Origin of the sequence: Amycolatopsis sp. lyj-108 (genome assembly GCF_046549005.1) — a bacterium.
Classification (GTDB): Bacteria; Actinomycetota; Actinomycetes; order Mycobacteriales; family Pseudonocardiaceae; genus Amycolatopsis.
The window spans coordinates 228,404-341,443 of sequence record NZ_JAJPWQ010000012.1; the positions used below are offsets into that span (position 1 = coordinate 228,404).

106 protein-coding genes, 3 tRNA genes and 2 pseudogenes (2 of these 111 only partly in view) are annotated in these 113,040 nt (G+C 68.8%); 45 read left to right on the plus strand and 66 right to left on the minus strand.

Features of this window, described 5'->3' with window-relative positions; genetic code table 11:
• Positions 1-3,625: the 3' portion of a HAMP domain-containing protein gene (locus tag ACLJO0_RS35105; RefSeq protein WP_410583382.1), read on the plus strand. 1,076 nt of this gene lie to the left of the window's left edge; the window shows 3,625 of its 4,701 coding nt (coding positions 1,077-4,701); the start codon falls outside the window, past its left edge; it ends in the stop codon at positions 3,623-3,625.
• A gap of 243 nt (positions 3,626-3,868) precedes the next feature.
• On the opposite strand, the gene ACLJO0_RS35110 is transcribed toward ACLJO0_RS35105, so the two are convergent.
• Positions 3,869-3,942: transfer RNA gene (locus tag ACLJO0_RS35110), tRNA-Gly, on the minus strand.
• A gap of 84 nt (positions 3,943-4,026) precedes the next feature.
• On the opposite strand from ACLJO0_RS35110, the gene ACLJO0_RS35115 reads away from it, so the two are divergent.
• Positions 4,027-4,103: transfer RNA gene (locus ACLJO0_RS35115), tRNA-Pro, on the plus strand.
• Positions 4,104-4,165: 62 nt separating this feature from the next.
• Here ACLJO0_RS35115 and ACLJO0_RS35120 read toward each other — a convergent pair.
• The gene (locus tag ACLJO0_RS35120; protein ID WP_410583384.1) at positions 4,166-4,681 is read right to left on the minus strand and encodes a hypothetical protein; all 516 of its coding nucleotides are present in this window, start codon (positions 4,679-4,681) and stop codon (positions 4,166-4,168) included.
• A 33-nt stretch (positions 4,682-4,714) separates the two neighbouring features.
• On the minus strand, positions 4,715-5,110 hold the full coding sequence (locus ACLJO0_RS35125) for a hypothetical protein (protein ID WP_410583385.1): 396 nt from the start codon (positions 5,108-5,110) through the stop codon (positions 4,715-4,717).
• A 64-nt stretch (positions 5,111-5,174) separates the two neighbouring features.
• On the opposite strand from ACLJO0_RS35125, the gene ACLJO0_RS35130 reads away from it, so the two are divergent.
• The 8 genes from ACLJO0_RS35130 (at position 5,175) to ACLJO0_RS35165 (ending at position 13,003) form a co-directional block, all read left to right on the plus strand.
• Positions 5,175-5,621 (plus strand): GNAT family N-acetyltransferase, encoded by a 447-nt coding sequence (locus tag ACLJO0_RS35130; RefSeq protein WP_410583386.1) that lies wholly within the window; start codon positions 5,175-5,177, stop codon positions 5,619-5,621.
• 42 nt (positions 5,622-5,663) lie between these two features.
• Positions 5,664-6,830: an ROK family protein gene (locus ACLJO0_RS35135; RefSeq protein WP_410583387.1), complete on the plus strand. Its 1,167-nt coding sequence runs from the start codon at positions 5,664-5,666 to the stop codon at positions 6,828-6,830.
• 90 nt (positions 6,831-6,920) lie between these two features.
• Positions 6,921-7,940, plus strand: coding sequence for an ABC transporter substrate-binding protein (locus ACLJO0_RS35140; protein WP_410583388.1), 1,020 nt, complete (start codon positions 6,921-6,923; stop codon positions 7,938-7,940).
• On the plus strand, positions 7,937-8,698 hold the full coding sequence (locus tag ACLJO0_RS35145; protein ID WP_125793059.1) for an ABC transporter ATP-binding protein: 762 nt from the start codon (positions 7,937-7,939) through the stop codon (positions 8,696-8,698). Before ACLJO0_RS35140 ends, ACLJO0_RS35145 begins: the two co-directional genes overlap by 4 nt.
• Positions 8,698-9,537 (plus strand): ABC transporter permease, encoded by an 840-nt coding sequence (locus tag ACLJO0_RS35150; RefSeq protein ID WP_410583390.1) that lies wholly within the window; start codon positions 8,698-8,700, stop codon positions 9,535-9,537. The genes ACLJO0_RS35145 and ACLJO0_RS35150 overlap by 1 nt, the downstream gene beginning before the upstream one ends.
• Complete coding sequence (locus tag ACLJO0_RS35155; protein WP_410583392.1) at positions 9,534-10,856, plus strand: LLM class flavin-dependent oxidoreductase; 1,323 nt, start codon at positions 9,534-9,536, stop codon at positions 10,854-10,856. Before ACLJO0_RS35150 ends, ACLJO0_RS35155 begins: the two co-directional genes overlap by 4 nt.
• The gene (locus tag ACLJO0_RS35160; RefSeq protein WP_410583393.1) at positions 10,853-11,755 is read left to right on the plus strand and encodes a TauD/TfdA dioxygenase family protein; all 903 of its coding nucleotides are present in this window, start codon (positions 10,853-10,855) and stop codon (positions 11,753-11,755) included. Before ACLJO0_RS35155 ends, ACLJO0_RS35160 begins: the two co-directional genes overlap by 4 nt.
• A 27-nt stretch (positions 11,756-11,782) precedes the next feature.
• Positions 11,783-13,003: an RNA polymerase sigma factor gene (locus tag ACLJO0_RS35165; RefSeq protein ID WP_410583395.1), complete on the plus strand. Its 1,221-nt coding sequence runs from the start codon at positions 11,783-11,785 to the stop codon at positions 13,001-13,003.
• Here the strand turns inward: ACLJO0_RS35165 and ACLJO0_RS35170 are convergent.
• Genes ACLJO0_RS35170 through ACLJO0_RS35180 form a run of 3 tightly spaced genes read right to left on the minus strand, consistent with a single transcriptional unit; the run spans position 12,996 to position 16,127 of the window.
• A complete protein-coding gene (locus ACLJO0_RS35170) occupies positions 12,996-14,762 on the minus strand; it encodes a M48 family metalloprotease (protein WP_410583396.1) in 1,767 nt (588 codons plus the stop codon). The genes ACLJO0_RS35165 and ACLJO0_RS35170 overlap by 8 nt on opposite strands.
• 39 nt (positions 14,763-14,801) lie before the next feature.
• Positions 14,802-15,248: a nuclear transport factor 2 family protein gene (locus ACLJO0_RS35175; RefSeq protein WP_410583398.1), complete on the minus strand. Its 447-nt coding sequence runs from the start codon at positions 15,246-15,248 to the stop codon at positions 14,802-14,804.
• Between the two features lie 3 nt (positions 15,249-15,251).
• Positions 15,252-16,127, minus strand: coding sequence for an LLM class F420-dependent oxidoreductase (locus ACLJO0_RS35180; protein WP_410583400.1), 876 nt, complete (start codon positions 16,125-16,127; stop codon positions 15,252-15,254).
• Positions 16,128-16,237: 110 nt separating this feature from the next.
• Between ACLJO0_RS35180 and ACLJO0_RS35185 the strand changes: the two genes are divergently transcribed.
• On the plus strand, positions 16,238-17,011 hold the full coding sequence (locus ACLJO0_RS35185; protein WP_410583402.1) for a hypothetical protein: 774 nt from the start codon (positions 16,238-16,240) through the stop codon (positions 17,009-17,011).
• A 301-nt stretch (positions 17,012-17,312) separates the two neighbouring features.
• Here the strand turns inward: ACLJO0_RS35185 and ACLJO0_RS35190 are convergent, their stop codons facing one another.
• Positions 17,313-18,122, minus strand: coding sequence for an Fpg/Nei family DNA glycosylase (locus ACLJO0_RS35190; protein ID WP_410583404.1), 810 nt, complete (start codon positions 18,120-18,122; stop codon positions 17,313-17,315).
• Position 18,123: 1 nt separating this feature from the next.
• Complete coding sequence (locus ACLJO0_RS35195; RefSeq protein WP_007034718.1) at positions 18,124-18,597, minus strand: ribose-5-phosphate isomerase; 474 nt, start codon at positions 18,595-18,597, stop codon at positions 18,124-18,126.
• Between ACLJO0_RS35195 and ACLJO0_RS35200 the strand changes: the two are divergent.
• Both ACLJO0_RS35200 and ACLJO0_RS35205 read left to right on the plus strand, forming a co-directional pair.
• Positions 18,517-19,213: pseudogene (locus ACLJO0_RS35200) on the plus strand (2-phosphosulfolactate phosphatase). The gene ACLJO0_RS35195 and the pseudogene ACLJO0_RS35200 sit on opposite strands and share 81 nt — an antisense overlap.
• Positions 19,210-20,013 (plus strand): MBL fold metallo-hydrolase, encoded by an 804-nt coding sequence (locus tag ACLJO0_RS35205; RefSeq protein WP_410583406.1) that lies wholly within the window; start codon positions 19,210-19,212, stop codon positions 20,011-20,013. The pseudogene ACLJO0_RS35200 and the gene ACLJO0_RS35205 overlap by 4 nt, the downstream one beginning before the upstream one ends.
• Here ACLJO0_RS35205 and ACLJO0_RS35210 read toward each other — a convergent pair.
• A complete protein-coding gene (locus ACLJO0_RS35210; protein ID WP_125793047.1) occupies positions 20,010-20,630 on the minus strand; it encodes a disulfide bond formation protein DsbA in 621 nt (206 codons plus the stop codon). The genes ACLJO0_RS35205 and ACLJO0_RS35210 overlap by 4 nt on opposite strands.
• 168 nt (positions 20,631-20,798) lie before the next feature.
• Here ACLJO0_RS35210 and pepN point away from each other — a divergent pair, with 168 nt between their 5' ends.
• Positions 20,799-23,372 carry an aminopeptidase N gene (gene pepN / locus ACLJO0_RS35215; RefSeq protein WP_410583408.1) on the plus strand — a complete coding sequence of 858 codons (2,574 nt, stop codon included), beginning with the start codon at positions 20,799-20,801 and terminating at the stop codon, positions 23,370-23,372.
• An 84-nt stretch (positions 23,373-23,456) separates the two neighbouring features.
• On the opposite strand, the gene ACLJO0_RS35220 is transcribed toward pepN, so the two are convergent.
• From ACLJO0_RS35220 to ACLJO0_RS35230, 3 genes are all read right to left on the minus strand, one after another.
• A complete protein-coding gene (locus tag ACLJO0_RS35220) occupies positions 23,457-23,939 on the minus strand; it encodes a DUF5130 family protein (RefSeq protein ID WP_125793045.1) in 483 nt (160 codons plus the stop codon).
• Positions 23,926-24,183, minus strand: a complete 258-nt coding sequence (locus tag ACLJO0_RS35225) for a hypothetical protein (protein ID WP_410583411.1) — start codon at positions 24,181-24,183, stop codon at positions 23,926-23,928. The genes ACLJO0_RS35220 and ACLJO0_RS35225 overlap by 14 nt, the downstream gene beginning before the upstream one ends.
• A gap of 745 nt (positions 24,184-24,928) precedes the next feature.
• The gene (locus ACLJO0_RS35230; protein WP_125793044.1) at positions 24,929-25,423 is read right to left on the minus strand and encodes an HNH endonuclease; all 495 of its coding nucleotides are present in this window, start codon (positions 25,421-25,423) and stop codon (positions 24,929-24,931) included.
• A gap of 410 nt (positions 25,424-25,833) precedes the next feature.
• Here ACLJO0_RS35230 and ACLJO0_RS35235 point away from each other — a divergent pair, with 410 nt between their 5' ends.
• From ACLJO0_RS35235 to ACLJO0_RS35245, 3 genes are read left to right on the plus strand one after another with little or no spacing between them, the layout of a single operon-like run.
• Positions 25,834-26,811, plus strand: a complete 978-nt coding sequence (locus ACLJO0_RS35235) for a mechanosensitive ion channel family protein (RefSeq protein ID WP_410583413.1) — start codon at positions 25,834-25,836, stop codon at positions 26,809-26,811.
• A gap of 20 nt (positions 26,812-26,831) precedes the next feature.
• A complete protein-coding gene (locus ACLJO0_RS35240) occupies positions 26,832-27,227 on the plus strand; it encodes a globin (RefSeq protein WP_410583415.1) in 396 nt (131 codons plus the stop codon).
• Complete coding sequence (locus ACLJO0_RS35245; protein ID WP_410583416.1) at positions 27,227-28,780, plus strand: glycoside hydrolase family 13 protein; 1,554 nt, start codon at positions 27,227-27,229, stop codon at positions 28,778-28,780. The genes ACLJO0_RS35240 and ACLJO0_RS35245 overlap by 1 nt, the downstream gene beginning before the upstream one ends.
• 77 nt (positions 28,781-28,857) lie before the next feature.
• Here the strand turns inward: ACLJO0_RS35245 and ACLJO0_RS35250 are convergent, their stop codons facing one another.
• Entirely contained in the window at positions 28,858-30,318 is a 1,461-nt protein-coding gene (locus ACLJO0_RS35250) for an LVIVD repeat-containing protein (RefSeq protein ID WP_125793040.1), read from the minus strand.
• A gap of 87 nt (positions 30,319-30,405) precedes the next feature.
• On the opposite strand from ACLJO0_RS35250, the gene ACLJO0_RS35255 reads away from it, so the two are divergent.
• Complete coding sequence (locus ACLJO0_RS35255; protein ID WP_410583418.1) at positions 30,406-31,047, plus strand: DUF305 domain-containing protein; 642 nt, start codon at positions 30,406-30,408, stop codon at positions 31,045-31,047.
• 80 nt (positions 31,048-31,127) lie between these two features.
• Here ACLJO0_RS35255 and ACLJO0_RS35260 read toward each other — a convergent pair whose 3' ends face one another.
• The 8 genes from ACLJO0_RS35260 to ACLJO0_RS35295 form a co-directional block, all read right to left on the minus strand.
• Positions 31,128-31,418 carry a hypothetical protein gene (locus tag ACLJO0_RS35260; protein WP_410583420.1) on the minus strand — a complete coding sequence of 97 codons (291 nt, stop codon included), beginning with the start codon at positions 31,416-31,418 and terminating at the stop codon, positions 31,128-31,130.
• Positions 31,419-31,481: 63 nt separating this feature from the next.
• The gene (locus ACLJO0_RS35265) at positions 31,482-32,117 is read right to left on the minus strand and encodes a hypothetical protein (RefSeq protein WP_410583422.1); all 636 of its coding nucleotides are present in this window, start codon (positions 32,115-32,117) and stop codon (positions 31,482-31,484) included.
• Positions 32,110-32,529 (minus strand): acyl-CoA thioesterase, encoded by a 420-nt coding sequence (locus ACLJO0_RS35270; RefSeq protein WP_125793036.1) that lies wholly within the window; start codon positions 32,527-32,529, stop codon positions 32,110-32,112. Before ACLJO0_RS35270 ends, ACLJO0_RS35265 begins: the two co-directional genes overlap by 8 nt.
• Positions 32,529-37,502, minus strand: coding sequence for an NAD-glutamate dehydrogenase (locus tag ACLJO0_RS35275; protein ID WP_410583424.1), 4,974 nt, complete (start codon positions 37,500-37,502; stop codon positions 32,529-32,531). The genes ACLJO0_RS35270 and ACLJO0_RS35275 overlap by 1 nt, the downstream gene beginning before the upstream one ends.
• Before the next feature lie 343 nt (positions 37,503-37,845).
• The gene (locus tag ACLJO0_RS35280) at positions 37,846-40,476 is read right to left on the minus strand and encodes a hypothetical protein (RefSeq protein WP_410583425.1); all 2,631 of its coding nucleotides are present in this window, start codon (positions 40,474-40,476) and stop codon (positions 37,846-37,848) included.
• Between the two features lie 16 nt (positions 40,477-40,492).
• Positions 40,493-42,169, minus strand: a complete 1,677-nt coding sequence (gene ettA / locus ACLJO0_RS35285) for an energy-dependent translational throttle protein EttA (protein ID WP_125793032.1) — start codon at positions 42,167-42,169, stop codon at positions 40,493-40,495.
• A 63-nt stretch (positions 42,170-42,232) separates the two neighbouring features.
• On the minus strand, positions 42,233-42,721 hold the full coding sequence (locus ACLJO0_RS35290) for a single-stranded DNA-binding protein (RefSeq protein ID WP_125786004.1): 489 nt from the start codon (positions 42,719-42,721) through the stop codon (positions 42,233-42,235).
• 277 nt (positions 42,722-42,998) lie between these two features.
• Positions 42,999-45,026: a cytochrome c oxidase assembly protein gene (locus ACLJO0_RS35295; protein ID WP_410583428.1), complete on the minus strand. Its 2,028-nt coding sequence runs from the start codon at positions 45,024-45,026 to the stop codon at positions 42,999-43,001.
• A 42-nt stretch (positions 45,027-45,068) separates the two neighbouring features.
• Between ACLJO0_RS35295 and ACLJO0_RS35300 the strand changes: the two genes are divergently transcribed.
• Positions 45,069-45,707 (plus strand): histidine phosphatase family protein, encoded by a 639-nt coding sequence (locus ACLJO0_RS35300; protein WP_410583430.1) that lies wholly within the window; start codon positions 45,069-45,071, stop codon positions 45,705-45,707.
• Here ACLJO0_RS35300 and ACLJO0_RS35305 read toward each other — a convergent pair.
• Together ACLJO0_RS35305 and ACLJO0_RS35310 are read right to left on the minus strand one after the other, a co-directional pair.
• Positions 45,681-46,847: a sensor histidine kinase gene (locus ACLJO0_RS35305; RefSeq protein WP_410583528.1), complete on the minus strand. Its 1,167-nt coding sequence runs from the start codon at positions 46,845-46,847 to the stop codon at positions 45,681-45,683. The two genes, ACLJO0_RS35300 and ACLJO0_RS35305, sit on opposite strands and share 27 nt — an antisense overlap.
• A gap of 102 nt (positions 46,848-46,949) precedes the next feature.
• Positions 46,950-48,128, minus strand: coding sequence for an MFS transporter (locus ACLJO0_RS35310; protein WP_410583432.1), 1,179 nt, complete (start codon positions 48,126-48,128; stop codon positions 46,950-46,952).
• A gap of 121 nt (positions 48,129-48,249) precedes the next feature.
• On the opposite strand from ACLJO0_RS35310, the gene ACLJO0_RS35315 reads away from it, so the two are divergent.
• The 3 genes from ACLJO0_RS35315 (at position 48,250) to ACLJO0_RS35325 (ending at position 50,193) form a co-directional block, all read left to right on the plus strand.
• Positions 48,250-49,299, plus strand: a complete 1,050-nt coding sequence (locus tag ACLJO0_RS35315) for a LacI family DNA-binding transcriptional regulator (protein ID WP_410583529.1) — start codon at positions 48,250-48,252, stop codon at positions 49,297-49,299.
• A gap of 188 nt (positions 49,300-49,487) precedes the next feature.
• Entirely contained in the window at positions 49,488-49,877 is a 390-nt protein-coding gene (locus ACLJO0_RS35320) for a peptidase inhibitor family I36 protein (protein WP_410583434.1), read from the plus strand.
• Positions 49,878-50,119: 242 nt separating this feature from the next.
• Positions 50,120-50,193: transfer RNA gene (locus ACLJO0_RS35325), tRNA-Arg, on the plus strand.
• 67 nt (positions 50,194-50,260) lie between these two features.
• On the opposite strand, the gene ACLJO0_RS35330 is transcribed toward ACLJO0_RS35325, so the two are convergent.
• Complete coding sequence (locus ACLJO0_RS35330; RefSeq protein ID WP_410583436.1) at positions 50,261-51,031, minus strand: site-specific integrase; 771 nt, start codon at positions 51,029-51,031, stop codon at positions 50,261-50,263.
• A pseudogene (locus ACLJO0_RS35335) lies at positions 51,028-51,591 on the minus strand (replication initiator); the annotation flags it as partial. The gene ACLJO0_RS35330 and the pseudogene ACLJO0_RS35335, both read right to left, overlap by 4 nt.
• Positions 51,592-51,641: 50 nt before the next feature.
• Here ACLJO0_RS35335 and ACLJO0_RS35340 point away from each other — a divergent pair.
• Positions 51,642-52,520, plus strand: coding sequence for an oxidoreductase (locus tag ACLJO0_RS35340; protein WP_410583438.1), 879 nt, complete (start codon positions 51,642-51,644; stop codon positions 52,518-52,520).
• A 13-nt stretch (positions 52,521-52,533) separates the two neighbouring features.
• On the opposite strand, the gene ACLJO0_RS35345 is transcribed toward ACLJO0_RS35340, so the two are convergent.
• The gene (locus ACLJO0_RS35345; RefSeq protein ID WP_410583440.1) at positions 52,534-53,400 is read right to left on the minus strand and encodes a LysR family transcriptional regulator; all 867 of its coding nucleotides are present in this window, start codon (positions 53,398-53,400) and stop codon (positions 52,534-52,536) included.
• Between the two features lie 132 nt (positions 53,401-53,532).
• On the opposite strand from ACLJO0_RS35345, the gene ACLJO0_RS35350 reads away from it, so the two are divergent.
• Positions 53,533-54,120 (plus strand): dihydrofolate reductase family protein, encoded by a 588-nt coding sequence (locus ACLJO0_RS35350; protein WP_410583441.1) that lies wholly within the window; start codon positions 53,533-53,535, stop codon positions 54,118-54,120.
• On the opposite strand, the gene ACLJO0_RS35355 is transcribed toward ACLJO0_RS35350, so the two are convergent.
• Complete coding sequence (locus ACLJO0_RS35355; RefSeq protein ID WP_410583443.1) at positions 54,108-54,341, minus strand: helix-turn-helix domain-containing protein; 234 nt, start codon at positions 54,339-54,341, stop codon at positions 54,108-54,110. The genes ACLJO0_RS35350 and ACLJO0_RS35355 overlap by 13 nt on opposite strands.
• A 178-nt stretch (positions 54,342-54,519) precedes the next feature.
• Between ACLJO0_RS35355 and ACLJO0_RS35360 the strand changes: the two genes are divergently transcribed.
• From ACLJO0_RS35360 to ACLJO0_RS35375, 4 genes are read left to right on the plus strand one after another with little or no spacing between them, the layout of a single operon-like run.
• A complete protein-coding gene (locus ACLJO0_RS35360; protein WP_410583444.1) occupies positions 54,520-55,122 on the plus strand; it encodes a hypothetical protein in 603 nt (200 codons plus the stop codon).
• The gene (locus tag ACLJO0_RS35365) at positions 55,119-56,174 is read left to right on the plus strand and encodes a peptidoglycan-binding protein (RefSeq protein ID WP_410583446.1); all 1,056 of its coding nucleotides are present in this window, start codon (positions 55,119-55,121) and stop codon (positions 56,172-56,174) included. Before ACLJO0_RS35360 ends, ACLJO0_RS35365 begins: the two co-directional genes overlap by 4 nt.
• On the plus strand, positions 56,171-56,860 hold the full coding sequence (locus tag ACLJO0_RS35370; RefSeq protein ID WP_410583447.1) for an ABC transporter ATP-binding protein: 690 nt from the start codon (positions 56,171-56,173) through the stop codon (positions 56,858-56,860). Before ACLJO0_RS35365 ends, ACLJO0_RS35370 begins: the two co-directional genes overlap by 4 nt.
• On the plus strand, positions 56,857-58,050 hold the full coding sequence (locus ACLJO0_RS35375) for an ABC transporter permease (RefSeq protein WP_410583448.1): 1,194 nt from the start codon (positions 56,857-56,859) through the stop codon (positions 58,048-58,050). The genes ACLJO0_RS35370 and ACLJO0_RS35375 overlap by 4 nt, the downstream gene beginning before the upstream one ends.
• Here the strand turns inward: ACLJO0_RS35375 and ACLJO0_RS35380 are convergent.
• Genes ACLJO0_RS35380 through ACLJO0_RS35390 form a run of 3 tightly spaced genes read right to left on the minus strand, consistent with a single transcriptional unit; the run spans position 58,047 to position 60,612 of the window.
• Entirely contained in the window at positions 58,047-58,532 is a 486-nt protein-coding gene (locus tag ACLJO0_RS35380; protein WP_410583450.1) for a hypothetical protein, read from the minus strand. The genes ACLJO0_RS35375 and ACLJO0_RS35380 overlap by 4 nt on opposite strands.
• On the minus strand, positions 58,529-59,932 hold the full coding sequence (locus ACLJO0_RS35385; protein ID WP_410583452.1) for an ATP-binding protein: 1,404 nt from the start codon (positions 59,930-59,932) through the stop codon (positions 58,529-58,531). Before ACLJO0_RS35385 ends, ACLJO0_RS35380 begins: the two co-directional genes overlap by 4 nt.
• The gene (locus tag ACLJO0_RS35390; protein ID WP_410583454.1) at positions 59,929-60,612 is read right to left on the minus strand and encodes a response regulator; all 684 of its coding nucleotides are present in this window, start codon (positions 60,610-60,612) and stop codon (positions 59,929-59,931) included. The genes ACLJO0_RS35385 and ACLJO0_RS35390 overlap by 4 nt, the downstream gene beginning before the upstream one ends.
• 74 nt (positions 60,613-60,686) lie before the next feature.
• Here ACLJO0_RS35390 and ACLJO0_RS35395 point away from each other — a divergent pair, with 74 nt between their 5' ends.
• Positions 60,687-61,334, plus strand: coding sequence for an MFS transporter (locus tag ACLJO0_RS35395; protein ID WP_410583456.1), 648 nt, complete (start codon positions 60,687-60,689; stop codon positions 61,332-61,334).
• A gap of 3 nt (positions 61,335-61,337) precedes the next feature.
• Here ACLJO0_RS35395 and ACLJO0_RS35400 read toward each other — a convergent pair whose 3' ends face one another.
• On the minus strand, positions 61,338-61,748 hold the full coding sequence (locus ACLJO0_RS35400) for a MarR family winged helix-turn-helix transcriptional regulator (RefSeq protein WP_125793022.1): 411 nt from the start codon (positions 61,746-61,748) through the stop codon (positions 61,338-61,340).
• An 87-nt stretch (positions 61,749-61,835) separates the two neighbouring features.
• On the opposite strand from ACLJO0_RS35400, the gene ACLJO0_RS35405 reads away from it, so the two are divergent.
• The 3 genes from ACLJO0_RS35405 (at position 61,836) to ACLJO0_RS35415 (ending at position 64,597) form a co-directional block, all read left to right on the plus strand.
• Positions 61,836-62,912 carry a substrate-binding domain-containing protein gene (locus ACLJO0_RS35405; protein WP_410583458.1) on the plus strand — a complete coding sequence of 359 codons (1,077 nt, stop codon included), beginning with the start codon at positions 61,836-61,838 and terminating at the stop codon, positions 62,910-62,912.
• 82 nt (positions 62,913-62,994) lie between these two features.
• On the plus strand, positions 62,995-63,612 hold the full coding sequence (locus ACLJO0_RS35410) for an AmiS/UreI family transporter (protein WP_410583460.1): 618 nt from the start codon (positions 62,995-62,997) through the stop codon (positions 63,610-63,612).
• Positions 63,599-64,597 carry an aliphatic amidase gene (locus ACLJO0_RS35415; RefSeq protein WP_125793020.1) on the plus strand — a complete coding sequence of 333 codons (999 nt, stop codon included), beginning with the start codon at positions 63,599-63,601 and terminating at the stop codon, positions 64,595-64,597. Before ACLJO0_RS35410 ends, ACLJO0_RS35415 begins: the two co-directional genes overlap by 14 nt.
• Here ACLJO0_RS35415 and ACLJO0_RS35420 read toward each other — a convergent pair.
• Entirely contained in the window at positions 64,578-65,069 is a 492-nt protein-coding gene (locus ACLJO0_RS35420) for a hypothetical protein (RefSeq protein WP_125793019.1), read from the minus strand. The genes ACLJO0_RS35415 and ACLJO0_RS35420 overlap by 20 nt on opposite strands.
• A 64-nt stretch (positions 65,070-65,133) precedes the next feature.
• On the opposite strand from ACLJO0_RS35420, the gene ACLJO0_RS35425 reads away from it, so the two are divergent.
• Entirely contained in the window at positions 65,134-65,598 is a 465-nt protein-coding gene (locus ACLJO0_RS35425) for an SRPBCC family protein (protein ID WP_410583462.1), read from the plus strand.
• On the opposite strand, the gene ACLJO0_RS35430 is transcribed toward ACLJO0_RS35425, so the two are convergent.
• Complete coding sequence (locus tag ACLJO0_RS35430; protein ID WP_410583531.1) at positions 65,538-66,950, minus strand: MFS transporter; 1,413 nt, start codon at positions 66,948-66,950, stop codon at positions 65,538-65,540. The genes ACLJO0_RS35425 and ACLJO0_RS35430 overlap by 61 nt on opposite strands.
• A 128-nt stretch (positions 66,951-67,078) precedes the next feature.
• Between ACLJO0_RS35430 and ACLJO0_RS35435 the strand changes: the two genes are divergently transcribed.
• Together ACLJO0_RS35435 and ACLJO0_RS35440 are read left to right on the plus strand one after the other, a co-directional pair.
• Complete coding sequence (locus ACLJO0_RS35435) at positions 67,079-67,507, plus strand: winged helix-turn-helix transcriptional regulator (protein WP_125786015.1); 429 nt, start codon at positions 67,079-67,081, stop codon at positions 67,505-67,507.
• An 8-nt stretch (positions 67,508-67,515) separates the two neighbouring features.
• Positions 67,516-68,490 carry an ROK family protein gene (locus ACLJO0_RS35440; RefSeq protein WP_410583464.1) on the plus strand — a complete coding sequence of 325 codons (975 nt, stop codon included), beginning with the start codon at positions 67,516-67,518 and terminating at the stop codon, positions 68,488-68,490.
• Here the strand turns inward: ACLJO0_RS35440 and ACLJO0_RS35445 are convergent.
• The 5 genes from ACLJO0_RS35445 to ligD (ACLJO0_RS35465) form a co-directional block, all read right to left on the minus strand.
• On the minus strand, positions 68,468-69,856 hold the full coding sequence (locus tag ACLJO0_RS35445) for an amino acid permease (protein WP_410583466.1): 1,389 nt from the start codon (positions 69,854-69,856) through the stop codon (positions 68,468-68,470). The two genes, ACLJO0_RS35440 and ACLJO0_RS35445, sit on opposite strands and share 23 nt — an antisense overlap.
• Before the next feature lie 34 nt (positions 69,857-69,890).
• Complete coding sequence (locus tag ACLJO0_RS35450) at positions 69,891-71,255, minus strand: pyridoxal phosphate-dependent decarboxylase family protein (protein WP_410583468.1); 1,365 nt, start codon at positions 71,253-71,255, stop codon at positions 69,891-69,893.
• Positions 71,256-71,334: 79 nt separating this feature from the next.
• Complete coding sequence (locus ACLJO0_RS35455; protein WP_125793948.1) at positions 71,335-71,877, minus strand: MarR family winged helix-turn-helix transcriptional regulator; 543 nt, start codon at positions 71,875-71,877, stop codon at positions 71,335-71,337.
• A gap of 114 nt (positions 71,878-71,991) precedes the next feature.
• A complete protein-coding gene (locus ACLJO0_RS35460; RefSeq protein ID WP_410583469.1) occupies positions 71,992-72,264 on the minus strand; it encodes a hypothetical protein in 273 nt (90 codons plus the stop codon).
• A gap of 60 nt (positions 72,265-72,324) precedes the next feature.
• Positions 72,325-73,242: a non-homologous end-joining DNA ligase gene (gene ligD / locus ACLJO0_RS35465; RefSeq protein WP_125793013.1), complete on the minus strand. Its 918-nt coding sequence runs from the start codon at positions 73,240-73,242 to the stop codon at positions 72,325-72,327.
• A gap of 21 nt (positions 73,243-73,263) precedes the next feature.
• Here ligD (ACLJO0_RS35465) and ligD (ACLJO0_RS35470) point away from each other — a divergent pair, with 21 nt between their 5' ends.
• From ligD (ACLJO0_RS35470) to ACLJO0_RS35480, 3 genes are all read left to right on the plus strand, one after another.
• Positions 73,264-74,223, plus strand: a complete 960-nt coding sequence (gene ligD, locus ACLJO0_RS35470) for a non-homologous end-joining DNA ligase (protein ID WP_410583472.1) — start codon at positions 73,264-73,266, stop codon at positions 74,221-74,223.
• Between the two features lie 225 nt (positions 74,224-74,448).
• The gene (locus ACLJO0_RS35475; protein WP_410583473.1) at positions 74,449-75,267 is read left to right on the plus strand and encodes a DUF4097 family beta strand repeat-containing protein; all 819 of its coding nucleotides are present in this window, start codon (positions 74,449-74,451) and stop codon (positions 75,265-75,267) included.
• A 218-nt stretch (positions 75,268-75,485) separates the two neighbouring features.
• A complete protein-coding gene (locus ACLJO0_RS35480) occupies positions 75,486-75,773 on the plus strand; it encodes a tyrosine-protein phosphatase (RefSeq protein WP_410583532.1) in 288 nt (95 codons plus the stop codon).
• Here ACLJO0_RS35480 and pip read toward each other — a convergent pair.
• Complete coding sequence (pip, locus tag ACLJO0_RS35485) at positions 75,747-76,703, minus strand: prolyl aminopeptidase (RefSeq protein ID WP_410583474.1); 957 nt, start codon at positions 76,701-76,703, stop codon at positions 75,747-75,749. The genes ACLJO0_RS35480 and pip overlap by 27 nt on opposite strands.
• A 134-nt stretch (positions 76,704-76,837) precedes the next feature.
• Here pip and ACLJO0_RS35490 point away from each other — a divergent pair, with 134 nt between their 5' ends.
• Complete coding sequence (locus ACLJO0_RS35490) at positions 76,838-77,935, plus strand: glutamate--cysteine ligase (RefSeq protein ID WP_410583476.1); 1,098 nt, start codon at positions 76,838-76,840, stop codon at positions 77,933-77,935.
• A gap of 12 nt (positions 77,936-77,947) precedes the next feature.
• Here the strand turns inward: ACLJO0_RS35490 and ACLJO0_RS35495 are convergent, their stop codons facing one another.
• Entirely contained in the window at positions 77,948-78,553 is a 606-nt protein-coding gene (locus tag ACLJO0_RS35495) for a DNA-binding response regulator (protein ID WP_125786025.1), read from the minus strand.
• A gap of 454 nt (positions 78,554-79,007) precedes the next feature.
• Here ACLJO0_RS35495 and ACLJO0_RS35500 point away from each other — a divergent pair, with 454 nt between their 5' ends.
• Positions 79,008-79,706 carry an AraC family transcriptional regulator gene (locus ACLJO0_RS35500; protein WP_125786026.1) on the plus strand — a complete coding sequence of 233 codons (699 nt, stop codon included), beginning with the start codon at positions 79,008-79,010 and terminating at the stop codon, positions 79,704-79,706.
• A gap of 79 nt (positions 79,707-79,785) precedes the next feature.
• On the opposite strand, the gene ACLJO0_RS35505 is transcribed toward ACLJO0_RS35500, so the two are convergent.
• A complete protein-coding gene (locus ACLJO0_RS35505) occupies positions 79,786-80,781 on the minus strand; it encodes a DUF1702 family protein (RefSeq protein WP_410583478.1) in 996 nt (331 codons plus the stop codon).
• A 428-nt stretch (positions 80,782-81,209) separates the two neighbouring features.
• On the opposite strand from ACLJO0_RS35505, the gene ACLJO0_RS35510 reads away from it, so the two are divergent.
• From ACLJO0_RS35510 to ACLJO0_RS35520, 3 genes are all read left to right on the plus strand, one after another.
• Entirely contained in the window at positions 81,210-81,815 is a 606-nt protein-coding gene (locus ACLJO0_RS35510; RefSeq protein WP_125786028.1) for a DNA-binding response regulator, read from the plus strand.
• Between the two features lie 166 nt (positions 81,816-81,981).
• A complete protein-coding gene (locus ACLJO0_RS35515; RefSeq protein WP_410583480.1) occupies positions 81,982-82,761 on the plus strand; it encodes an AfsR/SARP family transcriptional regulator in 780 nt (259 codons plus the stop codon).
• A 46-nt stretch (positions 82,762-82,807) separates the two neighbouring features.
• Entirely contained in the window at positions 82,808-83,494 is a 687-nt protein-coding gene (locus ACLJO0_RS35520; RefSeq protein WP_410583482.1) for a winged helix-turn-helix transcriptional regulator, read from the plus strand.
• 74 nt (positions 83,495-83,568) lie between these two features.
• Here the strand turns inward: ACLJO0_RS35520 and ACLJO0_RS35525 are convergent, their stop codons facing one another.
• Positions 83,569-84,189 carry an L-threonylcarbamoyladenylate synthase gene (locus tag ACLJO0_RS35525; RefSeq protein ID WP_125793003.1) on the minus strand — a complete coding sequence of 207 codons (621 nt, stop codon included), beginning with the start codon at positions 84,187-84,189 and terminating at the stop codon, positions 83,569-83,571.
• Between the two features lie 364 nt (positions 84,190-84,553).
• On the opposite strand from ACLJO0_RS35525, the gene ACLJO0_RS35530 reads away from it, so the two are divergent.
• The gene (locus ACLJO0_RS35530) at positions 84,554-86,884 is read left to right on the plus strand and encodes a sensor histidine kinase (protein ID WP_410583484.1); all 2,331 of its coding nucleotides are present in this window, start codon (positions 84,554-84,556) and stop codon (positions 86,882-86,884) included.
• Here the strand turns inward: ACLJO0_RS35530 and ACLJO0_RS35535 are convergent.
• The 8 genes from ACLJO0_RS35535 to ACLJO0_RS35570 all read right to left on the minus strand — a co-directional run bounded on the left by ACLJO0_RS35535 (position 86,881) and on the right by ACLJO0_RS35570 (position 91,758).
• Entirely contained in the window at positions 86,881-87,489 is a 609-nt protein-coding gene (locus ACLJO0_RS35535) for a DNA-binding response regulator (protein ID WP_199748907.1), read from the minus strand. The two genes, ACLJO0_RS35530 and ACLJO0_RS35535, sit on opposite strands and share 4 nt — an antisense overlap.
• Before the next feature lie 221 nt (positions 87,490-87,710).
• Positions 87,711-87,902, minus strand: coding sequence for a hypothetical protein (locus tag ACLJO0_RS35540; protein ID WP_125793002.1), 192 nt, complete (start codon positions 87,900-87,902; stop codon positions 87,711-87,713).
• Between the two features lie 245 nt (positions 87,903-88,147).
• Complete coding sequence (locus ACLJO0_RS35545; protein ID WP_410583485.1) at positions 88,148-88,693, minus strand: carboxymuconolactone decarboxylase family protein; 546 nt, start codon at positions 88,691-88,693, stop codon at positions 88,148-88,150.
• On the minus strand, positions 88,665-89,141 hold the full coding sequence (locus ACLJO0_RS35550) for a DUF6187 family protein (protein WP_410583487.1): 477 nt from the start codon (positions 89,139-89,141) through the stop codon (positions 88,665-88,667). Before ACLJO0_RS35550 ends, ACLJO0_RS35545 begins: the two co-directional genes overlap by 29 nt.
• The gene (locus tag ACLJO0_RS35555) at positions 89,134-90,453 is read right to left on the minus strand and encodes an FAD-dependent oxidoreductase (RefSeq protein ID WP_410583489.1); all 1,320 of its coding nucleotides are present in this window, start codon (positions 90,451-90,453) and stop codon (positions 89,134-89,136) included. The genes ACLJO0_RS35550 and ACLJO0_RS35555 overlap by 8 nt, the downstream gene beginning before the upstream one ends.
• A gap of 8 nt (positions 90,454-90,461) precedes the next feature.
• On the minus strand, positions 90,462-90,947 hold the full coding sequence (locus ACLJO0_RS35560; protein ID WP_410583533.1) for a DUF6423 family protein: 486 nt from the start codon (positions 90,945-90,947) through the stop codon (positions 90,462-90,464).
• Positions 90,948-91,197: 250 nt separating this feature from the next.
• A complete protein-coding gene (locus ACLJO0_RS35565; RefSeq protein ID WP_125786038.1) occupies positions 91,198-91,506 on the minus strand; it encodes a DUF6235 family protein in 309 nt (102 codons plus the stop codon).
• A gap of 102 nt (positions 91,507-91,608) precedes the next feature.
• Positions 91,609-91,758: a hypothetical protein gene (locus tag ACLJO0_RS35570; protein ID WP_410583491.1), complete on the minus strand. Its 150-nt coding sequence runs from the start codon at positions 91,756-91,758 to the stop codon at positions 91,609-91,611.
• 290 nt (positions 91,759-92,048) lie between these two features.
• On the opposite strand from ACLJO0_RS35570, the gene ACLJO0_RS35575 reads away from it, so the two are divergent.
• Complete coding sequence (locus ACLJO0_RS35575; protein WP_410583492.1) at positions 92,049-92,228, plus strand: hypothetical protein; 180 nt, start codon at positions 92,049-92,051, stop codon at positions 92,226-92,228.
• 109 nt (positions 92,229-92,337) lie between these two features.
• Here the strand turns inward: ACLJO0_RS35575 and ACLJO0_RS35580 are convergent, their stop codons facing one another.
• From ACLJO0_RS35580 to ACLJO0_RS35655, 16 genes are all read right to left on the minus strand, one after another.
• Positions 92,338-92,529 carry an acyl-CoA carboxylase subunit epsilon gene (locus tag ACLJO0_RS35580; protein ID WP_410583493.1) on the minus strand — a complete coding sequence of 64 codons (192 nt, stop codon included), beginning with the start codon at positions 92,527-92,529 and terminating at the stop codon, positions 92,338-92,340.
• A gap of 11 nt (positions 92,530-92,540) precedes the next feature.
• The gene (locus ACLJO0_RS35585; RefSeq protein WP_410583534.1) at positions 92,541-94,082 is read right to left on the minus strand and encodes an acyl-CoA carboxylase subunit beta; all 1,542 of its coding nucleotides are present in this window, start codon (positions 94,080-94,082) and stop codon (positions 92,541-92,543) included.
• Between the two features lie 158 nt (positions 94,083-94,240).
• A complete protein-coding gene (locus tag ACLJO0_RS35590) occupies positions 94,241-94,408 on the minus strand; it encodes a hypothetical protein (RefSeq protein ID WP_410583494.1) in 168 nt (55 codons plus the stop codon).
• An 18-nt stretch (positions 94,409-94,426) separates the two neighbouring features.
• Positions 94,427-94,999: a flavin reductase family protein gene (locus ACLJO0_RS35595; RefSeq protein ID WP_125792993.1), complete on the minus strand. Its 573-nt coding sequence runs from the start codon at positions 94,997-94,999 to the stop codon at positions 94,427-94,429.
• A gap of 1 nt (position 95,000) precedes the next feature.
• On the minus strand, positions 95,001-95,441 hold the full coding sequence (locus tag ACLJO0_RS35600) for an acyl-CoA thioesterase (protein WP_410583496.1): 441 nt from the start codon (positions 95,439-95,441) through the stop codon (positions 95,001-95,003).
• A 1-nt stretch (position 95,442) separates the two neighbouring features.
• Positions 95,443-101,277, minus strand: coding sequence for an SDR family NAD(P)-dependent oxidoreductase (locus tag ACLJO0_RS35605; RefSeq protein ID WP_410583497.1), 5,835 nt, complete (start codon positions 101,275-101,277; stop codon positions 95,443-95,445).
• A gap of 142 nt (positions 101,278-101,419) precedes the next feature.
• Positions 101,420-102,376, minus strand: a complete 957-nt coding sequence (locus ACLJO0_RS35610; protein WP_410583499.1) for a carboxymuconolactone decarboxylase family protein — start codon at positions 102,374-102,376, stop codon at positions 101,420-101,422.
• Positions 102,377-102,378: 2 nt separating this feature from the next.
• Positions 102,379-104,031, minus strand: a complete 1,653-nt coding sequence (locus ACLJO0_RS35615; RefSeq protein WP_410583500.1) for a GMC family oxidoreductase N-terminal domain-containing protein — start codon at positions 104,029-104,031, stop codon at positions 102,379-102,381.
• Complete coding sequence (locus ACLJO0_RS35620) at positions 104,028-104,585, minus strand: DUF5987 family protein (RefSeq protein ID WP_410583502.1); 558 nt, start codon at positions 104,583-104,585, stop codon at positions 104,028-104,030. The genes ACLJO0_RS35615 and ACLJO0_RS35620 overlap by 4 nt, the downstream gene beginning before the upstream one ends.
• Positions 104,586-104,590: 5 nt before the next feature.
• A complete protein-coding gene (locus ACLJO0_RS35625) occupies positions 104,591-105,943 on the minus strand; it encodes a cytochrome P450 (protein ID WP_410583503.1) in 1,353 nt (450 codons plus the stop codon).
• The gene (locus ACLJO0_RS35630) at positions 105,940-106,920 is read right to left on the minus strand and encodes an enediyne biosynthesis protein (protein WP_410583505.1); all 981 of its coding nucleotides are present in this window, start codon (positions 106,918-106,920) and stop codon (positions 105,940-105,942) included. Before ACLJO0_RS35630 ends, ACLJO0_RS35625 begins: the two co-directional genes overlap by 4 nt.
• A gap of 5 nt (positions 106,921-106,925) precedes the next feature.
• A complete protein-coding gene (locus ACLJO0_RS35635) occupies positions 106,926-108,890 on the minus strand; it encodes a CRTAC1 family protein (protein WP_410583507.1) in 1,965 nt (654 codons plus the stop codon).
• Positions 108,887-109,843: a DUF1702 family protein gene (locus ACLJO0_RS35640; protein WP_255431428.1), complete on the minus strand. Its 957-nt coding sequence runs from the start codon at positions 109,841-109,843 to the stop codon at positions 108,887-108,889. Before ACLJO0_RS35640 ends, ACLJO0_RS35635 begins: the two co-directional genes overlap by 4 nt.
• Positions 109,844-110,002: 159 nt before the next feature.
• Positions 110,003-110,905 (minus strand): helix-turn-helix transcriptional regulator, encoded by a 903-nt coding sequence (locus ACLJO0_RS35645; protein ID WP_410583509.1) that lies wholly within the window; start codon positions 110,903-110,905, stop codon positions 110,003-110,005.
• A 244-nt stretch (positions 110,906-111,149) separates the two neighbouring features.
• Positions 111,150-112,595 carry a SagB family peptide dehydrogenase gene (locus ACLJO0_RS35650; RefSeq protein WP_410583535.1) on the minus strand — a complete coding sequence of 482 codons (1,446 nt, stop codon included), beginning with the start codon at positions 112,593-112,595 and terminating at the stop codon, positions 111,150-111,152.
• 42 nt (positions 112,596-112,637) lie between these two features.
• Positions 112,638-113,040 carry the end of a TOMM precursor leader peptide-binding protein gene (locus ACLJO0_RS35655; protein ID WP_410583510.1) on the minus strand. Its footprint extends 1,871 nt past the window's final position, so the window shows 403 of its 2,274 coding nt (coding positions 1,872-2,274); its start codon lies off the right edge, out of view; the stop codon is at positions 112,638-112,640.

Consider the following 113,040-nt stretch of genomic DNA (forward strand, 5'->3'; position numbering starts at 1 on the left):
GGTCGGCAGCGAAGGCCGTCTCGGCGGTCAGGCGACCGTGCCGGGCGTGGCGGGCACGTGGCGCGGGCTCACCGACTCGGTCAACCAGATGGCGGACAACCTGACCGACCAGGTCCGCAACATCGCCCAGGTCACCACGGCGGTGGCGAAGGGCGACCTGACGCAGAAGATCACCGTCGACGCGCGTGGCGAGATCCTCGAACTGAAGACGACCGTCAACACGATGGTCGACCAGCTCTCGTCGTTCGCCGACGAGGTCACCCGGGTGGCGCGCGAGGTCGGCACGGAAGGTCAGCTCGGCGGGCAGGCGCAGGTGCCCGGGGTCGCCGGGACCTGGCGCGACCTCACCGGGTCGGTCAACTTCATGGCGAACAACCTCACCGCGCAGGTCCGGAACATCGCCCAGGTGGCGACGGCGGTGGCGAAGGGCGACCTGTCGCAGAAGATCGCCGTCGACGCCAAGGGCGAGATCCTCGAACTCAAGAACACGCTGAACACCATGGTGGATCAGCTGTCCGCGTTCGCGGACGAGGTCACCCGCGTCGCCCGCGAGGTCGGCAGCGACGGGCGGCTCGGCGGCCAGGCGCAGGTGCCCGGCGTGGCCGGGACGTGGAAGGACCTCACCGACAACGTCAACTTCATGGCGAAGAACCTGACCGACCAGGTCCGCAACATCGCCCAGGTCACCACCGCCGTCGCGAAGGGCGACCTGACGCAGAAGATCATCGTCGACGCGCGCGGCGAGATCCTGGAGCTCAAGAACACCGTCAACATCATGGTCGACCAGCTCTCGGCCTTCGCCGACGAAGTCACGCGGGTGTCCCGCGAGGTCGGCACCGAAGGCAAGCTCGGCGGGCAGGCGCAGGTGCGCGGCGTCGCCGGGACCTGGAAGGACCTCACCGACAACGTCAACGTCATGGCCACCAACCTCACCGACCAGGTGCGGAGCATCGCGACGGTGACGACGGCGGTGGCGAACGGCGACCTGTCGAAGAAGATCTCGATCGACGCGCAGGGCGAAGTCGCGGTCCTCGCCGAAACGATCAACAGCATGGTCGAGACGCTGCGCGCGTTCGCCGACGAGGTCACCCGGGTCGCCCGCGAGGTGGGTACCGAGGGCATCCTCGGCGGCCAGGCCCGCGTGCCGAACGTGGCGGGCACGTGGAAGGCGTTGACGGACAACGTGAACGTCATGGCCGACAACCTGACCGGCCAGGTCCGCAGCATCGCGACGGTGACCACCGCGGTGGCGCAGGGCGATCTGTCGAAGAAGATCGACATCGACGCGCGCGGCGAAATCCTCGAACTCAAGACCACCATCAACACGATGGTCGACCAGCTGTCGGCCTTCGCCTCCGAAGTCACCCGCGTCGCCCGCGAAGTCGGCACGGACGGCACGCTCGGCGGCCAGGCGGAGGTGCCCGGGGTCGCGGGCACGTGGTCGCGGCTGACCGAAAGCGTGAACCAGCTGGCCGGGAACCTGACCACCCAGGTGCGGGCGATCGCGCAGGTGGCCACCGCGGTGACCGCCGGCGACCTGACCCGGCACATCACCGTCGACGCGTCCGGGGAGGTGGCCGAACTCAAGGACAACATCAACCAGATGATCGCGAACCTGAAGGAGACCACCCGGGCGAACCGCGAACAGGACTGGCTCAAGACCAACCTGGCCAGGCTGTCCGCGCTCATGCAGGGACACCGCGATCTCGCATCGGTGGCGTCGCTGATCCTGTCCGAGCTGACCCCGCTGGTGTCCGCGCAGCAGGGCGCGTTCTTCCTCGCCCGCGAAGACGAGCAGGAAGAGGTGGTCCTGGAGAGCATCGCCACCTACGGGCTGGCGAAATCCCAGACGGGCCTGCGGTTCTCCCCCGGCGAGTCGCTCATCGGACAGGCCGCCGTCGACCGCCGCACGATACTGGTCCACGAGGCCCCACCGGAGTACGCGCTCATCTCGTCGGGGCTGGGTTCGGCCGCGCCGGTCAACGTGATCGTGCTGCCGGTGCTGTTCCAGGGCGAGGTACTGGGCGTGCTGGAACTGGCGACGATCAACGCGTTCAGCACCGTCCACATCGACCTGCTGGAGCAGCTGAAGGAGACCATCGCGGTCAACGTCAGCACCATCCAGTCGAACTCGCGCACCGAGGCGCTGCTGACCGAATCCCAGCGCCTGGCACAGGAACTGCGCGCCCGGTCGGAGCAGTTGCAGGCACAGCAACGGGAACTGCGCCGGTCCAACACGGATCTCGCGGAGAAGGCGGCACTGCTGGCTCAGCAGAACCGCGATATCGAGGTCAAGAACAGCGAGATCGAGCAGGCACGGCAGGAACTCGAAGAGCGTGCCGGGCAGCTGACCATGGCGTCGCAGTACAAGTCCGAGTTCATGGCGAACATGTCGCACGAACTGCGGACCCCGCTCAACAGCGCGCTGATCCTCGCGAAACTGCTTTCGGAGAACCCGGACGGGAACCTGTCGGAGAAACAGATCCAGTTCGCGCGGACGATCTACTCGGCGGGCAGCGACCTGCAGCAGTTGATCAACGACATCCTCGACATGGCCAAGGTCGAGGCCGGACATCTCGATCTGCAGATGTCCGACGTCACGCTGCCCGAACTGGTCGAGTACGTCGAATCGATCTGCCGTCCGCTCACTTCGGACAAGGGCCTGGAGTTCGCCGTCCTGATCGACCCGCCGGTGCCGTCGTCGATCCACACCGACGAACACCGGTTGCAGCAGGTGCTGCGGAACCTGCTGTCCAACGCGGCGAAGTTCACCGACGAGGGCGGCGTGCGCCTGCACATCCGGATGGCCGACCCGGGCGAGGTCGAAGCCGACTCGCTCCGCCAGGCCCCCGGCGTCCTCGCGTTCGCCGTCGAAGACACCGGGATCGGCATCGCCCCGGACAAACTCGCGATCATCTTCGACGCGTTCCGCCAGGCCGACGGCACCACCAGCCGTAAATACGGCGGCACCGGGCTGGGCCTGTCGATCAGCCAGCAGCTGACGGAACTGCTCGGCGGCGAACTGCGCGTCCGCAGCGAGCCCGGCAAGGGCAGCACGTTCACCCTGTACCTGCCGGTGAGCGCCTCGAACCTGGTCGTCCCGACCACGCAGGCGAGTGGTGTCCCGCTGATCATGGCGGTGCCGCAGGTGATCCCCGTGAGCCCGTCGCTGCGGTTCCACGGCGAGAAGATCCTGATCGTCGACGACGACCTCCGGAACGTCTTCGCGCTGGCCGCCGTGCTGGAACGCAACGGCCTGGAGGTCATCTACGCCGAGACCGGCGTCGCCGGCATCCGGGCCCTGGAACGGCACGAGGACACCGCGCTCGTCCTGATGGACGTGATGATGCCCGAACTGGACGGCAACGCCACCATCACCGCCATCCGCGCCGAGGCCGCGCACGAAGACCTGCCCGTGATCGCCGTCACGGCGAAGGCGACCGCGGAGGACAAGGCGCGGACGCTCGCTTCGGGTGCGGACGACTACGTGACCAAACCCGTCGACACCGACAAGCTGCTGGACCTGATCGCCGCCCACCTCGAAGCAGACGCCGCGTCCAGTGGCCTCTCGCAGGCCGTGGCGGGCGCGTCGGACTCGGACGCTTCGGAGCCCGGCACGGACTGAGCCTTCGGTCCGGACCGGCCGGGCCGCCGCGTGTCGTCCGTCTGATCACCCGAGATCGCCAGACTGCAGGGACCTGCGACACGGGTGGCCCGACCCGAGTCACTTACGCGGGCTGCGCAGGCTGTCCTGAAGGGCACCTTTGAGACCTTAGAGGTCTCAAAGGTGCCCTTCAGGACGTCCGGACTTGGCCAGAACGCGAAAGAACCCGCAGGCCAGGCGCCTGCGGGTTCGGATGCGGAGCTGTGGAGCGGGTGACGGGAATCGAACCCGCGTAGCTAGTTTGGAAGACTAGGGCTCTACCATTGAGCTACACCCGCGTGCCCCCGGAGTACCGGGTGCGAAAGCAGCTTAGCGTGACCCGCTAGGCTGTGCGCACACCCCCCGGGAGATCGGGGAAGTCACGGGATGTGGCGCAGCTTGGTAGCGCATCCGCTTTGGGAGCGGAGGGTCGCAGGTTCAAATCCTGTCATCCCGACCAGATGGGGCCGGACCTGCGGGTTCGGCCCTTTTGGCTACCGCCGCTCGGCGACGTCGGAACGCTCAGTCCCACCACCGCACGATGGCCAGCCGACGGCCAGCGGCTTCTTCGTAGAAGTCGCGCAGGACGGTGTGTTCCCGAGTCAGTCGTCCGGCCAGATCACCGCCCAAAGCCAGCGCGCTCTTGCCCAACTCGGCCTCGATCCGATCGGGGTCCGACGGCACGACGGCACGGACCGCACCGGGTGTCACGGCATGCAACGCTTCGGCGACCTCGCCGACCTGCGGTGGCTCCAACGCGGTCACCGGGTGTTCCCAGATCGTGTCGGGATGATCCCGGTAGGCCGGGTTGACTTCTTCCTCACCGTTGAAACAACGCCGTAGCCGCGCCAAGGTCCGGCCATCGGCCTTGGTCAGCGCCCAAGCCCGTTTCAGGGTGGCAGGCCACCAATCCATGTCGAGGTAGTCCTCGGCTGGAGTCGACGAGAAGGAGCAGAGCTCGTGCAGCGCGTCGACCGACCGGCGACATTCGGCGAGCCGCGTGGCCGAGATCCGAGCGAGCTGCTGGGTCACTGCCATATGGCTCAGTGTGCCAAGGTCGCCGGCGTCGGCTCAGCCCTGGGAGGGCCACAAACGCAGGAAGTCCCGGACGTCGTCGAAACCGTCCATCGCCCGCCCGTCCACGTCGGCCGGGTCCGCTTCCGCTCGGGCGGCCAGGGATTCGGCTAGTTTCACCGCCTCGGTGCCGAGCCGCCCGAAGCGGCGAGCGGTATGCCCCAAGCACAATCCGGCGAGCCCGAGCAAAGAGCTGCCCGGCTCGGCCCGTGTCCCCACCTCGACACACCAATGCTCGGCGAACGCGTGGTCGTCGTCATTCAACGCGGTTCCGACCAGGGTCTCCGCCGCCTCGCCTTCGAACGATCTGTCCCGCAGGGCACGCTCCAGCGTCTCGACGACCGTGGCGTGGGGCAACGCGGGCGGGTTCTCGAAGCTCCGATGTGTGTGCACAGCGCGAGACTAGCCAGACTCGCGGTACTCGTCGGCCGTCGCACGTCCAGGCAGGATGGCGATCATGGAGATCCGCCACGCCCGCATCACCGACGCCCCCGCCGTGACAGCGCTCCTCGCCCAGCTGGGTTACCCGGACAACGACGAGACCGACGTGCGCGGACGGCTCGAACGCTGGGCCCGCCATCCCGAAGGTGCCACGTTCGTCGCCGAGGCGGACGGCACGGTGGTCGGTGTCATCGCGGTGGTCGCGATTCCGCTCCTGGAGCGGCCGGGTTCCGGCGGGCGGATCGTCGCCTTGGTGGTGGACGAGACCCGGCGAGGCTCGGGCATCGGACGCGAGCTGGTCGCCGCGGCCGAAGCGGAGGCGCTGCGTTTGGGCTGCGACACCATGGAGGTCACCAGTTCCCGCCACCGGACCGCCGCGCACGCCTTTTACCGCGCGCGGGGATACGAGGACCGCTGCGAACACAGCGCCAGGTTCATCCGACGGCTTGCTCCCGGATACTGAGAGCCCTAGGCCCACCGGCACCCGCTTGCGAACATCGGCACCGTGACCGGCAGGCGGAGCGCCAGTGCCAGCGCGGTGCTCCGCGCGGTGCTGGACGAAGGGGCGATCGCGCGCAGCACCATCGCGCGCCGCACCGGGCTGAGCGCCGCGGCCGTCACGGGGCATGTGGCGGAGCTGATGCGCCGCGGGTTCCTCACCGAGTTGCCCGAGGTCGCCGGCGCGGTCGGCAGGCCGTTCGTGCCGGTGGACCTCGACACGGGGCGGTTCGTGGTGTGCGGGGCGCATGTCGCGGTCGACCATCTCACCGTCGGGCTGCTGGATCTGCGCGGGAAGGTGCTGGCACAGCACGAAACCCCACATCATGGCGCCGAGCCCGCCGTGCAGGCCGCGCAGATCGCGGAGCTGCTCGACGACCTCCTCGTCGGGCACGCGCCGGAGCGGACGCCGCTCGGGTTGGGGGTGGCGACCGGCGGCTGGGTCGACGAGTCGTCGGGAACCGTGGTGGAGCACGGCCTGCTCGGCTGGCAAGGAGTCCCTTTGCGCGATCTGCTCACCGAGGTGACCGGTCTCGACGTCCGCGTCGACGGGCATTCGCGGGCGCTCATCCACGCCGAACGCCTGCTGGGGCAACGGAGAGCGCGCCGCAGTGTGGTGCAGTTGTTCACCGGCAACGTGGTCGACGCCGCTTTCGCCACCGGTGACACCGTCCATCATGGACCGCGGTCGGCGGCGGGCGCGGTCGCGCATCTGCGGGTCGACGACAGCGAGGAACCGTGCCGCTGCGGGCGATCCGGTTGTCTCGAAGCCACCGTTTCGGAGCGCACGATCGCCCGCAAGGCCGTCGAAGCACAAATCGTCGAAAAACCGATCTTCGCCGACGTGCTCCATTTGGCGGCGTCGGGAAACAAGAGCGCCATCGCCCTTTTCCATGAGCGCGCGCGAATTATCGGACAGGCCGCCGCATTGCTCTTCGATGTCCTCAATCCGGAAATCCTCATCGTACTCGACCAGAGTGTACGCGACGTCGAAGGCTGCCTTTCCACGATCCGGGACGAAGTCGCCCAACGCTCCTGGATCTGTCAGAACGCCGTGGAAAACGTTGTGGCGTCGAGCTTTCCGGGAACCGAACTGGCGACCGCCGGCGGCGCGGTCATACTGAACGCCCTCTACGAGGACCCGCTTTTCGCCGATCTCGCCAACGCCTCCTGAGTTACTTCACTAAATCGCAAAATTGACGCTGTCGGCCGGGCCTGCGAAGAATCTTCTCCATCGACGCATACCCGAACGAAAGAGCCCACCGTGAAGAAACCAGTGCCCTTGATCGCCGCGCTCATCGCCGGATTGGCGCTGTCGGGCTGCGGCGCCTCCGCGACTCCGGCGGGCGTCGCCGGCCAGCCCGAGAAACTCGAACTCCGCTACCAGGGGTCGGCGAACAACGTCACCTTCCCCGAACTCGCCGAGGACCTCGGGTACTTCGGCCCGGTCAAGCTCAAGTGGGTCGGCAACACGATCAGCGGGCCGCAGGACATCCAGTCCGCCGCGACCGACCAGACCGATTTCGGTGGAGCCTTCACCGGCGCGGTCGCGAAACTCGTCGACGCCGGCGCCCCGATCAAGGCGGTCGTCAACTACTACGGCTCCGACGAGAAGACCTTCTTGGGCTTCTATGTCAAGGAAGACAGCCCGATCCGCACCCCGCGCGACCTCATCGGCAAGAAGGTCGGCGTGAACACCGTCGGCGCGAACCTGGAGGCCGCCCTCGACACCTGGCTCAAGCGCAGCGGCCTCTCCGACGCCGAGATCGACCAGGTGCAACTGGTCGTCCTGCCGCCGATCAACACCGAACAGGCCCTGCGCAACGACCAGATCGACGTCGCCGCGCTCAACGGCGTGCTCCAGGACCGCGCCCTCGCGGGAGGCGGCGTGCGCCCCATCGTGAAGGACGTCGAGGCGTTCGGTCCCTACAACGGCGGGCCGTACGTGCTGCGGACCGACTTCATCAAGAGGTACCCGGAGACCACGAAAACCTTCGTCACCGGCGTGGCCAAGGCGATCGAATGGGCCCGCACCACGCCACGCGACGAGGTGATCGCCCGGTTCACCAAGATCATCCAGAACCGCGGCCGCAACGAGAACACCGACACGCTCAAGTACTGGAAGAGCACCGGCGTCACCAAGGGCGGGCTGATCTCCGACCACGACTACACGCTCTGGACGGATTGGCTCAAGCAGTCCGGGTTCATCAAGAACGAACAGGTCGACCTCAAGAAGATCTACACCAACGAATTCAACCCGTACCGCGAAGGCGGTGGCGCATGACCGCCAAGATCAGCCTCCGCTCGGTCACCAAGACCTTCGACACGCTGACCGCGCTGGACGACGTCTCCCTCGACATCGAGGACGGCACGTTCCTCTCACTCGTCGGACCGAGTGGCTCCGGGAAGTCCACGCTGCTCGACCTGCTCGGCGGGCTCGCGAAACCCACCTCCGGCGAGGTCCTGATCGACGGGAAACCCGTCACCGGCCCGGGTTTGGATCGCGGTGTCGTGTTCCAGCAGTACGCGCTGTTCCCTTGGCGCACCGCGCGCGCCAACGTCGAGTTCGGCCTTGAGGGCGGCACGCTGAACAAACGGCAACGCGCCGAAAGGGCCAGGGAATTCCTCGACCTGGTCGGACTTTCCGGGTTCGAGGAGCATCTCCCCCACCAGCTTTCCGGTGGTATGAAGCAACGCGTCGCGATCGCGAGAAGCCTCGCCTACGACCCGGACGTACTGCTGATGGACGAGCCGTACGCCGCGCTGGACTCCCAGACCCGTGAACTGTTGCAGGAGGAACTGCGGCGGATCTGGCAGCGCACCGGCAAGACCATCGTCTTCATCACCCACAGCATCGAAGAGGCCGTCTACCTGGGACAGAAGGTCGCGGTGCTCACGTCGCGGCCGGGCAGGCTCAAGGACGTCGTCGACATCGACCTCGGCGACCGTTCGAACGACGACCTGCGCTCGGCGCCCGCGTTCGTGGCGCACCGCCACCGTCTGTGGGAACTCCTGCACGACGAGATCCGGAGGGCCGCTTGATGACCGCCACCCTCGAAGCGTCGACAGTCCACACGGGACCCGAAGCCGCCGCGAAACCTCGCAAGAAAAAGAACCGGCTCAGTAAGGCTTTCCGCAGTTCCGCGGCAATCCTGCTCTTCCTCGCTGTCTGGGAGTTCGCTCCTCAGTACGTTCTCGACGAGGGCACGAGGACCTTCCTTCCGCCGCTGTCGGAAGACCTCGTCGCCCTCTGGGAACTCATCCTCAACGGTCAGCTGGCCGATCATCTGCTGGCGAGCCTCGGCCGGTCCGCCGCCGGTTTCGTGCTCGCGGTAGCGGTCGCTGTACCGCTGGGGCTGCTGATCGCCTGGTACCGCCCGCTCGCCGAATTCCTGAACCCGTTGCTGGAACTCGCCCGCAACACCGCCGCGCTGGCCTTGCTGCCGGTGTTCACGCTCCTGCTCGGCATCGGCGAGGTGTCCAAGATCGCGCTGATCGTCTACGCCTGCGTCTGGCCGGTGCTGCTCAACACGATCGCCGGGGTGAACACCGTGGATCCCTTGCTGGTCAAGGCCGCGCGTTCGCTCGGACTGTCGAGCCCGAACCTGTTCCGCAAGGTGATCCTGCCGTCGGCGGTGCCGACCATCTTCACCGGCATCCGGATGGCGGCGGCGTACTCGATCCTCATCCTGATCGCCGCCGAAATGGTCGGCGCCAAGGCGGGCCTCGGCTATCTGATCAACAACTCGCAGGTCAACTTCCAGATCCAGCAGATGTACGCCGCGATCATCACGGTTTCAGTGCTCGGGCTGGCCATCAACGCGGGCTTCGTCGCGCTGGAGCGGCGGTTCTCCACCTGGCGTGTCAAGGAGAAGGCGTGAAACACTTACACCTCAACGCGTTCGTGATGCCGAACGGGCATCACGAGGCGGCCTGGCGGCATCCGAGCACGGACCCGCACAGGGCCGCGACACTGAGGCACTATGTCGACATCGCCCGCACGGCGGAACGCGGCAAGCTGGATTCGCTGTTCCTCGCCGACGGCGTCGCGTTGTGGGGCAACGTCCGCTACAACTCGCACACCCTGTTCGAGCCGCTGACGCTGCTTTCGGCGCTGGCCGGGGCGACGGAGCACATCGGGTTGATCGCCACCGCGTCGACGACCTACAACGAGCCGTACCACCTGGCGCGGAAGTTCGCGTCGCTCGATCATCTCAGCGGCGGACGCGCGGGCTGGAACATCGTGACGTCGGCGGGTGAGGACGAGGCCCGCAACTTCAACCGCGACGCCCGGCCGTCGCACGCGCTGCGGTACGAACGCGCCACCGAATTCGTCGAGGTCACCAAGAAACTCTGGGACAGCTGGGACGACGACGCGGCGGTGATCGACAAGTCGAGCGGGGTCTACGCCGACACCGACCGTATCCACCCGATCGACCACGACGGCCCGCATTTCCAGGTGCGCGGACCGCTGAACATCCCGCGTCCCGTGCAGGGGCATCCGTTGCTCGTCCAGGCCGGTTCCTCGGAGACGGGCAAGGAGTACGCGGCCCGGTTCGCCGAGGCGGTGTTCACCGCGCAGCAGACTTTCGCCGAGGGCAAGGCTTTCTACGACGACGTCAAGGGCAGGCTCGCGAAGTACGGCCGCTCGCCCGAGGAGATCAAGATCCTGCCCGGGATCAGCCCGATCCTGGGCCGCACCGAGGCCGAGGCGAAGGAACGCGAGGCCGAACTCAACGCCCTCATCACGCCCGCGTACGGCGTGCGGCAGCTGTCGACCATGCTCGACCACGATCTGACGCCGTACCCGCTCGACGGCCCGCTGCCCGACGTCGGCACGTTCACCGAAGGCGCGCAAAGCCGGTTCGAGCTGGTCACCGGCCTGGCGAGGCGCGAGAACCTGACCATCCGCCAGCTCATCGAGCGGTTGGCCGGCGGGCGAGGTCACCGTGTCTTCGCCGGCACCGCCACGCAAGTAGCCGACCAGTTGGAGCACTGGTTCATCGAAGGCGCCGCGGACGGCTTCAACGTCATGCCGCCCACGCTGCCCGGCGGTCTCGAGGACTTCGTCGACCTCGTGGTCCCGGAACTCCAGCGGCGCGGGTTGTTCCGCACCGAGTACACCGCCACGACCTTGCGCGGCCACTACGGCCTCGCCCGCCCCGTCACCCGCACCCGAGTAAAGGAGCACGCCGCATGACCGCCATCGACACCCAGGTCGAGGTCCGCAAGATCACCGGCAGGATCGGCGCGCAGATCGTCGGCGTCGATCCCGCCAAAGATCTCGACGCCGCGACCGTCGCGTTCGTCACCGAGGCCCTGCACGAGCACAAGGCGCTCGTCTTCTCGGGCGTCGACCTCGACGACGCGGGCCAGCAGCGGTTCGCCGAGCATTTCGGCGAGCTGACGAAGGCGCATCCGACCGTCCCGTCGGTGGACGGCGAGCCCGCGATCCTGCCGGTCGACAGCGAGCAGGGCCGCGCGAACCAGTGGCACACCGACGTCACCTTCGTGCTCAACCCGCCGAAGGCCAGCACGCTGCGCAGCCTGGTCGTCCCGCCATACGGAGGCGAGACGCTGATCGCCGACTCGGCCGCCGCCTACCGTGATCTGCCGGAGCCGCTGCGGGCCTTCGCGGACACGCTGCGCGCCGAGCACACCAACGACTACGACTACGCGAAGGCGCCGGAGACCCTCGACGATGCGGAGCAGGAACGCCGGAAGGTGTTCGTGTCGCAGAAGTTCCGCACGGTCCACCCGGTGGTGCGGGTGCATCCGGTGACCGGGGAGCGCGGGCTGTACATCGGCGGGTTCGCGCAGCGGATCATCGGGCTGTCCAAGGGCGAGTCGCGAGACATCCTGCGGCTGCTGCAGTCCTACGTGACGCGGCCGGAGAACGTCGTACGGGTGAGCTGGGAGCCGAACCAGCTGGTGCTGTTCGACAACCGCATCACCCAGCACTACGCCGTCGACAACTACGACGACCTGCCGCGCCGCCTGAACCGGGTGACCGTGGCGGGTGATGTCCCGGTGGGCATCGACGGGGTGCCGAGCGAATCCCTCGAAGGCGACGCTTCGCACTACTCCCCCGTCGCCTGACGGCTCGCATGGGGTAAGACTGGCGTCGTGAAGGACGATCGTCAGGTGGAAGCGCTCCTGCGGGAGCTGGCCCCGCAGGTCATCGGGTTGCTGGTGCGCAAGCACGGGCAGTTCGACGCCTGTGAGGACGCCGTCCAGGAAGCCCTGCTCTCGGCCGCGCAGCAGTGGCCGGAGCAGGGCATCCCGGACAGTCCGAAGTCGTGGCTCGCGACGGTCGCGACCCGGCGGCTGGTGGACGAGTGGCGCAGCGAGAGCGCGCGACGCCGTCGCGAGGAGAACTCCGCGCTGATGGAGCCGGCCGGCGAACCGTCCACTGTGTCCGAATCGGACGACACGCTCACCGTCCTTTTCCTGTGCTGCCATCCTTCCTTGTCCGCGCCGTCGCAGCTCGCGCTCACCTTGCGCGCCGTCGGCGGCCTGACCACGGGCGAGATCGCGAACGCCTTCCTGGTGCCGGAATCGACGCTGGCCCAGAGGATCAGCCGGGCGAAACAGACCATCAAGAAGGCGGGCGCCGAATTCGTCCTGCCGCCGGCAGCGGAGCTCGCCGAGCGGGTCCGCGTCGTCCTCCAGGTGTTGTACCTGATCTTCAACGAGGGTTACACGACCAGCGGCGGCCCCGACCTGCACCGCGCCGACCTGACCGCCGAGGCGATCCGGCTGACCCGGCTGCTGCGGCGGCTCATGCCGGAGGAGGACGAGGTCACCGGCCTGCTCGCGCTCATGCTGCTGACCGACGCCCGCCGCGCCGCCCGCGCCGGCGAAGACGGCTCGCTCGTCCCGCTCGCCGAGCAGGACCGGTCGCGCTGGAACGCGGAACTGATCGCCGAAGGCGTTTCGCTGGTGAGCGCGGCACTGGAAGCGGGCCCGGTCGGGCCGTACCAGGTGCAGGCCGCGATCGCCGCCGTCCACAGTGAGGCGGCCACCGCGGCCGACACGGACTGGTCCCAGATCCTCGCGCTCTACGACGTCCTCGAGAAGGTTTCGCCCGGCCCTGTGGTCACGCTGAACCGCGCCGTCGCGGTCGCGGAGGTCAACGGGCCGGAAGCGGGTCTCGAACTGCTCGCCACCCTCGACGACGACAGCCGGATGAGCCAGACCCACCGCCTCGTTTCCGTGCGGGGGCATCTGCTGGAACTGGCAGGCGACACCGCCGCCGCGCGCGAGGCCTACCTCCGTGCCGCCGCCAAGACCGCGAGCGAACCCGAGAAGCAGTACCTGACCCGGCGCGCGGAGCGGCTCACCTGAGCACCTGGAGGATCGTCTCGTGCGACTTCTCGTGGACGTAGCCGGTGTAGACGGCGTGGATCCGGTGCTCGGTGCCGTTGTAGAGGGTCACGGTCGCCTTGAGCGGGATGTCACGCCGCTTCTCCACGCGTGAGATCTCCTCGTACGGCAGCCATACCGCGCCCGCACGGGCGGCGACAGCGAACGGGGCCTGTGCCATCAGCGCGAGCAGTGCTTCTTTCCCGGAGTCGGACTCGGTCCCCGGAGCGGGCGAGAAGATCAGGCCGCGTTCGGTGATGACCAGATGGCCGAGCGAATCGTCGAATTTCACGTTCGCCAGCCCGCCGAGCACCGGCGCCTCCCCCGGCGAGAGCCGCTCCGTCCCACCGTTCGCGGCCGCCGGGTCGATGCCCAGCCCCGCCAGTGCCGCGCGGGCACGCGCGACATGCTCCGGTTCGCCGATCAGCAGATCCTCGACGAGGTCGAAGTCCAGGAAAGACCCGTCGGCGAGGACGAAATCCGGTTCGTCGTCCCACCGGTGCGCGAAGCGCATCGTGCCCGCGTCCAGGGCGGCCAGGACGACGGCGGCCGTGACCCCGTCTTCCGGGACATCCGCTCCCGACAACGTGAGAAGCGTTTCGAGGCTGCCGCCTGGCTGCCCCGACGCCCGGGCGATGGCCCGGTACGCGGCCTCGGCTTCGACCTTCAGCCGCGCCAATGCCGCCTCGCGCGGGTAGGTGTCCCAGGGGAGACGACGGCGCTCACCGAAGTCGAACGACGCCTCTTCGAGCCGGGCGGCGGACCGGACGGGGTCGGCGAGCAGGCCCAGCGCCGGACGTTCGTCCACATCGGACTTGTCGGGCGCGGCTTCCAAGGCCCACAGCCGTTCCGACGTCGGCGGGTGCGTATCCCAGCGCGAGGGGAGCCGGAGGGGCTCGTCGACGGTGGCCAGCCATTCGCGCCGTGCTTCGAGCATCCTTGCGAAACCGCCGTAGACGGTGTCGGGGGCCATCTCGACCTCCGCCCCGGGTTCGACGTGGACGCCGAGATACCGCGTCCATTCCCCGTCGAGCCGCGCGTGCAGCCGCAACGCCGAGTGCGCGGTGGCCCGCCCGGCGAGCCGGGCCATGACCTGATCGGCCCCGTATTCACGACGGCGGCTCGCCACCCGCTGGGTGAGGACGAACAGGCGCGCGTAGCCGCGGAACAGCCACGCCAGCGGGTTGATCGTGCTTCGGGGAAAGCGGTCGAGCATCCGCGCGACCGCGACGTGGGAGCGGTAACCGGTCACGCTGGTCCGGCCGTCGAGCTGCCCGTAGTGGGCGAACTCGTGCGCCAGCACGGCGCGAGCCTGGGCACGGGTGAACGCTTGGAGCGTCGGCAGGCCGATCGACAGGAACCGGCGACCGGGTTTCAGCCCGAACAGCCGCGCCTCCTCGACGACCGACGCCCCCGGCCCGGCGGTGAGCCACACCTGGTCCGGCAGCCGGGTGCCGATCGCCTCCGCCAGTTCGGTGAGGGTCGACCACAGCTCAGGGGCGTCGTCGCGGTAGAGCGGAACCCCTTTCGGCACGAAGGGCGCCGGGCGCAACGGAAGGAGCGCCGCGACCCCGGTGCCGAACAGCAAGCCGAGGCCGAGCCCGGCGAGGATGAACAGCGGGACGTTGTCGATCCCGGCCAGCAGGAAGCCGCCACCGAAGGCGAGCAGCAGGAAGATCAGCGTGTCCAGGGCGTAGAACCCCACCACCAGGAACACGACCTTGACCACGCCGATCCGCATGGCGTGAACCTACCCGGTGGCGAGGGTCAAACCCGTGTGTCACTCATCGGCTTTCCTGGCGGTGGCCATGGCGCGCTCGGTCTCCCAGAACGCGCGCATCGACACGATCAGCCCGTCCTCGCGCACCCGGTAGACGAACACGCCGTCGGTGTCGACGCGATAGCCGCCGGGCAGATACGTCGTGATCGTGCCGACGTTCGCGACCTCGTCACCGGCGGCATGGGAGTCGCGGATGGTGAACTGGAAGCGGTCGACGTTCGCGATCGTCTTGTCCCAGAAGGCACTGATCCCGTCGTGCCCGTGGTGTCCCTTGCCCTCTTCATCGAACATCGAGGGGCCGATGGGATCCTCGACGACGGCGTCATCGGCGAAGAGTTCGAGCCAGGCGGCCTTGTCCCCGGCGGTGACCGCGGTCATCGAACGGAACGCGGCTCGGCGCGCGGGCGGCTGCGTGGCGGCCGGATCCCAGCAGACGTCGACACCCATGGTTCAGTCTCCCATCTTCGCGATGATCTCGTCGCCGAACTTCTTGATGGAATCGAGTTTCGGGCCGACTTCGGCGTCGAAACCGAGGCCGTCGAACACCCACGGCATGGTGATGATGTCGGTGACGCCGATGTCGCCTTGTTCGCGATAGCCGTCGAGACCGAACTTGTCGATGCACACGGCCTGGTACTCGAAGGGATCGTCGGCGCGGCCCCGTTCGGCCAGCAGCCGGCGCAGTTCGGCGATCGTGTCGCGGAGGTCGTCGAACTTCATCATCGCCGACGACCAGCCGTCGGCGACGCGGGCGGCCCGGCGCAGCGCGACGTCGGTGTGACCGCCGATGTAGAACGGCACCCGCGACGGCGGCGTCGGGCTCATGCGGAGCTTGTCGAAGTCGAAGAACTCGCCGTGGAATTCGACCATCCCGCCGTCGAGGATCAGGCGCAGCACCTCGATGGCCTCGTCGACGCGTTTGCCGCGCTTCTCGTACGGGGCGCCGCACCAGCGGAACTCCTCCGGCGACCAGCCGACGCCGAGCCCGAGGCCGAACCGGCCGCCGGTCAGCGCCGCGACCGAGTTGACCTGACGCGCGAGCAGGACCGGATTGCGGGAGCCGAGTTTGAGCACGGAGGTGTAGAACGTGAGCCGTTCGGTGACCGCGCCCATCGAGGCGGCCGCGACCAGCGGATCGGCCCAGGGCGTCTCCTCCGTCCAGAAGCGACTGCCGTCCGGCGTGTACGGATAGTCGGCCGAGACCGTTTCGGAGTAGAACAGGGAATCCGGGAGCGCGATCGAGGAGAAACCCGCCTCTTCGGCGGCGCGGGCGAGCTCGCCCAGCTGATCGAGCGGATTCATCGCGATCGACAGGGTGAACTTCATGGAGCCGAACTATAACGTGTTCTAGTTTCTGCCGCCAGTGTGCGCGGGAACCACGGACGGGCCGTCCGCGTTGATCAGAGCAAAGGCCGAACGATTCCTGGAGTGAACCCATGGGTACCGCGATCTTCCTGATCGTGCTCCTCGTCGTCGTGGTCGGCGGCGGCATCTACTTCGCGAAATCCCAGGCGGCGGCCAAGAAGCGCCAGCTGGACGACGCGAAGGCCGACGCACGGCGCCTCGTCGAGCGGCTCGGCGGTCAGGTCATGAACCTCACCGGCACCGACACCGCCTCCCAGCAGGCGATGGCGGACGCGTCCGAACGCTTCACCGCGGCGGGCTCGCAGATGGAGCAGGCACAGACCGTCGAACAGGCCCGGCTGGTGCGCGAGACCGCCATCGAAGGCCTCTATTACGTCCGCGCGGCACGACTCGCGATGGGCATGGACCCCGGTCCGGACCTGCCGGCCAGCGAAGAGCGCGACCGCGCCGGCAAGGTCACCGAGTACCGCTCCGTCGACGTCGAGGGCGAGCACTACGAGGCCTCGCCCGACCCGAGCCAGCGGACGCCCCACTACTACCCCGGTGGCCGCGTGGCAGGACGTCCGGTGCCGCAGGGCTGGTACAGCGAGCCGTGGTGGAAGCCCGCGCTCGTCGCCGGCGCCTGGGGTCTCGGTTCGATGCTGCTGTTCAGCGCGATGTTCTCCGGGATGGCGGGTATCGCGAGCGCGTCGGCCTGGGAATCGGGCCATGACGCGGGCCAGGAGGACGCCGGCGCCGGTGACGCGGGTGGTGACGCCGGTGGCGACACGGGCGGAGACGCCGGTGGGTTCGACGGTGGCGGCTTCGATGGCGGCGGGTTCGACGGCGGCGGCTTCGACTTCTAGCCCCACTGTCGCCCCTTCAAGCGCTATGAAAGGTCCTTTCCTTGCAAATTTGGCAAGGAAAGGACCTTTCATAGCATTCGGGAAGCTCTTCAGGCAGGCAAAGCCGTGAGGGCCTCCTTCCCTACCTTGACAGTAGGGAAGGAGGCCCTCACGGCTTTGCGGCACCTTCGGCAACGTCGCGGCGGCAGAGACGGCTCTTGGGCGGTTAGGGCACTGTGGCATGTCGCGAAAGCCACTTTCGTGACGTCAGCGGTCCCGAAAGTGGCTTTCGCGACACCTCACGTCAGTGCCACTCAGTTCGTCAGGCGGGCTGGCAGGTCGGGCACCAGAAGAGGTTCCGCGCCGCCAGATCGCTCCGCAGCACCGCCGTCCCGCACACGAGACAAGGCATCCCCTCGCGGCGGTAGACGTAGACCTCGCCCCCGTGCCGGTCCTGCCGCGGCGCGCGCCCGGTCGCCTCGGGCAGATGCTCCGGCGCGACCGTGTCGATCCGTCCCACCCGGACACCGTGCCGCATGAGCGTCACGAGATCCGCCCACATGTCGTCCCACAGCCCGCGGTCGAGCGCGCGGCCGGGGACGAGCGGGGCGACACCGTGCCGGAACAGCACCTCGGCGCGATACACGTTGCCGACGCCCGCCAGCACCGACTGGTCCATCAGCAGTGCCGCGATCGACGTCTTCGACCGCGAAATCCGCTCCCACGCCTTGTCCGGCTTCGCGTCGCGGCGCAGCGGATCCGGGCCGAGCCGCGCCTTGATCGCGTCCACTTGGGACGCGTCCAGGAGTTCGCACTGGTTCGGGCCGCGCAGGTCGGCGGAATGCGTCGGGCCGACCAAGCGCATCCGCACCTGCCCCACCGGCTCCAGAACGGGCAGCGGCACGTCGGAGAACGTGCCGTAGAGGCCGAGGTGGACGTGCACCGTCCCGTGTGGACCATAGTCGTGGAACAGGTGCTTCCCGTACGCCTCGGCCTTGACCAGCGACCGGCCGTCCAAACGGGACGCTTCACCGGCGAATCGTCCTTGCGGGCTGCTCACCTCGACCGGGTGACCGGCGAAACGGCGTTTGTGCAACCGTGCCAGGCGATGGAGCGTGTGCCCCTCGGGCATGTCAGTGCTCGGGCAGCGGCGGCGGCCAGCCGGTGTTCTCGTAGTCCAGGATCTGCTGGACGCGGCGGCCATGGCGCTCGTCCGGGCTCGGCGGGGTCGCGAGGAACGCCTCGACGATCTCCGTGGCCTCTTCGGTGGTGTGCATCCGCGCGCCGACGCCGATCAGCTGGGCGTGGTTGTGCTCGCGGGTGAGCTTCGCGGTTTCGACGCTCCACGCGAGGCCGGCGCGAGCGCCCTTGACCTTGTTGGCCGCGATCTGCTCGCCGTTGCCGGAGCCACCGACCACGATGCCGAGGCTGCCCTCGTCCGCGACGACGCGGCGGGCCGCCTCGATGCAGAACGCGGGGTAGTCGTCGGCCGCGTCGTAGACGAAGGGACCGACGTCCTCGACGTCGTGGCCCTGCTCCTTGAGGTGGGCCACGAGGTGGTTCTTCAGTTCGAAACCGGCATGGTCAGAGCCAAGGTAAACACGCACAGCGCGGAGTCTGCCATCACGTTCCCGGGCGAGCATGCTGTGGGGGTGGACATCAGACTCGAATGGGGAACCGAGGGAGTCGGCGCGCTGGGCGCGGACTGCGCCGTTCTCGTCATCGTCGACGTACTTTCCTTCTGCACCACAACGGATCTCGTCCTCGGCAACGGCGGCCGGGTGCTGCCCGTCCGCTGGCGCGATCAGCGCGGCGCGGACGCCGCGAAAGCGCGAGGCGCCATCCTCGCGGGTGAAGAACGCTGGACCTTGCGACCTTCGTCTGTGACGGAAATCCCTTCCGGCACCCTCCTCGCGCTCCCCTCCCCCAACGGCGCCACGCTCTGCGACGCCGCCGCCACGACCGGTGCGGCCTTGCGTCGAGGATCAGCTCGGCGCGGGAGCGATCGTCGCCGCGCTGGACGGCTACGGTCGCCTGTCCGCCGAAGCCCGCGTCGCGGCCATCGCGGCGAAATCGATCGACATCGCCGAAGCACTGACAGAGTGTTCTTCAGGACGTGAGCTCGCCGCGGCCGGACACGCGAACGACGTGACACTCGCCGCAAAGCTGGATATGAGCAGCACGGTTCCCTTGCTGCTCAACGGAATTCTGGAGGATTCGTGACTTGGCTCGAACTCGCGGACGGCGTGTACGCCCGCCGTTACGAGGAGCTGGACCTGACCGTCGGCCTCGTCGTGGGCAGTGAGCGCTGCCTGGTCGTCGACGTCCGCGGTGACGTCGATCAAGGCGCCGAACTGGCCGCGGCGGTACGGGAGATCACGCCGCTGCCGTGGTCGGTCGTCTACACCCACGCGCATTTCGACCACACCTTCGGCACGACGGCGTTCCTGCCGTGTGACGTCTGGGCACACGAAGGGTGCTCGGCCGAGCTGACCACCTACGGCGAGGGCGCGCGGCGCAAGTGGATCCAGCACTACCTCGGCGAAAACCGGCCTGAGATGGCGGAGGCGCTGGAACGTACCGAGATCACCGTGCCGGACAAATCGGTCACCGACACCACGGAGATCGACCTCGGCGGCCGCACCGTCGTGCTGCGGTTCCTCGGCCGGGCCCACACCGATCACGACCTGTTCGTGGAAGTGCCCGACGCGGGCGTCATCTACGCGGGCGACGCCGTCGAGAACGCCGAAGCCGGCTTCAGCGCGTTCTCCTTCAACGACGGCAGTTTCCTGGCCGAATGGGCAGGCGTGATGGACGCGATCCTCGCGCTGGAGCCGAAGATCATCGTGGCCGGGCACGGCGACCCTGTCGACACCGCGTTCATCGGGAAACACCGCGACGGGTTGCGTGAACTCGTCGCGCTCAAGAACCAGGTCGCGGCGGGAGACCTCACGACGGACGAAGCCGTCGCGAGGTCCTCCTACCCCGACGATGTCACCAGGGCCGCACTGGCGACGCCTTAGTCGAAGTTCAGCTCACCGGACCGGGTGCGCTTCAGCTCGAAGAAGTCCGGGTAGCTCGCCAGCGCGCGGGCGCCGTCGAACACCTTGACTGCGTCCTCGCCACGCGGGATCGAGCTGAGCACCGGGCCGAAGAAGGCGACGCCGTCGATGTGGATGGTCGGGGTGCCGACGTCCATTCCGACTGGATTCATACCTTCGTAGTGACTCTTTTTCAGCGCTTCGTCGTACTCGGTCGACTCCACGGCCTCGGCCAGCTCGGCCGGGGCGCCGATGGCCTCAAGGGTCTCCTTGATGACCTTCGGGATGTCCTTGTCGCCCTGGTTGTGATGGCGCGTGCCGAACTCCGTGTAGAAGTCGCGCAGGGCCTCTTCGCCGTTCTTCTGCGCCAGCGCGGTGGCGACGCGGACGGGGCCCCAGCCGCGGTCCAACAGCTCCTTGTACTGCTCAGGCAGGTCCTCGCGGCCGCTGTTCAGCTCGGACAGGCTCATGATCCGGAACCTCAGGTCGAGGTCGCGGTGCTTCTCCACCTCGAGGATCCAGCGCGAGCTGATCCAGGCGAACGGGCAGATCGGATCGAAGTAGAAGTCGACCTTGGTCGTCTCGGACGGGGCGGTCATCAAGTTCTCCCAGTGCCATCGTCTTGGGGTGGGCCGGTACGCACAGAGTGCTACACAGCGAGCCAACATCGCGGCCATCGGCGTTGTTCCCGTCGTCAGCACCGGCCTGGACATGATTGGATGCCAGTAGTTGGAAACCAAAACCGATACCGATGACCAGAGGTGCCAGTGCCCGCCCCCAACCTGACCCGAGACCAAGCCAAGCTGCGCGCGGAGCTGCTCGACGTCGAGTCCTACGACATCGAGCTGGATCTGACCGACGGCCGCGGCGGTCCCGGTGAGAAGACCTTCACGTCGAAGACGACGATCAAGTTCGCGAGCGCCAGAAGCGGCGAAGCGTCGTGGGTCGACATCGTCGCCGAGGGGATCGAGTCGGCCGTCCTCAACGGGACGGAACTCGACGTCAGCGGGTACGTCGAGGACAAGGGCGTCGAGCTGCCCGCGCTCGCCGGGTCGAACGAGCTCGTCGTGGACGCGGTCTGCCGGTACATGAACACCGGCGAGGGCCTGCACCGCTTCGTCGACCCGGTCGACGACGGCGTCTACCTCTACACGCAGTTCGAGACCGCGGACGCGAAGCGCATGTTCGCCTGCTTCGACCAGCCCGACCTCAAGTCGGTCTACCGGCTCACGGTCGTCGCGCCGAAGGACTGGAAGGTCATTTCGAACGCGCTGATCGAGTCGGCCGAGGAGACCCCGGAAGGGGCCGTCCGCACTGTTTTCAAGGTGTCCGAGCGGATCTCGACCTACCTGGTCGCGTTGATCGCCGGCCCGTACAGCGAGTGGCGCGACGAGTTCTCCGACGACCACCGCACGATCCCGCTGGGCATCTACTGCCGCGCCTCGCTCGCCGAGCATATGGACGCGGACAAGCTGTTCACCGAGACCAAACAGGGTTTCGCCTTCTACCACGACAAATTCGCCACGCCGTACCCGTTCTCCAAGTACGACCAGCTGTTCGTGCCGGAGTTCAACGCGGGCGCGATGGAGAACGCCGGCGCCGTCACCTTCCTGGAGGACTACGTCTTCCGGAGCCGCGTCACGCGCTATTACTACGAGCGCCGCGCCGAGACGCTGCTACACGAGATGGCGCACATGTGGTTCGGCGACCTGGTCACCATGCGCTGGTGGGACGATCTGTGGCTGAACGAGTCGTTCGCGACCTTCGCGAGTGTGCTCGCCCAGGCCGAGGCCACCGAGTACAAGAACGCTTGGACCAGCTTCGCGAACATCGAGAAGTCGTGGGCGTACCGGCAGGACCAGCTGCCCTCGACGCATCCGATCGCCGCGGACATCGTCGACCTGCACGCGGTCGAGGTGAACTTCGACGGGATCACCTACGCCAAGGGCGCGAGCGTCCTGAAGCAGCTCGTCGCCTACGTCGGTCTCGACCACTTCCTCGAAGGCCTCAAGGTCTACTTCGGCAAGCACGCCTGGGGCAACGCGACCCTGGCGGATCTGCTGGGCGCGCTGGAAGAGGCCTCGGGCCGCAACCTGTCGTGGTGGAGCGCGCAGTGGCTGGAGACCACCGGTCTCAACTCGCTGAGCCCGCGCTACGAGGTCGGCGCCGACGGCGCGTACACCTCGTTCGCCGTCACCCAGACCGGTGCCAAGCCGGGTGCCGGTGAACTGCGCACGCACCGGGTCGCGGTCGGCGTCTACGACGAGGACGAGAACGGCAAGATCGTCCGCAAGCACCGCGTCGAACTCGACGTCGACGGCGAGCGCACCGAGGTGCCGGCGCTGGTCGGTCTCCCGGCGGGCAAGCTCGTGCTGGTCAACGACGACGACCTGACCTACTGCACGATGCGGCTCGACCCGGCGTCGCTGACCACGCTGATCGACCGCATCGCCGACATCACCGAACCGCTGCCCCGCACGCTGTGCTGGTCGGCGGCGTGGGAGATGACGCGAGAGGCCGAGCTCAAGGCCCGCGACTTCGTCACGCTGGTGCAGCGCGGCGTGCACACCGAGACCGAGGTCGGCGTGGTGCAGCGGCTGCTGCTGCAGGCGCAGACGGCGCTGAACTCGTACGCGAACCCGGCGTGGGCGGCGGACAAGGGCTGGCCGGAGTTCAGCTCGCGGCTGCTGGAGCTGGCGCAGGGCGCCGAGGCCGGTTCGGACCACCAGCTCGCGTTCGTCAACTCGCTCGCCGGATGCGTGCTCGACGACAAGACGCTGGCGATCATCGCGGGCTGGCTCGACGGCACGGCGCCCCTCGACGGCCTGACCGTCGACACCGACCTGCGCTGGCGGCTGCTGCACGCGCTCGTCGCGCACGGCAAGGCGGAGAACCCCGAGATCGACACGGAGCTCGCGAAGGACGACACCGCCGCCGGACGGCGTCAGGCGGAGCGCTCGCGGGCGCTGCGGCCGACCGCCGAGGCCAAGGCCGACGCGTGGCAGCGGGCGGTGTACGACGACGAGCTGCCCAACGCGGTCAGCGACTCGCTCATCACCGGCTTCTCCCACCCCGGCCAGAAGCACCTGCTCGGCGACTACGTGACGCGCTACTTCGAGGTCATCGACGAGGTGTGGCAGCGGCGCTCCAGCGAGCGGGCGCAGCCGACCGTGGTCGGGCTGTACCCGTCGTGGGCCGTCGAACCGGCGGCCGTCAAGGCGTCGGACGAGTGGCTGACCGGGGAGCACCCGGCGGCACTGCGCCGTCTGGTGTCGGAAGGCCGGGCCGGGATCGTGCGGGCGCTGGCCGCCCGTGAGTTCGACTCGCAGGCCGGGGTCTAGTCCCGTAACGCTATGAAAGGTCCTTTCCTTGCAAATTTTGCAAGGAAAGGACCTTTCATAGCACTCGAAAGCGCCTGAAGAGCGTCAGTGCTGCGGAGCGCCCGCCTGGTCGCTCAGCATGCGAAGTGCGTTCACGAGGCCGCCGATGAGGTCGCCTTCCTTGAAGGAGGCCACCATGCTGGCCACGGCGAGCTTCGCGCCGCGGTCGGGCAGGCGGAACCGGGCCTGCGAGCCCGTCACGATCTCGATGGCGCGCTGTCCGGGCGACACGGCGACGACCACGGCGTCGGCCGGATTGTCGGTCGAGGCCAGCAGGCCTTCGGCGGTGACGCGCGTGTCTTCGCCGAGGTCGCCGAGGTACACACTGAAGTCCAGGCCGGTCTCGCGGCTGGCCAGCGTCAGCGCCTCGTCCAGCCGGGCAAGCTGCTGGGTGGTGAATGGGCTGATCGGCCCAGCCGGTTCGTACATCTTGGCGGCGGAAACCCGGCCGCTGGAAGTAACGGCGGCGCCGTAACCGGGCTCTTCGTCAACAGCGGTGGACGAATGGGTCAGTTCACCAGTTGCCACGAGCGCCTCCCGTCACCGAAGCTCCGTCCGCCGCACCGACGGCGGTCGCGCCGCCCGCGTGCGAATGCCTGGCGCCGACCCCGTCGGGGTTGGCGCTCCACCACATGGCCGGGTAATCCCACGGCTGCCCCGGCCGGTACCGGGCGACGCCCGCGCCCTTCGACCGCAGCGTGGCCACCCCGCAAAGCGCGTAGATGACCAAGGGGATCACCGCGAAGACCAGGATCGTCTCGACAAGGTTCACGCGCGTGAGCGTATCCGATGGCGCGCGGCCGCACCCGCTCGCACGGGTGTGCGCCCCGGCACCTACCGCTCACCGTCCGGAGGGGGCCGTCCGCCGCTTGCCGCGAAAGCGCTCCCACGTTGGGGCGAAGCCCTCAAGGCCGAAAGGTTGCAACTCAACGTACGGGCGGCCGCACCCGGCGCTGTCATCTTGTCGGAGCCTTGAAATCCTCGTAGCTTTTTCACCTGTACGGGCCTTGCGCCCAGCTCTCCCACCCCAGCAGGTAACGCACCGGTCGCAGGAGGATATGTCATGCAGAGCACCCAGACACCCGGCCAGGCGATCATCGACGACGTTTCGTCACTCTTCGAAATTGGATTCGTCCCCGGCACGCGTGTGACGGCGGGCACACGGGTTACTCGCGGTACTCGTGTCACTCGGGGTACGCGGGTCACCGCCGGTACCCGGGTCACTCGCGGAACCCGCGTCACCCGAGGCACTCGTGTCACCGCCGGCACCCGGGTCACCCGTGGCACGCGCGTCACTCGCGGCACCCGCGTGACCGCCGGAACCCGCGTCACCTGTGGCACGCGCGTCACGCGCGGAACCCGCGTCACCTGCCAGAGCGACTTCTCCCTCGCCGCCTGAGTTCGGGCACGACCGGTCAGCGGGGGACGGCGTACTCCGTAACGAGCTTCATCACGGCATCATCGGCTCGCCCCGGCCGCCGAAAGGCAGCCGGGGCGCCGACGTGTTCCCGATCGGATCAGGCCGCGGTTCCCAGGTACGGCCGCCACAACGGGTCGGCCTCCTTCGAATGCGCGAGCAGCCGCCAGTGCGGCCCGTGCGGGGCCCTCGGCACGACGCGAAGCCGCCAGCCGATCTCGGAAAGCAGCTTGTCCGCCTTCCGGTGGTTGCACTTGGCGCAGCAGGCCACGCAGTTCGTCCAGCTGTGGGGGCCACCGCGACTGCGCGGGACGACATGGTCGATCGTCTCGGCCCGCCCTCCGCAGTAGGCGCAGCGGTACCGGTCGCGGTGCATCAGCCCGGCCCGGGTCAGCGGCACCTGTGCGCGGTAGGGCACGCGCACGTAGGTGCTCAGCCGGATCACCGAAGGCACGGGCAGCGAGACCGTGGCGGCGTGCAGTTCGTGCCCTCCCGGGTCTCCGTGCACCACCTCGGCCTTGCCGCACATCACGAGGACCACCGCGCGCCGCAACGGCAGCGCCGTCAGGGGCTCGAAAGTGGCGTTCAACAGCAATACCCGTCTGCGGCCCCACGATGTCGTCGTGGGTGCCGCCGTAGTCGACGGGTCCCGCCCTCTACGCTGTCCGGGCGGGCGGGCTACACCCCCTGGCCGCGTTCCGGGCCCTCCCGGTGGCGCCCCGTGCGAGGGGGCACCTCCCGGATGAGCGCGCAACACGACCTCCGGCGCCTGTCCGGCCAAGGCTTGGCTCGGGACGCCGAGGGGGATGGGTTGTCGGTCTGGCACTCGACCACCTCCACCGGTGCAGGCATAGTCGACCACAGATCAGCCCCAAAACGCACGTGTGTTAGTGGACGTGTCACATGCCCGCGACCCGGCGGCCACCTGTAAGCACGTATTTCGAATCCCGTCGCGCGGAGCAGCGCGAACGAACCTCGCCGAGCACGAAAGGACATTTCTTCTCAGTGAACCTGCTGCCCACCGAACCCCCGGCCTGCACGCGAGACGTCGAAACCTTCTGCTACCAGGTGTTCCAGGTCACAAAAAACGAGTGGCTGTCCGCGTCGGCGGGCTGGCTGCTGACGAAGCCGATCAAGATCCTGATGATCGTCGCCGTGGCGTTCCTGCTGCGGTACCTGGTGCGACGTCTGATCAACCGCGTGACGCGGATGCCGAGCGGCTCCAAGAAGCTCCCCGCCCTGTTGAGACCGCTGCGGGAAAAGGCTCCCGAGGTGCTGGGATCGGCTGTGGTGGAACGACGTCGTCAGCGCGCCGCCACGATCGGCTCGGTGCTCAAGTCGATGGCCACGTTCCTGATCTACGGCCTCGCGTTCATCCTCGTACTCGGCGAACTGGGCATCGACCTGGCGCCGATCATCGCCTCCGCCGGCATCGTCGGCGTCGCGCTCGGTTTCGGCGCGCAGAATCTCGTCAAAGACTTCCTCTCCGGCATCTTCATGATGATCGAGGACCAATACGGCGTCGGTGACGTCGTCGACGTCGGCGAGGCGTCCGGCACCGTCGAGGCCGTGGGCCTCCGGATCACCACCCTGCGTGACATCAACGGCACCGTCTGGTACGTCCGCAACGGCGAGGTGCTCCGGGTCGGCAACTCGAGCCAGGGCTTCGCGGTCGCCGTCGTCGATGTCCCCCTCAGCTACTCCGCCGACGTCGAGAAGGCCATCGAACTGATGGCCCAGAAGTCGACGGCGCTGCTGGAGAGCGAGGGGCTGGCCCCGAGCGTCCTGGAGCCGCCGGAGATGCTCGGTGTGGAGACCGTCACGCCCGAAGGCATCAAGGTCCGCATGACGGTGAAGGTCCGCCCGGGCAAGCAGTGGGCCGTGCAGCGCGCGTTGCGGGCGCATCTGCTCGCCGCGCTGGACGAGGCCGGCTTCGAGCCGCCGCTGGGACGCTTTATGTCCACCGGCCCCGCCCCGCAGTAGGACAAGGGCAGAATGGAGCTGTGTCCGTGACCGAACCTGACCCCACCACCTTGTACGAAGCGATCGGCGGTGAACCGGTCTTCACCCGGATCGTCGCGCGGTTCTACGCCGAAGTCGCCGTCGACGAGGTGCTTCGCCCGCTGTACCCCGAGGAGGACCTCGGCCCGGCCGAGGAGCGTTTCCGGCTGTTCCTCATGCAGTACTGGGGCGGCCCGCACACCTACTCGGATAAGCGCGGTCACCCTCGGCTGCGGATGCGGCACGCCCCGTTCAAGATCGGCCCGATCGAACGCGACGCCTGGTTGCGCTGCATCAAGATCGCGGTCGACGAGGAGAACATCGAGGAGCCCTACCGCTCGCAGCTGTGGGCGTATCTCGAAATGGCCGCCAACAGCATGATGAACAGCTTCGTGTGATGGCGACGGGCGCGGCTTGGTGGGACCAGGCGGTCTTCTACCAGGTCTACGTGCGCTCGTTCGCCGATTCGGACGGGGACGGCGTCGGTGACCTCGAAGGCATCCGCGGCAAGCTCGGGTACCTGGAGCTGCTCGGGGTCGACGCGTTGTGGCTGACGCCGTTCTACCGCTCCCCCATGGCCGACCACGGCTACGACATCGCGGACCCGCGCGACGTCGACCCGATGTTCGGCACCCTCGGCGACTTCGACGTCCTCCTGACCGAGGCGCACAAACGTGGCATCAAGGTCACCGTCGACGTCGTCCCCAACCACACCAGCAACACCCACGCCTGGTTCAAATCGGCGATGGCGGCGCCGCCGGGCGGCCCCGAGCGGGATCGCTACATCTTCCGTGACGGGCTGGGCCCGCGCGGCGACCTGCCGCCGAACAACTGGGTCAGCGCGTTCGGCGGCCCGGCGTGGACGCGGGTCCCGGACGGCCAGTGGTACCTGCACCTGTTCTCGCCGCAGCAGCCGGACCTGAACTGGGCCAACCACGAGGTCGCCGCCGATCTGGAGCGGACCCTGCGGTTCTGGCTGGACCACGGGGTGGACGGCTTCCGCGTCGACGTCGCGCACGGCATGGCGAAACCGCCGGGCCTGCCGGACATGGACCCGCGGGTGAACCCGCTCGGGCCGAGCGAGTTCTACGACCCGAGGTTCGACAACGACCGCGTCCACGAGATCCACCAGATGATCCGGAAGGTGCTCGACGAATACCCGGGCACGATGGCCGCCGGCGAGATCTGGGTGACCGACGAGGAACGCCTCGCGCGTTACCTGCGGCCCGACGAACTGCATCTGGCGTTCGACTTCCGGCTCGTGCTCACGCATTTCGACGCGGACGCGCTGCGGACGGCCATCGAGCGGTCCCTGGCGGTGCCGAAGTCGGCCGGGGCCCCCGCCACCTGGACGTTGGGCAACCACGACGTCTGGCGGCAGGTCAGCCGCTACGGCGGCGGCGAACGCGGGGTGCGGCGCGCGCGGGCGATGGCGCTCGTCGAACTCGCGCTGCCCGGGGTGGTCTACCTGTACAACGGCGAGGAACTGGGGCTCGGCAACGTCGACCTCCCGCCGGAAGCGCTCGCGGATCCGCGTGCCAAGACCTCCGGCGCCGAGTTCGGCCGCGACGCGTCACGGGTGCCGCTGCCGTGGGAAGGCGACCTGCCGCCGTTCGGGTTCTCGCGCAATCCGCGGACGTGGCTGCCGATGCCCGCGTCGTGGGCGTCGGTGACGGTGGAAGCGCAACTGGAGGATCCGGCGTCGACGCTGTCGCTGTACCGGCAGGCGATCGAGATCCGCAAGTCGCACAAGGCCTTCAGCGGTGACGATCTCGAGTGGTACGGCGCGCCCGCGGGATGTTTCGCGTTCCGGCGGCGCGGCGGCGGGCTGGTGTGCGCGCTGAACACGTCGGCGAGCCCGATCGCGCTGCCGCCCGGTGAGGTGCTGCTGTCGAGCGTTCCGCTGGTGAACGGGAAACTGCCGCCGGATGCGGCCGCCTGGCTCGTTTGAGCGCCCCTCGAACGCAATGAAAGGTCCTTTCCTTGCAAATTTTGCAAGGAAAGGACCTTTCATTGCACGCTAGTGGGTCACTTGTTGAAGCCCGGGTGCAGCTTGTACTGCGTCTGGGCGTTGAACTCGTTCTGCCGGACGAGCTTCGCCGGGGAGGTCCGCCAGTCGTTGAGGTCCAGGACGTCCAGACCCTTCACGATGTCGGACGAGAAGATGTGGCCGTTGTACCAGTACGCCGACCACGTGCCACCGCCGACGAGCTTCTCGTTCGAGAGCGGGCCCCGCTCCCAGTACGCGATCTCCTTCGGCCGCTTCGCGTCGGTGAAGTCCCACACCGAAATGCCGCCCTGGTACCAGGACTGGACCATGATGTCCTTGCCCGGCACCGGGATCAGCGAACCGTTGTGCGCCACGCAGTTCTCGGTCTCGGACTGCAACCGCGGGATCTTGTAGTAGCTGATGAACTCCAGCTTGCGGTTGTCCCCGCGGCCGGTGATCTCGTAGATGCCGTTGGCGCCGCGAGTGGGGCCGAACTTCTCCAGGCAGGTCGCCATCCCGCCGCCGCCGAGCTCGTCGGTGAAGACGACCTTGGTGGCGTCGTTGTTGAAGGTGGCGCTGTGCCAGAACGCGAAGTTCACGTTGTCCTGCACGCGGTTGATGACCCGCGGCTTGAGCCGGTCGGAGATGTCGATCAGGACGCCGTCACCCATGCAGGCACCGGCCATCAGATCCTTCTCCGGCAGCGCCGTCAGGTCGTGGCAGCCGGTGGTCTCCGACCGGCGGGTGCCGTCGGGGTTGGGACCGCCGGGGTTGCCGCCGCCGTCGGCGGCCGGGAACATCACCGGCGTCGCGACGAGCGAAGCCTTCGCCGGGTCCTTCACGGGGACCTTGATGATCGACAGCTTGTCGTGCGGCGGCTGGCAGTCGGGCAGGTTCGCCGCCGGCGCGTACGACGAGACGTAGATGTAGACGTCCTTGCCGCGCTTGTCCGGCACCAGGGTGTTGGTGTGCGAACCGCAGTCGGTCTCGACCGCCGCGACGTACTTCGGCGCCGCGAGGTTCGAGATGTCGAAGATCTTGATGCCCTCCCACGCCGTCTTGTCCGACGCGGGCTTCGAGACGCTGTTGCACGAGTTGTCGCTGCGCGACGCGTCGGTCGAGAGGAAGAGCAGGTCACCGGAGACCGACACGTCGTTCTGCCCGCCGGGGCACAGGACCTGGCTGACGATCTTCGGGCGGTAGGGGTTGCGGACGTCGTAGACGTTGAAGCCGTCGTACGTGCCGATGATCGCGTGGCCCTTGGTGAACGCGATGTCGGTGCCGGTCGAGTCCTTGGTGAACGGTCCCTGCTGCGGGACGTTCGCGATCGACCGGAGGTTCGGGCTGTGGACGATCTCGTCCACTCCCGGAATCGCGGTCGCCGACGGTTCGGCGATGACGGCCGGCGCGGCGAGCGCGCTGGAGGCCCCGAGGGCGGCGACTGCGACCGCCGACACGAAGCCCCTGGTCAAGCGGCGTTTCAGCCCAGGCTGCAGCACGATATGGCTCTCCTTCCACCCAGCTTTACGCGCACCTTATTCCTTATTTAGGCTCAGCAGATACCGACCAACGGAGGAACTCCCGGGATGAGAAAAAGTTTGACATCGGCGCTGCTCGTTGCCGCTTTCGTAGTCTCGGGCTGCGGTGGCGACGAAAACCCGGCCGCACCGGCCCAGAGCGCACCGGTCATCGTTCCCGGGAAGCCCGGCGAGCAGGCGCGCACCGGTGTTCCCGGCCCGGTGAACCGCGATCAGCCCAACGAGGCCGACGTCGAGTACATGACGATGATGATCCCCCACCATCAGCAGGCGAAGGTGATGACCGATCTGGTGCCGGGCAAGACGGCGAACGAGCAGATCCGGGCCATCGCGGGCCGGATCTCGGTCGCGCAGGACGGCGAGATCGCGATGATGAAGACCTGGCTGGCCGACCGCGGCAAGCCGGTGCCGGGCGCGGGCCACGGCGACCACGGCGGCGGGCACGATCACGCGCTCATGCCGGGCATGGCGACCGAGGCCCAGCTGGCGGATCTGCGCGCGGCGAACGGGGTGGCGTTCGAAAAGCTGTTCCTCGACCTGATGATCGCGCATCACCAGGGCGCGCTGACCATGGCCGAAACCCAGCTCGGGAAGGGTGTGGAGATCAAGGCGCAGGAGATGGCGCAGGAGGTCATCACCGGCCAGACCGCCGAGATCGAGCGGATGAAGACCATGCGCTCGAAGCTCTGACCCAGTCCCCGCAATTCGGCACCTGCTTGCGATGGTTCGCGATCCGGACTACCGCAAGCAGGTGCCGAATCGCGAAGGTGTCAGGCTTCGCCGGAGGAGCCCACGTCGCCGAAACCGGTGTCGTCGGAGTCGTCGAGGGTGCCCGAGACGATCCAGGTCGCCAGCGCAGCGGCCTGGACGTAGGGCGCCGCCTTCGCCGCGGCTCGTCCGGCGGATTTGGCACGGCCCCATTTCTCCGGGCGTTCGGCGCGTTCCGGCGCCTCCTCACCCGGCGGACGCTCGGTCCGCCACGGGGTCTCCTCCGGCCTGACCTCGGCGAGGAAGTCCGCGGTCGGGTCCTCCCCGTCCTTACCAGCGTCCTTGTCGGTCATGCGGACAGCCTGACACCGCGGGCGGCCGGAAGCCACCCGCGGTGTAGAGCGGTAAGGACTCTGTCAGAACAGCAGCGGCAACAGGGCGTGACGGCGCTTGAGCACGGCGCCGTACCTGGCGTCGATGCGCATCCACGACTCCGTCGCGGTGACGCGGACGACGTCGCCGTCGATCGTCGAGTCGACGAAACCCATCCCCGACAACGCGAACAGGCACCGCATCTGGACCTTGATCTCCTGCTCGCCGCCGGTGACGGTGAGCACCGTCTGATCCATCAGCGAGGCGGGCGGGTTGCCGTGCGGGCCGACGTTGTCGCGGGCCAGAGTGACGCCGCGATCGGCCAGCTCCGAGATCACCGTCGCCGGTAGTTCGTCCACCAGCTGCCAGCGGCCGGAAGCGGGCAGCTCGGAATGCCACATCAGGTCACGGGCCGGGCCCGGATCCATCCGCTCACCGCCGGCGACGGTCAGCGCGGCGAGCAGCTCGTTCCCGGACACGGTGACGTCCGACGGCGTGATGTCGCCGGCCACCGCCCTGGTGGCGAGGACCTCGAACGGGGTCGTGCTCCACGCCTCGACGACGCCGTCACCGCGCTGCCGAAGCCGCACCAGCGTGTTCTGGTCGAGCCGGACCGCCCTGGCCACGAACGCGCCGAGCGTTTCGCGGTCGCCCGCGTCCGGGATGACGAGCTCAGGCATCCGCGAATCCCTTCTCCAGGAAGGCGCGTTCGTCCTCGGTCAGCCGCCGGGGCCGCTCCGACCCGGTGTCGTACGGCGCGAGCACCGTCTCCGCGGTGACCGCGACCTTGTCGGACCCGGCGGGCCCGGCGTGCACCCGGTAGCCGAGAGTGAAGCTGGCGTGCTTCAAGTCCTTCAACGAGATCTCCACCCGGATGTCCTGATCGGACACTACGATCGGCGAACGGTAATGGACGGCCAGCTTCACCACCACGATGCCCTTGGGCAGTTCGGTGAGCCCGGCCCGGACGGCGTCCCCGAACAGCAGGGGGATCCGTGCCTCTTCGAGCAGGGTCACCAGATTCGCGTGGTTGACGTGCCCGTAGACGTCCATATCCGACCAGCGCGGCCGGATCAGGGAAATGTACGCCACTACCTCACCGTGCTCCGGATCTGCCTCGCCGCCACCGACAGCGTCGCCAGGTCGAGTTTGCCGAACTGGCTGATCTCGTCCAGCGCGACGCGGGCCCGCTGCAACCGCGAAGCGTTCGTCTTCTCCCAGTGCGCGATCTTCTCGTCCGGGTCGGTGCCCGAATCGCTGTGCCGCAACGCGTCCAGCGTGATCGTCCGCAAGGAACCGTACACGTCGTCACGCAACGCCAGCCGCGCGAGCGCGTGCCACCGGTTGCCGCGTTCGAGACCGCTGATCGACGTCAGCATCTTGTCGATGCCGAGGTGGTCGGAGAGCGCGTAGTACAGGCCCGCGGTCTCCGCCGGGGTGTGCACCGCGTCGATGCCGGCCTGCTGCTCGGCGAGCTCCGCGACGTCGGTGACGTCGAGCAGGCCGAAGGTGTGCAGCAGGAGCGCGACCCGCTCCGCCAGCTCCGCCGGGACGCCCTTCTCGATCAGCCGCTCGGTGTTCGCGTCGACCGAAGCGCACTCGACACCGCGAAGCAGCTCGTGCGCCCGCGGGGCCAGTTCGCCGACGACCCGGCCGAACCGGTTGATCTCGGCGAGCGGGGCCAGCGGCTGCGGCCGGTTGGTGAGGAACCAGCGGGCGGCCCGGTCGAGCAGCCTTCGGGTCTCCAGCATCATCTCGTCCGCGACCTCGGTCGGCACGACGTTGTCCAGCGCGTCGATCTGGGCCCACAGCGAGGGCAGGTCGTACACGTGGGTGACCACGGCGTACGCGCGGACGGCGTCGGTCGCGGTCGCGTTCATCTCCTCCATCAGGCGGAAGACGTACGAGATCCCGGCACCGTCGACGACCTCGTTGGCCACCATCGTCGTGATGATCTCGCGCTTCAGCGGGTGCTGGAAGATCGCGTCGCCGAAGCGTTCCCGAAGCGGCTTCGGGAAGTACTCGGGCAGGCGGCGGGAGAACACCTCGGAGTCCGGCAGCTCGCTCGCCAGCAGCTCGTCCTTGAGGTCGAGCTTGACGTGCGCGAGCAGCGTCGCCAGCTCCGGCGAAGTGAGGCCGTCACCCGCCTTCTCCAGCGCGCGGAACTCCGCCGAACTCGGCAACGCTTCGAGCTTGCGGTCGAAGGCGCCCTTCGCGACCAGCGCCGCGACGAGCCGCTGGTGCACCGAGACCATCGGACCTGCGTGCGCGCGACTGACGCCGAGCACGGCGTTCTGCCGGTAGTTGTCGGCCAGCACCAGCTCGCCGACCTCGTCGGTCATCTGCTCCAGCAGTTCGTTGCGCTGCTCGGCGTCCAGCGATCCGGTCGAGATCAGGTGATCCAGCAGGATCTTGATGTTGACCTCGTGGTCGGAGCAGTCGACACCGGCGGAGTTGTCGAGCGCGTCGGTGTTGATCTTGCCGCCTGTGCGGGCGAACTCGATCCGGCCGAGCTGGGTCAGCCCCAGGTTCCCGCCCTCGCCGACGACCTTGACGCGGAGCTGGTTCCCGTTGACGCGCAGGGCGTCGTTGGCCTTGTCGCCCGCGTCGGCGTGGGTCTCGTTCTCGGCCTTGACGTAGGTGCCGATGCCGCCGTTCCACAGCAGTTCGACCGGGGCCAGCAGGATCGCCTGCATCAGGTCGTTCGGCGCCAGCTTCGCGATGTCCTCGCCGAGGCCGAGCGCCTCACGGACCTGCGGGCTGATCGGGATCGTCTTCGCCGACCGCGAGAAGATCCCGCCGCCCTCGCTGATCAGCGAGCGGTCGTAGTCCTCCCACGACGAGCGCGGCAGGTCGAACAGCCTGCGCCGCTCGGCGAACGAGGTCGCCGAATCCGGGTTCGGGTCGAGGAAGATGTGCAGGTGGTTGAACGCGGCCACCAGCCGGATGTGCTCCGAGAGGAGCATGCCGTTGCCGAAGACGTCACCCATCATGTCGCCGATGCCGACGACGGTGAAGTCCTCGGTCTGGGTGTCCTTGCCCAGCTCGCGGAAGTTGCGTTTGACGCTCTCCCAAGCACCCTTCGCGGTGATGCCCATGGCTTTGTGGTCGTAGCCGACCGAGCCACCGGAAGCGAAGGCGTCGCCCAGCCAGAACCCGTAGTTCGCCGAAACCTCGTTCGCGATGTCGGAGAACTTCGCGGTGCCCTTGTCGGCCGCGACCACGAGGTAGCTGTCGTCACCGTCGTGGCGGACCACGCCCGGCGCCGGAACGGTCTTGCCCTCGACGCGGTTGTCCGTCACGTCCAGCAGGCCGGAGATGAACATCCGGTAGCAGGCGATGCCCTCGTTCAGCTGGGCGTCGCGATCCAGGCCCGGGTCACCGGTCGCCGCCGGCGGGCGCTTCACGACGAAGCCGCCCTTCGCGCCGACAGGCACGATGACCGCGTTCTTGACCGCCTGCGCCTTGACCAGGCCGAGGATCTCCGTGCGGAAGTCCTCCCGGCGGTCGGACCACCGCAGGCCACCGCGCGCGACGTCACCGAAACGCAGGTGCACACCCTCGATGCGGGGCGAGTACACGAAGATCTCGTACTTCGGCCGCGGCTCGGGCAGTTCGGGCACCGCGCTCGGGTCGAGCTTGAGCGCCAGGTACCGGCGGGAGTTCCCCTCGCCGTCTGTGACGTGGTAGTTCGTGCGCAGCGTGGCGAGGATGACCGCCATCAGCCGTCGCAGGATCCGGTCCTCGTCGAGGCTGGTCACCTCGTCGACCAGCTTGCCGATCTCGGTGGTCAGCTGCTCGGCCTGCGACGCGCGGGCCTCCTCGCCGAGCGAGAGATCGAATCGGGTCTCGAAGAGCCGCACCAGCGCGGTGGCGATGTCGGTGTGCGCGAGCACGGTGTTCTCGATGTACTCCTGCGAGAACGGGATCTTCGTCTGGCGCAGGTACCGCGAATAGGCCCGCAGGATGGCCGCCTGACGCCAGGTGAGCCCGGCGCGCAGGACGAGGCCGTTGAAACCGTCGACCTCGCAGTCGCCGCGCCAGGCAGCGTGGAAGGCGTCCTGGAAGCGGGTGCGGAGGTCGTTGTCCGCGTGGTCGAGGACCTGCGGGTCGATCCGCAGGCCGAAGTCGTAGATCCACGACCGGCCGCCGTCCTCGCGGCGCAGTTCGTACGGACGTTCGTCGACGACCTCGACGCCCATCCGCTGCAGGACCGGGAGCACCTGGGAGAGGGTGACGCCCTCTCCGCGCAGGTACAGCTTGAAGCGCCGCTCCCCCGCCTCGGCGTCGGCCGGCAGATAGAACGACATCGACAGGTCGCCCTCGTCGGTCAGCGCCTCCAGGGCACGGAGGTCCGCGAGCGCTTCGAGCGCGGTGAAGTCCTCTTTGTAGCCCTCGGGGAACACCGCGGCGAACCGCTGCCCCTGTTCGCCCGCGGACTCCTCGACCATCAGGCCGATCGCGACGCCGCTGTCGCCGGCGCGCTCGCGGCGCTCGGCGAGGATCGCCTCGACCATCCGGTCGTCCCAACCGCGAACGGCTTCGTTGAGCCGTTCCTGGATGCGCAGGGTGTCCGGTTCGGACCGCTGCGACGGATCGGTGTGCACGATGAAGTGCACCTGCGCGAGCACGGTCTCGCCGATGCGCGCGCTGTACTCCAGTTGCGTGCCTTCGAGTTCTTCGAGCAGGACCTCCTGCATCGCGAGCCGCGAACGGGTCGTGTAGCGGTCACGCGGGAGGTACACGAGGCACGAGTAGAAACGGCCGTACGGGTCACGGCGCAGGAACAGGCGCAGCCGTCTGCGATCCGACAGCGTGATCGCGCCCGTCGTCGTCGAGTACAGCGAGTCGGTGTCGGCCGAGAACAGGTCCGCGCGCGGCCAGTTCTGCAGCACCTCGAGCATGCGCTGGCCGGAGAAGGACTCCATCGGGAAGCCCGCGCGGTGGATGACCTCGCGGACCCGGTTGCAGACCACCGGGATGTCCAGCACGTTCTCGTGCAGGGCGGTGGTGGTGAACATGCCGAGGAAGCGGTGTTCGCCGGTGACCGTCCCGTTGTCGTCGAATGTTTTCACGCCGACGTAGTACGGGTAGACCGGGCGGTGAACCGTGGACGGCGCGCTGGCCTGTGTCAGCACCAGCAGCGTCGGCGCGAGCGCGGACGCCGCCGTGTCGGGACCGGCGGTGAGGCTGCGCGCGGCCAGGCTGTCCTGACGCAGCACACCCAGCCCGGTGGCCAGCACCGCGCGCAGGGCAGGGTCGTCGCTGTCCGGATGCGGGTTGTCGACCAGCTCGTAACGGCGGTAACCGAGGAAGGTGAAGTGGCCGTCTGCCAGCCAGCGCAACAGCCGGGCGCCCTCCGCGACCTCGTACTCGGGCAGCTGCGGCGGATTCCCGTCCAGCTCGTCGGCGAGACGGCGAGCCGTCTCCGCCATCTTGTCGGTGTCCTCGACGACCTCGCGGACATCACCCAGCACCGACGACAGCCGGTTGTCCAGCTCGCGGGCGCGGTTCGGGTCCGTGACCAGGTCGATCTCGATGTACATCCACGATTCGGCGGCCGAGTTCGACGGCGGCTCCGCCGGGTCGGCGTCCGGGTGGACCTCCAGCAGCTCACCGGTCAGATCGCGGGTCACCACGACGATCGGGTGCACGATGCGCTGCACCTGCACCCCGTCCCGCGCGAACTCCGCCGCGACGGAATCCACCAGGTACGGCATGTCGTCCGTGACGACCTGCACGACCGTCGCCTCACGCGTCCAGCCGTCTTCGGGGCCCGTCGGGTTCAGCAGCCGCACCGCGGGACGGCCGGGCATCCGGTCCTTCGCCAGCTGGAGGTGCGAGCGGACGGCGCCGACGAGGTCGACCGGGTCGTCACCGAGAATCTCTTCGGCCGGGATGTGCCGGTAGTACAGGCGGATCAAGTCGCCGATCTCCGGGGCGTATGCCGCGGCGGCGTCGATCAGGTCGTCCCGGATCTGCTCCGGGTTCGCCGACCGGCGCCGGGCGCCATCCTCGGTGCCGACATCTTTTCCGGGCAGGGACGAGACTCCCGTCGAGCTCATTTGAGGCAACTCTCCACTGTAGCGAGATTGACACCGCGACCGGCACGACTCTGTACCGGCCCAGACCCAACCTACAGCTCCGGACAGTGGGCCCCACAAGGCCGGGTCCTTCCCGGCCGTCGAAGATTTCCCTGCTCAGATACCGGAATCGCCGTGATCGGTTCAGCTACTCGCCGGTCACATCGGCGGTCTGTCCGGCCCTTCCCGCGCCCCGCCGCACCGGGGTGACCAGCACCCATTGCCCCGCGAGGGCGCGGCGGACGATCCCACCGGGCTGACTGAATCGTTCAAGCCACGTTCGGTTCCCACCGAGGCGAAGCAAGGGACCTTTGCTCTCGCGCGGTCAGTCGCTTCCGTTGGTGCGGTGCCGGTCGTGGCCGTTGACCGGACGCTTTCCCGAGTCCTGGGAACCGAGCTGCTTCACGAGCGCGGCGGCGCTGGCGGTGCCCGCCTGGTGCTCCGCGAGCGCGCGGGCGAGCAGGTCGGCGAGACCGGCGTCCGGCGGCGGCTCATCCTCCGCGATCGCACGGGCGTAGCTCTCCGGGAACGGCGTGATCGGCCGCCAGGAACCGGTGTCGGTCAACGGATCCAGCGCGGGCGGCATCCGCAACCGCGGCAGCCACGGATCCGCGACCTCTTCCTTGGCGCCCGGGCGAGGGCCTTCCCGGGTTTCGCGGCTCGGCGGCGGGTCTTCCCGAGGCGGCGGCGCGAGCGGCACCGCGGGTTCGGTGTACTCGACCGGGGGCTGCTCTCGACGGGCACGGCCGGTGTCGGCGCGCTCTTCGGTGACGGGTTCCGGATGCACGGGATCCGCGGCGCCGTCCGCGCGACGGCGGCCACCGCTTTTCCCTCCGGTGCTCGAGATCCCGAGCCGGTCCAGCACCGATTTCGCCGCCACGGAACCGTGTTCGGCGTCGTGCCTGGTCTTGCGCGAAACGGGCGCCGAAGACCGGCGGGCACGCTCCTCGGCCGCCCACTCGTCGCTCTCCCACAACGGTGCGGCGGTCCCCGGCGGACGCGGAGTCCGGACCTCCGCCGCCATGCGCGGCCGGGGTTCGGCCGCGGGTTCGGGAGCGAGAAGCAGCTCCGGGGCCACGGATTCCGAGAACGCCACGGGCACCGGCTCCTCGGTCCGGACGGGCGTCTCAGTCGGGACGGGCGCCTCGGTCCGGACAGGCGTCTCGGTCCGCACGGGCGCCTCGGGCTCGGGCCGCCGGCGCGCGGCCGGGGTTTCCGGCTGGGCGACCGCTGGTTCGGCCGCGACGGTCTCACGAGGCACGGGAGCCTCCGGACGGCGTCGCCGCCCGGTCTCCAGACCCGGACGTGACACGGGCTCGGGCCGCGGCACGGGCTCCGGCTTCGGCGGCGGCATCAGTTTCGGCGCGACAGGTTCGGCCCTCGGCTCGAACCGGATCGACGGCTTGGGCTGCTGAGGTTTCTTCGGCACCCGGCGGCGCCAGTCGCTGTCGGACACCGCCGCTTCCTGAGCGGGCTCCGGACGGGACGGCGGTTTCAACACCGGTGTTTCGGTCTTTTCCACGACCGGTGTCACAGCAGGCTCCACCGGACGCGGCGGCTCGGCGGGACGGGGGACCTCGACCGGCGTCTGCCGCACCGGCGCGGGTTCTGTCTGACGGCTCTGCCGCACCCGCGCGGGTTCCGCCTGCCTGTTCTGCCGCACGGGCTGCGTCGGCTCGCGACGAACCGGCGGCTCGGCCGCGGCCCGTTTCGGGGGCGCCGCGTCGATCGGCGCCATCACCGCGGTCACCTCGGCCGGTTCCGGTGCCGGAACCCGCATCGGGGTGGCCGACGGCCTCTCGGCGACGGCGCGCAGGACGTCGTCGAGGTCGACAGCCGCGTTCTCGGCCGCGCCGAACTCGCCGACCAGGACGTTGCACGCCTGCCTGCGCGCACGCGAGTGCAGATGCTCGGCGGCACGCGAACGATGCAGGCAGCCGATGGCCTCCTCGGCCCGCCCGAGCCGTTCCTCGATCTGCGCGAGTTCCAGCCACAGCCGTGCCGTGACGGCGTGCAGGTTGTGATCCTCGGTCGCGGCGACCGCTTCACGGACGAGCATGCCCGCGGCTTCCCCGGACCCCGCGGGAAGCAGGACACGGGTGGCCACCGCCAGCCGCAGCCACGCGGCGGGCGCGATCCCGGCGGCCCGGACGGGCGCGTCGAGGATCGGCTGCGCGACCTCCAGCGCCAGCTCCGTGTCGCCCCTGTCCAGCAACGTGCACACGAGTTGCAGTGCCAGCCTGATCCGGACGAGACCTCCGTCGTCGTCACGGTTCGCGAGCTTTTCGAGCATGCCGAGCCCGGTCCGCGCGGCATCGGCGGCCGACGTCAGATCTCCGTGACGGCGACGGTGCGCCGACACCCCGACCCGCAGCATCGCGCGGATCAGCAGTTGCGAGTCCGCCGTCATCGAGCCGTCGCCGAGCACCAGCTTGTCCGCCTCGGCGAGCACCCGATCCAGTTCCGCCTTGCGGCCGAATTGCGCCAAGCAGCCGACGAGGTGACACAACGCCTCGGCCCGGTGCGCCGGCGAGACCGCCGGATCCGCCAGCAACGGACGCAGCGCGGCCAGCCCCGTCAACGGGATGCCGACACTACGCGCGCAGACCGCGAGGTCGATCCGCAGCCGAGCGGCGATGTCGCCGTAGCCCGCGTGTTCGGCGGCGCGCAGGGCGGCCACCGCCCTGCCGACCGTCCGGGGACGGCCACCGAGCCGCACCCGCGCGCTCACCACCAGGCTCTCCGCGCGGATCCACTGTTCGTCGGCACCGGCGGCCTCGGCGAGCGCTGCCGCGCGCTCCCCGAGGACCAAGGCGAGCTCGGGCGCCCTCAGGTGCAGGGCGTCCGCGCGTTCGATCAGCCTGCCGACAGCGGACAGGGTTCCCCCGGTGGCAGCCGTCCGCCCACCCACCAAGGTGGTGGGCGAGCCCGGCCGTTGGCGCTTGCTGGCTTCCACGGGGAACCCCCGGCCCTCAGTCGCGGGTCAGCTTGCGATGGGTGACGCGGTGCGGACGAGCCGCCTCGGCACCGAGACGTTCGACCTTGTTCTTCTCGTAGCCCTCGAAGTTACCTTCGAACCAGAACCATTGCGAGGGGTTCTCGTCCGTGCCTTCCCAGGCGAGGATGTGCGTCGCGACCCGGTCGAGGAACCACCGGTCGTGCGAGATGACCACGGCGCAACCGGGGAACTGCTCGAGAGCGTTCTCCAGCGAGCCCAGGGTCTCGACGTCCAGGTCGTTCGTCGGCTCATCGAGCAGGATCAGGTTCCCGCCCTGCTTGAGGGTCAGCGCCAGGTTCAGCCGGTTGCGCTCACCACCGGAGAGCACGCCCGCCGGCTTCTGCTGGTCCGGACCCTTGAAACCGAACGCGCTGACGTAGGCACGCGAGGGCATTTCGGTCTGCCCGACGTGGATGTAGTCCAGCTTGTCCGAAACCACCTCCCATACCGTCTTCTTCGGGTCGATCCCGCCACGGTTCTGGTCCACATAGGACAGTTTGACCGTCTCGCCGATCTTCACCCGGCCGTCGTCCGGCTCCTCGAGCCCGACGATCGTCTTGAACAGGGTCGTCTTGCCGACGCCGTTCGGCCCGATGACGCCGACGATGCCGTTGCGCGGCAGATCGAACGACAGCCCGTCGATCAGCACGCGGTCGTCGAACCCCTTGCGCAGCTTCTCGACCTCGACGACCACGCTGCCCAGCCGGGGCCCCGGCGGGATCTGGATCTCTTCGAAGTCGAGCTTGCGGTGCTTGTCCGCTTCCGCGGCCATCTCTTCGTAGCGGTCCAGCCGGGACCGCGACTTGGTTTGGCGCGCCTTGGCGTTGGACCGGACCCAGTCGAGTTCGGACTTCAGCCGCTTGGCGAGCTTGGCGTCCTTCTTGCCCTGGACTTCGAGGCGCTCGCGCTTCTTCTCCAGGTACGTCGAGTAGTTGCCCTCGTAGCCGACGACGCGGCCGCGGTCGAGCTCCATGATCCACTCGGCGACGTTGTCCAGGAAGTACCGGTCGTGGGTGACGGCGAGGACGGCACCGGCGTAGTTCGCCAGGAACTGTTCCAGCCACAGCACGCTTTCGGCGTCCAGATGGTTGGTGGGCTCGTCGAGGAGCAGCAGGTCGGGCGCGGACAGGAGGAGCTTGCACAGCGCGACCCGGCGGCGCTCACCACCGGAGAGGTGGGTGACCGGCTCTTCCGGCGGCGGGCAACGCAGGGCGTCCATCGCCTGCTCCACCGCGGAGTCGATCTCCCACGCGTCGGCGTGGTCGAGGTCCTCCTGGAGCTTGCCCATCTCCTCCATCAGCTCGTCGCTGTAGTCGGTCGCCATCAGCTCGGCGACCTCGTTGAAGCGGTTGAGCTTGACCTTGATGTCGCCGAGACCCTCTTCGACGTTCTCGCGGACGGTCTTTTCCTCGTTGAGCTCCGGCTCCTGCATGAGGATGCCGACGCTGGCGCCAGGCTGGAGGAAGGCTTCGCCGTTGCTGGCCTGCTCGATCCCCGCCATGATCTTCAGAACGGTGGACTTACCCGCGCCGTTCGGCCCCACCACGCCGATCTTGGCGCCGGGGTAGAACGCGGTGCTGACGTCGTCGAGGATGACCTTGTCCCCGACGGTCTTGCGCACCTTCTTCATGGTGTAGATGAACTCGGCCATACAAGCGATCGTAGAGCGAGCCGATCGCGGCCTTGACGGCGGTCACCATCGAGCTACCGTCAGTCAGCCCGACATCACTGAACGAGCATCGGCACCTTCCGCCACGGGCGCGTCCTCCAGCGCGGTGACCATGGGATTCCCCACGGGCGGCGGGGACAGCGGGATCGCCCTCGGCCGGTCACGTCCCATCCGGTGGATCTCGGCCGAGCAACGCGCGAGATTGGGCCCGATGGAGAAGGCCTCAAGCTCAGGTAGACCCAGAGGCGCCGGGATCTCCTCCGCGGTCTCGGCGCCGCGCAGCCGCCCGGCCACGATCACCGGATCGCCCTTGCTCAGGCAGGAGAACGCCGCCATCGCCAGCTTGCGCCAGCAGGTGACCTTGACCGCGAGCTGCCGCCCCTCGCCCCACTCCCCTCTTTCCTTGTCGTACCGGCGTTCGACACTCCGCAAGCCGAACGACACGACATCGTGCCCGTGCACCCGCTCCGGATGGTGGACCGGTTCGCTGGTCAGGTTGCCGATCATGGTCACCCACGTTTCGCCCATCGCCATCACACTCGCCTTTCTCCTCGTTCCGGGCCGCTCCCGGTGTTTCCCTTGATCACAAGACTGCCTCGGATCGAAGGGCGGAAAAGGAGACGAACCGGATCTGTGGACAACTCCGGGCGATGTGGGCTTCCTGTGGACAACTCGGACTGAACGGCCGGCGTGGGCGCGGGGATGTGGTAGGAGACGGTCAGCGCCGGAGCGGTAGTGGCCCCCTACCTATGCCCGACAGGCTCGCGGGGAGGAGTCGAGTCACCATCCCGGCGCGAGCCCGGCCAAAGCGCTACGAGCCGGAACCCGGCCCCCGGCCCTGATCCGCGAGTTTCTTCAGCATCGCGTTGTAGGCGTTCAGATCCGCGTCACCCGAGGCGTCCTCGCGGCGATCCCGCCGCCGGGCCTCCCGTTCGTCCTGACGCGCCCACTGCACCAGCAGCGCGACCAACACCAGCAGGACCGGCAGTTCGCCGGACGCCCAAGCGATCCCGCCGCCGAGCCGCTGATCGGTGAGCAGGTCGGTGACCCACGGCAGTTTCAGCCCGCGGTAGAAGTCCTGTCCGAGCACGGTCTGCATGCTCATCAGCGCGATCCCGAAGAACGCGTGGAACGGCATGGCGGCGAACATCATCCCCAGCCGCCCCAGCGGCGGGAGCCGGCGCGGTGCCGGGTCGACGCCGATCACAGGCCAGTAGAAGACGTATCCGGCGAGGAGGAAGTGCGCGTTCATCGCCAGATGCGCCCAGTGGTAGTTCAGCGCGGAGTCGAACAGGCCCGAGAAGTACAAGCCGTAGAAGGAACCGACGAACAGCAGCAGCGCGACGATCGGATGCGTCAGGAATCGCGAAAGCGGCGAGTGCACGAAGGCGAGGAGCCATTCACGCGGTCCGGGCGGGGCGTCCTTGCCCGCGGCGGGCAGCGCGCGCAGCGCGAGCGTCACGGGTCCGCCGAGCACGAACAGCACCGGCGCCACCATGGACAGCAGCATGTGGTTGCCCATGTGCACGCTGAACATCGCGGGCGCGTACCGGCCGATGCCGGACGACGTCGCGATCAGCAGCACGAAACAACCGCCGAGCCACGCGACCGTCCGGCCCGTGGCCCAGGTGTCGCCGCGGCGCCGCAGCCGCCGCACCCCGGCGAGGTACAGCCCGGCGAGAACGAGCGCGAGCGTGCCGTAGACGAGGTCGAACCGCCAGTCCGTGAGCAGCCTGAAGACGGTCGGCGGACCGTAGAGGTCGTAGCCGATCAGCAGTTCCGTTGTCGACGGCTGGGTGAGCGATTCCTGCGGTGGCGGGGTCTTCGCGAGCCCGGTGGCGATGCCGATGGTGATGAACATGATCAGCACCTCGACGGCGGCGAGCCGCAGCAGCTGCCCGCCGCCCGCGCCGTTCACCAGCCCGGCGACACCCTTCTGCCGCTGCTGGTGGCCGAAGACGCCGAGCAGCAACAACGCGACGATCTTCGCGAGCACCAGCAGGCCGTAGTCGGTGGTGAACAGGTCGGCGATCCTGATCCGCACCAGCGCGTTGACGACGCCGGAGACCGCCATCACGATCCAGCAGACCAGCGCCAGCTTGGAAAACCGCGTCGCGGCGAGCTTGAGGTTCTCGCCGCGGCGCCAGCCGAGCGCGAGCAGCGCGATCAGGCCGCCGACCCACAGCGCGGCGGCGACCAGGTGGTACAGCAGGCTGTTGGTCGCCATGTCGTGCGAGCCGCCGCTCGCGGAATGGCCCGTGACCGCGACCGGGACCAGGCCGCCGACGGACAGGAAGAAGACCACCGTCGTCCAGCCCCAGGTCAGCGCGAGACGGCAGCCGAGCGCGACCAGCAGCGCGATCAACGCGGTGAACAGCCAGGCCTTGGGCTGCTCGATGGCGTCGACGAGGTCGATCAGCACCTGCGGTGAGAGCACCTCGGTGAACGGGCGCCCGGCGCCGTCGGCCGCGGAGAAGAAGATCGACGCGGCGGCCGCGAAGAACCAGACCCATGCGGCGACGCCCGCGACCCGGATGGCCGCGTAACCGTCGGCCGCGAGCGTGCCGGATTTCTGCGGCGGGACAAGGAACGCGGCGAGCAGCAGCGAACCCACACACAGCACCGAAGCCGCCTCGGCCAGCACCCGGACGACGGTGATGCCGTAGCGGGTCACCAGTCCGGGATCCGGCAGGCCGGCGATGACGTAACCGGCGCCACCGGTCAGCGCGACCAGGCCGACGGCCACCACCGCGGCCAGCAGCGCACCGATCGACACCAGCGGCAGGACACCGGCCTTCCGCGCGGACGGGGCCGGTTTCGTCTCGGGGTCTGAAGGCACGTCACGAGGGTATGCCGAGCGTGCAAGGGGCAAGATGGCGGCGTGCGGATCATCCTGCTGAGGCATGCCGAGTCGCTCGGCAACGTCGACGAGCTCGCTTACACCCGGATTCCCGACCATGCTCTCCCGCTGACCGAGGCCGGCCGCGAGCAGGCGAAACTGGCGGGCCCGGAGATCGCGGAACTCCTCGGCGGGCAGCGACCGGCGGTCTACGTCAGCCCGTATCTGCGGACGCGGGAAACGTTGCGGCTACTGGACATCAGGGACGCGTGCGAGCGGATCGTGCCGGAGCCGAGGCTGCGGGAGCAGGACTGGGGCAACCTCCAGGATCCGCTGGAGCAGGAGGTCCAGAAGCAGCGGCGCCACGAATTCGGGCACTTCTTCTACCGGCTCCCGTTCGGCGAATCCGGGGCGGACGTCGACGACCGGGTCGCGGCGTTCCTCAGCGAGCTGGCGGCGTGCGGCGAAGATCACCCCGAAACCGTGCTGGTCGTCTCGCACGGGCTGACCATCCGGTTGCTGTGCCGCCGTCTCTTCGGCTGGAGTGTCGAGTTGTTCGAATCCCTGTCCAACCCGACGACCTGCGAATACCGCGTCGTCGAGCGCACGGATGGCAAATGGATGCTGGACCGCCCGTTTCGCCAGTGGCGCGACTCACCCGACGGGGACACGCAAGACTGACGGCGCGAGGAGCACCACCCGGGTCCCCAGTCCCGGCGTGGATTCGATCCGCGCGAAACCGCCGATGTCCGCCATCCGCGCGATGATCGAGTTCTCGAGGCCGAAGCCGCGCCGCCGGTCGCCGACATCGAAACCGGCGCCGTGATCGCGCACCGTCAAGGAAACCCCGCCGCCGATCTCCTCGACGCTGACGACGGCCCGCTTGGTCCCGGAGTGCTTCAGCGTGTTGCGCAAGGCTTCCCTTGCCGAGTCGTGCAGGGCCATGGCCGCTTCTTCCGGGAGTTCCGGGGCACAGTCGTCCTGGATGACGACCTCGGCGCGCAGGCCTTCCGCGGCCATTTCGGCGGCGAGCAACCGCAACCGCTGGTGCAGTCCGATCCTCTCGGAGGATTCGTGCTCGAGGCTGATCCGGATGCGCATCGCCTGGGCGCGAGCGGTCCGGCGGACGCGGTCGAGGCTGGCCGCCGGATCGAGTTCGTCGGCGGGCGCGGGGATGGCGAACGACTCCATCACCTGCAGAACCGTGTCATGGACATCGCGGCGATGCCGTTCGCGTTCCGCCGCCCGGCCTTGCTGCTCCCCGAACCCGAGGGCGAACCGCATCGAAGCGCCGACCAGGCCGACGATCGCGAGGGACGCCACCAACGCGGTCGCGAGGGTGAGGAAGAGCCCCAGCGAGGAAGCCGGGTCCAGCAGGGTGTTCAGCGCCACCGCCCCGCCGGCGACCAAGGACCCAGCCAGCGCGCCACGCAGCAGGGCCCAGATCATCACCGTGCCCATCAGATGGGTCCAGGTGATCGACGTGATCGCGAGATCCGGCGAGATCAGCGCCGCCGCCAGGATGAAGAGGACGGCGAACCCGGCGTCGGCCACCGGCACCATTCGCGTACCGGCCGGAGACCGCCGGAAGGCCCAAACGGCTTCGGCGACGTTCGGCACGAGGTGCATCAGCGCGAACGCCCACAGCACCGAGGGCCCGCCGAGACCCGCCGACCACAGCGCCTGCACCAGCATCACCAGCCGGAAGACCAGCGGGACCAGGACGAGCCGGGGCAACGTGGTCTGCACCAGTCGCGCCGGGATCCCGGGCACCTGGTGACGGCCGGTCAGGATCCCCACGCCGCCCCCGAGCATCAGCACCCTCACGCCGCTCCTCCCCGGATCAGCCGTCCTGAAACAGCGAACGAGTCGCATTCATTTCAGTTTACGAGCAATCAGCTTGCCCGCGTTACGGCGAGGATGTCAACGGCTGACGGGTTCGGAGGCCTTCTCCCGTTTGCCCGCCCGCGCCGCGGCCACCGCGGACGGCACGATCAGCGCGGCGGTCAGTCCGACGAACAGGAACGACACCGAAAGCGACGTCACCTGCGCGATCCCGCCGATCAGGGGTGGCCCGGCGAGGAAACCGGTGTAGGCGATCGCGGTGACGAAGGCCAGTTCCCGCTCGCCTCCGGTGCCGTCCGCGCGTTTGCCCGACGCGCCCGCGAGGCTCAGCGCGATCGGGAAGGCCGCGGCCAGCCCGGCGCCCGCCAGTGCGAAACCGACGAACCCGAACACGGGAATGCGGGCGAGCGCGGCGAGGACGAGCCCTGCCGCGGCGATCCCGGCACCCACCGCCAGCGCACGGGTCGCGCCGAAGCGGTTTTGAACCCAGGCGCCCGCGAGCCTGGCGAGCGCCATGGCCAGTGCGAATCCGGAATAGGCGAACGCCGCGGCGCCGTCGCCGACCCCGTGCACGGACGTCATCAGCAGCGCGGACCAGTCCGAACTCGCGCCTTCCGCGATCGCCGAGAACAACGCGATGGCGGCGAGCAGCCAGAGGACAGGCCGTTTGATCGGCGCCACCCGCGGCTTCTCGACGGGTTCGGTATGCACGGGCCGCGCGCCGGGCACGGCGACGATGACGAAGGCGAGCACCACCAGCGCGGCCAACGCGGCGACCGTGAGATGCCGCCCCGGTGACCAGTGGTGCGACGCGGCGAATCCGGCGGCGACGGAACCCGCCAGCGCGCCGAAGCTGAACCCGGCGTGCAGTATCGGCATGATCGCGCGTCCGGACCGGCGCTCGACCTCGACTCCGGCGACGTTCATCGCCACGTCCAGCGCGCCGACGCTCGCGCCGAGGACGAACAACGCCCCGGCGAGCAGGGCGACCGACGTCGAGAAGCCGATCATCGGCAGCGCGGCGCAGGCGATGATCGTGCTGCCCGCGACCACGGCGCGGGCACCGTGCCGCTCGATCAACCGCCCCGAAACCGACGCCGCGATCAGCATGCCGACGCTGGCGCCCAACAGGGCAAGGCCGAAGACACCCGGCGAGGCGCCCACCCGTTCCGACAACGCGGGAGTCCGCGGCGCCCAGGAGCCGAGCGCGGCCCCGTTGAGCGCGAACACGACGAAAACGGCCGTACGGTCACGCATAGACCCCAGTCTCCTTCCGATTCCTCTTCCACCAGAATGACTTAAGCGCTTCAGAAAGTCCACCGGCTCCTGGCGGGACTAGACTGCGGCGGTGACCACCGCGCGACGGCGAAGGCCGACGTTGGACGATGTCGCCGACGCCGTCGGGGTGTCTCGGGCGACCGTCTCCAACGCCTACAACCGGCCCGATCAGCTGTCCGCTCAACTGCGCGAAGAGGTGCTTCGCGCGGCCAAGAGGATCGGGTACGCGGGGCCGAATCCGACCGCCCGAAGCCTGGCCACCAGCCGCACCGGCGCGATCGCCGTCCTGCTCGACACGAATCTTTCGACGGCGTTCTCGGATCCCGCGTTGTCGCTCACCCTCGACGCCCTCTCGACCGTCGTCGATCCCGAGGGTCACGCCCTGCTGCTGCTCCCCGGCGACGGCGAGAGCGGCGGCCCGCGCGCGGAGCGGATCCTGACCGCGCAAGCCGACATCGCGGTGGCGTATTCGCTGCCCGACGGCGCGCCCGCGCTGAACGCGGTGCGGGATCGAAGCCTGCCGCTGGTGGTGATCGACCAGCCGCATATCCGCGGTTCGGCCAGGATCGGGGTGGCGGACCGGGCGGGAGCGGCCGCCGCCGCCCGGCATCTGGTGGAACTCGGGCACCGGCGGATCGGGATTTTGTCGGCGCAGTGCCTCTCGGCTCCCCGCGGCGGCGAGCTGAGCATGGCGGAGGCAGGCAACAGCCGGTTCCACGACAACCGCGAGCGGATGGCCGGCTACCTGGAGACCCTGGCCGAGGCGGGGATCCCGGCGGCGGACACACCGATCTGGGAGGCGTCGGGACTTTCGGCCGAAGCCGCGCTGCCGAGCGCCTTCGGCCTGTTGGAGCGGCAACCGCGGCCGACCGCGCTGTTGTGCATGTCGGACCTGCTGGCACTGGCGGCGATCTCGGCGGCGAGACATCTCGGGCTGTCGGTCCCGGGTGATCTTTCGGTCGTGGGCTTCGACGACGTCCCGCCCGCTCGGTGGTCCGAACCACCGCTGACGACCGTCCGGCAGGACCTCGCCGCCAAGGGGCGCGCGGCCGGTGATCTGGTGCTGACCCTGCTGCGCGGGGAAAAGACGCCCGCGCCCGCCGAGATCCCCACCGAACTGGTCGTCCGCGAGTCCACCGCGCCCGCCTAGCAGCCGATTTCGGCGAGCACAAGGCGGTCCCGGTGATATGTGGACAACTCACCCCGATCGAGCGGCGCACAACTACTTATCCACAGAAGTAGAAATGCGGGCTGACAAAGCCTCCCCCTCGGATCATCGTGGAATCACACATTCACCGACGGCACCCGAGCCGCCGAATCACGGGGGAGAACCCAACCATGCAACGACGTTTGACGAACCTGCGCGCCCGCCTCCCGCACGTGCTCCTGCTGGCCATGGTCGGCCTGCTGACCAGCGCCGGAGTCGCGAACGCCACCACGGCGCCGCCCGAACCCGCCTGCCAGAAGGGCGAGTTCTGCGTCTGGGGCGAAGAATCGTACGGCGGCGCGGTGCACAAATTCGACCTGCGTACCTCCAATCCCGACGAATGCATTCCCTTACCCGAAGGCTTCGACGGGCATTCGTTCGTCAACCGGCTGAGCCGGGACGTGACGATTTACCAAAGCGAGGAGTGCACGACCGAAGGAGATTTCATCACCTATCCGGGTGGCGGCACCTACGTACCCCAGGGACCGTTCGTGATCCGCGCCCTCAAGATCTGGGACTGACCACCCCGGCGGTTCGTGCCGGTCACTCGCGGAAGAGTCGACTCGCGACCTGCATGAACCCAGGGGCCGCTCCCCCGAAGCGGCCCCGGCCCGTGAGCGCGTCACCCCGCGTCGTGACGCGCTCACGGGCGTTCCAAAAAACGGTGGGCTCGACCTGAAACGATCTGGCGGTGTCGAACGATCGACAGGTTGGCGACGGCTAAGCTGCCGATGCTGGGCGACACCCAACGTCGCCGACGTCGGCCCTCGTAGCTCAGCTGGATAGAGCAAGAGCCTTCTAATCTCTAGGTCGCAGGTTCAAGTCCTGCCGGGGGCACGCCGCCACAGGGAAACCCCTGGTCACGCAAGTGGCCAGGGGTTTCCTCGTTGATCAGCCCTTCGTTTCAGGCGGCGACCGCCGGGCGCGCGGTCAGTGCGGCACCGGCCTCCTCGCCCACAACGCCCCGCTCCATGTACACGTCTTGTGTCGTGCTCGGATCGTCGTGACCGACATAGTCAGCGATCTCGCGTGCCGACAGTCCAGCAGCGTCGAGCCTCCAAATGACGTAGTGCCGCCAGTCGTGCGGGTGAAGCCCCTGGAACGGTGTTCCCTCGACCACCCGACGGATGTATTTGCGGGTGTTGTCCGGGTCCCGCAGCGTGTCCGTGGAGGACGGGAAGCACCACGGCGAGGTCGCGTCGGTATAGCGTCGCTTGAGGATGTCCATCACCCATGCGGGGGGACGGATGCGGCGCATCCCGGCGGGGCTCTTGGTGTAGTCCTGGACGATCAGCCCAACGCCGGTGACCCGGATCACGGTGCCGTGGATCCAGATGGTCCCGTCGTCAAAGTCCACCGAGGTTTCCCAGTCAAGCGCCAGCAATTCACCGATCCGGCAGCCGCGCCCGGATAGGGCTTCCTGGACGTCGACCAGGTCCCAGCGTGCCGCGTCCTCGGAGTCATGGAAGAGCTGCAGCGCGCTCCCCGCGTTCTTCCCGGTGATGAGTCGGGGCTTCTTGCCACTCTTGTTCTTCTTCTTGCCCAGTGACTCGATCTCCCGGACCGGGTTGTCGTCGAGCGCGTCATGCCGGACCATCAGCGCGCAAATCGCGGTCAAGACCGCTCGTGCCTGCTTAGCGGCGGAGCTCCCGTTGGTCATCAGTGGCTGGTTCATGGCTGGTTCTCCTTTGCGAGTTTGTCCTTACGCTGTAGGCGTTTTCCTTCGTAGATCGCTTCAGCGATCTCGCGTTCTTCCGGGTTGTTGTGGCCGTTTCCGGTGTAGTTCCAGTGGTTGACGACGGTCACGCTGTCCGGGGTGGTCCCGAGGGCTTCGAGCGTGGCGATGTGCTGGTGGGTGCGGCGGTCGCCGCGCAGCGTGGTGAAGGTGACGGAGTAGCGCTGTGACTTGGTGAGGAAGTGGCCCCGGAAGCCCAGCATGTGCGCCCACTTCCTCAGGAACGCGAGATCTTCACTGGCTCCGAGATCCCACGCGGTAGCGATCATGCGGCGGTGGTGCGGCAGGACGTCCAGGTCCTCGATCGCTCGTTCCGACCGGATTGGACGGTCGGGGACTTCGCTGGTGCTGGTGCCCTTGGTGGCGTACTTGGCGATGTATCCGGCTAGCGCGCGGTCGCTGATCTCGCCGTCATCGCCCTCGATCTGAACGGCGTGTGCCGGGCGGATCGGCCGGATATCGATCTGCTGGCCCCAGGTGAACACGTGATTGGCGGTGGCGTACGTCGGGTGACGCGGTGGAAGCGAGAGCCGTCTGCTTCGCTGTCGTCATGACAACAGCAGACGCCACGCCCGGCGGGCATTCGGTGATCGGTGGCGACCTTGACGTCACGCGGATCGGTTACGGCTCCATGAAACTGACCGGTTGGCCGGACGGCGCCCGCCGACCGGCCCGTGACACCGCGCTCGCCGTGTTACGTCGTGCGGTGGAGCTCGGGGTCAACCACATCGACACCAGCTACTACTACAACCGGGACGGCGTGGCCGCCAACGAGTTGATCCGCGCGGCGCTGCATCCGTATCCGGATGACCTGGTGATCGTCACCAAGGTCGGGCCGATCATGGAAGGGGACGAGGACCTCAAACCCGGTACCCGCGTCGGCCTGACCGCCGATGGGCTGCGCCGGGCCGTCGAGGCGAACCTGTCGTCGCTGGGAATCGACCGTCTCGACCTGGTGAACCTGCGGATGGACGCCGCCGTCACCCCCGAAGAAGGCTCGATGGAGTCGGCGCTCGAGACGCTGTCCGGGTTGCGGGATGAAGGGTTGATCCGGCATCTCGGCATCTCCAACGTGTCGGCGCCTCAGCTGGCCGAGGCACAGGCCGTCGCCCCGATCGTGTCCGTCCAGAACCTCTACAACTTCGGGCGCCGCGAGCACGACGCGATGGTGGATTCCTGTGCGCGAGCCGGGATCGCGTTCGTACCGTTCTTCCCGCTCAGCGACTTCGACGACGCCGTGACCGCGCGGCTGGCCAAGGTCGCCGCGCGGCGTGACGCGACCGTGCCGCAGGTCGCGCTGGCCTGGCTGCTGGCCCGGTCGCCGTCGATCCTGGTGATACCCGGCACCGGGTCAGTCGCGCATCTGGAGGAGAACATCGCCGCTGGACAGCTGCCGCTGAGTGCCGAGGATCTCGCCGAACTGGCCTGAGCGCCGCCACTCGTCAGCGAGTGTCGCGGGCGGTTCGGGCGAAGGCGCGGATGAGGTCGGTGGCCGCGTCGGTGCGCCAGACAAGAGCCCAGCGGGCAGGCGGGGCATCGTCGATGGGGACGAAGGAGATTCCCGGCGAGTAACGGATGCTGTGGGCGTGCACAGGTGAAACGGCCTCGCCGGTGACCAGGATGGGGAACATCTCGGCCCAGTTGGTGGCGGTCGGGCCGATCTTGATGGCCCGGCCGCTCGGGGTGTGGGTGGGGACGAGCGCTTCGCGCCAGTAGCCGGGGCTCGCTCCTCCCATCACGACCTGATCGGCGAGGTCTTCGTAGGACACCGATTCCCGGTCTGCGAGCGGGTTTCCGGCCGCGACGGCGAGGACGACGGACTCGGAGTAGAGGACGGGGCCGACGGTGAGATCCGGTTCGTCGACGGGAAGCCAGAGCAGCGCCAGGTCGATTTCCCCACGGCGCAACGGGCCGAAGGGGTCGGCGAAGCCGATCTGCCGGATCCGCACGTCGGCGTGGGGATGGCCGGCGTGGAACGCTTCGCGGTGAGGGTCGAGTTCTTCCGCGTTGATACCGATCATGCCCAGACGTAGTACGTCGGTCTTCTCCCGGGCGGCCGAGGCGGCCCGTTCGATGCTGCTGTGCAGGCTTTGCTTGATCGGGCGGAGGTCTTCGACGAGCTGCTTGCCGATCGGGGTCAGCCGGACATTGCGGCTGTCACGTTCGAACAGGACAGTGCCGATCCGGCGTTCCTGAGCCTTGACCACCTGACTGACCCGCGCCTGCGTCACATGCAGCCGCTCCGCGGTCCGGCCGAAGTGCAGTTCCTCGGCCAGGGTCAACAGCACCTCGATGTCACGCAGCTCCACAACGACCTCTTCGCACGATAAGCGGGACTTATCGAACGCTAGCCGAGTGATCGTTGATCGACCGGACCGGATCGCCCGAGACTGAAGGGGCACCGACTGGAGCAGAAGACTCTCTTTGTCCTTGGAGACTGAATGCGCAAGCTCACTTATTGCATCGCCACGACGCTCGACGGCTTCATCACGGACCCCTCGGGCGGCAACCCGTTCGTCCCCGGCGGTCCTCTCGTTCCCGCACCCGACTACGTCGAGCACCTGGTGGAGCACTATCCCGAGATCCTGCCGGTCATGGCCCGCGAGGCACTCGGCGTCACCGCGCCCGGCGTGCTCTTCGACACGGTGGTGGAGGGCCGTCGCTCCTATCGGATCGGCCTGGACGCGGGCGTGACCGACGCCTATCCGCACCTGCGGCATTACGTCTTCTCCACCACGCTCGGCCACAGCCCGGATCCCGCTGTCGAGGTGGTCGGCACCGACCCGGTCGCGAAGGTCCGGGAGCTCAAATCCGAGGAGGGCCTCGGCATCTGGCTCATCGGCGGCGGCGAACTGGCCGGGACGCTCTACGCCGAGATCGACGAACTGATCCTGAAGGTCGCCCCCGTCACCATCGGCTCGGGCATCCCGCTCTTCGGCGGCAAGGCGACCTACGACCCGCACCACTTCACTCTCACCGAGAGCGTCGTGCTGCCCAGCGGAGCGCTCTTCCTCACCTACAGCCGCTGACGCGAGCGAGTGAAACTCGGTGATTCGCCGGTGTGACGGCGATAGATCCGCCGGAAGGCGGCCGGATCGGCATAGCCGACCGCGGCGGCGACCTCGTCGACAGGCTGCCGGGTGGTGGTGAGCAGCTGTGCGGCGGCACTGACGCCGAGGCGGTGAACGAACTCGATCGGCGAGATCCCCAGGCAGGCTCGGGTTCGCCGGGTGAGGGTTCTGGGGGACATCCACGAAAGCACGGCGGGGCCGTTCGACGATCCGCCCCGCGAGGCCATACCCGCCTGATCGTCTGGTTCTCGACCAGGCCACGTAAGAACTCAGTCCGAGCAGCACGGCGTCGCGTTGTTACGTTCCCATCATGTCTTCGTAGAAGGACGACCATGTGCCGCTCGCATGCTCGTCCGCATGAGCAGCGAAACCCGTTCCCGACGGCTGGCCGCGTTGCTGGCCCTCCCGTTGGTGCTTTCGGCGGCGTGCGGTGGCGAGAACCAGGAAGCGGACATCGCTTCGGCGAATCCACCGGCGGCCCCGACCGTTTCCTCGGTCGCTCCGCAGGCTGAGGGCAAGAGCGCCTTCTACGACGCGCAACTCGCGTACACGCAGTGCATGCGCAAGGCAGGTTTGAAGGACTGGCCGGATCCCTTGCTGTCCGGTTACGCCGACTGGCCCAAGATCGAGGTCGTCCAGGAAGAGGAGGAGCGCAAGGACTCTCAAACGAAGCTCAGCGAGGCCATGCAGGCGTGCAAGGAGCCGATGCAGAAGGCGATGCAGCTGGAGCCGGAGAAGGACCAGCAGAAGGTGTACGAGTCGCTGCTGGCCCACGCCCAGTGCATGCGCGCGAACGGGGTCAGCAAGTTCACCAATCCGACCATGCTGAACGGGATCGCTCAGCCCGGTGGTGACCCGAGTCCCACCGATCCGCAGCTCAGCACGAACTCGCCGGCGTACAAGCAGGCCGAGACGGCGTGCCGGGGCAAACTCATCGAGCAAGCGCAAGGCATGCAGTGAAGCGCGGGCTGGTGCTCGGTGCGGTGGCGGCGGTGGTGACCGTCGTGGGAGTGAGTGTCTTCGTCGTGGTGAGCGGTGACGACTCCAGCGGTAAGGCCAACGCCGCGAGCGCGCCGCCGGCGGTCGCCGAGATCACCCGTGGTGACCTGGTGCGGAGCAAGACCGTCGACGGTCATCTCGACTACGCGAACCGTCGTGCCGTGAAGTCACCGGTGGAAGGCACGGTGACGCAGGCCGCCGAGCCGGGGAAGACCGTCGAGCGCGGTCAGGTGCTGTACAAGCGGGACGCCCGGCCGGTCGTCCTGCTCTACGGGTCGACGCCGATGTTCCGCGACCTGGCCGTCGGCACGCTGGGACCGGACGTCCAGCAGCTGAAGCGCAACCTCCGGGACCTCGGGCGAGGGAGGAGCCTGCCTGTCGACAACAAGTACGACGAAGCCACCCAGGCCGCTGTGAAGTCCTGGCAGAAGGCCCTCGGCGTGCTGGAGCCGACCGGTGACGTCGGCAAGGGTGACCTGGTCTTCCAGCCCGGGGCGGTGCGGGTGGTGGCCGCCGACGCGGCCTTGGCCGACCAGATCGGCGCGGACAAGCCCGTACTGACGATCGCGTCGACCAAGCCGGTCGTGCGGGCGCAGCTGGACAAGGACGACCAGACGCTGGCGAAGGTGGGCACCCGCGTCGAGGTCACGTTGCCGGAGGGTGCCACTGCGCCCGGGCAGGTGTCCGGGACGGTCCGGGCGGAGTCCGGCAACGGCGCCGAGGCCCCGACCGGGATCCAGGTGGAGATCACCCTGGACGACGGTGCCGCGGTGCCCGAGGACACCACGGGGACATCCAGCGTGAAATTTCTCCAGGAGAGCCGCAAGGGGGTGCTGACCGTCCCGGTCGAGGCCATCGTCGCGCTGCGCGAAGGCGGCTACGGCCTGCAGATCGTCCGCGAAACCACGACCACGACCGTCCGGGTCGAGACCGGCATGAGCGCCGACGGCCGGATCGAGATCACCGGCGACGGGCTGGCCGAGGGCATGAAGGTGGGGGCGGCCAAGCCATGACGGCGGTGATCGAACTGGCCGCGGCCGCCAAGTCCTACCCCGGCGGTGTGTCCGCGTTGCGAGGCGTCGACCTCCGGATCGACGAGGGCGAACTGGTCGCCATCGTCGGGCCGTCGGGGTCGGGAAAGTCCACGTTGCTCAACCTGATCGGCACGCTCGACAGGGCAACGGCGGGCACGGTGCGGGTGGCGGGCTACGACGTGGGCGGGCTGTCGGACGCCAGGTTGTCGGCGTTGCGGGCCCGGCACATCGGGTTCGTGTTCCAGCAGTTCCACCTGGCATCGGGCCGGGACGCCGTGGCCAACGTCGCCGACGGCTTGCTGTACGCGGGCGTGCCGAGGAAACAGCGGGCCGACAAGGCTCGGACCGCTCTCGAAAGAGTCGGACTCGGACACCGCCTGGATCACACGCCCGAGGAACTGTCCGGCGGCGAGAAGCAACGCGTCGCGATCGCGCGGGCTTTGGTCGGCGAGCCCGGCCTGCTCTTGGCCGACGAGCCGACGGGAGCGTTGGACAGCGCGTCCGGCGAGGTGGTGCTGAACCTGATCCACGAGTTGAACGCGAGCGGCACGACGATCTGCGTCATCACCCACGACACCGGGATCGCCGCGCGGCTCCCCCGGCGCGTCGGGCTCCGGGACGGCGGGATCGTCTTCGACTCCCGGGCGGCGGTGGCCACCTCGTGAGCACATCACTGAAGCCCGCCCGGCTCACTCCTCCCGACATCCTCCGGGTGGGAGTGAGCGGACTGCGGGCCCGCCGGACCCGGGTGGTGCTGTCCGCGCTCGGGATCGCCATCGGCATCGCGACGATGGTCGCCGTGGTCGGGCTGTCCACGTCCAGCCGGGCCGATCTGATGGCGCAGCTGGACCGGCTCGGCACGAACCTGCTGACCGTCGAGGCGGGAAAGGACGCCGACGGCAAACCGGTGAAGCTCCCCCAAGCCGCGGTCGCGATGGTCGAACGGATCGGCCCGGTCGAAAAGGTCACCGCGACGGCCGAGGTCGACGCGCGGGTGCGGCGCAGTGACGCGGTCCCCGAGGAGCTCGCCCCCGGCGTCACCACCCAGGCCACGCGCACCGACCTGCTCGACGCGCTGGGCGCACGGGTCGAACGGGGCCGCTGGCTGGATCCGGCGAGCGAGCGCGTGCCGGCCGTCGTACTCGGGTCGATCGCGTCCGGACGGCTGGGCGTGACCGAGCCCGGCGCCAAGATCCTGATGAACGACGAGTGGTTCGTCGTCATCGGGATCTTGGCGCCGGTCGAACTCGTGCCGACGCTCGATCGGGTCGCGCTCGTCGGATTCCCTGTGGCGGAACGGTTCTTCGGCTTCGACGGGCATCCGACCACGATCTTCGAGCGGTCCTCCGACGCCTCGGTGGAAGCGGTCCGCGGCGTACTGGCCCGCACGGTCAACCCGGGTGACGAGCACTCCGTGAAGGTGTCCCGGCCGTCCGACGCGCTGGTGGCCAAGGCCGCCACCGACAAGGGCCTGACCACGCTCATGCTGGGACTGGGCGCGGTGGCGTTGCTGGTCGGCGGTGTCGGGGTCGCCAACACGATGGTCGTCTCGGTGCTGGAACGACGCCGGGAGATCGGGCTCCGGCGGGCTCTCGGTGCCACGAAGAACGCGATCCTGCTGCAGTTCCTCACCGAATCGCTGCTGCTGTCGGCGCTCGGCGGGCTGGCGGGGGCGGTGCTCGGCGCGGTCGCGACCATCGGCTTCGCCAAGGCGCAGGGCTGGACCGCGGTCATCCCTCCGTGGGCTTTGGGCGCGGGTCTGGGTGCGACGCTGGTGATCGGCGTCCTCGCGGGGTTGTACCCGGCCGTCCGGGCGTCTCGGCTTCACCCCACTGTCGCGCTCAACGCGACCTAGCCGGTCAAGAACTGGGAGCACTGGTACGGACCGACCGTCCCGCCCTGGGCGATGACGGTCACCCGCACCGCGTCGGCCCGGGTCCCGTGCAGCAAGGTCTCGGCCCGCGAGAGGGTGCAGACCAGCTGGCCGGCGGCCATCCCGGCGACCCCGGTCACCGGCGTCCGCGGCAGCCGGACGGTCACCCGTCCCTCGGTGGCGGACGCGGAGAATTCGCCGGTGATGGCGGTCAGGTCGGTGAGTCCGGCGGCGAGTTCCGCGTCGTTCGGCCCGGCCATGACGAGTTTGACGGCGGCACCGAGATCCGTGATCTCCCTGTCAGGACGGGAAACCCCGCGCAGCCCTTGGTCCGAGGCGAAGTAGATCCGCATTCCTTCGGGAATTCCGGAAGCGGGCGCCCCGCCGTCGAGCACCCCTGTCGGTCGCACCCCGCAGCCGGCGGCGAGGGCCAAGACCGCGAGAGAGGCCAGCGCACGCTTCATCGGTCGGTCTCTTTTCCGTTGCGGGGCAAGCGAAGGATGAAGACCGCGCCGCCACCCTCGCGGTCGGAGTGCGTGATGAGCCCACCGTGCAGCCGCGCGTTCTCCTGGGCGATGGCCAGCCCGAGACCGCTGCCTTCGGACCGGGTGCGGGCGGTGTCCGCCTTGAAGAACCGCTCGAACAAGTGCCGCGAGGCTTCCGCCGTGAGCCCCGGCCCCCGATCGGCGACCTCGACGAGCACGTCGTCCGTCGTCGAGCGCAGCACCACCGTCACCGGCGGCGCGCCGTGCCGCAGGGCGTTCCCGACGAGGTTGGCGACGATGACGTCCAGTCGCCGCCGGTCGAGCCGGGCCCGCACGGCCGGGAACTCACCCGTGACCTGGTCCGTCCAGCCCCGCGTGGACAACGTCGCACGCAGGACCTCGGCGACGTCGAGGTCCTGCGGGGACAGCGTCGCGGCCTGGGCGTCGAAGCGGGAGATCTCGATGAGGTCGTCGACGAGCCGGGCGAGTCCGGCGGTCTCGGCACTCACCGTCCTGGCGGCGTGGGCCGTGTCCGGCGGCAGGTCTCCGGCGTCCTCGTCGAGTACGGACGACACCATGGTCATCGCGGCGAGCGGCGTCCGGAGTTCATGGGAGACGTCGGCGACGAACCGCCGCGCGCGGGCTTCCTGCTCCCGGAGTTCGGCGACCGAAGACTGGAGCGCGTCGGCCGTTTCGTTGAAGTCCTCGGCGAGAGCGGCGAGTTCGTCGCGGCCCTTGACCGGGACGCGGGTCTCCAGCGCGCCGTCCGCCAACCGGCGCGTGGCCTTCGCGAGCCGTCGGACCGGTCGCAGGACCGTGCCGGCGGCGAGCAGGGCGAGCAGGGCGGCGAGCAGTACGACCGGGACGACGCCGTCGCGAACGGTGGTCAGCAGCGCGGCGATGTCGTCCTGTTCCGCCTGCAAGGAGATCACCTGGAACACCTCGACGCCGGACGGCCGCCCGGAACCGGCGAACGCGACCGGGGTGCCCACCACGAGCCACGGCGCGCCGTTCCATTCGATCCGCTGATAACTCAGCCGGTTCTCGGTCCGCACCCGGTCCCGCAGCCCGGCGGGGATGGCCTCCTGCTCGGCGGGCGCGACGAGATCTTGGTATCGGACGGCGACTTTCGCGTCGCGGGAACCGGACGCGACGGCCTCGGCGAGCCGGTTCAGCGCGCGCTGATCGGGCGGGACGTCGAACTCCCCGACGCTCGCGTTCACCCGGTCGCGGAAGTTCTGCACGGCGGAGGAGCTCGCGCGTTCGAGAATCGCCTCACGGGCCTGGTCGTAGGCCGGCACCGTGGCGGTGGCGGCACTGAGCAACGACACCAGCACGAAGGCGACCAGCAGGCGACCGCGAAGCCCGCCGAACCTCACAGCGGCCCGAAACGGTAGCCGAACCCTCGCACGGTCTGCACATAGCGCGGCAGGGAAGCGACGTCCTCGATCTTGGCGCGCAATCGCCCGACGGCGGCGTCGACCAGCCGCACATCGGCGAAATAGTCGTGCTCCCAGACCAGTTCCAGCAGTTGCTCGCGGGTGAAGACCCGGCCGGGGGCGGCGGAAAGTTCCAGCAGCAGACGAAGTTCCGTCGGCGGGATCGCCAGCGGGGCACCTTTCTTGGTGACGGTCAAGGCTGCTCGGTCGAGGACGAGCCCGTCGAAGTCCTCGCATTTCCGCGCGACCGGGACGACCCGGCGGACGGACGCGCGGATCCTGGCCTCCAGCACCCGCGCCGTCACCGGCTTCACCACGTAGTCGTCGGCGCCGGCCTCCAGCCCGTCGACGATGTCGGAATCGTCGCCGCGCGAGGTGAGCATGATGATCGGCATCGTGCTGAGCTCACGGATCCGGCGGCACACCGCGAAACCGTCCATCCCCGGCAGCATCAGATCCAGCACGACCACCTCGATCCCGCCCGCCTCGGGGCGCCGCAGCAGGTCGAGCCCGTCTTCACCACTGCCGGCGGCATCGACTTCGTGGCCGTGGCGCCGCAGGACGAGTTCCGTCGCGTCGCGAACGGACACATCGTCTTCGATCAGCAGGACATGCGGCATGATCGTGATTATGGCGCCTTCTTTCCCGGCGAAGTGGTGCCGTCTCCATCGCCGGTCGCTATAGGTTTGTCCCCATGTTCGTACCGACGCCGACACCACACGCCCAGCAGCCGACCGCCGGACCGCCCTGGTGGCTGGTGATCGGGCCGGGGTTCGCCACGCTCATCGGACTGTTCCTGCTCACCGTGATCTACCGCTTCGACGGCTCGTCGGCCCTGCAGATCGAGCTGGGTATGTCGAGCCAGTCCCTGCTGCTGAGCGGGCTCGTCGCGTACCTCGTCGCGGCCGCGATCGCCTTCCCGGCGGGTCTGCTGCTCGGCGCGCGCTTCCCGACGTCGGTGACGGTGCCCGCGCTCTTCCTGATGCTCCTCGGCGTGGTGCTGGTCGCTTTCGTTCCCAGCAGCGGTCTGCTCCTCGTCGGGCGGGTGCTCAACGGGCTCGGCGCGGGCGCGGCGATCGGCGTGACGGTCGCGTTGATCCGGCGGCTCCAGTCCGGCCGCGGCGCCGCGGCCGGTGCGGCAGCGGGCGTCGGTGTCCTTGCCTTGGTGATCGCACCGTTCCTCGGCGGGCTGCTCTCGGACGCTTTCAGCTTCCGCCTCGTGTACGTGGTGGCCGCGCTGTTCGTGGTCGTCGCGCTCGTCGTCACCGGCGTTGCCGGCATCGTCGCGCTGACGAAGGCGAAACCTCAGGCGCGGCCGATGCCGTATCCGCCGCAGGCCTGACCTTCAGTCGCCGAGGCCCCGCAACGCCACGAGGACGTCGTCCGTCACGTCGAGACGGGCTTCCACCTCGGCGACCTTCGCGGCCACACGCCGGTACGTCGCCCGGCCGCGGGCGCTGAGGTGCACGAGCACTCGGCGCCTGTCCGCGGCGTCGACCTCGCGGTACGCCTGCGCGGTGGTGACCAGTTTGTCGACCACCCTGGTCAGCGTCGGGGCGGTGGCCAGGGTCCGGTCGGCGAGGTCGGCCATGGCGAGGCCGCCCTTGCCGCTCAGCGCGTCCAGCACCAGCCACTGGTCCAGGGTGAGACCTTCCTTGGCGAGCACCTGCTCCACCTTGCCGGCGACGGCCCTGGCGGCACGGGTGAGCGAGCCGGTGAGCGACGTTCCGGCGGTCGCGACGCCGCGTGTCCCCATATCCCGTCCCCTTGCCAAAACCGGACACCCTCGCAATACTTCCAGGTGAAAGCACTTTGACCTTACCGGGCCACCGCACGGAGCGCCATGCCCCTACGCCTCGCCACCCGGACCCGCGACGACACCTGGCGTGTGGCCATGGTGGTCCCGTTGCAGGGGCCAGCCGGGCTGTTCGGCCCGTCCTGCGAGGCGATCACGGATCTCGCCGTCCACGAACTCAACGAGTCCGGCGGGATTCTCGGCAGGCAGGTCGAGGCCGAGGTGGTCGACGGCGGCGGAACCCCCGCGCAGGTGGCCGAAGACCTGCGTCGGCTGGTCGACGCGGGACGGGTCGACGCGGTGAGCGGCTGGCACATTTCGTCGATCCGGCACGCGCTCGCGCCGGTCGTGGCCGACAGGGTGCCGTACGTGTACACGTCGCTCTACGAAGGCGGCGAGCGACGTTCGGGCATCTTCTGCACGGGAGAGACGCCGCGCTGCCAGATCGAACCGGCGCTGCGCTGGTTGCGCGACCACCTCGGTGTCCGGCGGTGGTTCGTGGTCGGCGACGATTACGTCTGGCCGCACCGGTCGACGCGGGCGATCCGCCAGTACGCCAAGGATCTCGATCTGCGCATCACCGGCGAGGCGTTCGTCGGGCTCGGCGCGGGCGATATGTCCACAGTGGTCCGTTCGGTCGAACAGTCCACAAGCGACGGTGTGCTCATGTTGCTGGTCGGGCAGGACGCGGTGCGCTTCAACCGCGCCTTCGCCGCGCAAGGGCTCAGCGACCGGCTGGTCCGGTTCAGCCCGCTGATGGAGGAGAACATGCTCCTCGCGAGCGGCGCGCACGCCACCGGCAACCTCTACGTCTCCGCCGCGTACTTCCGGTCGATGGTCACCGCCGACGCGATGGACCTGCTCGGCCGTTACGTCGACCGCAACGGTCCCGGCGCCCCGGCCTTGAACAACGCCGCCGAATCCTGTTACGAGGGACTGCACACACTCGCCGAACTCGTCCGCCGGGCCGGCAAGCCCGACCTGCCCGCGCTCAACGCGGCGATCGACGGCGTCGCCTATCACGGCCCGCGCGGCACGATCGAGTTCCGCGGGCAGCAGGCCGACCAGCACGTCCATCTCGCGGTCGCCGACGGTTACGACTTCGAAGTCCTCACCCGGCTCTGAACTCCACCCTTGACTCACTCCGGCACACCACATACTTTCATTTGAAATTATTCCACGTGATGCACATTACGCGGAGGTGAGCATGGGCAACGTGGGCCTTCTCTACGTCGGCGCCGCCTTGATGATCAACGGCCTGATGTTGCTCGGCCGGATACCGCCACGCTCGGCGGCGGTGCTGAACCTGTTCGTCGGCGCGCTCCAGTGCGTCATCCCGACCGTGCTGATCGTCCAGGCGGACGGGAACCCGGACGCGATCCTCGCCGCGTCAGGGCTGTACCTGTTCGGTTTCACCTACCTGTACGTCGGCATCGCGAACCTCGCCGGCCTGGCACCCGAAGGCATCGGCTGGTTCTCGCTGTTCGTGGCGGGCGCCGCCGTGGTGTACGCGGGAATCGCCTTCTGGCACGACGCCGATCCGGTGTTCGGCGTCATCTGGTTGTCCTGGGCACTGCTGTGGACGTTGTTCTTCCTGGTGCTCGGCCTCGGCAAGGAAAAGCTGACCCGGTTCACCGGCTGGACCGTCCTGCTGCTCAGCCAGCCGACCTGCACGGTGCCCGCCTTCCTCGGCCTTACCGGCGCTTACCGCAGCGACGGCGGGACGGCGCTGATCGCGGCCGCGATCGCCTGCGCATTGGTCGCGGCGGCCATGTTGCTCCAGAAAACCCATCAGGAGAAGAGGAATCCAAATGCGACACGGTGACATTTCCGCCAGCCCCGACACGGTCGGCGTCGCGGTGGTCAACTACAAGATGCCGCGGCTGCACACCAAGGCCGAGGTGCTCGACAACGCCCGCAAGATCGCCGAAATGGTGGTGGGCATGAAATCCGGGCTGCCGGGCATGGACCTCGTGGTGTTCCCGGAGTACTCGACCCAGGGCATCATGTACGACCCGAAGGAGATGTACGAGACCGCGGCGACGATTCCCGGCGAGGAAACCGAAATCTTCGCCGCCGCCTGCCGGGAAGCCCAGACCTGGGGCGTCTTCTCCATCACCGGCGAGCGACACGAGGACCACCCGGACAAGCCGCCGTACAACACGCTCGTGCTCATCAACGACCGCGGCGAGATCGTCCAGAAGTACCGCAAGATCCTGCCGTGGTGCCCGATCGAAGGCTGGTACCCCGGCGAGGACACCTACGTCAGCGACGGCCCGAAGGGCATGAAGATCTCGCTGATCATCTGCGACGACGGGAACTACCCGGAGATCTGGCGCGACTGCGCGATGAAGGGCGCCGAGCTGATCGTGCGCTGCCAGGGCTACATGTATCCGGCCAAGGAGCAGCAGATCCTGATCGCCAAGGCGATGGCGTGGGCCAACAACTGTTACGTGGCCGTGGCGAACGCCGCCGGTTTCGACGGCGTGTACTCCTACTTCGGCCATTCCTCGATCATCGGCTTCGACGGGCGCACGCTCGGCGAGACCGGCGAAGAAGAGTACGGGATCCAGTACGCGCAGCTGTCGGTGTCGGCGATCCGCGACGCGCGGACCTACGACCAGTCGCAGAACCACATCTTCAAGCTGCTGCACCGCGGTTACACCGGCGTGCAGGACGCGGACGAGGGCGACAAGGGCGTGGCGGACTGCCCGTTCGACTTCTACAAGCTCTGGGTCACCGACGCCAAGAAGGCGCAGGAGAAGGTCGAGTCGATCACCCGCGACACCATCACTCCTCGGACCCCATGATGAGGACGGTGAGCCGGACACCCCGTGACGTATGGGCGAAACTCAGCGCCAGCGGGACGAGCACCAGCGCGAAGTAGGTCCACAAAGGCCAGTGGTACAGATGGTTCAGATGCCACGTTTCCTTGAGGGCGATGAAGAAGGCGCCCGCGGTCACGATGAACCAGCCGCGGGCCTTGTTGGCGAAGGTGGCCATGGTGCGCCGCTGCTCGGTCGTGAACGACTTCATGACCTCGCGGTGCACCTTGCGCCGCCGTCGCCGTTCCTTGGCGATGGCCACCGGCGGCAGCAACCACCACCAGCGCGATACGGGCCGTCCGAAGTCGGGGCGGGGCATCTCCTCGAGCGAGCGCAGGTCGGCGAACCGCTTGCTCTCCTCACGGAGTTCGAGCGCGCCCTGGTACATGGGCCCGGCGACGAGGAGCCAGCCGCCGAGGAAGGCGGACCAGGCGACGAAGTACTCGATGTGGATCACCCCTCCCGGACCACCGGCGTCCGTGATCCGCGATGATCAGCTTATCCGCCCTAGACTCGGGAGGATGGACAGGATCGACAGCGGCCGCCGGGTGATCGCCGCCCCGCCCGAGACCGTCTACCAGGCCCTCCTCGACCGCGAGTCGCTGGAGGCCTGGCTGCCTCCCGAAGGTATGCGCGGCCGGATCGACCGCTGGGATCCGCGACCGGGTGGCGGTTTCCGGATGATCCTCACCTACCTCGACGCGTCCGCCGCGCCCGGCAAATCTTCGGCCGCGACGGACGTGGTCGAAGTCGGGTTCGCCGACCTGGTGCCCGCGGAACGCGTGGTGCAGCTGGCCGTGTTCGAGTCCGAAGACCCGGCGTTCGCGGGCACCATGACGATGACGTGGGAGCTGGCCGCCGCGGGTGACGGCACCGAAGTGACCGTCACCGCGACGGACGTCCCGTCCGGCATCGGCCAGGCGGATCACGAGACCGGGATCGCCTCTTCGCTGGCCAATCTGGCCTCCTTCGCCGAAACACGCTGACGACCGGACGCGATGACGATCGCGGCGAGGACGGCCATCACCAGCGGCACGACCAGCGCCGCGCGGAAGCCGCCGAGCGCGGCCTCTCGCGACCCGTCACCGAGAGCGGCGACGTTGACGGCGGTCACCGCGGACAGCCCGAGCGCCGCACCGAACTGGAACGCCGTGTACAGCAGACCGCCGGCGAGTCCCTGTTCCTCCTCGGCGATCCCGTCGGTGGCGACGATCGTCAACGGACCGTAGGCGAGGGCGAACCCGAGGCCAAGGATGATCATCGACGGGAACATCGCCGCGTATGTCCAGTCCAGGCCCAGCGGCAGGAAGAGCGCGTACGCCACGGCGGCCAGCACGAGGCCGCCGAAGATCAGCCGCGTGTTGCCGAACCTCGCTACCAGGCGCGGGGTCAGCGTCGGCGCCAGGATCGCGTCGATCCCGACCGCCAGCAGCGCCAGGCTCGTTTCCAGCGTCGACCAGCCCCGGAGTTCCTGCAGGTACAGCGTGACCAGGAACTGGAACCCGAAGAACGAACCCGCGAAGAGCAAGGCGCTGACGTTCGCCCGCACCAGCGGTCCCGACCTCAGGATGCCCAGGCGCACCAGCGGCGCGGGCGAGCGCCGTTCGACGGCAACGAAGGTGACCAGCGCGGCCACTCCCCCGGTGAAGGACGCCACGGTCCACCCCCAGCCTTGCGCGGGGTGCTCCAGCCGGACCACCGCGTAGGCGATCAGCAGCATCGCCATGGTCACGGTGAGCGCTCCGGCGAAGTCCAGGCGACGGGGCCCGCGCTCCTGCCGCGCGGGTTCCTTGATGAGCCAGAGCGCGGCGACCAGGATGACGGCGGACAGGATCACCGGCGTGAAGAACACCCAGCGCCAGTCGATCCTGGTCAGCAGGCCGCCGATGACCAGGCCGAGCGAGAAGCCACCAGCCCCGGTTCCGGCGTAGAACAGCAGCGCTTTGTTGCGTTTCGGGCCCTCTTCGAAGCTGGTGGTGATGATCGAGAGGCCGGCCGGGGTCATGAAGGCCGCGGCGACACCGGTGACGAACCGCGCGAGCAGCAGCATCCAGCCCTCGGTGGCGAATCCGCCCAGCCCGGAGAAGACGAGGAACACCACCAGCCAGCCGAGGAACATGCGGCGGCGGCCGTACAGGTCGGCGGCGCGCCCGCCCAGCAGCATGAACCCGCCGTAGCCGAGCACGTAGGCGCTCACCACGCCGCTCAGCGTCGCCGTCGACAGGCCGAGTTCGGCCCGGATCGACGGCAGCGCCACGTTCAGCATCGCGACGTCGATGCCCTCCAGGAAGATGGCGCCGCACAGCACTATGAGCACGCCCCAGGCCCGGCCGCCCATCCGGTCGGCGGCACGCGGCGGCGTTTGCGAGTTGGTCAAGGTCTTCTCCCTCAGTGAACGGGAACCGACGGTTACTCATCAGCCGGTCGGTTCCCTCTTGTAACCAAGGGGATCTTCCGTCACTATCGATGACCATGGAAGAAGGCACTTTGAACTCACCTAGTCGTTGTGAACTCACCGAGGAGGACTACGAGGCCTTCCAGTGGGACACGCGTGAGGACTGCGAGGTCCGCCAGATCCTGGACAGGGTGGCGGACAAGTGGTCGCTCCTGGTCATCGCGCTGCTCGACCGGAACACGCTGCGGTTCACCGAGCTCAAGTACAAGATCGACGGCATCAGCCAGCGCATGCTCACCACCACGCTGCGTCATCTCGAACGCGACGGGCTGGTGAACCGGACCGTCTATCCGGTGGTGCCGCCCCGCGTCGAGTACGCGCTGACGCCGCTGGGGATGACGCTGCACAAGACCATCCAGTCGCTGGTCACCTGGACCGAAGACCACCAGAGCGAGATCGCCCTCGCGCGCGCCCAGTACGACAAACGCGTCACCGTTTAGGGAGCCGCATGGCCAGACTGTCGCGAGGGGATCCGTCACTGCTGCGGCGGCTGAACGCCATCGCCGTCCTGCGGGCGCTGTACGCGGCCGAGGAACTCACCCTCGCGGAACTGGTCAAGGCGAGCGAGGTCTCCCGGCCGACGGTCGAGGAGATCGCCGCCGACCTCGGCGAGCAGGGCCTGGTCGAGGAGGTGCCGCTCTCCCCCGACGCGCCGCGACCGGTCGGCAGACCCGCCAAGCGCTACCGCTTCCGCCCCGAGGCCGGCCACGTCGCCGGCCTCGAAGTCGGCCCGCACCAGGCGTTGTGCCTGGTCGCCGACCTGCGGGGCAAGGTCGTCGGGCGGGCGAAGACCGGCCTCACCCCGGAAATGGCCGCCTCCGACCGGCTCGGCGCCGCGCGCCGGGCGCTCGGTACGGCCGTCGAAGGCCACGTCAACGTGCGGCTGCTCGGCGTCGGCACCACCGGCGTGGTGTCCGGCGGCAAGGTCGTCCGCGACGACCGCCTTCCCGGCTGGACCGGTGTCGACCTTCCCGCGGAGTTCGGCGGCGGATGCCCGGTGCTGGCCGGGAACGACACCAAGCTCTCGACGCTGGCCGAACACTGGCGCGGTGCCGCGCACGGCCTCGACGACGTCGTCTACGTGCACGCCGGGCGCACCGTCTCGCTGGGCCTGCTGCTCGGCGGGAAGCTGCACGCCGGCCACCACGGCGCGGCGGGCGAGATCGGCGCCCTGCGCCGGGCCGGTGGGTTCGTCGAACTCGTCGCCGCCACCGTCCTCGCCGTCGACCCGCAACTGGTGGTGATCGGTGGCACCGGAAACCCGCTGATGACGCCGCTGCGTGCCGAACTGGCCCGGCTGTGCCTGTTCCCGGTGCGTGTCGAGACGTCGACACTCGGCGAAGACTCGGTGGCGCTCGGCGCGGTCCGGCTCGCCCTCAGCCGCGTGGAGCGCGAGCTGTTCAGCGTCGCGGATGTCGCCTGAGCAGGCCGATCACCACGATCAGCACGGCCACCGCGCCGCTGGTGAACAGCTGTGTCCGCGCGTCGGCGTCCGTCCACATGAGAATGAGCACGCCCGCCATCGCGATCAGCGCGATCCAGCTGAGCCACGGGAAACCCCACATCCGCACCGGCAGCTCCGCGGCCGTGCCGTCGCGGTCGGCGGCCCGGCGCAGCCTGAGCTGCGAGATCGCGATGAAGATCCACACCAGCAGGATGTTGGCGCCGATGGCGTTCAGCAGGAACGGCAGCACGTGTTCGGGGGCGAGGAAGTTCAGCAGTACGGCCACGAAACCGAAGGCCACCGACGCCAGCACCGCCGTCCGGGGGACGCCCGCTCCCGACAGCTTGAGCATCGCGCGCGGCGCTTCACCGCGGTCGGCCAGGGAGAACACCATCCGCGAGGCGCCGTAGAGGTTCGCGTTCAGCGCCGAGAGCAGCGAGGTCAGCACCACGAAACTCATCAGCAGCGCTGCCGCCGGCACCCCGATCTGCTCCAGGATGGTCACGAACGGGCTGGTGTTCGCCGAGGCGGACTCCCACGGCAGCAACAACACCATCAGCGCCACGGAACCGATGTAGAACAGCAGCAGCCGGACGATGACCGTGCGCGTGGTGCGGCGGATCGAGTCCGCCGGGTCGTCGGACTCCGCCGCGGCGATGGTGACCAGCTCCATGCCACCGAAGGAGAACGCGACCGCGAGCAGACCGGTCAGCACCCCTTGGAGGCCGTTGGGCAGGAAACCGCCTTGCCCGGTGAGATTGTCCAGCCCGACCGGTGTCGTCCCCGGCAGGACCCCGAACACCGCCAGCGTGCCGAGTACCAGGAAACCGACCACGGCGGTCACCTTGATCGCGCCGAACCAGAACTCGAATTCCCCGAACGAGCGCACCGCGAACAGGTTCACGCCGGTCAGCACCGCCATGAACAGCAGCACCCAGGTCCACTGTGGAATCACCGGCAGCAGCCCGTTCGCGATGCCGGCCGCCGCGGTGGCCTCGGCGGCGACCACGACCACCAGCAGCGACCAGTACAGCCAGCCGACGGTGAACCCGGCCCAGCGCCCGAGCGCCTTCTCGGCGTACACCGAGAACGAACCGCTGCTCGGCTCGGCGGCGGCCATTTCGCCCAGCATGCGCATGACCAGCACCATGAGCAGGCCCGCGACCACATAGGACAGCAGGATGCCGGGGCCCGCGGTCTTGATCCCCGCGCCGGTGCCGACGAACAGGCCGGCGCCGATGGCCCCGCTGATGGCCAGCATGGTGACGTGGCGCCGCCGGAAACCGGTGCCGAGCGATCGGGTCTCGATCGCGGTCACGGGTTCGGCGGGACCTGGTTCGGGCATGGCGGATCCATTCGTCTGCGGCGTACTGAGAAGCTCAACCGCGGGACAACTCTTCCAGCCGCTCGTGGAGCCGGTCGACGTGGTCCTCGCTTTCGGGCTTCATCAGCACGCTACGCAGGATCCTCGCGCCGTCCGCATCCGCGTCGACCCCGGTGTGACGCAGACCGAACTGCGGCTCGCTCACCCGCAGCGTGCTGAGGAACACCGGTTCCCTCGCCGCGACCATGCCGTTGCGCAGGATCCGCGCGCTCTCCTGGTCGATCTTGGACAGCGAAACCGGTTCCGTGCGGGGGAAGTAGGTGACGATGTCGAGTTCCGGTCGCTGGTACAGGTCGAACCGCTCGGAGTCCTCCAGCAGTTTCGCCCACCGCAACGCCGCGCGGCGCCCGGCCGCGAGCACCCGGCCCAAGCCGTCGGGGGTGGGCGGCAGCACCCGGAAGGTGAGCCACAGCGCGGCGGCCGCGGCACCCGCGCGGGAGCATTCGAGACTGATCTCGCCGAGGTGCAGGTCTTCCGAGGTGAAGTAGGTGTACGGCGAATCGTGCAGGTAGAACCGGCCCGCCCCGGGGTCCTTGAACAGCACCGCGCCGCAGCCATAGGGCTGGAGGCCGTGTTTGTGCGGGTCGATGACGATCGAATCGGCCTCGGCGATGGCGAGCCAAGGGGCTTCGGGCAGCCCTTCCGGACCGTCCAAACCGGACAGAAGCCGGAAGAACCCACCGTAGGCGGCGTCGACGTGCACCCGGACGCCGTACCGTTCGCGCAGCGCCAGCACCTCGTGGACCGGTTCCACCGTGCCGAGCGCGGTCGTGCCGGCGGTGACCACCACGGTGCCGATCTTCCCGGTGCGCAACAGTTCTTCGAGTGCGTCGAGATCCATCGCGCCCCGAGCGTCGACGGGCACCGTATGCCCCTCCACGCCGAGTACGCCGCACATCCGGCCATGCGTGTAATGCGCCTCGGCGCTGTACGCGATCCCCTTGCCAGGATGCGTTTCCCGCGCGACGAACAGCGCCTCGAGGTTCGCCACCGTGCCGCTGGTGGTCAGATGCCCGAGGTGCTCCGTGTAGCCGAACATCGTGGCCAGCTGGCGGACGACCTCGCGTTCCATCTCGGCCGTCGCGGGGCCGCCGTCGAGCGCGTGGTTGTTGGGGTTGACCAGCATCGCGGTCAGGTAGCCGACCACCGCGGCCGGATGCGGCGGTTTGAGCATCTGACCGGCGTACGACGGGTGGAAGAACGGGTAGTTGTCCTTCAGCCGCTCGGTGAGCTCCTCGAACGCGGACTCGAACCGCCCGTCGGAGATCTCCAGCGACGGATGCGGCCGGAACGGGGCGAACGTCTCCCCCCACGCCTCGTTCGACGTCAACGCCTGACCGAGCCAGTACCGGAAGTCCATCAAGCGCGCCCTTCGCTTCGTTCGGCTCCAAAAAACGTAGGAGTCGCCGAAGGTCTCGCGCAACCGTCTTCGGTAGGGGTCAGTTCCCCCGGGCCGCCGCCTGACGCCGCTCCTCGCCCTTCTCCTCCAGCTGCCTGACGATCTCGCGCAGCGAAGCGGCCAGCTCGGTGCATTCCGCTGGGCTGAGCCGATCGGTGACGAACGCTTCCTCCTGGTTGAACTCGGGGAAGAGCTCCCGCATCAGCCGCTCCCCCTCGGCCGTCAGCGCGAGCAACACCAAACGTCCGTCGACCGGATGTTTGCGCCGGGTGACCAGGCCGTGTGCCTCCAGCGTCTTCATCACGCCGGTGAGCGTCCCCTTGGTGATCCCGGACTCGGCGGCGACGTGCCTGGTCTCCTTCTCGCCGAAGATCCACACCACCCAGAGCACCACGAACGCGGTCCAGGTGAGGCCCGCGTTGCGCAGGACCGAGTTCTCGAAGTGCAGCCGCACGGCCGTCGCGGCGCGGTGGAGGTTGGCGACGGCCTCCATCCGCTCCCACAGCAGCGGGATCCCGCCCAGTTTGGCCCGCACGGCGTTCTCGGTCTCGGCCAGTGTGTGATACCCGGTCAACAGCCACATCCTCACCGGCCCCGGAGGCACCAGCCCGATGAGCGCGCACCCCCGCGCACCCGCTCCGCCGATCGTATGCGGAACGGTTGGGAGTCCACAGTGGTCTTTCCGGGTTGCTCCGCGTTAGGCCGCGGACGCCAAGGGCTCCAGCAGATCCTGTCCGGTTTCGGACAACTCGGCGGCCACGCGGCTGCCGGGAACACCTTCACGCGGCGTCCGGATCAGCCCGGCGTGGGCGAGGCGGTGGGCCGTGCTCTGGTCACTGCACGGCAGGCCGTCGACGTAGAGATCCGGCTCCAGGCTGACGGTGATCTCGGCCCTGCCCTGCGCCACGGCTCGCAGCATGGCCAGGGCGCGGCATGACAGGCTTTCGGGGTCTTTGACTTTCTCGTTCATTCGGGGTCACTCCTCTGACCTGGGAGTTTCCCATACGCAGCCGTTCAAACATGACACCGGTCACCGGGCGGGGACGGCCGCGCGATGCTCGGTGATGTCGCCGAACAGGTCACCCATCTCCTCGACGCGTTCGATCACCTGATCGGCGGTGAACAGCAGGTCGGCGGCCTTGCGGCAGGCTTCGACCTCCTCCCAGGTCACGGGTGTGGAGACGGTCGGGATCGCGCGGCCCCGCAGCGAGTACGGCGCGATGGTGGTCTTGGCGGTGTTGTTCTGGCTCCAGTCGATGAACACGCGGCCGGGGCGGATCGCCTTCGTCATCCGCGCGACCACGGATTCCGGTGACCGGCGCGCGAGCTCCTCCGCGACCGCCTTGGCGTACTCGGAGGTGCGTTCGTCCGACCGGGTGCGCACCGGGCAGTACAACTGCATTCCCTTATTGCCGCTGGTCTTCGCGTACACGGTGAGACCGTCTCCGGTGAGCAGGTCGCTGAGCGTCTCGGCCACCCGGCAGCAGTCGACGACGTCGGCGGGCGGACCGGGATCGAGATCGAAGACCAGCAGATCGGGTGATTTCCGCGCGCCGCGCGGGCCGACCGTCCACTGTGGAACATGCAGTTCCAGCGCGGCGAGATTGGCGGCCCACATCAACGTCGGCAGGTCGCCGACGACGGGGTAATCGAGCGTCTCCTCCCCGCCGCGACGGCCCCGGTTGGTGAGCCGCGCGGTGCGCACCCAATCGGGCGCGTGCCGGGAAACGTTCTTCTCGTAGAACGGTTCCCCGTCGACACCGTCGGGAAAACGGCGGAAGGTGGCGGCGCGGTCGCGCAGATGCGGGAGCAGCACGGGGGCGATCCGGCGGTAGTAGTCGAGGACCTCCCGTTTGGTGAAACCGTGCGACGGATAGAGCACCTTGTCCAGATTGGACAGCGCCAGCCGCCGTCCCTCGACCTCGACCGTTATCCGCTCCTCAGGCACCCTTCGACGGTACCGTGAGGTATGCCCACCGTGCCGGATGCGATCGCCCCGATGCTGGCGACCGACGGTGACCTGCCCACCGGCGGGTGGGGGTACGAGTACAAATGGGACGGCTACCGCTGCTGTCTGCGGGTCGCCCGCGACGGCGAGACGCGCTTGACCAGCCGGCGCGGCCTCGACACGACGGCGACGTACCCGGACGTGACCGGCGAAGCGCTCGATGGCCGCGAAGCCGTCCTCGACGGCGAGATCGTCGTCCTCGACGACAAGGGGCGGCCGAGCTTCCCGCTGCTGCAAACGCGGCATCTGCGCACGCCCGACGCGTCACTGCTGGAGCGCAGCCCAGTGCACTTCTTCGCCTTCGACGTGCTGTTCCTCGACGGCGACCACCTGCTCGACGAGCCCTACGCCGCCCGCCGCGAGCTGCTGACGTCGCTGGGCGGCGGTGGCCGCATCGTCATCCCACCGGGGTACACCGACAGCGACATCTCCCCCGATCGGCTGCTCGAGGTCGCCCAGGAACACGGGCTCGAAGGGCTGATCGCGAAGAAGCTCGACAGCCGGTACTACCCCGGCAAACGGACGCGGCAATGGATCAAACGGGCGCTGTGGCACACCCAAGAGGTCGTCATCGGTGGCTGGCGCGCCGGCGAAGGGCGGCGTTCGGGCACTCTCGGCGCCCTGTTGCTTGGCGCGCACGACGACTCCGGCGATCTGCGGTACATCGGCGACGTCGGCACCGGGTTCAGCGACAAGGCCCTCGAAGACCTGCATGCCAGGCTCGCGCCACTGGCAAGGAAGACACCGCCCTTCGCTTCGGAAGTCCCGCGTGACCGGGCGCGGCGGGCGCGGTGGGTGGAGCCGGAACTCGTCGGAGAGGTCGTGCACCGGAACTGGACCCCGGACGGCCGCCTGCGGCACACGACCTGGCGGGGGCTGCGCGCGGACAAGACCCCCGACGACGTCGTACTGCCGTCGTAGCGGCTCACATCGGCCGGACGACCTGGTCACCGGGATCGGCGGGATGGCCCTCCTCCCACCATTGTTCTGCCACTCCGCGAGGGCGGGACTGTCCCGACTTGTTCCGGCCAGCGGCCCTTCGACGTCGCGTCCCCGGCATGTCAGCGTCGTGGCGGTGCCGTGTCAGCCCAGTCGGCGATCGTTGCTCTCACAACGAAAGATCACCGCGACCGAGGAGTTCCTCTCATGTCTGTCTTCCCCACGACTGCACCGATCACCGCCACACTGACCACCGCGGGCGCCCGGGTCCGCGTCACCGCGAGCGAACGTCCGGACACGGTCGTGCTCGTCGAGCCGATCGACGCCGCGAGCAAGTCGGACGTGAAGGTCGCCGAGAACACCGAGGTCGGCTTCGACGGCGGCAAGCTGTCGATCGAGACGAAGAAGGCGGGCGGCAAGAACGGTTCGGTCGCGATCACCATCGAGGTGCCCACCGGTTCCCAGCTGGTCCTCAACACGGCCTGGTCGGACGTGACCGCCGAAGGCCGGTTCGGCGAGTGCGCGCTGGAGGTGTCGTCAGGCCGGGTTCAGGTCGACCGCGTCGCCTCGGTGCGCGGGAACCTGGCGGCGGGCGAGATCGCGATCGGGCACGTCGCCGGCACCGTGGACGTCGACGGCGGCTCGGCCGGAGTGCGGATCGGCGAGGTCGAGGGCACCGTCCGATACGAGGGCGCGACCGGCAAGGTGTGGATCGGGCACGCCCGGTCCGACGTCACCCTCTCCGGTTCGAGCGGGAGTTTCGACATCGACCGCGCCGACGGCGACGTCGCCGCACAAGCCGCCAACTGCCCGATCCGCGTAGGTACGCTGTCGCGCGGCGAGGCCGAGCTGATGAACGCGTCCGGCGGCATCGAGGTCGGGATCGAAGGGGACACCGCCTCGGTGGATGCCAAGAGCACCAAGGGATCCGTGCGTAACTCCTTCGCCATGGACGGCGGGCGGGGCGGGGTCAAGGTCTACGCCCGCACGCGGCTCGACGACATCGTCATCCACCGGGCGGCTTGAGTCCTGGTGTCGCGGGGTCGCGGGTTCGTGGTCTTTAGGCGGCAGTGCCTTCTAGGGTTTCTTCGGGACGCTTGGGTGGCACTGCCGTCTTGGAGTGGTGAGGCGGGGCGGGTATGCCGCAATTAGTCACCTAATTGCGGTGCACTTCGCGCGTTTAAGAACGCTTCGCAACTTTCCCGTTCGCGGACGATCCCGTTTATCTCAACGCGCCCCTGCGGCTGGGTGACGCGCCACCCGGTCCGATCGCGGTGCACTGCAGCGCCGGGCGAGACCGGACGGGGGTGCTCGTGGCGCTGGCGCTGAGCGTCGCGGGAGTGCCCGCCGCGTCGATCGCCGCGGACTACGCGCGCACGGATGGTCGCAGTGGCGCCACAATCCTCCGGACACTGGCCCATCTGGAAGGCCGTCATGGAGGCGTGCCCACTTACCTGCTGGAACCCGGCGCGACCGACAGCCGGCTCAGGCGGCTAAGGAGTCGCCTACTTACCCGAAGCCGATCCTCGTGAAGCGAACCGGTCCAGCGCCGCGAGTTTCCAGGCCCGTTTCACGTCGCTCGACCGATGCCCGGAGCCGTCGTCGATCAGCAGTTCCGCGCCGGGCCAGGCGCGGGCGAGTTCCCAGGCGGTGTCCACCGGGCAGCTCAGGTCCCGGCGTCCGTGGATCAGCACACCGGGGATGTCCCGCAGCAGGACGGCGTCGCGGATCAGCGCGCCGGGTTCCAGCCAGCCGGCGTGGGAATAGTAGTGCGTGACGATGCGCGCGAAGGCCAGTTCCCAGTCGCCGATCGGACCATTGTGGACGGTCGCGCCGGGTTCCAGTGAGAGCACGGTGTCCTCCCAGGCACACCATGAGCGAGCGGCCTCGGTCCGCACGTGCGGGTCGGGGTCTTCCATGAGCCGCGCGTAGGCCGCGACGAGGTCACCGGAGAGATCGCCGCGGAAGCGAGCCCATTCTTCGGGGAAGAACCGGCCGGCGCCGCGGTACAGCCAGTCGATCTCGGAAGGCCATGTCGTGCTGATCGCGCTGACGACGATCTCGGTGACCCGCTCCGGGAACCGTTCGGCGTAGGCGAGCGCGAGCGTCGTACCCCACGAACCGCCGGTGACGAGCCAGCGTTCGATACCCAGGTGTTCCCGCAACCGTTCCATGTCGGCGACGAGATGGTGGGTCGTGTTGTGCCGCATGTCGGTCGCGGGGTCGCTCGCGTGCGGGGTGCTGCGGCCGCAGCCGCGTTGGTCGAACAGCACCGCGCGGTAGCGGACGGGGTCGAACATCCGCCGCATCCCCGGCGTGCAGCCTTGCCCGGGTCCGCCGTGCAGCATGACCGCCGGTTTGCCGTCCGGGTTTCCGCAGGTCTCCCAATAGACGAAGTTGCCGTCACCTACATCGAGCAGTCCTTTGTCATAAGGCTCGGCAGGGGGATGCAGATCGATCATGAACCAACCCTAGACGGTCAGTGAGACCACGAAACACTTTCGCCGCAACGAAGTTCAGCACACCGGCCCTTTCCCCGCCGCGCTCGAAGGAGGAGATTCGGAGGTACCGGCGAAATCCCCGGAAACGGAGAGACATGGCGGTCGACGGCATGGACTTCACCCTTGGGGTGGAGGAAGAGTTCGTCCTTCTCGACCCGGTGGACGGCGCGGTCGCGTTGCGGGCCCCCGAACTTCTCGCGAGTCTCGCTCCCGGGCCGGACGTCAGCGGTGAGCTGATGCGGTTCCAGATCGAGACCGCGACCGGCGTCTGCCGTGGCCTGGACGAGGTGCGCTCGGAGCTGACGCGGTTGCGGCAGACCGTCGCGACGGCGGCGGAGGCCGACGGTTGCCTCATGGTGGCGGCGGGGATCCCGCCCGGCGACCTGCGGGGAGACGCGCTCACCCCCGAACCGCGGTACCGGCGGATGGCACAGGCGTTCCCGGAGCTGATCGACGAGGCGGGGACGTGTGCCTGTCATGTGCACGTCGGCCTGCCGTCGCGGGATCTCGGCGCGCGGATCCTCACCGGGCTGCGGCCGTGGCTCGCTCCGTTGCTGGCGCTCAGTGTGAATTCCCCGGTGGAGCGCGGCGCCGACTCCGGGTGGTCGAGCAGGCGCTTTCCGATCTGGGACCGCTGGCCGACGGCGAGACCGCCCGACGAATGGTCCGGCGCGGCCGCGTACGACCGGAGTATCGGCGACGCCTTGCGCCGAGGTGACGCGCTCGACGCGGCGGGGGTGTACTTCTACGCCCGCCTTTCCCCTCGCCATCCCACGGTCGAGGTGCGGATCGCCGACGTCTGCCTTGCCGTCGACGACGCGGTGCTCCTCGCCGCGTTGGTGCGCGGACTGGTCGCGACCTGCGCCGTGACGACGAGGCCGCCGCGGGCCCGCGGGACCCGGATCGGCGCGGCTTTGACGGCCGCCGCGCGCCGGGGTCTCGACGGGCCGGGCGTCGACGTCTTCACCGGCAGGGAGGCCGATCAGCGCGATCTGCTCGGCGAACTGGTCGATTTCGTCCGGCCGGCGCTCAAGGCCGCGGGCGACGAGGAAGACGTCGAGCGGGGGTTGGACTCGGTGTTCGAACACGGGACCGGCGCTGCCCGGCAGCGCCGGTTGTTCGCGGAAGCCGCGTCGCCGGGCGAGTTCGCCGCGGAGCTCGCCCACGCGACGATGAACGTCCCGACCCGGTGAACCGAACCGGCGTCACAGCCAGCCGGACTCCTTGGCGATCCGCACCGCGTCGACCCGGTTGCGGGCGCTGAGCTTCGACACGATGGTCGTCAGGTAGTTCCGCACGGTGCCGGCGGACAGGAACAGTTCGGCCGCGATCTCGGTCGGGTCGGAGCCGACCGACGCGAGCCGGAGCACCTCGATCTCGCGGGCGGTGAGCGGGCATTCCTCGCTGTCCCAGGCGGCGAGCGCCAGATCGCCGTCGACGACGCGCCGCCCGGCGGCGACCCCGCGGATCGCGTTGGCGAGCCTGTCGGCGGGCGCGTCCTTGCGCAGGAAACCGTTGACCTTCGCGGCCAGGGCCCGCCGAAGGGTTCCCGGGCTGCCGAGCGAGGTGAGGATCAGCGTGCGCACGCCGGGCAATTGCTCGTGCAGTTCGGCGGCGGCGGTGAGCCCGTCCTTGCCAGGCAGGTCGATGTCGATGAGCGCGATGTCGGGATTCGCGGACCGCGCGAGCGGGAGGATCTCGTCGCCGCTGGCGCATTCGGCGACGACCTCGATGTCGGGTTCCAAACCGAGCAGCGCGACCAGGGCCCCACGGACAATGTGCATGTCCTCGGCCACCAGGACCTTGATCATCGACCCCATCTGCCTTTCGCCGCTTCCCGCCCCCGAGCCGCCGATACTATCCTCACACACACGTTCCGCGAAATGGAAACCGGCCCTTGACCGCCGCGGGGGGACGCGGTCAAGGGCCGGTTCTGTGTTGCCGCGGGAATACGTTCTTCGGACCGCGCCAACACGGCCGGGGAAGTTCCGGCGTGAATGCGCTACCAGGAATTCTGCGGCCATCGGCCGGTGAGATCCAGTGTGCCCAGCACCGCCGGACCGTGGTTTTCGCATGTCCGGGACCCCGTGAAATTTTCACGTCGGCGCACACATGAATCCATATCCGGCGGTGAATCAAGCACTTCAGGAGAAGCGGCGGCGAACACTAGTGTCGAAACCGCAAAGCAAGCCAGAATTCCTCGAGCGAAAGGACGGTACAATGGATGAGACTGTCCGGCGAGCCGTGGAGCGAGCCATTGGGGCCATGAACGAGAAACTGGGCGAAGAGCTCACTATCGATGACATCGCCCGTGCGGCGACGTTCAGCAAATTCCATTTCACCAGGGTGTTCCAGCAGGCCACCGGCGTCTCGCCCGGCCGGTTCCTGTCCGCGCTGCGGCTCGACGAGGCCAAGAGCCTGCTGTTGACGACCTCGATCACGGTCGCCGACATCAGCCGCCAGGTGGGCTACAACAGTGTCGGCACCTTCAGCACGCGGTTCAGCAGCCGGGTCGGCCTCTCCCCGTCCGCGTACCGACGGCAGGGCGGGTTCCAGCGCCACCTCGCGGGCGATCCCCGTCCGGGCGCGAAGCGGGCCGTCGTCCGAGGGTTCGTGTCGGCGCCGCCGGAGATCTCGCCCGGCCTCGTCTTCGTCGGCCTCTTCCCGACGCGCATCCCCGAGGGCGCGCCCGTGCGTTACACGGTCATCGACGCCCCCGGCCCCTATCAGCTGACCGATGTCCCGGAAGGCACCTGGCACCTCGTCGCGCACTGCGTGACCGGCCCGCCCATGCGCCGCGGCACCGGGTACACCGGGCACCACGGTCCGATCACCGTCGAACCGGGCGTCTCCGCGCGGCTGGCGGATCTGCGGATGCGCCCCAAGCGCCTGTTCGACCCGCCGGTCCTGCTCGCGCTGCCCGACCTGCGGCACCGGCCGGAGCCGTTCAAACGCGCGGCCTGATCCTCACCCGGGGTGTCAGGAAAGGGTCGTTCAAGACGAAAAACGTCTTGAACGACCCTTTCCTGACATCTGCGGTACCTCAGGCGGACAGGCGGCCCGCCGCGGGGGCCAGCCCGTCCCGGATGTTCTGCCGCCACAGTTCATAGGCGGGCGTCCCGTCCGCGGCGTCCGCGGTGACCTCGGTCGAGTCGGCGAGGTCGACGGCCTCCTCGATGCTCAGCCCGGCGAGCGCCCGCGCGGCGCGGCGGGTGTGCGGCGGGACGAACGACGAGAACGTCCTCGCCTTCACCGCGAACACGACACCGAGGCCGAGTTCGTCCTGGTGCTCCCCCGCCGACTCACGCAGCCTCACCAGCCCCGGCCGGTCGCAGCCGCCCGCGAAGGTCGAGGCCAGCCCGACCCCGCTCCACAGGTCCGGACGGCGTCCGGCGGGGAAGCGGTTCACCGCCGCTGCGACCTTCACCGGGTCGCCGCCGTTGATGAACCACAGCGCCCGCCCGATGCCCTGGTCGCAGGCGCGCGGGAAGTACGCGGGGGCGCCTGCCCACGGGTACGGCTTGGGGACGAACTGCTGGTCGACCCACTTGCGCGTGTCGAAGTAGGCGCGATCGAAGGCGTAGCCGTCGACGGCCAGCCAGCTCATCGTCGGGTGGAACGGGACGCCGTCCAGTTCCGGCAGCACCTTCTTCCACAGCGGGCGGGGCAGCCGGGCCATCGCGAACCCGATGCCGATGTAGGTCAGGAACACGTGGGGGAGACCGGGGCCGCTCATCAGTTCGGCCGTGCGGTCCGTCCGGCCGCCGGGCATGACGTCGAGGATGGTGAACGCCATCGCCGCGCCCTCGTAGGCGAACCCGCGCAGCTCCGGCTCGACCATGTCCAGCCGCCGCTCGGCCTCCCACAGCGCCGGCGCGTCGATCCCCCACTCGAAGCCGCACACCACCGACTGCGGGATCGACTCCAGACGGGCGGTCGCCGGCGTCGGCGATACTCCGAAGCCTCGCCCCTCGAAGCCGACCGAAGCCAGCGAAGGCGCGAACAGGACCTTGCGCAGGGCACCCAGCAATGAGCTCATCACTTACGTCCTTTGTGGATAGTGTCGGCTTCGCGCGCGAACTCGGCTCGTGTGAGGAGACCACGCCGCGCTCGACGGTCGATCGAGGTCGGCGCCCCGGTACCGCCGAACAGTCCAGCCGCGTCTTCGAAAGGCGTCGAATTCACCCGTTCGCCGGACGAATTCACCGTAATGGAACGTACTCAACAGGGAATGAAAACCACTTATGGCAATAGTTTTTACCGTCTTCTCACCTAACAGCGAGTAATCGATCGCTCTCAGTTTCACCATGGTCGAAGCCATGCCATCGTCGCAGCTCACCAGGGTTCCGCCCGGTCGAGCAGGCCGCCGAAAAAAGCGCAACCTTGTATCGTGCGATTACGATTCACTCTTCCGGGTTTGCTATGTACACTGAGAGTTAGCGCGTTTCTGGGGAAGAGGAGGTCGGAGTGATCCGAGTCCTATTGGCCGAGGATATGCACATGGTCCGCGGCGCCTTGGTCGCTCTGCTGAACCTCGAACAGGACATCGAGGTGGTCGCGGAGGTCTGCTCGGGCGACAAGATCCTTCCGATGGCCGCGGAGTATCTGCCGGACGTCGCGATCATCGACATCGACCTGCCCGCCAAGGACGGGCTCGCCGCCGCTTCCGAGCTCTATCAGCAACTTCCGAGCGTCCGCACGCTGATCCTCACCTCGCTCGGCCGCCCGGGCACCGTACGCCGCGCGCTCGACGCGAAGGTGAACGGTTTCCTGCTCAAGGACGCGCCCGCCGACAAGCTCGCCAACGCCGTCCGCTCGGTCGCCATCGGCCGCCGCGTCATCGACAGTGAACTCGCGCTGTCCGCATGGGAAACCGAGGATTGCCCGCTGACCCCGCGGGAAGCCGAGATCCTCCGCCTCGCCGCGAACGGGCGCACGGTCGCCGACATCGCGGCGGAGCTGTTCCTGTCGCCGGGAACCGTGCGGAACTATCTCGCCACGGTGGTCACGAAACTCAACGCCCGCAACCGGGTGGACGCCATCCGCATCGCCACCGATTCCGACTGGCTCTGACCCTTTCCGCGTCTTCTCTTTTGCCACAACCGGTTCTCCGCTCCAGGTCGTGACGATCGCATACGGGGCAACGAAGAAATCACCGCCCGCCGGGTGTTTCCGGCACTGTTCCGAAGGTTCCGCCTCTGTCACCGTCATTGAGGGGGATTCCGCCGGAGGGGCAGGGATGCACGCGATGACCATCGGACCAGGTGACACGGCCAGGGTTCTGGGGCCGCTCGAGCTGCACATCGGCGGTGTCGATCGCGCGCCGAGCACGCCGAAACTCCTGCAACTGCTGGCGATGCTGCTCATCCGTCCCGGCAAGACGGTCCACGTCGACTCGCTGGTCCACGAGCTGTGGAACGACACGCCACCGCGCAGTGTCCGCCGGACCCTGCACACCTACGTCCATCACCTCCGCCGCCATCTCGACCCGGACGGCACCGGCGGCCTGCTGGTCACCAGCGCGCCCGGGTACCGGCTCGACATCGACGCGGGCGTGGTCGACGTGTCGGAGTTCCACCGGCTTCACCGCCTCGGCCGCGACCTGCTGGACGAAGGCGACAACGCGGCGGCCGCGCACGCGTTCCGCACCGCGCTGGACCTGTGGTCCGGTCCCCCGCTGGCGAACATCCACTGTGGACCGACCTTGGCCGCCTACACCGTCTATCTCCTGGAGCATCGGCGCAACGCCCGCGACCTGTGGATCGAGGCCGAGATCCGCGCCGGGAACCACCGGGAGATGCTCGGCGTGCTGCGGTCGCTGACCACCGCCGACCCGTTCGACGAAACCCTGCACGCCCAGCTGATCCGCGCGCTCGGGCTCAGCGGGAGGCGCAGCGACGCGCTCGCGACGTTCGAGTGGCTGCGGACCCGGCTGGAGGACGAACTGGGGGTGAAACCCTGCGCCGAACTGCGGGAGCTGCATCGCGAACTGCTTTCCGAGGGACACCCCGTCCGCTGAACGAGCACCACCCCGTCACCAGATCAAGGAAGTTGAGGAGTCAAGCATGACCGCTCGCACCTACGGCCAGTTCTGCGGCCTCGCCCGCGCGCTCGAGATCATCGGGGAACGCTGGTCCCTGCTCGTGATCCGCGACCTGGTGCTCGGCCCGAAGCGTTTCGACGAGCTGCAGCACGGCCTGCCGAAGATCCCGACGAGCATCCTGTCGACCCGGCTCAACGAACTCGAACGGCACGGCGTCGTCCAGCGCCGGGTGCTCTCGCAGCTCGACGCCGGGGTGGTCTACGAGCTCACCGAATACGGCAACGACCTCGACCAGATCCTGCTGCAGCTGGGCCTGTGGGGTGCCCGTTCGCTGACCGACCCGGCGGCCGACGACCTGTTCACCCTCGACGCGGCCATCCTGTCGCTGTACACGACGTTCCAGCCGGACGCCGCCCGCGGCATCCAGTGCTCGTTCGAGCTCCACTACGGCGACCAGATGATCGTCCACGCGGTGATCGACGACGGCGCGGTGACCGCGGGCGAGGGCCCGCTACCGGAGCCGGACCTCATCATCGAGCCGCGCGGCCCGGTCGTGCTCAAGCTGCTGAACGGCGAACTGGACGCCACGAGCGCGCTCACCTGCGGTGCGGTGGCCGTGAAGGGCGATCCGGCGATGCTGGAGCTGTTCACCCGGCTGTTCCACATCCCCTCGGCGCCGTCGAAGACCGAAGGGCTCGTCACGCACTGAAGATGACGTCCGCCATTCGGCACCTGCTTGCGGTCCTTGCACACGCAACGATCGCAACCAGGTGCCGAATCGCGTCATTCGAAGCGTGAGGTGTCGCCGGCGCCGCGCCGCACGATCTCCGGCTCCCCCGACGAGAAATCGATGACCGTGGTGGGTTCGACCCCGCACTCGCCGGAATCGATCACCGCGTCGACCACATGCTCCAGGCGTTCCTTGATGTCCCAGCCCTGGGTCATCGGCTCCTCCTGGTCGGGCAGCAGCAGCGTGCTCGACAGCAGCGGCTCGCCGAGCTCGCCCAGCAGCGCCTGGGTGACCACGTGGTCCGGGATGCGCACGCCGACGGTCTTCTTCTTGGCGTGCAGCAGACGGCGCGGCACCTCCTTGGTCGCCGGCAGGATGAAGGTGTAGCTGCCCGGCGTCGACGCCTTGACCGCGCGGAAGACTGCGTTGTCCACGTGCACGAACTGGCCCAGCTGGGCGAAATCCTGGCACACCAGAGTGAAGTGGTGGCGGTCGTCCAGTTTGCGGATGCTCCGGATGCGGTCGATGCCCTGCCTGTTCCCCAGCTGGCAACCGAGGGCGAAACAGGAGTCCGTCGGATACGCGATGAGGCCGTCTTCGCGCAGGATGCCGACGACCTGTCCGATCGCGCGTCGTTGCGGATTCTCCGGATGTACGTCGAAATACCTGGCCATGCGCCGAGCTTAGGGCCACCGGGCCGCGGCCGCCGCGAGAGCCCGCCCGGCAGGGCGTACACGGCGTACACAGTGGAACGGCGGATCGGCGCACGTCTCCCATCGTGGCGTCTTCCGCGATCGCGCTCATGGGCTGAACGAACCACACCCGCGCGGGTGATCGAGGCGATTTTCCCTGTCCCCAGTGGGGAAAGCGTCTCCCTTGCGGCCGTCCTCCCCTACCCGGAAGAAGCAACCGGGGTAACGAACATGGGTTAGGATCCGAATCACACGGCGATGGAAGGTCGTGCGGCGGCCTGCCACGGCCAACGCAGGGGGAAGCACGACGAAGACCGAGACTTCTTCTGCTACCACTGGGGTGCCTGTGCCGGAACAGCTCGCGGTGACCGCCGAACCTCTGGGTACCGCCGGGGTCGACCGGCGCCCCCGGCGGGCACTGTTCCTCGCCGGGCTGATCATCACCGTCGTCTTCGTCAACTCCTGTCTGTTCGGTCTCCTCGCGGTTCTGCTGCAGCCGGGGGTCGACTTCTGGCATGGCCTGCTGGCGGTGCTGTACGTCGGGCCCGTGCTGGCGATCCAGCTGCTGTTCTTCAGCCGTCCGGCGGTCCGCCTGGACACCAGGCTCGCGAAAGCGATGCTGGTGGTGCAGGCGTGCCTGGCCTACCTGTCGACCCTGCACTTCGACGCGGCGCTGAGCTCGCTGACCACCCTCGCCGCGGGCAGCGCGCTGCTGCTGTTCCGGCCGAGGACGGGCTGGACCGTGTTCACCGTGTTCATGGCGGGCACGATCTGGATCCTGTGGACCTACGACGAGACCTGGCTCGGGGCGTTGTTCGACAGCGTCACCGCCGTCTTCTACGCCCTGGTCGTGTATCTGCTGACCTGGCTCGCGCGGCTGGTGACCGAGCTGCACCAGGCCAGGACCGAACTGGCGCGACGGGCCGTCGCGGAGCAGCGGCTGGCCTTCGCGAGGGACCTGCACGACCTGCTCGGGCTCAGTCTCTCGGCGATCGCGCTCAAGGGCGAGCTGGTGCACCGGCTGCTGCGCAAATCCCTGGACCAGGCGCGGGCGGAACTCGCCGAGATCACCGGGATCGCCCAGCGGACGCTGTCCGACGTGCGGTCGGTTGCCAGGGGCTACCGGGAACTTTCGCTCGACAAGGAGTCACGGACCGCGGTGTCGCTGCTCTCGGCGTCGAACGTCGCGGTGCGGCTCGACCTCGAACAGGTCGAGCTGCCGGTGAAGCTGCGCACCCTGCTGGCGAAGGTGCTCCGCGAGGGTGTCACGAACGTGCTCCGCTACACCGGCGTCGAGCACTGCGAGATCACCGTGCGCGAGACCGGTGGCAGGGTCGCGCTGGAGATCGTGCACGACGGGACGGCGCACGAGGACGTCCCGGAGGAGACGGCGGAGAGCCTGCGTGAGGTGACCGAGGAGGTCGCCGGGCACGGCGGGAAGCTCGGCGCGGGCCCCGACGCGGCGGGCCGGTGGCGGCTGCACGCCGAACTCCCGGTGCCCGAGCAGGCCGAGCCCGCCGAGGCGGCGCTGGAACAGGAGCCCGGCCACTGGTCCCGGATCGACGCCAGGAACGTCCAATGGACGATGTCCGCGGTCTTCCTCTTCTTCAGCCTCTCCGCGATGGCCCGGGCCTTCATGCTGACCGACGACGGCTGGGCCCTCGTCCTCATCGCCGGGTATCTCACCGCGTTGACCACGCTGCAACTGTCCTATTTCGCCCGGCCGAACGTCCGGTTGCGCTCGCGGCAGAGCTACGCGCTGCTGTTCGTGCAGGCCTGCCTGATCTTCCTGCCGCTGATCCCGCTCGGGCACGCCTGGGTGAGCCTGCCCAGCCTGTTCGCTGGCACCGCGCTGCTGGTGCTGCCGCCGCTGGCCGGATGGACGGCGTTCGCCGCGACCGCGGCGGGCGTGGTGCTGATCCGGATCGGCTACGGCACCGACTTCCTCGGCGGCTTCTACAGCTTCGCGTCCATCCTGAACACCGGACTGATGGTCTTCGGTCTCATCTGGCTGATCCGGCTGGTGACCGAACTGGGCGAGACCAGGAAACGCCTCGCCGAGGTCGCGGTCGCCGAGGAGCGGCTGCGGTTCGCCCGCGACCTGCACGACCTGCTCGGGATGAGCCTCTCGGCGATCGCGCTGAAGAGCGAGCTGACCAGCCGGATCATGGACATCGACACCACCCGCGCCTCCGACGAGCTGCTGGAGATCCTCGGGCTGACCAGGCAGGCGCTGGCCGACGTCCGCTCGGTGGCCAGCGGCTACCGGGAACTGTCGCTGGATCAGGAGTCCCGGTCGGCGCAGGCGGTGCTGGTGGCCGCCGACGTCCAGGTGCGGCTGGAGATCGAGCAGGGCGACCTGCCGACGACGGTGCGGACGGTACTGGCCGTGGTGCTGCGCGAAGGCGTGACGAACGTGTTGCGCCACAGCAAGGTCGAACGCTGCGAGATCGCCGTGCGGCGGACCGTGAACGGCGTCGCGCTCGACATCGTCAACGACGGCGTCCAGAACGGACGGCCGCCGAATCCGGGGCAGCCGGAGCGGCAGGCGCGGGTCGAGGCCCCGGGCAGCGGCATCACGAACATGTCCGACCGCGTCGCCGGACTCGGCGGGGAGCTGACCGCCGGGGTCGAGGCCGACGGGCGGTTCCGGCTGCACGCCGTGGTGCCCGTCTAGATCCAGCCGGAGTCCCTGGCGATCCGGATCGCGTCGACCCGGTTGCGCGCGTTGAGCTTCGAAACGATCGTGGTCAGGTAGTTGCGCACGGTTCCGGTGGAGAGAAAGGCCTTCGCCGCGACCTCCAGGGTGTCGCGGCCTTCGGCGGTCAGCCGCAGGACGTCGATCTCCCGCGGGGTCAGCGGGCATTCCACGGTGTCCCAGGCGGCGAGTGCCAGGTCGCCGTCGACCATCCGGCGCCCGGCCGCCACACCACGCACGGCGTTGGCGAGTTTCTCCGCGGGGGCGTCCTTCAACAGGAACCCGTTCACCTTGGCCGCCAGCGCCCGGCGGAGCGTGCCGGGCCTGCCGAGGCTGGTCAGGATCAGGGTCCTGACCTCGGGCAGCTGCTCGTGGAGTTCGGTGGCCGCGGTGAGCCCGTCCTTGCCGGGGAGGTCGATGTCGATGACCGCGACCTGCGTCCGGGAAACCCGCGCGGCGGCGAGGATCTCGTCACCGGAAGCCACTTCGGACACCACTTCGATGTCGGGCTCCAGCCGCAGCAGCGCCACGAGCGCTCCCCTGACGATATGCATGTCTTCGGCCACCAGGACTCTGATCACCATCGCGCCATCCCCTCACGCGCACCCCCAAGGCCCCCAACATAAACACGCCCGGACAGAACGCGTTCCACCGTTCGGGTGGTGCGTCGGTCCGGTCCGTTTTGGGGACGTCACGGCAAAAGCGGCGCGGGACGACCGGTTCCGCAGTCGGTCGGCTACTTTCCGTCGACATGCCGGACCGCCGCTCGCCTTCGGGGCGCGAACGGCGGTCCGGTGAGGTGCGCTCAGCTCGCCTCGGCCAGTGGCGGAGCGGTGCAACAGGCTCCGGTGAAACAGTTGAAGACCTCACCACGCGGCTGATTGGTCCAGTTGTCGAAACGGTCGATCACCAGGTCGACCTGGTTTCCGGCGAAACCGGTGTCGATTCCCCGGACGGCGAAGAGCGAGCGGACGTTGTCGGTCACAGCGTTCTTCATCGAATGACTCCCAGGCTGTTCGGCGGTTTTCCTTCGCTGAGGGAATCGTGCTGCCCAGGGCCGGTTCGCGGCCAGTGCCATGCATCATCGCGGGGATGTGCTTTTCACCTACGCCAGAAGGTTCTCCTCGACTGCTCCACTTCCGCGCCCTCCGCTGTCGAACGGAGTAACAGAGGCTTTCGCCGGTGACGGAACGCGGCCGGCCGGTCTCGGTGAGGCACCGTTGTCCGGTGTGGACAGTCGACTCAGGATTCGAGCAGGCGCGCCAGACCGGCGTACCCACCCTCCTTCAGCCGCACGCCCGAAATCTTCGCGTAGGCGTCGTCGGCGCGGATCCCGAGCCCCTCGACCATCCGGTTCATGAAGTTGAACAGGGCGCAGACCAGGACGGCGTCGTGCAGCGCGGCCTCGTCCCAGCCCGCCGCGAACACCGCTTCGGCGTCGGCGTCGGTCATCCGGGACGGCGTGCGCGTCAGCTTGCCCACGTAGGCCAGTACGGGCTTCATGCGCCCGTCCACGGGCGAGGAGTCCAGATCGGCCAGTGCGGCTGTCAGAAGCCCTTCCGGCACACCGAAAGCCTCCGCGGTGACGGTGTGGACCCCGTGGCAGTACCGGCAGTCGTTGACGCCGGAGACGTAGGCCGCGATGAGCTCCCGCTCCCCCGCGTCGAACGCCGACGGCGCCCGCATGATCAGTTCGTGCAGGTCCAGCAGTTTCGACGCGGGGGCCGGGAACTTCCGGAAGACCTCCAGCAGCGTGGTGTCAGTCGGCAAAGACCCGAGATAGGACATCGTGTGTACCGCTCCCCTTTTCCGGCGCCCGCCCGTGCTCGGCGAACTCTTTGACGTCGTCGCGCCGCAGCCAGCAGGCCGCGAGACAGGCCACCGAAGCCGGTCCCAGCCCGGTCACCGTGGCGGTGACGCGCGCGGTGGCGTGTTCCCATTCTCGGCGCAGGGACCCCGCAGCTGTCATCTCCGGACCTGCTTCGATCAACGGGCGCACCGCGCGCCAGCGGGCGATCCCGGCTTCGACGAGCGCGTCGGTGCCCAGGTCGAGCGCGTTGTGCCGGGCCTGGTCCACGGCGAGGGCGACCAGCGCGGGCTCGTCGGCGAGACGGGCGAGCCCGACGCCGGCCAGCAGGCGTTCGGCGTCCAGGCCCAGCAGGATCACGCCCGCCTCGGTCGAGGGAGCGTCGTCGATCGACGGCAGGGTGAAGCGGGAGTCGTACGGTTCAGACACGGGCGACGTCCTTCGCGGCCGTCCGCAGCGGGGCTTCCCGCCGCAGGTTCTCGGCGACGGCGGCCGCGACCCGTGCGGTGGCGACGCGGTGGCCGTCGATGTTGCGGGCGGCCGGGCCCAGCGCCATCCCCGCGGCAGCGCCGACGGCGAAGACCCGGGGCGCGCCGAGGTAGGCGAAGGTGCGCTCGTCCAGCTCAGGCCAGCCGCCGCGGTCGAGAACGGCCTCGCCGGGCATCAGGCCGTCACCGATCGACGGCGTGGTGCCGAGCGCCAGGACGGCGTGCTCCACGGAAACCCGCGAACCGTCTTCGAGGTGGAGGACGACCCCCGGTGCGACCTTCGTGATCGCCTTGCCGCGATGCACGATCAGCCGTCCCTCGGCTTCGGCGGCCTCGAGCATCGGCCGGAACTCGAACATGATCGACGCGCGCCGGAAGCGGCCCATCAGTTCGAGCCGTTCCGGCCGGCTCACGCCGTCGAAGCGGGCGCGGCCTTCCGGCCGGAAGAACGACGAGTTGACGTCGGCGCACTGGTAGCGTTCGCCCGTTTCGCGAACCACCCAGTGCACCTCGCGGCCTTGGGCGAGCCCGTTGGCGATCAGGTGTGCGGCGGTGAGGCCGGCGCCGACGACGGCGAGCCGCTTCCCGCCGGCGGGAACGGGTTCGTCCCAGTAGCTCACCCCGCGCGGCGGATGACCGCCGCCCCACCAGGTGTCCGGGGCGGACCGGCGCTCCTCGCCGAGGCACAGCACGGCGTGGCGCGCGGTCACGGAGAACCGGTCGGCGCGCACGGTGACCGCTTCGGACGTCGGCAGCACCTCGCGTACCGAACCGCGCCAGGTCCGTTCGGTGACGTGATGGCTCGCGGCCAGATGACGGCAGTAGGCCTCGAAGACGTCGACGGGGACGACGGACCGGTGCCCGGCCTGCGCCATCCGGATCTCGCGGCGCTCCACCGGCGTCAGCACCGACCAGTGCAGCCGGGCGAAGTCCAGCAGTTCGCAGTCGCGGTAGCCCTCGACGCCGGGGTGGTGCTCGTACGGCGACCGCAGCACGCGCTGGCCGAGCAGGTCGATCCGGTCGAAGAACCGGCCGCAGGGACGGCCGTCGCGGTCGACGATGACGAGGTCTCGCACGCCGTGGTGCCACAACGCGGAAGCGACCGCGAGCCCCGCCGGGCCCGCGCCGACGATGACCACGTCGGCGCCGGACGGTGGTTCGGCGGTGGCCGCCGCGCGGGCGCCGGGGACGACCGGCCACTCCCGCCCGCGCGGCGATTCGAGCAGCTGGGGTTCCGGGACGAACGTGATCACCGGCGTACTCAGCCGATCACGGTCACCGGGACGATCAGCTCGATCACGGGGCGCTGTTTCATCCCGTCGCTGATCATTTCGTCCAGGGTCTGCTGGGACTGCTCGGCGGTGTCGGTCGCGATCGGGCTGTACCGGGAGTAGGAGTAGGTCGGCTTCCGCCCGCCCGCGTCCAGCGAGTACACCTTCAGCACGGCCTCGCCGGGCCGGACTTCACCGTCGTAGAAGGTGAGGCGGCGCTGGTCGGGCGTCATGAAGGACTTCGAGAACTGGCGGGAAAGCACGAGGGTGTCGGCGTCGTTGACGAAGGTCGAATCCTCGTCGGTGACGACCTGCATCGCGGCCCAGGTCTTGTCGGTCAGGTTGGTCTCGGACTTGATCACCTGCCAGCGACCCGGCTCCGGGAGGTTGACGCTGACCGAAATATCGTGGTCGGTGGTGTCGATCGCGCCGGAGATCATCAGCACCCGGCGGCGGACATCGGCGACCCCGGCCATCTGAATGTCACGTGCGCGCACCCGTGTGGAAACATCCAATCCCGGGAATTCAGGTGATGACATCTTTTGTGCCTCCAGCCCTCGAGACGAAAACAGAACGCAAATTCCAGCCCGGCAGAATTCCCCCGCCCCCAAACACCGGAAGAATTTCACGCCGAACTGGACGATGTCAAGATGAGGAACGCATGACCCGCTGGTACGAAAGGCCGCCGGTAAGGGGCGGGAGACTGGGCCGTTCAGCGGTACCGGCTCAGGACCCGTCGGCGTCCTCGATCCAGGCAGCGGCGGGCGTGCCGTGCTCCAGCGCGCCGATGTAGACGATCTCGAACGAGGAATCGGACCGCTTGAGCCCTATCCGGATGACGAGATCATGTTTCACCAGAATAATGAACTGATGCGGATCGCGGCCGTCTCCGAAAATGTCGTAGATGAGAAAGGCGGATCCGTCGGCCACCGCGAAAAGTGCTTCGTAGATGACATTGCGATCAGCCTGCGGTGCATTGATCGCCCATTCTTCCAGCACCTGCAAACCCGACGTGAGCTGGAGGCGCATAGCCATCCGGAGGCCTCCTCGTGGTCTGGCCGGGTCGTGGGCGATCTTCATTCTCGCGCGCGCGATACCCGGTGGTCTTCTTTGTCCGTGCTTTACGTACCGGTCGGGCTAGTTGTAGCCGAGGATGATGTGCTCTGCCGGCGGCTCGTTCTCGGCGGTCTGCCGCGGCTCCGGGACGAGCGCCGTCGCGTCGGCCTCGACGGTCCCGCACGGGTCGAAATCATCGCCGACCACTCGAATTCGCACCTGTGCCGTCATGGCGTTCCTCCCGGCCTTCGATGAACGACTCACTTGACAACCAGGATGAACCCGTCCGATCGGGAACCGATCGTGACGTGATCGAGGACATCGGAGGGCTCGTGCTGAGCAAAGAAAAAGTTGCGGGCGAGGGGGTGCCGGTAGTGCCCTTGTGGTATCCGGAAAACCAAGGAGCACACGATGACCGAGCGCCTCGACCCGTACGAGATCTACGCCGACGACGAACTCGACGTCGACCTGCTGGGCCTGTCGTGGCCCGACCCGGCCGTCCCCGAGCAGCGAGACAGGCAGTGAGCGCGGCGGAACGGCAGCGGACCTGCGCGGCCTGCGGAGGTCCGTTCGCGCCTGGGGAGCGAACGGACCTGGAGACGGTGATCGACGGCGGCGTCCTCTACGTCGCCGTGCACGCCTGCCACAGCACGTACCCGCCGCGGCGGGAAACCGAGGCCGCGCGACGGCTCAGCGCGTAGTGCGGCGCCCGATCACGCGAGTCACGCGCCCGAACACAGATGACGCGAAAGCCACTTTCGCAACGTTGAAGGTTGCGACAGGGGCTTTCGCGTCATGTGGCGACGCGCGTCAGCGCAAGACCGAAGTGCGCCAGGTCGCCGGGGTTCGGGACGACCAGGCGGATCGCGCCGGCGCGGCGGGCGGAGGCGCGGCCGAAGCGAGCGCGGTGAAGACGGCGACGAGTGCCGCCAGTTCGGCGTCTTCCGGGTCCCCCCGCAGGACCCGGAAGACCGGCTCACTGTCCTTTTCGGACGGTGACATGGTCCCCCCGTTCAGATCGGATGGTTGCCGTGCTTGCGCTGGGGCGCGGCCTTTCGCTTGTCCTGCAGCATGTCCAGCGCCCTGGCGACGGCGGAGCGGGTGTCGGCGGGGTCGATGATGTCGTCGACCAGCCCCCGTTCCGCCGAGTACTGCGGGTTCATGAACTCCTCGGTGTACTCGGCGACCAGGTGGGCGCGCAACGCGTCCGGATCGGGCGCGACGGCGAGGTCCTTGCGGAACAGCACGTTGACCGCGCCCTCGGCGCCCATCACGGCGATCTGGTTGGTGGGCCACGCCAGTGACAGGTCGGTGCCGATGGACCGCGAGTCCATCACGATGTACGCGCCGCCGTACGCCTTGCGCAGGATGACCTGGATCCGCGGCACGGTGGCCTCGCAGTAGGCGTGCAGCAGCTGCGCGCCGTGCCGGATGATCCCGGAATGCTCCTGCTCGACCCCCGGCAGGAAACCCGGGACGTCCACAAGGGTCACCAACGGGATGCTGAACGCGTCACAGAACCGCACGAACCGCGCCGCTTTCTGCGAAGCGGGACCGTCGAGCACGCCGGCGAACACCATCGGCTGGTTGCCGACCAGGCCGACCACACGCCCGTCGATCCGCGCGAGCGCGCACAGCACGTTCGCCGCCCATCGCTCGTGCATCTCGAAGAACTCGCCGTCGTCGGTCAGTTCCGTGAACACGTCCCGCATGTCGTAGGGCTTGTTCGGCTCCACCGGGACCAGTTCGGCGAACGTCGGGCGCCGGTCCTTGCCCGCGTCCTGTGACGGCTCGCGAGGCGCGGGCTCCAGATAGTTCGACGGCAGCAGCGAGACCAGGTAGCGGACGTCGGCGAGGCAGCTCTCCTCGTCGTCGTGCACCACGGTCGCCACGCCGGACGACGCGCCGTGCACGTCCGCGCCGCCCAGTTCGTCGTGGCTGACCCGTTCCCCGGTCACGGTCTCGACGACGTCGGGCCCGGTCAGGTACATCCGGGCGGTGTCGCGCACCATGAAGACGAAATCCGCGAGCGCCGGCGAATACGCCGCCCCGCCCGCGCACGGTCCCAGCACCACGCTGATCTGCGGGATGACGCCGGACGCCTCGACCTGGCGGCGGAAGATGCCGCCGTAGCCGTTGAGCGCCATTACACCTTCCTGGATCCGCGCTCCCCCGCTGTCGTTGAGCCCGATCAGCGGCGAACCGGTGGCGATCGCCAGATCCATCACCTTGTGGATCTTCGCCGCGTGCGCCTCGCCGAGCGAACCGCCGAAAACGGTGAAGTCCTGCGCGTAGACGAAGACGCGCCGTCCGTCGATGGTGCCTGAGCCGGCGATCACGCCGTCGGTGTACGGCCGGTTCTCCGCCAGTCCGAGCCCGCTCGCCTGATGCCGCCGGTACAGCTCGACCTCGGTGAAGGAATCGGGGTCCAGCAACAGATCCAGCCGTTCGCGCGCGGTGTGCTTCCCGAGCGAATGCTGCCGCCGGACGCCGTCGAGCCGCCCGTCGACGATGTGCTCGCGCAGTTCGTCGCGCTGGGTGCGCAGCAACGGCATCGTCGGTTCCGGGGGGTGCACCGGTTCGGCGCCCCTGGCGAGCGGGATCACCTGCCCGTCGGTCGCCCTCGGGATCCGGGGGCGCCGCAGCCGGTCCTCCGGCAGCGGCACCACCTCGGAGTCCTCCGTGCGCTGAGCGCCCGGATCGCCCTGCAGGGTCACGCCGCCTCCCTGAGCCTGGCCTCGCGCTCGAGCTCGTCGAGTTCGATCTCCCGCTTGATGTCGCGCCAGCACACCCCCCGCCCGAGCCGGGGCATCGTGGTCACCACCGGCGGCCGTTCGGCCGAGTGCGCCGGGGCGGTCGTGGCGGATTCGTTGATGGTCATGGACAATTCCTCTCCCTGTCAGGCCGATGCCCGTATCCGGCCGTCGATCTGGTGGTAGCCGCCGCCGTAGAAGACCAGCGAGTCCTGCGCGGTGCCGCGGCTGGAGGCGACCACCTTGCCGAGGAAGATCGAGTGGTCACCGCCCTCGTAGACCTCCGCCAGCTCGCATTCCAGCCACGCCAGCGCGCCGTCGAGCAGCGGGGCGCCGGTCCGCGGCCCCGCCGTCCAGTCCACCGAGTCGAACTGCGCGAGCCCGGCCGGGCGGCGCCAGTCCGCGAAGTACTTCGCCAGCTCCTTCTGGTCCGACGCCAGCACCGTGACCGCGTACGACCCCGCCGTCACGATCGCCTCGTGCATCCGGGCCGCGCGGGAAACGCAGCACAGCACCATCGGTGGCTCCAGTGACACGGAGGTGACGGCGTTGGCGGTCATCCCGTGTGCCCGTTCGCCCCCGGCGGTCAGCACGGTGACCCCGGTGGCGAACTGGCCCATCACCTCCCGCAACCCGGACTGCGCGGACAGTCGTCGCCGCGCGGCTGGTGTCGGCAGGCGTTTCAGCACCGGCCGCGAAGGTTCCTCCACCTCGCCCACGTCACTCCCCCTTGCCGTCGACGGCGTACGGGGCCAGCGCCTCACGCAGTTGCTCGGGCACCCTGCTGGGCACGGTCGCCGTGTTGGGGCCGCGCATGCACGCGATCCGCTGCCGTCCGCGCGCCACCAGCCGCTCCCCCTCGTCGGTGAGGTGGACGTAGTCGAAGGTGAACTGGATCTGGGTCTGGGTCAGCTCTTCCAGCCGCAGCCGGATGGAAAGCTCGTCGAACGCGGTGATCTCCGCGTAGAACTCGCAATCCACCTTGAGTGTGAAGAGCTTCAGGTCACGGCGGACCTCTTCGAGCACCGCCGGCGCCTTGTCCTTCAGGAACATCTCGCGGCACCGGCCCTGCCAGCGCACGTAGTTCACGTAGTAGACGTTGCCGACCAGGTTGGTCTCTTCGAACCCGACCGTGTGCAGGATCTCGTAGTAGTCGGCCATGTCAGTTTCCCTCTCCCTGTAGCACCGCGAAGACCACGGGATCGGTCCGGTCGTTGACGGTCGTCACCCAGGTGGCGATGCGGGCGGCACCGTGCGAGAGCACCGCCCAGCCGTCCGGATCGACCCGGTGCACGGTGAGTGCCTGTGTCATGTCCCCGGTCTTGCGCACGCATTCGAGCGCGCTCCAGACCCTGGTGTGCGCGACCGAAAGCGGCTCGCGGGCGTCCGCGGCGAGCAGTTCGCCCACCGCGAGCAGATCCTCGCCGAGCAGACCCGCCCAGTCTTCCGGTGTCCGTTCGATCGCCGTCTCGACGTCGCAGGCGATCCGTCCGTCGCCCGCGATCGCCAGGGTGAGTCCGGCGCTGTGCGACGCGCTGACCTCGACCCCGTCGGCTTCCGGTTTCCCGTCCGGCCGGTAGCGGATCTCGAGCGGGGTGTCGACGGCGCGGCCGGCGGCCAAGGCCGTCTGTGCCCGCCGTTCCGGCGTGGTCTCCACGGAAACGCCCACCGGGTCCGGTTCGACGACGATCGCACGGGACGAACCGAGGAGCCGTTCGACGGAACGCTCCAAATAGGACCCGAGCATCGACGGGACCCAAGGCCCTTCGCCGTCGCGTTTACGCACCGCGCGCAGTTTCAGCCCTTCCCACCGCTCGACGAGCTTCCCGTCGGGGTTGCGGACGTCGAGGTCGTAGAGATAGCTGTCGCCGTCCTGCGAACGCTCGCGGGCGTCGAGGAGCACGTATTCCGGGTCCTGCTCGCCGGGCTCGGCCAGGTACAGCCGCTCGATCCCTTGCGGCAGCAGGGTCGCGTCGGGGACGCAGCACTGGATCGCGTGCATCATCGCGTCGCGGGTGCCGGGGTCGGCCAGAAGCTGTTCCTGCGGGAGGAACGGCGCGAACCAGTCGACCTCGGCGCCGGTCGCGATCTCCGCGACCGCGTGCCGCGCGCTGGCCCGGCGATATCCGGTGACCCGCTGGAATCGCTTGCCCTGGAACAGGACCGTGCCGTAGAGCTCGGTCGTCGGGTCGACCGGGACCGGCGGCAGCGCGACGTCGCGGACGACGGTGTCACCCAGCGGGTCTGGCCGGGAGAACCGCAGCCGGGCGCGGAAGTGGTCGGCGCTGAACCCGGTCTCCCCGCTGCGCAGCACCACGTCCACCGTTTCGGCGTCCCTGGCCAGCGCGGCGAGCCGGATCGTGGTCGACCCGCCCGGTGAGACGATGATCGGGCGCAGGAACTCGACGTCGGAGAACACCGGTGCCGGCAGGGTTTCCACGCCCAGCGCGGCCTTGGCGACCTGGGTCATCGCCTCCATGCCGATCACCGCCGGGAACAGCAGCTGACCGTCGAGCAGATGGTCGGCCAGATACGGGTCGCTGCCCGCGGAAAGGTCGGCCTCGGTGATCAGCTCGACCCCCGGGTAGTGCACGACGGCGCGGTCGACGAAGCGGGTCAGCGGCAGTTCGCGTTTCTCCACCGGCAGGGTGACCAGGCCCGCTGTCCGGCCGCAGACGACCAGTACCGACGGGGCCGCCGGGTCGCCGACGACCTGGCGGAGGATCTCGATGCCCTCCTCGGTCGGGATCGGGGTGATGCCGTCGCGCATCAACGCGCTGACGACGCCGAGCTTCTCGCCCATCCCGGTCCCCGACCAGACCGACCATTCGAGGGCGATCGCGCGGGCTTGGGGGTGTTCGCGGCCGAAGCGGACGGTCAGTTCCGTCATCCAGTCGTTGGCCGTGGCGTAGTGCGCCTCACCGCGCAGCCCCGCCCGTCCGATGATGCTGCCGAAGGTCACCAGCAGCTTGATCTTGTCCTTGTCGACCGCGTCGAGGACGGCGTTGAGGCCGCCGATCTTCGGGGCCAGCGTCTTGCGGAAGGTCTCCTCGGTCAAGGAGAACAGCGCGGCAGGCTCGTTGCGGCCCGCGCCGTGCAGTACCGCCGTGACCGGACCGAACCCGTCCTGGATCCGGTTGATGGCGTCGGACACCTGACGGGCGTCGGTGACGTCGGCGCGCTCGTAGCGGTAGTCGATGCCCGCCGCCGCCATCCGGCCGAGGTTCTCCGAGAGTTCGGCGTCGTCGGCAGGGTCGCTGCGGCCGAGCAGTGCGAGTTTCGCGCCGGAATCCTTGGCCAGCGCCAAAGCGCTCTCCGCGGTGATGCCCTTGCCGCCGCCGGTGACGAGCAGGACGTCTTCGGCGCCCAGCGGTGTCCCTTCGGCCTCGGACGGTTTGAGGGCACCGAGCTTCGGCACCGTGCGGACACCGGCGGAGTCGTAGCGGACTTCGCTGAAGTCGTTGGTGGCCGCCACTTCGGTGACCACAGTGGACACCGCGGCACGGATGGCCTCGGGGTCCGCCGGGCGGACGTCGGCGAGGTCGACGATCGTGGTCCTGGCCGACGGGTCTTCCAGCCGCAGTGTTTTCGCCAGGCCGGAGGCACCGAGACCGTGCTGCACCACGACGAACCGCGTGCCGTTGGGCGCGGACAGCACCGCGCGGCCCGCGTCCAGGAACAAGCCCACGTCACCGGAATCGCTGTCCGCGTTCAGGCACAGGACGACACCGTCGCCGACGCCCGCGGTGGCCAGCGCGGCGCGCAGCGGCTCCGCCAGCGGGTGGCCCTCCGGGGCGAACGCCGTCCACTCCGCTTGCGAGAGGCCGGCGGTTCCCGGTGTGAGGTCGGGCGACGGCTTCGGCGCGACGACGTACTCGACCGCGAACGGCCGGACCCACGGTCCCACCCCGGCGACCTCGGCCTGGTTGCTGTCGGCGGGTTTGGCGGTCTGCGCGAGTTCGTCGATCATGTCGGCGAGTTCGCCGAGACAGACGGTCGCGAAGTTCGGCATGCCCTCCAGCGCCGGACGGCCGAGCGCGCGGGTCACGTCGTTGACCAGCTGACCGACGGTGATCGACGAAAGGTGCAGGTCGTCGAGCGGATGCGTGTCGGCGGTGACCGCTTCGAGCGGCAGTTCGACCCGCTCGGAAGCGAGTTTCCGCAGCAGTTCGAGAGTGCTGCTGTCGCTTTCCGACGCCGCTCCGGTCGTGGCGGCGGCGGGTGCGGTGGGGTCGGTGACGCGGTCGCGGGCCAGTTCCGCGTCGATGGACGGCGCGGCCTCACACGGGCTGGTGAGGAACGAGAACTTCCCGTCCACCGGCAGTGCCCGCACGACACGGCCGTCGAAGAGCACCGACGTCTCCAGCGGGGCGCCGAACGCGAACGCGGCGCCGGCCACCTTCAGCACCGATGCCAGCGTCGGGCTGTCGGTGTCGATCGCGAGCGCCGGGGTGCCGGGCGCGATCGCGCCGAACAGCCCGGTGAGCACGCGGCCGGGGCCGACCTCGATCACCAGGTCGCTGCGCTCGGCGACCTTCGCGGCCGCCTCACGGAAGCGGACCGGCAGGACCACCTGATCGCGCAGCAGGTCACGCAGATCTTCGGCGGCGTGCAGGACGTCGCCGGTCACCGTGGAGACGACCGGCCGGTCGAGCCTGGCGAAGTCGAACGTGGCGAGTTCACCGGTCATCGCCTCGGCGGCCGGGACGACCGCGGGCGAGTGGAACGCGTGCGAGACGTTGATGCGGGTGGCGGTGACGCCTTCCGCGCGGGCACGGGCGACCACCCGGTCGATCGCGTCCGCCGGTCCGGAAAGGACGGTCTGCTCGGGGGCGTTGTATCCCGCGATGACCACCTCTTCGCCCTCGGCGAGCCGCTCGGCGACCCCCGGGGTGGCGGCGATCCCCGCCATGGCACCGTTTCCGTCGCTCGCGGTCGCCATCACCTTGCCGCGGATCTTGGCCAGCCGGAGGACTTCGCGTTCGGTGAGCGCGCCGCCCCAGTGCAGGGCGGTCAGTTCACCGAGGCTGTGCCCCGCGACTGTCCGCGCTTCGATGCCGAGGCTCTTCAGCACCCGGAGCCCGGCGAGCGAGCCGGTGACGATCCGCGGCTGCGCGACGTCGGTGGCGACCTGGTCGGCGCCGGTGGACAGACCCGCGGCGCGGTAGATGTCGTCGGCGTGGCCGAAGCGTTTGCGCAGCGCGCCGACCGTGCCCTGCCCGGAACCCTGACCGGGGAACAGGAAGCCGATCTTCGGCTCCGTCGAACGCCCACTGGCGAAGATGCCTTCGCGGGAGGAGAAGATTTCCGGCTCTCCCTCGCCGAGAAGGTCGAGGAGTTTGGCCAGCTTGCGCTCGGCGTCCTCGGGGTTGGTCGCGACGACCGCGGCGCGAACCGATTTCCCGGACAACTCCGAGGAAAGCGTGCCCGCCAGGTCCGCGAGCTCCGCGAACGAAAGCTTCGGGACGACCTCCAGCAGACCGGTCACCTTGCCACGCAACGACGCGGCGTCGTCGGCGTCGAGAAGCAGCAACTCGCTGTCCTGCCGTCCGGCGACCAGCGACCGGGTCTTCTCGTCGAGTTCCTTGCGCCGGGCCGCACCCGGCGCTTCGGTCACGGTGACGTGCGAGTTGATGCCACCGAACCCCATCGCGGAGACACCCGCGCGGACCGGGTGGTCCGAGGGCCACAGCCCGGCCTCGGCCGGGACGTACATCCGCGCGGAATCGCCGACCAGCGACTCGTGTGGATCGAAATGGCCGGTCGCGGGCGGGATGACCTGGTGGTAGACCGCCAGCGTGGCCTTGATCAGCCCGGCGACCCCGGCCGCGGCCTTGGTGTGGCCGATGTTGCCCTTGATCGTGCTCAGCGCGGCGGGGTCGGCGAGCGGGTCGGCGTCGCGGCGTGCGGTGGAGAGCGCCTCGATCTCGGTGGCGTCGCCCAGCGCGGTCCCGGTGCCGTGCCCTTCGAAGTACGAAACGGTCTCGACCCCGTAGCCGGCCTTCTCGTAGGCCCGTTTGAGCGCGAGGCGGTGACCCGACGCCTCGGGGCGGGTGATGCCGCCCTTGCCGTCGGAGGAGACACCCCAGCCGCCGATGGTGGCGTAGATCCGCTTGCCCTGCGCGATCGCGTCGTCCTCGCGCATCAGCACGAGCATGCCGGAACCCTCGCCGGGCCAGAAACCGTTGGAATCGGCGTCGTAGACCTTCATCTCCCGTTTCGCGAGCGCGCCGGTCTTGGCGAACCCGATCACCTCGAACGGGTCGATCGACAAGTCGACACCACCCGCGACGGCGACGTCGAGGTCACCCTCCGAAAGCGCGTTCGCCGCCGTGACCACGGAGAGCAGCGACGACGAGCAGGCACCGTCCACGGTGAAACCGCCGCCGCCGAAGTCGAAGAAGTTGCAGACCCGGCCGGCGATCGTGTTCGCCAGCCCACCCGCGAGGGAGTCCTCGTCGATCTCCGGGAACGGCGCCTTGTACTGCACCTCGAGATCGTGGAGGAATTCGGCGGTGTCGCCCTCGGCCCAGCCGCGTTCGGCGAGCGCCGCCGCGATGGTCCGGCGCACGTACGGCCAGCGCAGCCGCATGATGTTGGCCCGCGAGAACTCGCCGGTCAGGCTGTTGCCGATGACCACGCCGGTGTTGGGCCGCGGCAGCCCGTCACCCTCGGGGAAACCCGCGTCCGACAGCGCCTGCGCGGCGACGTCGAGGGCGAGCCAGTGCGTGGTGTCGGTCGAGCGGAACGTACTGCCCGCGACCTTGTACTTGATCCGGTCGAACTCGTAGTCCCGGAGTACGGCGGCCTTCTGGGCGTAGAAACGGTCCGGCGCTCCTGCGTCGGGCGAGTAGTAGTCCTCGCGGTTCATCCGCTCGTCGGGCAGCCTTCGGAACGCCCGGCGGCCGGCGAGGACGTTCTCCCACAGTTCTTCCGGGGAACCGGCGTCCGGGTATCGGAGACCGATACCGACAATCGAAATCCGCTCAACGCTCATGCCACCGCACTCCCCTAGCTCTCAACCACTCAAGTCACGGAATCGGAGTCTCGGCGCCAGAACCCTGTTCCGGGAAACGAGGGCGCCGTCCGCACCTGCAGTCCGGTCAAGCATGAACCGGAGCAGGGCGAGAAGTCTTCTCTCATGTTGTTGAAGGCGAGCCCGATAGCGAGACGCGGTGGGCGGCCGCGGCGAAACTCGTCCACCCCACGAGCTCGACCAGCTCTCGATCGCCAAGGCCCGCGGCGGTCACCAAAGCGTCGTCGACCTGATAAGGCGCTTTCGCCACCACCAAGGCCAGCCGGACCGCCGGATCGTCGAAGGCGTCCACCCACGAACGGCTCAGTCCGGGCGCGGAACCGTCCCATGTGGACAGTTCGCGTGCCACCACGTCTTGTACCGCCGAAGGCACCGCCAGCGAGGCGAACGCCGACGCCGCCCGGGAGAACGCGTCCTCCATGATCGGATTCCCCGCGGCCCAGGAGAAATCCCGCGACCCTGCCGGGAGCAAGTCCAACGACTCACCGGGCAGGGCCGCCGACGCCGGGCGAAGGAGCCGCCCGAGGACGGCCTTCGCCTTCGAACGTGCCGAATCCGGCACGGTCGACGGCAGCGGTGACGGCCCGAGGAACACGCTCACCACCCGGTTCAGGTAGTGGAACGTGAACGCGACCGCGGTCAGCTCCGCCCTGGCCGCCACGGACAACGTCCCGGCGAACGGATCCGCGACGGGACGCCCTTCCGCGATCGCCGAAGCCTCCGAGGAGCGCCCGAGCGAATCCAGCGTCATCCCATGGACCTCGACACAGTACGGACACGAGTTCGCCCGCGACACCAATGTCGCGACGACCTCCCGGTCCGCCCGGCTCGTCGCCCCCGCCGCCACCAGCGATTCCCGCAGCATCACCCAACTCGCCGCGAGCACCGTCGGTGACGGCGAATGCAGTGCCACCGGCGGGGCCAGCATGCCGAATTCGCGTTCCAGCCGACGGTAGACGTCACGCACGAGCCCGGTCGCCCGGCCGTACGGAACCGGCCGGACGTACCGGACTTCGCGCAACACCCGTCTCAGCGCGAGTCTCACCAGCGTGGGGGCCATGCTCAGCTCCCGGCGACCAGCGACAGCTTGCTGACCGCCCGCCGCCCGGTGATCGAGCCGTCCGGAGCCGGCGCGCCGTACGTGACGTCGACACCGCGTGCCTGCAACGCCCGCACGATGCCCGGTACCGAACGTTCGGCCAGCGCCGCGATCGTCATCGCCGGGTTCACCGTCAGCGCGCCCGGCACGGAGGCGCTGTCGGTCACGAAGATCCCGGGATGGTTACGGAGTTCGTGGTTCGGGTGCAGCGCCGAGGTCTCCGGGTCGTCACCGATCCGGCACGACGCCAGCGGGTGCACGGTGTACGCGCCGACGACGTCGTTGGTCCACGGCGACACCTTCGCCAGGCCGTCCTTCTCGAGGATCTCCTTGCACTCCGCGTCGGCCAGCGACCAGCCGTGCAGGGTGTTCGGCGTCGGGTCGTACTTCAGCGGGCCGCGGCCGAGCATCTGCTGGGAGATGCGGTACGCGTTGCCGGTGGGCGGCGGCGCGCCGAAGACACCCTCGTTGTCGTCCTCGGTCATCAGGAAGATGGTCAGCCACGACGACCACTTCTTGAGGATCTCCTTCTTCTGCGCGCCGAACCACCGCGGTTCGTCACCGTCGGGCACCTGCGCGAGGATCGTGCCGAGCCCCGGCGGGAAGTACAACTGCTCCAGCGAGTACCGCTCGTACTCCGGAAGCGAACCGTCGAGCTTGTCCCAGTTCGCCACGGTCGGGCCCTTGCCGATGTGGTTGGCCTCGTAGACCTTGCCGTCCTCTCGGGACAGTCCGAGCACCTCGCGGACGCGCTCCTCGTCGATGATCGCGGTGTTGAGCCGCTCACCGTTGCCGGAGAAGTACCGGCCGACCGCGTGCGGCATGGTGCCCAGCGCCGCTTCCGAACGCTGCAGGATCACCGGGGTCGCCCCGGCGCCCGCGGCGATGATGACGACCTTCGCGTCGATCGTCCCGCTGCCGGTCTGCGCCCGGTAGTCCGTGTCGTCGACGACGTTGAAGTGCACGCGGTAGTCGCCGTCGTCGATCCGCTCGATGCGCTGGACCTCGTGCAGCGGCCGGATCTTCGCCCCGTGCGCGAGCGCGGCGGGCAGGTAGTTGGTCAGCAGCGAGCGTTTCGCGTCGAACCGGCAGCCCGCCATCATGAAGTTGCAGTTCACACAGCGGTCGTTGTCCACCGCGACCGGCGCCGGGTTCGCGGTCCGGCCGGAGTGGTCGCACAACGCGGCCCACAGCCCGCCGGCGTACGAGACGTCGTTCCAGTCCTGTGTGGACACCGGAAGCGAATCCGAGACCCGGTCGTACCAAGGCTCCAGGGTGTCCCGCGTCAGCACCGACGGCCACATGCGCCTGCCGATACTGCCGTGGCGCTCGAACACGAACTTCGGCGCGCGCGGCATCGCGGCGAAGTACACCACGCTGCCGCCGCCGACGCAGTTCCCGCCGAGCACGCTCATCCCGTCGCCGACGACGAAATCGAAGGCCCTGGTGTAGGACGAACCGAGCAGGTAGTCGTGCTCGAACTCCTTCGTCTCCAGCCACGGCCCGCGTTCCAGCACGGTGACCTTCGCCCCGCCCGCGGCCAAGTGGTAGGCGGGGATGGAGCCACCGAACCCGCTGCCGACGATGACGACGTCGGTCTTGTCATAGGCGGTCATGCCGGACTCCCGGAAGGCGTGGTGTCGGGGTGGAGTCGCGCCAGTTCGCGACGGTAGGAGAACTTCGGGAACCGCCACAGGCCGTCTTCGTCCGGCGCGGTGTACCCCATCGCCAGCAGGCCGGGGTGTCTCTCGGCGATCGCTTCGGCGGTGTGCTTGTGCGCCGCGCTGTCGAAGGACATGTTGCAGAACAAGGCGAGACTGACCCAGCCGTCCTTCTCCGGATGCCCCGGCGCGGTCAGCGAGCGCACGAGCGCCGTCCTGTCCACGAAGGACAGTGCGACGAACGGCGGCAAGCCCTCGTCGAGTTCGAGGTCGTTTTCCTTCGCGTAGATCTTCGCGTGATCGTTGAGGGCCTGCGCCAGATAGGGCAGCCCGACCGTCACCCCGGTCGCCTCGGTGTGCAGCAGTTCGAGCGCGCCCGCCACGACCGCGCCCGGCCCCGGCGAGGCACCGGCGATCGCGTGATCCCCGGGGTACCGCTTCTCCCCCGGCAAGATCGTGTCCGCGTAGGCCTCCAAAGTGGACACCTTGACCTGTTCGTCCGAATCCACGGAACCTACCTCCTGTTCCTGGTGTGCACCGTCATCGGCAGCCCGCCGCGCACCCGCAGCGACAGCATCGCTTCGGGGACCACGTCGTAGCCTGGGACCTTCCTGAGTTCGAGGTCGCGCAGAACCATCGTCAGCACGAAAACGGCCTCCATCACGCCGAGGCTGTTGCCGATGCAGAACCGCGGCCCCGCGCCGAACGGGATGTAGGCGTACCGGGGCCGCCCGCTCGGCCGGTCCGGATCGAACCGGTCCGGATCGAATTTCTCCGGCTCCGGCCAGAACGCCGGATGCCGGTGCAGGGTGAAGGGCACGACGACGACGTCGGATCCGGCCGGGATGTGATAGCCGCCGATCTCGTCGTCGGCCTGCGCCACCCTCGGCAGCAGCCACACCGGCGGGTACAGCCGCATGACCTCTTCGACGACCCTGGCCGTGTACGGCAACCGGTGCAGATCGTCGTGCGTCGGCAACTGGTCGCCCAGCACCGCGTCGGCCTCGGCACGCAGTTTCGCCGCGACGCCGGGATGTTCGTCGAGCAGGTGGAACGCCCAGCCCAGGGTGCTCGCCGTCGTCTCGTGCCCGGCGAGCAACAGGGTGATGAGCTCGTCCCGCATCTGCTCGCGGGTCCCGTCGGTCGCGATGAGGCGGGACAACACGTCCTCGCCGCCCTCGACCGGATTCGCCAGCCGCTGCTCGACGAGTTCCTCGGCGATCCGGCGGAGGTCGTCCCGGGATTCCCGGAACCGCAACTGTTTCTTCAGCGGGGCCCACTGCGGGACCATGCTCAGCGTCACCGCTTCGAACATCGCCTGGTCCTGCACGGCCTCGAACGAATGCCCCAGCGACGTGAAGCCGCCGAGGTCGGAATCGAGCAGGGTCTTGCCGAGCACGGCGAGCGTCAGCCCGGTCATCTCGTGCAGGATCTCCACCGGCCCCTCGGTGTCCCGCAAGCGTTTCACGAGGCCTTCGACCTCGTTCGCGACGACAGAGGCCTGCCGCGCGATCCGCTTGGGCTGGAACACCGGCTGGATGGTCCGGCGCTGTTTCTTCCAGACGTCGCCGTCGCTGGTGAGCAGCCCGTCGCCGAGCGCCCGCCTCGCCTCCTGGAGGCCGATTCCCTTGTGGTAGTTGGCCGCGTTGTCCGCGAGCACGTGTTTCGCCAGTTCGGGGTGGTTCACCAGGTACATCGTCTTGGGCCCGATCGCGATCCGGACGACGTCCCCGTGCGCCTCCGCCGAATCCGACATGAGCGCCAGCCGGTCGGTGAAGAGCTTCTTCAGCAGACCGAAGGTCGCCCGGCGCGGCGGGCCGGGCGGCGCGAGACGCGCCGCCCGGCTGAGTTCCGCCTCGTGGGTCATGCCGCCACGGCCCCGGTTTCCGGCTTCTCGGCCGGCTTCGGCAGGCTCGTGACATCGGCCGACTTCGCCTGGTCAGCCTCCCACTTCTCGGTGGCCTTCTTGGAGAAGTGCAGGCCCCACAGGAACATCCCGCGGATGAGGCAGACCAGCGCGGTGGCGAGGAACAGGCCGTACGACACGTGGACCACCATGAAGAACCCGTAGGCGATCGCCACGCCCGAACCGAACAGGATCTGCGACGCGGGCTTCGACGGTGTCGTGCCGGGGTCGGTGACCATGTAGTTCGTGTAGAGCACGAACGCCACCCCGGTCATCATCCCCAGCGCGCCAGGGATCGCGGTGTCGAACACCCACCCACGGATGATCGCCTGCAGCGCGAAGGTGATCAGCCAGGCGCCGATCAGCCACATGCGCTGGGTCAGCATCGCGTTGAGCACCGTGCCCGACACGATGATGATGCCGACGATCAGCCAGCCGACCCACGAGTCCACCTGCTCGGTGAAGTGATACGGCGGCGCGATGCTCGCCCACGGGAACACCAGCAGGATGATCGTGATGCCGAAGTTCGACGGGTTCATGTAGTGGCGGAGCCTGCCGCGCACCGGGGCCTGGAGGACCCACTTGGCGCCGACGGCGACCACGACACCGAAGATCATGACCAGCACCTGGTCGTTGACGTAGGTGAGCATGTTCAGCGCGAGACCGGTGATATGCGCCGGGAAGAGGAACTCCACCAGCCCCTTGAACCCGTTGCCGCGGAAGCGGACCGGGCGGCCCTGTGCCCGCGCCCCGATGATCTCCAGCAGGATTTCCGTGGTGTACGCCGTCGCCAGCGCGATGAACGGATAGGTGTAGGGCTGCTCGAACCCGAGCACGGTGTAGCCGATGATGTTGAAGACGGTGATCGAGATCGCGAACCGGCGAAGGGCCGTGATCGTCTTGTTGCTCTTGGGTGCGGTGAGTGTCTGCTCAGCCATGACGGTCACTTCTCCTTAGCCTGAGCGCCGAGCTGGAACGTGTGGCTGCCCGGGGTCAGCTGGACCTCCTGGGTGCGGATGGTCCCGGTCAGGTCGCGCCATTGCAGGCTCACCTTCACCGGCCCGGTGACCTTGCCGAGTCCGATCTGGATCTCGTGGCTGCGCTTGCCGGAGTGGCCGCTGCCACCGTCGACGCGGTCCATGTACTTCTTGCCGTCGGGGGTGACGACGGTGACCTGCGCGCCGATCGCCGCGGTGCCCGCCGCCTTGAGCGGACCGTCCGCCGAAGCCTTGTCGTGCACCAGCTTCAGGTTCAGGTACGACCCGGCATCGGGGCTGACGTTGCGGTAGAAGATCGGCTGCTCCCACTGGCGGGCCACGGCGAAGTCGAGCTTGCCGTCACCGTCGGCGTCACCGGTGGCGATACCGCGGGTGGGCACCGGGACGGCGAGACCGAGGCGCGGGGCCAGGTCGGTGTAGCGGCCGTCGGAACCCTTGGCCCAGAAGTGCAGGGTGTGGTCGCCGCCGACGTCGTCACCGGCCACCATGTTCGGCCAGAAGGACGGGTGCTTCAGCAGTTCGTCGTTCGACGTCGCCAGTTCCTGCAGCTGCGGCCAGCGGTTGACGTCACCCTTGACGAATCCGGTCGCCTGCGTGATCACCGATTCGCCGCTGTTGTTGTAGTCGGCGATCTTGACGTCCCAGCCCCAGCCGGACCACGCGGTGCCGGCCTGCGCGCTGCGGTCCACCCACGGTGCCTCGCCGCCCTGCAGACGGCCACGCAGATCCGCGGTGTCCTTGGCGGTGTTCATGAACTGGAAGTGGCTTTCCTCGATACCCCAGGACGTCGTGATGTTGCTGACGTACAGGTCGTAGAGACCGTCGTGGTCGAGGTCGGCGAAGTCGACGCCCATGCCCTTGAAGGAGTCGTTGCCGAGCACCTTCGACTTCGGCTCGTTCGGCCCGCGAACACCCTTCACCTCGGCGAATTCGACGTGACCGGGGCGGGACTTGTTGTACAGCAGGCGGTCGTGCCCGAAGTCGTTGCCGATGTAGAGCTCCGGCAGGTTGTCCCCGTCGACGTCGGTCGCGCTGGCCGCGAGCGACCAGCCGCCCTGGGCGTCGGCCGGGATGGCCTTGTCGTCGAGGGCGAACGTCGCGCTCGGCTTCGCGCCCTGTGTCGCGCCGGTGAACCGCAGGATGTACTTGCCACCCGCGTTGTCCGCGTGCGACATCGACTTGTTCATCTCGACCCCGCCTTGGACGCGGTCGTCCAGCACCGCGCTGTCGGGGAAGTAGTTGCCGATGAAGATGTCCTGGTGGCCGTCGCCGTCGAAGTCACCGACCGAGGCGGCGTTGGTGTTCCACAGTGGACCGGAGTACTCACCGTTCTTGGAGTTGTTGCCCGGCACCAGTTCCACCGGCTCGTAGGCCTTGGGCTCGAGCTTCGTCGCGCCCGGCTTCGAGAGGAACAGGATCGGGGTCCGGCCCCAGTAGTAGGCCAGCAGGTCGACCCGGCCGTCCTCGTTGTAGTCCGCGGGCACACAACCCATGGGCGCGATGTACTTGCCCATCGGCAGCGGCGCCGCGTCGAGCGCGAACGGCGCGTAGCGGTCGCCGCCCTTGCCCGGCGTCGGGGTGATCACCAGCTGGTCGCTGCGCGGGTCGACGAAGCACAGGTCGTTCGCGAGCTTGTCGCCATCGAGGTCGTTGACCGCGATCGCGGCACCGACCGAAGAGATCCAGGCCCGGATGTGCTCGTAGTCCTTGTTCACCGTCCGGATCGACTGGCTCTTCGCCGCCTCCGGCAAGGCGATCGTCAGCGGTTCGAACGCGTACTTCGAGGCCATCGTGTCGGCCTCGGCGGTCGAGACCGTGGGCAGCTGGGCCACCACGAACAGTCCCGCCATCAGCAACAGCGCCACGATGCCCGCAAGCTGCTTGCGGAGCCAGCCCAAGGTCGCGGTCATTTCCCTGCACCTCCAGAGTTGAGAACCTCGGCGGCGATACGCTGCCGCCAGGTTTCGAATGCCGGGAGTTCGCCGTCGACCACGGTCGCGGGGCGCACCTCCTGGGTGATGGCCGCGGCCCGTTCGGCCGGCAGCCCGCAGATCGCCTGCGTGGCGACCTCGGTCTCGGGGATCAGCAACCCGGCGCGGACACGGGCTTCGGCGGCGAAAGCACTGCCCTGTGCCAGATTCCCGCGGTGCTCACCGGCGAACTCGGCCAGCTTCCGCAGTTCGTCGCCGGTGACACCGCACGCGTAGGTCGAGGCGAGCCCGACGCCGGCGTAGAGGTCTCCGTGCCGCCGCTCCGGGAAGCGTGCGATCGTGTCGGCGACCAGATCGACGTCGGTGCCGCAGATGAACCACAACGCCCGCCCGATGCCCTGGTCGATCGCCCTCGACGAGTAGCCGTCGTTACCGGGCGGCCAGGAGAAGTCCGGGTCCTGGAACTGCCCGTCGATGTACTTCGCCGTCTTGAAGTAGGCCTGGTGGAAGCCGTACCCGTCGAGCACCAGCCAGCGCAGCAACGGGTCGAAATCCTCGGCGGACGGCCAGCGGAACCGCGGCAGCCGCGCCATCGCCCAGCCGACGCCGACGTAGATGATGTAGTCGTGCTTCTCGGCAGGACCGTCGAGGAAGTCGGCGATATGCCCCCGGCCGCCGCCCGGCAGGCCGTCCAGCATTCCGTATCCCATTCCCGCGCCTTCGTAGGCGAAGCCGCGGAACTTGACCGGAATACGCTCCAACCATTCTTCGGCCTGCCCGGTGGTACGCGCTTCGACCGCGTGCGCGTAGCCGAGCAGGAATTTCTCACCGACGGTCTCCAGCAATTCCTGAGCGGCTGGGCTCTTCTTGTGGAAACCCCGCTTCTCCAGCGTGGTCTCGGAGACATCCGGCGTGATCATGCGACGTCTGATCGTGCGCCAACCATTGCCCAACGCACTCTCCCCCTAACGGGTGGATTCGAATTCTGGATTGGTTAAAGGCTCACACGCGCGACGAGGGTGCGGCTACTCCGCGGTTGCGCCCCGGTTCTCCCGGTTTGCGAGACCGGGAGAACGCGGGAATACCGTCGGTCAGGCCACCGCGCGCAGGTAGTCGGGAGCGGGCATGGTCATCCGGTTGCCCGCCGAGGTCGGACCGCCGGCGAGGGTGATCGCCATCGGCGCGTCGGTCGGCCGGGGAGCGCGCATCGGCATCCGCAGATGCACCCGGCCGTACCGGGTGATGTCGACCCTGCCGGGCAGGGTGCCCACGGAGAACGCGGAAGCCGCGGTCCCGGCGGCGTGCTCGGCCACCCCGATCACGGTCCACCTGCCCTCGGGGACGTTCTGGATCTCGATGTCCGCCGACAGGACGTTCGCCCTGCCGCCGAACGCGACCGGGCCGCACTGCGGGATCGACTCGGCGAACAGTCCGATGAGGACACTCGCCGGGCCCGCCCCGCGCGGGGTCTCGACGCGCACGCTGATCGTGCCGGTGCCGCTGCGCATCGTGGCGCTGCCCATTCCGGCGCTGTGCAAGGCTTCCAGTGTCGGGAGCCGCTGGAAATGCGGGGCCAGCGCGACGAGCAGTTCGCCGACCTCGGGGTCACGGTACTGGGTCGGGGTCATCCCGACCGCACGGGTGAAACGGCTGGTGAAGGTGCCCACGCTGCTGTAGCCGACACTGCACACGATGTCCGACACCGTCAGCGATGTCGTCAGCAGCAGTCGTTTCGCCTCGAAGAGCCGGATCGCGGTGAGGTACCGGCCGGGGGTGACCCCGGTCGCCTTGGTGAAGATCCGCGAGAAGTGGAACGGGCTGACGAAGACTTCCGATGCCAGGTCGCTCAACGTGATCGGGTCGAAGTACCTCGCGTGCATCGATGAGATGGCCTGCAGCACCGCAGGTTGCAAGGGGGACGCCGGCTCGGGGGGCCGACCGGGTTCGGTGACGCCTTTCTCGTTCGCCGCCATGGCGACTGTTCGTAGCTGCATCAGACCAACCTCGGATTCGCTGTCGCTTTTCCTCTGCTGACAGCAAACGCGGCGGCGATTTCGGAGCACTCGACTCGCGATGGAGACGGGCTCCATCGGGGTGTATCCACCGGCTGCGCGATCGGCGGACGGCCGAGCCGGTGCCGTCAGCTTCGCGGCCGGGTTCCCAATGCCACATTGGGGACACTCAGCGTCTCGAATGCGACATTGGGAACCCGGCCTCAATGGCCGTGTTGCGAAAGGCTCAGACCGGGAGGTCGAGCACGCACTCGCCGACGCTCACTTCGGCGGGCCAGTCGAGTTTGAGGGCGCGGTCGACGCGGTCGCCGGCGTCCACCGGGACGGCGTGCGCGGCCAGCCCCATGGCGCGGGCGACGAGGTACAGCGTCTGCTGCAGGGCACCGACATGCGCCAGCGTCGTGGCGTACGCGCCGCCGCCGAGCACGGACGCCATCCGCGGCATCCGCGCGGTCACGGTGATGAGCGCCGAAGGCCGCTGATGGTTGCCGCCGCCGATCATCGCCATGTCGAGCATCGCGTCGAGATCGGCCTCGTCGTCGTTGACTAGGACGAGCCGGTGCTCCAGCGGGTCGTAGTGGTAGATCCCGCGATCCAGCCCCGAGCACCGGTTAACCGAGACGTACAACTCCAGCTCGTACAGGCAGGCGACGCTGAAGTACGGCCGCTGCGAGGCGCTGTGCGCGGGCCCGTTCGGGAGGTGCGCGGGCCCGATAGACCGGATCCGCGCGCCGCGGAACAGGAACTCGCCGATCTGTTCGGCGGACAGCACGCCCTCGGTGAATTCGGGGCAGGTGTGGTCGTGCTCCAGCAACGCCGTCAGCGTCGGATCGGTCTGCGCGCGGTCGTCCAGATCCGGCCGGTACAGCGGATAACCCGGCCCGTTCCCTGCCATGGCCTTGACCACCGGCGGTTTCCCGAGCCCTGGCAGATCGGCCGGGCCACCGGGCCGCCAGGTCCGGCTGGTGGTGTGGAACGACAGTTCGTCCGGGGACCACAGGCCCAGTTCGGGATCCTCGTCCTCGGCGAACCGGCCGTTTTCCCCGGCGACCTGGACGACACCCGCGGCGACCAGATACGACACGATCGCGCCGGCCACCCCGGCGTCGATACCCGTCGTGGACGCGATGTCCGTGACCGATTTCGTGATCGCCAAGGTCGCCGCGACGTGTACCGCCCACGGCTGGGACAGCACGACGCGATACCGCGCGGACGGCGACTCCAGCCCCAACCCCTCGGCGTCGGACCGCAGGGAACTGAAGCGGGACAACCGGATCGGGCGCGTGGGCGGGATCTCCGCCGGCGTGAACACCGGCGCGAGCACCACCGGGATCACCGACAGCAGCGGCCCCCGGCCGTCGGCGAGGCCGAGCGAGCGCACCACGGAACCGCCGAGTTCCTTGAGCGCCTGCCGCAGCGCGTCGGCGCCCTCGGCCGTCCAGCTGAGCTCGCCTTCGAGATCGGGCTCCCGCTCGACCGGCTCCCAGGACGAGGTCACGTTCGCGAGCGAGACCGGCCCCAAGGCCATACGCCGCAACGATTCCCGCACCAGCGGTTCCGCTTGGCCGAACTCGTACTCGCCCCAGCGGGTGACGACCACCAGCGAGCCGTCCTCACCGATCTCGACAAGGCTGTCGTCGGTGAGCGACCACAAGGGGATCGTTTCGGCCACACCGCCGGGGGAATCTGTCGTCAACTGCTGCTCCAGCCGGATCTACAAGAACATGGGGAAGGGATTGAGCCGTTCGTACGGGGTCGGTTCGGCGAGCCTGCCCATCCGCACCGGCACGTCGAACAGCCGTCCGGGGGCGAAGCGGCTCCAGAACGGACGCAGCCCCGGAACGACCACCCGGACCACCGGGAGGTCGATGTCGGGCCTGGTCTGATCCAGCACGAGCGTCTCCATTCCCAGCGCGGAAAGCTTGCGTACCAAGCTCTCCACGTCGTCCCGGACATCGGGCCGCCGGACGAACTTGAAGTCCGCGGCGCGTTTCGCCGACCGCCCCGGCGCCGGAAGCAGGTACGGCTGGTTCGCGACCGTGGCGTACCTGAGCCATTTCGACGCGTCGGGGTCGTCGAGTTCGACGTCGTTCGGGAGCACCGCCGGGATCATCTGG

What these genes read in the sequence shown, in the direction of transcription:
- ACLJO0_RS35120 (WP_410583384.1), bottom strand. Translation starts at nt 4,681, where the DNA reads ATGGCAGTGACCCAGCAGCTCGCTCGGATCTCGGCCACGCGGCTCGCC.
- ACLJO0_RS35130 (WP_410583386.1), top strand. Translation starts at nt 5,175, where the DNA reads ATGGAGATCCGCCACGCCCGCATCACCGACGCCCCCGCCGTGACAGCG.
- ACLJO0_RS35145 (WP_125793059.1), top strand. Translation starts at nt 7,937, where the DNA reads ATGACCGCCAAGATCAGCCTCCGCTCGGTCACCAAGACCTTCGACACG.
- ACLJO0_RS35150 (WP_410583390.1), top strand. Translation starts at nt 8,698, where the DNA reads ATGACCGCCACCCTCGAAGCGTCGACAGTCCACACGGGACCCGAAGCC.
- ACLJO0_RS35160 (WP_410583393.1), top strand. Translation starts at nt 10,853, where the DNA reads ATGACCGCCATCGACACCCAGGTCGAGGTCCGCAAGATCACCGGCAGG.
- ACLJO0_RS35170 (WP_410583396.1), bottom strand. Translation starts at nt 14,762, where the DNA reads ATGCGGATCGGCGTGGTCAAGGTCGTGTTCCTGGTGGTGGGGTTCTAC.
- ACLJO0_RS35175 (WP_410583398.1), bottom strand. Translation starts at nt 15,248, where the DNA reads ATGGGTGTCGACGTCTGCTGGGATCCGGCCGCCACGCAGCCGCCCGCG.
- ACLJO0_RS35180 (WP_410583400.1), bottom strand. Translation starts at nt 16,127, where the DNA reads ATGAAGTTCACCCTGTCGATCGCGATGAATCCGCTCGATCAGCTGGGC.
- ACLJO0_RS35185 (WP_410583402.1), top strand. Translation starts at nt 16,238, where the DNA reads ATGGGTACCGCGATCTTCCTGATCGTGCTCCTCGTCGTCGTGGTCGGC.
- ACLJO0_RS35190 (WP_410583404.1), bottom strand. Translation starts at nt 18,122, where the DNA reads ATGCCCGAGGGGCACACGCTCCATCGCCTGGCACGGTTGCACAAACGC.
- ACLJO0_RS35210 (WP_125793047.1), bottom strand. Translation starts at nt 20,630, where the DNA reads ATGACCGCCCCGTCCGAGACGACCAAGGTCGACTTCTACTTCGATCCG.
- ACLJO0_RS35245 (WP_410583416.1), top strand. Translation starts at nt 27,227, where the DNA reads ATGGCGACGGGCGCGGCTTGGTGGGACCAGGCGGTCTTCTACCAGGTC.
- ACLJO0_RS35255 (WP_410583418.1), top strand. Translation starts at nt 30,406, where the DNA reads ATGAGAAAAAGTTTGACATCGGCGCTGCTCGTTGCCGCTTTCGTAGTC.
- ACLJO0_RS35260 (WP_410583420.1), bottom strand. Translation starts at nt 31,418, where the DNA reads ATGACCGACAAGGACGCTGGTAAGGACGGGGAGGACCCGACCGCGGAC.
- ACLJO0_RS35265 (WP_410583422.1), bottom strand. Translation starts at nt 32,117, where the DNA reads ATGCCTGAGCTCGTCATCCCGGACGCGGGCGACCGCGAAACGCTCGGC.
- ACLJO0_RS35275 (WP_410583424.1), bottom strand. Translation starts at nt 37,502, where the DNA reads ATGAGCTCGACGGGAGTCTCGTCCCTGCCCGGAAAAGATGTCGGCACC.
- ettA (WP_125793032.1), bottom strand. Translation starts at nt 42,169, where the DNA reads ATGGCCGAGTTCATCTACACCATGAAGAAGGTGCGCAAGACCGTCGGG.
- ACLJO0_RS35290 (WP_125786004.1), bottom strand. Translation starts at nt 42,721, where the DNA reads ATGGCGATGGGCGAAACGTGGGTGACCATGATCGGCAACCTGACCAGC.
- ACLJO0_RS35310 (WP_410583432.1), bottom strand. Translation starts at nt 48,128, where the DNA reads ATGCGTGACCGTACGGCCGTTTTCGTCGTGTTCGCGCTCAACGGGGCC.
- ACLJO0_RS35320 (WP_410583434.1), top strand. Translation starts at nt 49,488, where the DNA reads ATGCAACGACGTTTGACGAACCTGCGCGCCCGCCTCCCGCACGTGCTC.
- ACLJO0_RS35330 (WP_410583436.1), bottom strand. Translation starts at nt 51,031, where the DNA reads ATGAACCAGCCACTGATGACCAACGGGAGCTCCGCCGCTAAGCAGGCA.
- ACLJO0_RS35340 (WP_410583438.1), top strand. Translation starts at nt 51,642, where the DNA reads ATGACAACAGCAGACGCCACGCCCGGCGGGCATTCGGTGATCGGTGGC.
- ACLJO0_RS35350 (WP_410583441.1), top strand. Translation starts at nt 53,533, where the DNA reads ATGCGCAAGCTCACTTATTGCATCGCCACGACGCTCGACGGCTTCATC.
- ACLJO0_RS35355 (WP_410583443.1), bottom strand. Translation starts at nt 54,341, where the DNA reads ATGTCCCCCAGAACCCTCACCCGGCGAACCCGAGCCTGCCTGGGGATC.
- ACLJO0_RS35360 (WP_410583444.1), top strand. Translation starts at nt 54,520, where the DNA reads ATGAGCAGCGAAACCCGTTCCCGACGGCTGGCCGCGTTGCTGGCCCTC.
- ACLJO0_RS35370 (WP_410583447.1), top strand. Translation starts at nt 56,171, where the DNA reads ATGACGGCGGTGATCGAACTGGCCGCGGCCGCCAAGTCCTACCCCGGC.
- ACLJO0_RS35380 (WP_410583450.1), bottom strand. Translation starts at nt 58,532, where the DNA reads ATGAAGCGTGCGCTGGCCTCTCTCGCGGTCTTGGCCCTCGCCGCCGGC.
- ACLJO0_RS35390 (WP_410583454.1), bottom strand. Translation starts at nt 60,612, where the DNA reads ATGCCGCATGTCCTGCTGATCGAAGACGATGTGTCCGTTCGCGACGCG.
- ACLJO0_RS35395 (WP_410583456.1), top strand. Translation starts at nt 60,687, where the DNA reads ATGTTCGTACCGACGCCGACACCACACGCCCAGCAGCCGACCGCCGGA.
- ACLJO0_RS35400 (WP_125793022.1), bottom strand. Translation starts at nt 61,748, where the DNA reads ATGGGGACACGCGGCGTCGCGACCGCCGGAACGTCGCTCACCGGCTCG.
- ACLJO0_RS35405 (WP_410583458.1), top strand. Translation starts at nt 61,836, where the DNA reads ATGCCCCTACGCCTCGCCACCCGGACCCGCGACGACACCTGGCGTGTG.
- ACLJO0_RS35410 (WP_410583460.1), top strand. Translation starts at nt 62,995, where the DNA reads ATGGGCAACGTGGGCCTTCTCTACGTCGGCGCCGCCTTGATGATCAAC.
- ACLJO0_RS35415 (WP_125793020.1), top strand. Translation starts at nt 63,599, where the DNA reads ATGCGACACGGTGACATTTCCGCCAGCCCCGACACGGTCGGCGTCGCG.
- ACLJO0_RS35425 (WP_410583462.1), top strand. Translation starts at nt 65,134, where the DNA reads ATGGACAGGATCGACAGCGGCCGCCGGGTGATCGCCGCCCCGCCCGAG.
- ACLJO0_RS35430 (WP_410583531.1), bottom strand. Translation starts at nt 66,950, where the DNA reads ATGGGCGGCCGGGCCTGGGGCGTGCTCATAGTGCTGTGCGGCGCCATC.
- ACLJO0_RS35435 (WP_125786015.1), top strand. Translation starts at nt 67,079, where the DNA reads ATGACCATGGAAGAAGGCACTTTGAACTCACCTAGTCGTTGTGAACTC.
- ACLJO0_RS35440 (WP_410583464.1), top strand. Translation starts at nt 67,516, where the DNA reads ATGGCCAGACTGTCGCGAGGGGATCCGTCACTGCTGCGGCGGCTGAAC.
- ACLJO0_RS35445 (WP_410583466.1), bottom strand. Translation starts at nt 69,856, where the DNA reads ATGCCCGAACCAGGTCCCGCCGAACCCGTGACCGCGATCGAGACCCGA.
- ACLJO0_RS35450 (WP_410583468.1), bottom strand. Translation starts at nt 71,255, where the DNA reads ATGGACTTCCGGTACTGGCTCGGTCAGGCGTTGACGTCGAACGAGGCG.
- ACLJO0_RS35455 (WP_125793948.1), bottom strand. Translation starts at nt 71,877, where the DNA reads ATGTGGCTGTTGACCGGGTATCACACACTGGCCGAGACCGAGAACGCC.
- ACLJO0_RS35460 (WP_410583469.1), bottom strand. Translation starts at nt 72,264, where the DNA reads ATGAACGAGAAAGTCAAAGACCCCGAAAGCCTGTCATGCCGCGCCCTG.
- ligD (WP_410583472.1), top strand. Translation starts at nt 73,264, where the DNA reads ATGCCCACCGTGCCGGATGCGATCGCCCCGATGCTGGCGACCGACGGT.
- ACLJO0_RS35475 (WP_410583473.1), top strand. Translation starts at nt 74,449, where the DNA reads ATGTCTGTCTTCCCCACGACTGCACCGATCACCGCCACACTGACCACC.
- pip (WP_410583474.1), bottom strand. Translation starts at nt 76,703, where the DNA reads ATGATCGATCTGCATCCCCCTGCCGAGCCTTATGACAAAGGACTGCTC.
- ACLJO0_RS35490 (WP_410583476.1), top strand. Translation starts at nt 76,838, where the DNA reads ATGGCGGTCGACGGCATGGACTTCACCCTTGGGGTGGAGGAAGAGTTC.
- ACLJO0_RS35495 (WP_125786025.1), bottom strand. Translation starts at nt 78,553, where the DNA reads ATGATCAAGGTCCTGGTGGCCGAGGACATGCACATTGTCCGTGGGGCC.
- ACLJO0_RS35500 (WP_125786026.1), top strand. Translation starts at nt 79,008, where the DNA reads ATGAACGAGAAACTGGGCGAAGAGCTCACTATCGATGACATCGCCCGT.
- ACLJO0_RS35505 (WP_410583478.1), bottom strand. Translation starts at nt 80,781, where the DNA reads ATGAGCTCATTGCTGGGTGCCCTGCGCAAGGTCCTGTTCGCGCCTTCG.
- ACLJO0_RS35515 (WP_410583480.1), top strand. Translation starts at nt 81,982, where the DNA reads ATGCACGCGATGACCATCGGACCAGGTGACACGGCCAGGGTTCTGGGG.
- ACLJO0_RS35520 (WP_410583482.1), top strand. Translation starts at nt 82,808, where the DNA reads ATGACCGCTCGCACCTACGGCCAGTTCTGCGGCCTCGCCCGCGCGCTC.
- ACLJO0_RS35525 (WP_125793003.1), bottom strand. Translation starts at nt 84,189, where the DNA reads ATGGCCAGGTATTTCGACGTACATCCGGAGAATCCGCAACGACGCGCG.
- ACLJO0_RS35535 (WP_199748907.1), bottom strand. Translation starts at nt 87,489, where the DNA reads ATGGTGATCAGAGTCCTGGTGGCCGAAGACATGCATATCGTCAGGGGA.
- ACLJO0_RS35540 (WP_125793002.1), bottom strand. Translation starts at nt 87,902, where the DNA reads ATGAAGAACGCTGTGACCGACAACGTCCGCTCGCTCTTCGCCGTCCGG.
- ACLJO0_RS35545 (WP_410583485.1), bottom strand. Translation starts at nt 88,693, where the DNA reads ATGTCCTATCTCGGGTCTTTGCCGACTGACACCACGCTGCTGGAGGTC.
- ACLJO0_RS35560 (WP_410583533.1), bottom strand. Translation starts at nt 90,947, where the DNA reads ATGGCCGGGGTCGCCGATGTCCGCCGCCGGGTGCTGATGATCTCCGGC.
- ACLJO0_RS35565 (WP_125786038.1), bottom strand. Translation starts at nt 91,506, where the DNA reads ATGGCTATGCGCCTCCAGCTCACGTCGGGTTTGCAGGTGCTGGAAGAA.
- ACLJO0_RS35570 (WP_410583491.1), bottom strand. Translation starts at nt 91,758, where the DNA reads ATGACGGCACAGGTGCGAATTCGAGTGGTCGGCGATGATTTCGACCCG.
- ACLJO0_RS35580 (WP_410583493.1), bottom strand. Translation starts at nt 92,529, where the DNA reads ATGTCACCGTCCGAAAAGGACAGTGAGCCGGTCTTCCGGGTCCTGCGG.
- ACLJO0_RS35585 (WP_410583534.1), bottom strand. Translation starts at nt 94,082, where the DNA reads ATGCCGTTGCTGCGCACCCAGCGCGACGAACTGCGCGAGCACATCGTC.
- ACLJO0_RS35590 (WP_410583494.1), bottom strand. Translation starts at nt 94,408, where the DNA reads ATGACCATCAACGAATCCGCCACGACCGCCCCGGCGCACTCGGCCGAA.
- ACLJO0_RS35600 (WP_410583496.1), bottom strand. Translation starts at nt 95,441, where the DNA reads ATGGCCGACTACTACGAGATCCTGCACACGGTCGGGTTCGAAGAGACC.
- ACLJO0_RS35605 (WP_410583497.1), bottom strand. Translation starts at nt 101,277, where the DNA reads ATGAGCGTTGAGCGGATTTCGATTGTCGGTATCGGTCTCCGATACCCG.
- ACLJO0_RS35610 (WP_410583499.1), bottom strand. Translation starts at nt 102,376, where the DNA reads ATGGCCCCCACGCTGGTGAGACTCGCGCTGAGACGGGTGTTGCGCGAA.
- ACLJO0_RS35615 (WP_410583500.1), bottom strand. Translation starts at nt 104,031, where the DNA reads ATGACCGCCTATGACAAGACCGACGTCGTCATCGTCGGCAGCGGGTTC.
- ACLJO0_RS35625 (WP_410583503.1), bottom strand. Translation starts at nt 105,943, where the DNA reads ATGACCCACGAGGCGGAACTCAGCCGGGCGGCGCGTCTCGCGCCGCCC.
- ACLJO0_RS35630 (WP_410583505.1), bottom strand. Translation starts at nt 106,920, where the DNA reads ATGGCTGAGCAGACACTCACCGCACCCAAGAGCAACAAGACGATCACG.
- ACLJO0_RS35635 (WP_410583507.1), bottom strand. Translation starts at nt 108,890, where the DNA reads ATGACCGCGACCTTGGGCTGGCTCCGCAAGCAGCTTGCGGGCATCGTG.
- ACLJO0_RS35645 (WP_410583509.1), bottom strand. Translation starts at nt 110,905, where the DNA reads ATGCAGCTACGAACAGTCGCCATGGCGGCGAACGAGAAAGGCGTCACC.